Below are 98,029 nucleotides of genomic sequence, written 5' to 3'. Positions count from 1 at the left end.
CACCGAATCGCACTCCACTTTACTCTCTTCACGTTGAGTTGGGTGGAAAGATGGTTGATTTTGCGGGCTGGGAGATGCCTGTTCAGTATCCGTTGGGGATTATGGGGGAGCACAAGCAGTGTCGTGAGAAGGCGGCGGTGTTTGATGTGAGCCATATGGGTCAGGTGATCCTGCGCGGTGAGAATGTGGGCGAGAAGCTTGAGGCGCTTTGCCCGCAGGCCTATGCAACGCTGAAGGAAGGCAAGGCGCGGTACGGGTTCTTTACGAATGAAGACGGCGGGATCATGGATGACCTGATCGTGTCGAACGCGGGGGATCACTATTTTGTGGTGGTGAACGCGGCGCTGCGCCATCAGGACATTCCGCATATGCGCGAGCACCTCGAAGGCGTCGAAGTGACCGAGATATTCGACCGCGCGCTGGTCGCCGTGCAAGGCCCCGCAGCGGAGAACGTTGTGGGTGAGCTTTGCCCGCCCGCCCGCGATCTGAAGTTCATGGAAACCACCGTGGCCGATATCAACGGCGTCGAATGCCGTATCTCGCGCCTGGGCTATACCGGTGAGGACGGGTACGAGATCTCGATCCCAGAGGACAAGGCGATTGAGATCACCCGCGCCTTCCTGGCGCATGAGGATTGTGAAGCGGCCGGTCTGGGCGCGCGCGACAGCCTGCGGCTGGAGGCCGGGCTGTGCCTTTATGGCAATGACATCGACCAGAGCACCTCGCCGATCGAAGCCTCGCTGAGCTGGGCGATCCAGAAGCGCCGCAAGGAAGAGGGCGGGTTCCCGGGGGCCGAGCGCATCCAGAGAGAACTGGCCGAGGGCGCATCCCGCAAGCTGGTGGGCATCAAGCCCGAGGGCCGCGCGCCTGCGCGTCAGGGTGTTGAGATCCAGTGTGCGGAAGGCAATACGATTGGCCAGATCACCTCGGGCGGGTTTGGCCCGACGGTCGGTGGCCCCGTTGCGATGGGCTATGTGTCCGCAGGCCATGGTGAGCCGGGCGAGACCGTCAATCTGATCATTCGGGGCAAGCCACAACCGGCCGAGATCGTGGCGCTGCCCTTCGTCACCCAGAATTACAAGCGTTGAAGTCAGGAGAGAGACAAGATGGCAACCTATTATTCCGAAGAGCACGAGTGGATCGACGTGAATGGCGACACAGCCACTCTGGGCATCACCAAACATGCCGCCGAGCAGCTGGGCGATGTGGTCTTCGTGGAACAGCAGGAAGTGGGTGATGAGTTTGAGAAAGACGGCGAGATCGGTGTGATCGAATCCGTCAAGGCGGCCTCGGAACTCTATGCCCCGGTTGATGGCGAGATCGTCGAGGTCAACGAGGCGCTGGCCGACAATCCTGGCGCGCTGAACGAAGACCCCGAAGGTGAGGCATGGATCTACAAGATCAAGATCACCGACGCGTCGCAGCTGGAAGATCTGATGGATGAGGCCGGCTACAAGGACTTCATCGGCTGATCCAGACCGGAGCCCTGAATGGGGCTCCGCCCGTTCGGGCCGGACCGGCTCGTGATGATGTATCGGGGGCCTGCGTGGTCTCCGCCCGACCTGACTTATTCATAGGAGCGCTGCAATGGCTTTCAAACTGACTGACTACGAAGCCTATGACTTTGCCAATCGCCGCCATATCGGTCCCAGCCCGACCGAGATGCGCGACATGCTCAAGGTGATCGGCTTCAAGACGCTGGACCAACTGATCGACGCCACCGTCCCGCCGGCGATCCGCCAGAAAGAGCCGCTGGACTGGGGTCCGGCAATGACCGAGCGCGATGCGCTGTTCTACATGAAAGAGGTGGCGAGTAAGAACAAGGTTCTGACCTCGCTGATCGGTCAGGGCTATTACGGCACCACCACGCCCGCGCCGATCCTGCGCAACATCCTGGAAAACCCGGCCTGGTACACCGCCTACACGCCCTATCAGCCCGAGATCAGCCAGGGCCGTCTTGAGGCGCTGCTGAACTTCCAGACCATGGTCAGCGACCTGACCGGGCTGGATGTGGCCAACGCCTCGCTGCTGGACGAAGCCACTGCTGCGGCCGAAGCCATGGCGATGGCCAAGCGCGGCGGTCGGTCCAAGGCCAACAACGCGGCGTTCTTTGTCGACAAGAACTGCCACCCGCAGACCATCGCGGTGATCAAAACCCGCGCTGAGCCCCTGGGCATCGACGTGCAGGTGGCCGATCCCGATACGCTGGATGCCGGTGCTGTCTTTGGCGCGATCTTCCAATACCCCGGCACCCACGGCCATGTGCGCGACTTCACCAAGGAAATCGCAGCGCTGCATGAGCACAAAGCCATCGCCATCGTCGCTGCCGACATCCTGTCGCTGGCCCTGCTGAAGTCACCGGGTGAGATGGGCGCGGATATTGCCATCGGCTCGACCCAGCGCTTTGGCGTGCCGATGGGCTATGGCGGCCCGCACGCCGCTTACATGGCGACCACCGACAAGCTGAAGCGGTCCATGCCGGGCCGGATCATCGGCGTCAGCATCGACAGCCGCGGCAACAAAGCGTATCGCCTCGCCCTGCAAACCCGCGAGCAACATATTCGCCGCGAGAAAGCGAACTCGAACGTCTGTACTGCGCAGGCGCTGCTGGCGGTGATTGCCTCGATGTATGCGGTCTATCACGGCCCCGACGGCATCAAGGCCATCGCGCAATCGGTACACCGCAAGACCTCGCGCCTGGCCGCCGGTCTGGAAGAGGCGGGCTTCTCGGTCGAGCCCGAAGTGTTCTTCGACACCATCACCGTTGAGGTCGGCCACCTGCAGAAGACCGTCATGGAGGCCGCCGTCGCCCGGGGCGTCAACCTGCGCAAGGTCGGCGAGACCAAGGTTGGCATCAGCCTGGACGAACAGACCCGGCCCGAGACCATTGAAGCCGTCTGGGGGGCCTTTGGCATCGACAAGACAGACGACAGCTCGAACAAGCAGTACCGCCTGCCGGACTACGCGCTGCGCGAGACGCCGTATCTGACCCACGAGATCTTCCACAAGAACCGGGCCGAGGCCGAGATGACCCGCTATATGCGCCGTCTGGCCGACCGCGACCTGGCGCTGGACCGGGCAATGATCCCGCTGGGCTCGTGCACCATGAAGCTGAACGCCACGATCGAGATGATCCCGGTCACCTGGCCCGAGTTCGGCAATCTGCACCCGTTCTGCCCCGAAGATCAGGCGCAGGGCTATCATGAGATGATTGCCGATCTGAACGACAAGCTGTGCCAGATCACCGGCTATGACGCGATCAGCCAGCAGCCCAACTCGGGCGCGCAGGGCGAGTACGCAGGCCTGCTGACCATCCGCAATTATCACTTCGCCCGCGGCGAAGGGCACCGCAATGTCTGCCTGATTCCGACCTCGGCGCATGGCACCAACCCGGCCTCGGCGCAGATGGTGGGCTGGCAGGTGGTGCCGGTGCAGGCGGATGAGAATGGCAACATTGATCTGAACGACTTCCGCGCCAAGGCCGAGAAGCATTCCGATCATCTGGCCGGTTGCATGATCACCTACCCCTCGACCCATGGCGTGTTCGAGACCACCGTGCAGGAGGTCTGCCAGATCACCCATGACCATGGCGGTCAGGTCTATATCGACGGCGCCAACATGAACGCCATGGTGGGCCTGTCGCGTCCCGGTGACATTGGCGGCGATGTCAGCCACCTGAACCTGCACAAGACCTTCTGCATCCCGCATGGCGGCGGCGGCCCCGGCATGGGTCCGATCGGCGTCAAGGCCCACCTTGAAGAACATCTGCCCGGCCACCCGGAATACGGCACCGCTGTGGGTCCGGTCTCGGCGGCGCCCTTCGGCTCGCCCTCGATCCTGCCGGTCAGCTGGGCCTATGTGCTGCTGATGGGTGGCGCGGGTCTGACGCAGGCGACCAAAGTGGCGATCCTGAACGCCAACTATATCGCGGCGCGTCTGAAGGATGCCTATCCGATCCTCTACACCTCCGAGACCGGTCGTGTGGCGCATGAATGCATCCTCGACACGCGTCCGCTGGACGAGGCAGCGCATGTCACCGTGGATGACGTCGCCAAACGTCTGGTCGACAGCGGCTTCCACGCGCCGACCATGTCCTGGCCGGTGGCGGGCACCCTGATGGTGGAGCCCACCGAGTCCGAACCCAAGGACGAGCTGGACCGCTTCTGCGACGCCATGCTCTCGATCCGGGCCGAGGCGCAGGACATCATCGACGGCAAGATCGACGCGGAGAACAACCCGCTGAAAAACGCCCCCCACACGGTGCGCGATCTGGTCGGCGACTGGGACCGCCCCTACACCCGCGAACAGGCCTGCTTCCCTCCGGGCTCCATGGGCGTCGACAAATACTGGTCCCCCGTCAACCGCGTCGACAACGCATACGGAGACCGAAACCTCGTCTGCACATGCCCACCAATGGAAGCTTACGAAGAAGCCGCAGAATAAAACTAAAAGACCCCGCCGAAAGGCGGGGTTTTCGCTTATCGGAAACCTCTGTTCTCATTTGCGCTCATCTTTGGGGTCGTTTTTTGCGGTGAAAGCGTCTTTTTCGCTTGCTGCGTCTGCGAAGGCCTCATAGCTCTGTCCGTGGGACACCCCTCCCCAACGAGGGGCGTGTATCTGGAAGGGTAATACAGATGAGCACTGAACAACCGGCGACGCGGCCGGCGAATCCGCGTTTTTCCTCGGGCCCCTGCGCCAAACCCCCCACATTTGATCTGTCCAAACTGGCCGATGCCGCGCTGGGTCGTTCGCACCGTGCGGCCGTGGGCAAGGACAAGCTGAAAGCGGCCATCGAAGGCACTCGCGAAGTGCTGGGCATTCCGGCGGATTACAAGATCGGCATCGTGCCAGCCTCGGACACCGGCGCGGTTGAGATGGCGCTGTGGTCTCTGCTGGGCGAACGCAAGGTTGAGATGCTGGCCTGGGAAAGCTTTGGCGCGGGCTGGGTGACTGACGTGGTCAAGCAGCTGAAGATCGACGCCAAGGTGAAGACCGCAGATTACGGTCAGATCGTTGATCTTGCTTCGGTCGATTTCTCCAATGACGTGGTGTTTACGTGGAACGGTACGACTTCGGGCGTGCGGGTGCCCGACGGCGACTGGATCGCCGATGACCGTCAGGGCCTGACGATTTGTGATGCGACCTCGGCGGCCTTTGCGATGGACCTGCCCTGGGACAAGCTGGATGTGACCACCTTCAGCTGGCAGAAAGTGCTGGGTGGAGAAGCTGCACACGGGATGCTGATCCTGAGCCCACGCGCGGTTGAGCGGTTGGAAAGCTATACCCCCGCATGGCCGCTGCCGAAGATTTTCCGCCTGACCAAGGGTGGCAAGCTGATCGACGGTATCTTTAATGGGGCCACGATCAACACTCCTTCGATGCTGGCGGTCGAGGATTATTTGTTCGCGCTGGATTGGGCTCGCTCGGTTGGTGGGTTGCAGGGGCTGATCGCTCGTGCCGATGCCAATTCCAGTGCGGTGCACGCGTTCTGTGAGCAGAATGACTGGATCGCCAATCTGGCCGAGGATGCGGCGACGCAATCGAACACCTCGGTCTGCCTGAAATTCACGGATGGGCGCATTCAGGACGGTGCAGCATTCGCGAAAGCCGTGGCCAAACGGCTTGAGGCCGAGAGTATCGCCTTGGACATCGGTGCCTATCGCGACGCGCCTGCGGGCCTGCGCATCTGGTGCGGTGGTACGGTCGAGACCTCGGATATAGAGGCGATGCTGCCATGGCTCGCATGGGCCTTCGAGGCCGAGATCGCGGCGCAGTCTGAGGCTGCCTGACTTTTCACCGGGCCGTTCAAGGCCCGGACCTTCCATACAATTCAAGGACCAGAGAAAATGGCCCCCAAAGTACTCGTATCTGACAAGCTCAGCGAAACCGCCGTTCAGATTTTCCGCGATCGCGGCATCGACGTGGATTTCATGCCCGATCTGGGTAAGGACAAAGACAAACTGGCCGAGGTGATCGGACAGTATGACGGCCTTGCCATTCGTTCGGCCACAAAGGTCACACCGACCATTCTGGAGAAGGCCGACAAACTGAAAGTGATCGGTCGTGCCGGGATCGGGACCGACAATATCGACAAGGATGCGGCGTCGAAGAAGGGTGTGATCGTGATGAACACGCCCTTCGGCAACATGATCACCACCGCTGAGCACGCGATTGCGATGATGTTCGCAGTGGCGCGGCAGATCCCCGAGGCCAGCACCTCGACCCATGCGGGTAAGTGGGAAAAGTCCAAGTTCATGGGCATTGAGCTGACGAACAAGACCCTCGGCGTGATCGGGGCGGGCAATATTGGCGGTATTGTGTGTGAGCGCGCGCTTGGCCTGAAGATGAAGGTTGTGGCCTATGACCCCTATCTGGGCGAAGAGAAAGCCGCGCAGATGGGTGTCGAAAAGGTCGAATTGGACGAGCTGCTGGCCCGCGCTGACTTTATCACTCTGCATGTTCCGCTGACCGATCAGACGCGCAACATCCTGAGCCGAGAGAACCTCGCTAAGACCAAGAAGGGCGTGCGGATCATCAACTGTGCCCGCGGTGGTCTGGTCGACGAAGACGCGCTGGCTGAGGCACTGCAATCGGGCCATGTCGCCGGCGCGGCGTTCGATGTGTTCAGCGAAGAGCCGGCGAAAGAAAACGCCCTTTTCAACCTGCCCAACGTGGTCTGCACGCCTCACCTTGGCGCGGCAACGACCGAGGCGCAGGAGAACGTGGCGCTGCAAGTGGCCGAGCAGATCTCGAACTACTTGCTGACCGGTGCGGTGGAAAACGCGCTGAACATGCCCAGCGTGACGGCGGAAGAGGCCAAGGTCATGGGGCCGTGGATCAAGCTGGCCGGTCATCTGGGCAGTTTCATCGGCCAGATGACCGATGAGCCGGTTCAGGCGATCAACATCCTCTACGATGGTGTAGCGGCTGAAATGAACCTGGCCGCTCTGAACTGCGCCGTCGTTGCGGGGATCATGAAGAAGTTCAATCCCGAGGTGAACATGGTCTCGGCGCCCGTCGTGGCCAAAGAGCGTGGCATCAAGATCTCGACCACCAATCAGGACAAGTCCGGTGCGTTTGAGGGATATATCAAGGTCACCGTGGTGACCACCAAGCGCGAGCGCTCGATCGGTGGGACCGTGTTCAGCGATGGCAAGCCGCGCTTTATCCAGATCAAAGGCATCAATATCGATGCCGAGATCGGGGCGCATATGCTCTACACCACCAACGAGGATGTGCCGGGCATCATCGGTGCGCTGGGTCAGACCATGGGCGAGAACGACGTGAACATCGCGAACTTTACCCTCGGCCGGTCCGAGGCGGGTGGTGAGGCGATTGCGCTTCTTTATGTGGACGAACCTGTCCCGGCCGAGGCGCGCGCTAAGCTGGCGGAAACGGGCTTGTTCACGCAGATCAAACCGCTGGAGTTCGACGTCGCCTGATTGGTACCCTTTTTGATTTCAGACAGTTTGACACCCGCGCCAAGGACCGGCGCGGGTGTTCCAGATTGCGCTATCAGCACTCTCCCCGCTAAACTGCCGTGACAGCAGCAGAGACCTTTTCATGACCAAACCGATCTACGCCATTGGCGACCTGCACGGGCAGAGCGCCGAGTTCGACCGACTCCTCTCATTGATCGACCGCGATGGCGGGCCTGAGGCTCAGGTGGTGTTTCTGGGCGACTATACCGACCGGGGGCCGGACAGTCGGGGTGTCATCGACCGCTTGATCGCGGGACGCGCCGAAGGGCGGGACTGGATCACTTTGCTGGGTAATCACGACCGTATGTTTGCATGGTTTCTTGAGGATTTCCCCCGCCATGATCCGCATCTTCTGGTCGGTTACCACTGGCTGCATGAGCGTCTGGGCGGGGTCGAAACACTTGCCAGCTATGGTATCATGTTCGAGGGGCAAACCCGGCTTGAGGATCTGCACGCCATGGCGTTGCAGGCCGTGCCTGAGGATCATCGTGCGTTCTTGCTGGGGCTGACCTTGATGCATCAGACACCAGATCTGGCTTTCGTTCATGCAGGCATCCGCCCCGGTATCGCGTTGGATCAGCAGGATGAAAACGATCTGGTCTGGATCCGGCAGGAGTTTTTGAAACATACTGCGCCGCATCCCAAGCTGATCGTTCACGGCCATACTCCGGTCGACCGGGTGGCACATTGCGGCAATCGCGTGAATCTGGATACCGGCGCGGGGTATGGTCGCCCGGCCAGTGCCGTTGTCTTCGAAGGCCGCACCTGTTGGGAGGTGACTGAAAAGGGCCGGGTCAGCCTTGCGTAAAGCTGTCTTTATAAGTCTCGCGCAGGGCGTTCTTTTGCACCTTGCCCATGGTGTTGCGCGGTAGCTCATCCAGCACGATCAGTTTGCGCGGATGTTTGAACCGGGCCAGCTGATCCTGAACGCGCGCCAGAATGGCATCCAGATCAAGGGCTTGTCCGGGCTGAGGCACCAAAATGCCCAGCACGGTTTCGCCAAAATCCGGATGCGGCACGCCGATGACCGCGCTTTCCAGAACACCGGGTTGGTTATCCAGCACAAGCTCGATTTCCTTGGGGTATATGTTGTAGCCGCCTGAGATGATCAGGTCTTTGCCGCGGCCAACGATATGGACATAGCCATCCTTGTCCACCCGGCCCAGATCGCCGGTGACAAAGAACCCGTCCTCGCGCAGTTCGGCGGCGGTTTTCTTGGGCATCTGCCAATAGCCCTTGAAGACGTTCGGACCGCGTACCTCGATCATCCCGATCTCACCTTGTGGCAGCGGCGCACCGGTTTCGGGGTCCGTAACCTTCAGCTCGACGTCCGGCAGCGGGAACCCGACCGTCCCGGCGCGGCGTTCGCCGTTATAGGGGTTCGAGGTGTTCATGTTGGTCTCGGTCATTCCATAGCGTTCGAGGATACGATGCCCGGTGCGGGCCTCGAACAACTCATGGGTTTCTGCGAGCAGCGGGGCCGAGCCTGAGATGAACAGCCGCATATGGCGCGTCAGATCTCCGGTAAACCGGTCATCGCCCAGCAGGCGAGTGTAGAAGGTTGGCACACCCATCATCGAGGTGGCCTCCGGCATCAGACGCAGGATGTCGTCCAGATCGAACTTGGGCAGAAAGATCATCGACCCGCTAGAGGCCAGCACCACGTTGGTCGCTACGAACAGCCCATGTGTGTGAAAGATCGGCAGCGCATGCAGCAGCACATCGTCCTTGGTGAAGCGCCATTCCTGCACCAGCGTTTCGGCATTGGACAGCAGGTTGGCCTGCGTCAGCATCGCACCTTTCGACCGCCCCGTGGTGCCCGAGGTATAAAGGAACGCGGCCAGATCATCCTCGGACCGACTGACAGGTTCATACGCAGGCAGCATTCCCAGCGCCCGGCGCATCAGGCTGCCACTGCCATCGGCGTTCAGAGTTGCAATATGGGCGTTCTGCGCTTGGGCAATCGGGGTCAGGCCAGCCTCGTTCGCGATATCGCAGACCACTAGCTTCGCGCCGCTGTTTTCGATGAAATACTGCAGCTCGGTGGTCGTATAGGCGGTGTTGAGCGGCAAGAAAATCAGCCCGGTCTGCGCGCATGCTGCGTAGAGGGCTAGCGCCTCGGGCGATTTTTCGACCTGAACGGCGACGCGGTCTCCGGGCTCAAGCTCCAGCCCCGTCAGCGCGTTGGCCAGCCGCGCGGCCATGTCGAGAAAGGCTGCATGGGTCAGAACTTGACCGTCGGGAAGAAGCAGGAACGGCGTGGCTTTCCCGGCGTGAATGCCAAACAGACGATCATAAAGCGGGTTGGCCATTCGGTGTTCCTTTCCGTGCGTCGCGGGCTGAATCTGGCGGGGAAAACCTGGACCGTAAAGCCCCGTTTGCCAGATATTTCCAACCAACTCTGGCGAAAATGCTGCACCTGCGATATGCGCTATTCAGATTGCCGGAGACCTGCCATGTACGTTGCCACCTTGCTCACAAATCCCACCGCACCCTCGCTTGAGGTCCCGATGGTGGACGCGCTGCGAAATGCGTGGGGCGGGGGCGAAGTCACGTGGCTCAACCCCGGTGAGGCGGCCGAGTTCACGCTGCCCGAGATGCCCGACAATCGCTGGGATGTCTGGGCCGATCTGCAAGAGATGAGCGTTGATCTGGTCGTTCAGGCGTCTGAAGGGCGGCGCAAGAAAATGCTTCTGGCGGATATGGACAGCACCATGATCCAGCAGGAATGCATTGATGAGCTGGCGGATGAGGCGGGCGTTGGTGAGCGCGTCAAGGACATCACCGCCCGCGCGATGAATGGTGAGTTGGACTTCGAAGGCGCGCTGATCGAACGGGTCGGCCTGTTGAAAGGGCTGGACGAGGCGGTCATTGACCATGTTCTGAACACGCGGATCACCCTCATGCCAGGCGGGCGTGAACTGGTGGCGACCATGCGCACGGCTGGCGGCTATGCGGCCTTGGTCTCGGGCGGGTTCACCGCGTTTACAGCCCGCGTTGCAGAGCAGTTGGGTTTTGACGAGAATCGGGCGAACACACTGTTGACCGAGAATGGGCAGCTGACGGGCGATGTGCAGCGCCCGATCCTCGGGCGGCAGGCCAAGGTGGAGTCGCTGGAGCGGATCACCGCAACGCTTGGCTTGTCCGAGGGCGACGTGATCGCGGTTGGCGACGGAGCTAACGATCTGGGCATGTTGGGGCGGGCCGGAACCGGCGTTGCACTGCACGCGAAGCCCTCGGTTGCGGCTGAGTGCGACGTGCGGATCAATCACGGAGACCTGACGGCCCTGCTTTACATTCAGGGCTACAGCAAGGCTGATTTCAGCGTCTAAAACAAGTCAAAGCGCACCGGATTCTGCGCCCAGTACACCCGCGCGGCCAGCAACAGCCGGGCCTTCGGATCGCTGGCGGCGGCATAGGGAACCGGAACTCCGAACTTTGCGCTGATATTCTCCAGCGCAGTCAGAGTCGCCGGGCCGACTTGGCCATCGACGGTGACATTTTCCCCAAGTTCGTTCAGCGCCAGTTGCAAAGCCCGATCCAAATCGCCGCGCGAGAGGCTGTCGAGTTGCGATTGAGCCTGCGCGGCAGGTTCCTCATTCGGCAGCAGGGCTGCTTTGGCCGCCCTGAGCGCGGCGTCAGCGGGACCTTTGCCCGGTACCTGACCGTCCAGAATGATATAAGCTCCGTTCGCACCGCCCCAGGCATCACCGCGTTCCAGCGATGTATCGTACCAGGCCAAAGCCTCAGTGCGAGGCCGGCCCTGTAGCTGGTCCCGCATGATCATGCGGGCGATACTGGCCGGAGCGGTTGGGTGCCCGCCTTGGGCTGCCGCCAGAAAGTAGGACTCCGCCTTATCGAAATCGACCGGATTGCCGCCAAGCCCGTTCAGCGAGACATAGGCCAGATTGTCGTACCCATAGATGTCCTGACGCAATTCGGACGCGCGCAAATATCGCAACCCACGTTCGGGGATATAGTGGTCCGAACTTTCAAGCAGGAAATACAGGCCCAGCTCATTCATTGAATAGGTATGGCCAAGCTCGACGGAGCGCTCCAACAGCTCGAAACCGCGCCTTTTCTCTTCGGTTGTTTCGCCGTTGCGTAGAAGCTGTTGACCCAGCCGGTGCATGGCATAGGGGTCTTGCTCGGCTGTGGCTTCCTCCAGCAGGGCGCGTGCTTTTTCCGGGTCAAAGGGGGTCTTGGTGACCGCGCGGTCGATGCGTTTTGTTTCAAGCAAGGTAGCCAGCGCGTATTTGGCGCGAATATGCCCGCCGTCGACAGCGGTCGTGAAACTCTCAAAGGCGCCTGGCACATTGCCTGCGGCTTGTTGCAAACGGCCCAGTTGATACTGGAACCGCGCGTTTTCCGGATAGTCCTCGACCGCTTGCGAACAGGCGGCCAGACCTTTGGTGATATCCAGCTCATTCGGCAGGCGAAACACGCCAACGCCATTAAGATCCAGCGCATCCCCCGCTTCGAGATCGCAGGCATTCATCCCCAATTCCAGAGAGACCTCAACCGTCTGTCGCGTCTGATCGGCGGTTACGACCTCGACCGCGAAGGTATCGGCAAAATCGGTTTTGGGCAGGTCAACGGCACGTGTGTCCGTGATCTCGGGCGTATAGGTCAGAGATGTGTCGCTGGCGCTGACAGCACCCCGGTCAGGGGTTTCCGTCACCCGCACATCTACGATGTCCCGCCCCAGCGCTTGGCTCAAGCTTTGGGAGAGCGGGACGGATTTATCGAACTGATAGCTGAGCGAGAGGGATTGGGGGGCCCCATCCTGCAGCGCATCTGGTTCAACCTCGACCTGTTGTTGGGCCAGATAGAATGGGCGCACCAGTGTCGAGCTTTCCCAAGGGATCTGCTGCCCCGATGTTTTGGTGTGAACCCTCTCGCGAATGACTGGAAAGAGCTGTTGGATATTCTCAAACGGAGAGGATTGGGCAGTTTCCAGAACGGCGGCCGTATAAGGGCTGTTGTGGCCAATCTCGCCATCACTGGCCACTGCACCGGGCGAGGTAGAATAGGCGATCAAAGAGTTCAGCGGCGTCTTGAACACGTCAAACCCTTCGCGGGTTTCGAACAAATTGGCGTCTAGATCGGCCGCCAATCTGAGGTCTTGAAACGGATTGTCCCTGCAAGAGTCCAAAATGGCCACATGGGCTGCACTACGGGCGGACAGGGTGTCAATCACGCGATCCAGCGTCATCGTTGCCAGCGGCACATCATAGACGCTTTCAAACTTGGCATCCACGGGCAGCAAATAGTTTCGCCGCCCGATCTGAATGCCGTGACCCGCATAGTAGAACAGAACATCTGCAGAATCCGGGATGTTCAGAACTGCTGTGCGGATCAACTCTTCAAACTCGCGTTTGGTCAGGTCGTAGCCATCGAAGACTTGGAAGTCGAAGTCCCGCAGCATGTCCGCGATATCTTCGGCGTCCTTTCTGGCATTGGTCAGGTCGCCAACGCTCGTGTAGTCCTGATTGCCGATGACGATCGCAACCCTGCTATTCGCGCTGGTTGCCGACGGGGATTGCGCGCTGAGGCCGCTGGCGCAAATCGTCAAGATAGACGCAGCTGCTAGTAGATGCCGCCGACCTTTATCAAACCCAAGATTTAGCATCTGGTGTCTTTCCCGGCTCAACCGCCGCTCCAGCCACCGCCGCCACCGCCGCCGGCTCCTCCACCGCCGCCGCCACCGCCGCCGCCGTCGCTTTCACGATCATAGGCTTTTTTCGGGGTCGGTTCAGGTTCGCTTTCTGGGGCCGCTGCCGCAGTTGTGGTCGCAGGGGCAGGAGTTGTCGCTACCGCCGCCGCAGGGGTTGGTTGAGGGGCGGTTGCAGCAGGGGTTACAGTCTCAATCTGTGACCAAGGGGACGCACAGCCTGCAACAACAAGCGTGCAGGCGAAAAACAATGAAGTGGACGCGAAGCGCATCTCAAGCCTCCTAAAATAAAACAACTTATTAAACTCACACATAACACCGTAACTTGTGTCTTTGGAGCAGGTCTATGAACCTTTTCACATATACACGAAAAGAGGAGGCTCGGCTAATTTTCCTAATTGGCGCTGACAAAAGGTAGGCTTTCTTTAATTTAACATTTGTGTTAAATAATAATCATGACCGATCTTATTGCCGCCTTTTCCGCACTATCTGACCGCACTCGGTTCGCCATTGTTGAGCAGCTGATGGACGGCGGCGAACTGCCCGCCGGAGACCTGGTCGAAGGCAAAGGCATGTCAGGTGCCGCAATCTCGCGCCACCTGAAGGTGCTGCGCGAGGCAGGATTGGTGCAACAACGCGTGCTGGGCACCCAGAGGCTGTATTCCGTCCACTCCGAAGGCCTTCGTTCGATTGCCGAGTGGACGATCTCGAAACGGCAGTTCTGGGAAAGCAGTCTGGATCGTTTGGGTGACATTTTGGAAAGGGAAAATTCATGGCCGACCTGAAATTGGAGCGGGACTTTCCCGTCAGCCCAGAAGACCTTTTTGTTTGGGTGACAGATGGCTCGAAACTGCTGCAGTGGTGGGGGCCGGAAGGCATGCATGTGCCGGATCACAATCTGGATTTTTCCAGAACCGGCCCATGGTTTTCGGTGATGGAGAACAGCGATGGGCAGCAATTCAAGGTTTCGGGGCATGTCACGCATGTTGATCCACCGCACTCGGTTGGCTTCACGTGGGGTTGGCATGACGATCAGGATCAACGCGGGTCGGAAAGCCACGTGACTTTTTCGATAGCGGCAACCGAAACCGGCGCCCGACTTGTTATTGATCACCGCGAGTTCGCCGACGCCGAGGCAGCTGAGAACCACAACACAGGCTGGACATCCTCGCTGCGCAAACTCGAAGCGCAGTGCCAATAGATTTCATTCAGGGAGGAACAAAATGCCCCAATATCTATTTGTTTATCACGGGGGCCACACCCCAACTGACCCCGCAGAAATCGAAGCAACCATGGCCGCATGGGGCGCGTGGTTTCAAAACATGGGCGAGGCTTTGGATATCCCGGGAAACCCGGTGGGCCAATCCTATACCGTCAGCAACGGCGGCGTTGTCGACAATGGCGGGGCTAACCCTGCCTCTGGCTTTACGGTGGTCAAAGCCGACAGCATTGATGCCGCGACCGAGATGGCCAAAGGCTGCCCGATGGTCATCAACGGATCTGGCTCGGTCGAAGTGGCGGAAATCCACGAAATCGAGATGTAGCTGCCTTAGTTCGGAAAGCCCGGCGCGGGTCGGATCACGCCGCATTCTAGTCCTCGGCGGCTGTATTGCGTGGCATTCATGAATTTGCGCGTGGCCGGGTGATCAGCCTCCAACACCCCAAGGCTGACCAGAATGGCCGCGATGGCGCATTCACTGGCGCGGGTGGTGCCATCGGTGATCTTCAGAGCAACGCCCATGCGTTTTTCCGGCAGGATCGCGACAAAGACGGCTTCGGCCCCGGTCTTGATCGCAGCGCGCCCATTCATTGCGCGCATCAACTCTGTGCAGGCGCGGGTTTCGCCCGCGACAAGCTCTGGGCGCTTGATCATCGCGGCGGTCAGTTGCTGCGCCGCATCGCTCGACCGGTCTGACCGATCAGAGGCCGAGGCAAACCACGCCATGGAGCGCGCAAGCCCGACCAGCGAAGTCGCGAAATTCGGGGCCGAGCATCCGTCGATGCCGTAGCCGGGGCTAGTCTCGCCGGTTGTTTCCTCAATGGCAGACAAGCAGGCCTGTTGAACAGGGTGGTCGATCTCAAGGTATTCCGGTCCGGCCCCCATATGCTGAGACAGGGTCAGAAACCCGCAGTGTTTACCCGAGCAATTGTTGTGGATCTGGCACGGCGTATCGTCGGCCAGAATAAGCCGGTCGCGAGCGGCTATGTCGGCGGGCTCTTGCGGTCCGCAGCGCAGATCATGCTCGGACAGACCCAGATGATCCAGCCAGGCCGAAACGCGATCCGTGTGAATGGCGGCCCCGTTATGCGAGGCGCAGGCCAGCGCAAGATGTTCTGAGTTCAGCCCGAATTTTGCCGCAGCGCCCGACGTAACCAAAGGCAGAGCCTGAATCATCTTGGCTGAGGAGCGCGGGTAGATCACTGCGTTCGGATCGCCCCAGCTTTGCACGATCTGCCCGGTGTCATCGCAGACCACTGCATGGCCCAGATGCAGGCTTTCCAACAGATCGCCGCGCCACAGTTCTGTCATCGGGATGGGCTGCGTCATCTGGACCTCCGGATTTATGCGCAAAATTCTGCCAATCGCCCTTTCGCCTGTGGCGAAACCTGCGTTAGTGTGTGTATGTCGACAATCATCGGAATGCGCAACGTTTCCAAGACGAACTGGCAGGGTTCGCATGGCTTTCCGATGGGTATGAGGTAGAAGGTCGAGCTAGGAGGCTGGACAAATGGGATCATTGCTTACCCGCGTGCTTGCGGGTCTGTGTGTGGCGGGTATGGCTACAACTGCAATCGCACAGCAGGGGACAAGTACGAACCGCGTCGCGGCAAAAACGGATTGGAGCGTTTTTGTCGAAGATGATCCTACCGAATGCTGGAGCGTTTCGGCCCCCAAGGAAACCGTGAATACGCGGGGCGGACGTGTCGTTTCCGTGCGCCGCAGCGACATCTTGCTGTTTGTCTTCTATCGCCCCAATGCCGAGGTCAAAGGGCAAGTGACCTTTACTGGCGGCTACCCTTTTGCGGCCGGTTCCACGGTGAACCTGGTTGTAGATGGGTCTGAATTCGAACTGTTTACCGAGGGCGAGTGGGCCTGGCCGGCGACTGCTCAGGACGATGCCAAGATCGTCACCGCCATGAAGCGCGGGACCGAGGCTGTGCTGACCGCACGCTCGGAACGCGGGACGCAAACCAAGGACACGTTCTCTCTGCTGGGCTTCACCGCCGCGATCGAAGACGCCGAGACACGCTGCACCAACTGATCTGTCGGGTCGCGATCACACGCGGCCCGTCTATTTTGCGGCTTCTCGCATAATTCTACCAAATATTCAGAAAGCTTGATCCGAATCAAAGCGCGTCCTTTTGGCATCTGAACTAATTTGTTCAGTAATAACAAAGGATGTCTGAATATGTTCGACAAAACTCTGATCACTCTGATGTTGGCTTCTTCACTGGTTCTGGCGGCTTGTGAAAAAGAGCCTGAAACCTACCCAATTACAGGTGAGGAATGCGGGCCTGAAGATCCGGTGAAAACGCTGGATGCCGAGGATTGCTTTATCCCGCCTGCAGGAGTCTGATCCGGCGACAAAAGCGCGTAAGGGTCAATACGATTCCTTTTGATCTTTGCGCGCGATCCTATATAGAGGCGCATCCCAATCCGGAATCCACCTGAGATACGCCCAGTAGGTACCCAAATGTCGCCCAAAGCGCCGATCACTCAAGACGTCATGACCATCCCCCGCAAACTGCCTGAGGGGAAGGTGAACCTTGTCGGTCTGACACGCGATCAGCTCCGCGCGACTCTGATCGAACATGGCACGCCGGAAAAGCAGGCCAAGATGCGGACTGGTCAGATCTGGCAGTGGATCTACCAATGGGGCGTGCGCGATTTCGCACTGATGACCAACCTTGCCAAAGCCTATCGCGCACAACTGGCCGATAGCTTTGTGATCGAAATTCCCGAAGTGGTCACGCGTCAGGTGTCCGAGGATGGTACGCGCAAATACCTGTGTCGTATTGCGGGCGGGCATGAGGTCGAGGTCGTTTACATCCCCGAAGAGGATCGCGGCACGCTTTGTATATCGTCTCAGGTCGGGTGTACGCTGACCTGCTCATTCTGCCATACCGGCACGCAGAAACTGGTGCGCAACCTGACCGCGGCCGAGATTGTGGGCCAAGTTATGATGGCCCGCGATGATCTTGAGGAATGGCCCACCCCCGGCGCGCCCAAGGATGAGACGCGCCTGCTGTCGAACATCGTTCTGATGGGCATGGGTGAGCCGCTCTACAATTTCGAAAACGTCCGCGACGCGATTAAGATCGCCATGGACCCCGAAGGGATTTCCCTGTCGCGTAGGCGGATCACTCTGTCGACGAGCGGCGTGGTGCCGGAAATCGCGCGCACGGCAGAAGAGATCGGCTGCCTGCTGGCGATCTCGTTCCACGCTACCACAGATGAGACCCGCGACGTGCTGGTGCCGATCAACAAGCGCTGGAACATCGAGGAGTTGCTGCAGGCGCTGGCCAGCTATCCCAACGTTTCGAATTCCGAGCGGATCACGTTCGAATACGTGATGCTGGATGGTGTGAATGACAGCGATGAGGACGCCCATCGTCTGATCGACCACATCAAGCGTCATAAGATCCCGGCCAAGATCAACCTGATTCCGTTCAACGAATGGCCCGGTGCGCCTTACAAGCGCAGCTCGAACAATCGTATCCGGGCCTTTGCGAATATCATCTACCAGGCCGGTTATGCCTCACCCATCCGCAAAACACGCGGCGAGGATATCATGGCGGCCTGCGGTCAGTTGAAATCGGCAACCGAGCGTGCGCGCAAATCGCGTAAACAGATCGAAGCCGAGGCTGGGTTGAGCGGTAGCTAAGTCACTTCTGCCAAGGGTTGCAGCGATAAACTTAATGTTTCCGGTGCTGATTTTGCCTTCAAAATTTGCTATGTGTTCGGGCGTCCGTTCCTGTTTCGGACGCTCGGCTTTCCCTTGAAACGCCGGGGCTTTTTCGCCGCCAGCTTTTTCTTCGCTATGCGCGGCATGTAGGCAAACTGATATTTCAGGTGAGCCCCAAATGATTGAACGACCTCGAAGTAAATTTAAAACCATTGCATTTGCAGTCCTATTTGTACCGCTATCTGCGGCGGGCGCTTTTGCGGAAGACCCCGATGCCCATCTGGCCATCGAAAACCCGGCCGAGCTGAGCAAGGACGAAGCCAACGCGCATTATCGCGCGCTGTCGAAACGTATGGCCCGTGGCTATGCGACTTCTCAGCTGGATCTCATTTTGAACTACCAAAGCTGGCCGCTATTCAATGATGCACCCTATATCTCGGCCACACATGGGCAGCGGTTCGTGAACAGCTACGCCAACCGCATGGCGTTAAACTATGGGACCCTGCAATCGGGTGAGGTTTTGCCTATGGGCTCGGTTCTGGCCAAGGACAGCATGACGGTAACCGATGAAGGCAAGATCTACCCCGGCGCCATGTTCGTAATGGAGAAGCTGGCACAAGGCGCCAATCCCGAGACAGCAGACTGGCGCTACATCATGGTACTTCCCGATGGGTCTTTGTTTGGCGACACTCTGGGCGATCGGGCCGGGGCTGTGGCCTATTGCCATGACTGCCACGTGCAGGTGGCTGACAGGGACTACACCTTCTACGTGCCCGAGGACTACCAGATCAAAGGTGAGTAGATCGCTTTGCGTTTGATTTGAATCGAAATACGCTGCCTCTCCCTACGGTCGAACGCGCATTTCGATGATATTGCCTCAGGTTAAACGCAAAACGCTTTAGACCTATCCGCGACGAAAGCGGGCGGTTCCAATAACCTCAATCAGTTGCTGCCGCACGGGATCGGGTTGCGCCTCGACCGCGTTCAGAACCTCACGCAGTTCAGCGCGTAGCCCGTGCATCTGGTCGATCAGAGAGATCATCATCGACAAAGCATCGGCCTCCATATCGTATTGCTCGTGCAATTCGCATGCCAGTTCCAACCGGGCGACGTCGATGCTGTGGTAGACCACGCCATCGTCCGATTGCTCGGGGATCACGATCTCTGCCGCCAGATATTCGGTCAGGCGGTCCGAGGTCAGGCGAGTGATGGTTTCGATCAGTTCCTCTTCGGTCAGGGTCATGACGGCATTCCTTTCCGAGGATCATAGCGATGGGCGTCGCGCCATGTCTCCATGAATTGCTTGAGGTCGTCGTCGATCTGGTCGGGCAGGGCGACGGTGAGTTCGATCAGTTGATCCCCCCGCTCGGATGAGCCGCGTTTTTTGACTCCCTTGCCCCGCAGGCGCAGGGTTTTGCCGTTGCTGGTGCCTGCCGGAACGGTGACGTTGACGCCGCCGTCGATCGTGGGCGCGCGGACCTTGCCGCCCAGAATGGCCTCATCAATGCTGATGGGCAGGGTGATGTGGATGTCGTTGCCCTGCCGGTCGAACACCGGATGGTCCGCCACCGAGATCGTAACCAGCGCGTCGCCCGCCGGTCCCTCACCATAGCCCGGAGCGCCCTTGCCTCGCAGTCGGATGGTCTGGCCCGTGGTGATACCCGCCGGGATTTTAACCTCGATCCGGTTGCCATCGGGCAGGGTCAATTTCTGGCTGGCCCCAAACACGGCATCCAGAAAGCTGATCTGTAGCGAGTAATTCAGATTGTGACCCGGCGCATGGAATTCCTGTGTGCGCTGGCCGCCAAACCCACCGCGGCCGCGCATGAATTCGGCGAAGATGTCTGACATGTCATCCGGGTCCGCCTGTCGCCCGCGATAGGGGTTTCCGGCGGCCTCGGCATAGTCGCGGTAATATTGCTGTTGAGGGCGCTCCTGACCCGATGCGTCAATCTCGCCATTGTCATAGCGGGCACGGGTTTCGGGGTCTTTCAGCAGATCGTAAGCAGCGGCGGCGGCTTTGAACTTGGCCTCGGCCTCGGCATCACCGGGTTTGAGGTCCGGGTGGCATTCCTTGGCGATGCGCCGATAGGCTTTCTTGATCTCGGCGGCACTGGCGTCTTTGGCGACGCCGAGGACGGAATAGGGATCGTCGCTCATCTCACCTCTCGCGGATGTGGGTCGGTCTGATCTTTATGAATGTATTTTATCATGCGATTTCAACCGACCAAAAGGAAGAGGCAATTGAATTGGCTCGAAAAATCCTACAGGTTTGATAATATCTGCATGTCTGTACCTGTTCATACACGGAGAGCCTGAATGTCGCGCAGAATCAAATCCGCTCTGGCCCTGCTGGCCGGGAATGCCATCGGCCTGTTGCTGGCGTCGCTCATTTTGAACGGCTTTGCCATCAAGCCGATCTCATTCATCGTTGTGGTGCTTGTGTTCACCGTCGTTCAGGTGATTGCCGAGCCGCTGATCCTGAAGCTTGGGGAAAAGAAGGCTCCGGCGCTCAAGGGCGGGATCGCGTTGATCGTGACTTTTGTGGGTCTGCTGGTCACCGACCTGATTGCCTCGGGGCTGACGGTTGGGGGTGTTTCCAACCTACTGGCGGCAACACTGTTGGTCTGGCTGGGGGCGTTGATCGCCAGCGTGGTGCTGCCGATCTACGTGTTCAAGGAACTGCGCGAAGCCAAGAAATAGTCAGAGCGAATTCAGGCTGGCCTCGAACGCCTGCCAAAGCTCTTCAACCGGCTCACACCCGACCGAAAGGCGGATGAAGGCGGGGTCGACAGCGTCACCCCACCGCGCGCGGCGCTCAGCCGAGCTGTGAACGCCGCCGAATGATGTGGCAGGCCGCAGCAAAGGGCAGGTGTTGATGAAGGCCTCGGCCTTGTCCTCGCTTTCCAGCGTCAGCGAGAGCAGGAACCCGAACCGTTTGGTCTGGGCCTGCGCCAGCGCGTGGGACGGATCGTTCGGCAAGCCGGGATAGCGGATGTGCTTGACTGCCGGATGCGCTGCCAGACGCGCGGCCAGCACCTGAGCCGAGGCGCACATGCGGTCAAAACGCACGTCCAGAGTCTCGAGCCCGCGATGCAGCAGCCATGCTTCGTGTGGTCCGGGGATTGAGCCTGAGACGCGGCGCCATTCCTCGACCCGCTCCATGATCTGCGCGTCGCGGCTGGCGACGTGGCCCATCAGCATGTCCGAGTGCCCGCCGATGGCCTTGGTGTCCGAGGACACGACCACGTCGATGCCCAAATCCAGCGGGCGCTGGCCCAGAGGTGTCAGGGTCGTATTGTCGGCAATGGTGAGGCCTCCTGCGGCGCGAACCTGTTTGGCTACATCCGCAAGGTCGATCATGTCGAGGCCGGGGTTCGACGGGCTTTCGACGAAGACCACGTCGAAGCCCTCAAACCCGCCGTCGGCAAAGCCTATGGTCGGCCGTTCTTCGACCACAACGCCCAGCCGCGACAGGAACCTGTCCGACAGCAGGCGCGTCACGTAATAGCCATCCGATGGAATCAACAGGCGCGACCCGGCCTGAACGGTTGCAAACAAAGCGGCCGAGATAGCCGCCATGCCCGACGGGAAACTGAGACAGGGCGCGGCCTCAAGATGGGACAGCACATGTTCCAGATGCACCCATGTCGGGTTGTCGACGCGGCCATAGGTGGCATGCCCATCCGGCAGGCCGGGCAGGTGGTACATGCTGCTTTGGGTTAGTGGCAGGGCGACCGGTTCGCCTTTTTCCAAAGCATTACCGCGCAGGTGAAGCATTTCTCCGGTTTTGTGTGCCATGGCTCAGCGTCCCGGAATCGCGTCGCGAGGCGGGGCGGGCTCCCAGTTGTCGATGATCTCAACCGCATCCTGCGCGGTGTCGACAAAGCGGAACAGGTCGAGGTCTTCGTCCGAGATCGTGCCCGCATCGGCCAGTGCCGACCAATTGATAACCTTCTCCCAGAATTCGCGGCCAAACAGCAGGAAGGGCACACGCTCCATCCGCCCCGTTTGGATCAGGGTGAGGGACTCGAACAGCTCATCCATCGTGCCAAAGCCGCCGGGGAAGATGGTGATGGCGCGGGCGCGCATCAGGAAATGCATCTTGCGGATGGCAAAATAGTGGAAGTTGAAGCTGAGGTCCGGCGTGACATAGAGGTTCGGCGCTTGTTCATGCGGCAGAACAATGTTCAGACCGATGGAGCAACCACCCGCATCCTGCGCGCCGCGGTTTCCGGCCTCCATAACGCCGGGGCCACCACCCGTGACGATGACGTTCTCGCGGCAGCCCGTCTCGTTCGATTTCTCGGTCATCAGCCGCGCGAACTCGCGCGCCTCGTCATAATATTGGGACAGACCGGCTAGCGTTTCAGTACGCGCGGTTTGTTTCTGCGACGGTTCCGGAATGCGCGCGCCGCCGAACATGACGATGGTCGAGGTGATCTCACGTTCACTCATGATCATCTCGGGTTTCAGCAGTTCCAGCTGCAAACGCACCGGGCGCAGCTCATCACGGCACAGGAATTCCTCATCGGCGAATGCAAGACGATAGGCCGGAGACCGCGTTTGGGGCGTGTCCGGCACCTCGCTCGCGGTCGAGCGGTCGGTCTGCGCGTCGCGGAAAGGGCTGTGGCGGTCTTCTCTCATTGGTGAACGATCCCTGCTTGCGTGTTTGACAAACAGCTATAGGGTTCGCGGGCAGAGTGCCAGTCACGGAAAGACAAGAATGGATTGGAAGACGGAAATTCAGGCGGCGGCAGAACGCATTGCCGGTCACGCGCAGATAACACCGGTGATGGAGAGCCACATTCCCGGCTATCCGATCGAGCTGAAGCTCGAGCATATGCAACACACCGGCAGCTTCAAGGCGCGCGGGGCGTTCAACACGTTGCTGAGCATGGAGGTGCCGCAAGCAGGTGTTGTGGCGGCCTCGGGCGGCAATCACGGGGCGGCGGCGGCCTATGCGGCGCGTGCGCTGGGGCACCCAGCCAAGATTTTTGTGCCAGAGATCGCGGGCCCGTCCAAGATTGCCCTGATCGAACAAATCGGTGCGGATCTGAGCGTCGTGCCCGGCGAATATGCCAACGCGCTGGCGATGGCGCAGACGCATGAGGACAAGACCGGCGCAATGCAGATTCACGCCTATGATGCGCCTGCCACGGTCGCCGGGCAGGGCACATGCTTCGCCGAATGGGAGGGGCAGGGCTTGCAGGCCGATACCGTCCTGATCGCCGTCGGCGGAGGCGGGCTGATCGCGGGTGCTCTGGCCTGGTTTCAAGGCGCGCGTAAGGTTGTGGCGGTCGAGCCTGAGACCTCTTGCGCGTTGAACGCCGCCTTGCAGGCTGGTGAGCCGGTCGATGTTTCGGTTTCCGGTGTTGCGGCCAACGCGCTGGGCGCGCGGCGGATCGGTTCAATCTGTTTTGAACTGGCGCAGGGGATGGAGTCGGTACTGGTATCCGATCAGGCCATATCTGAGGCGCAGCGCGTGTTGTGGCAAGCGCATCGCATCCTTGTCGAACCCGCCGGAGCCGCCGCCTTGGCGGCGTTGATGTCGGGGGCCTACACGCCAGAGCCGGGCGAACGCGTCGCTGTTCTGGTCTGTGGCGGGAACATTGCGCCGGACCCGTTTGCAGGCTGAATTATCGCCTTGTGAAAACAGGTTGAGGATTTTATCTATAATTCATGAGCGCCACGATTGCCGATACAATCTACGAAAATCTCAGGCAGAAGATCATTACCGGTGATCTGAACGCCGGTGAGAAGCTGCGCCAGGATCACATCGCCAAAGCCTTTGAGACCAGCCACGTCCCCGTGCGTGAGGCTCTGCTGCGGCTTGAAGGGCATGGTCTTGCCAAAAGCGAACCGCGGCGCGGTATGCGTGTCGCTGTTCTAGACCCGGCCGAGGTGCGCGAAGTGGTCGAAATGCGCGTGGTGCTTGAGCCTTTGGCCTTGCAGCATTCCGTGCAGAACATGACACCCGGTGATGTGAAGCGCATGGATGAGGCGCGGATGGCCTGCGATGAGGCGCAGACTATGCCGGACTGGGAAACGCGCAACCGTGCCTTTCACCGGACGCTCCTGACGCCCTGCGGCATGCCGCGCCTGCTGCACACGATTGATGACCTTCATATCGCCAGCGCTCGCCACCTGTTCGCCCATTGGCGACCCAAGTGGAGGCAGCGTGTCGACAAGGATCATCTTGCGATTGTTCAGGCGCTGAAACACAAGGATCTTGGCGCCGCAACGACCATCCTGATCCGGCATATCCGCCGCGCCAGTTGAGGGTCGGACGATTCCGCCGCAAAAGAGCCTCTGTTCGTCGCATTGCACCGTGGGCTTGGCTTTCGTATAGGCCACACCGACACGAACAGATTCTGTAGGGAGACGCCCAATGTCCAATGCGCAACTGGAAGCCGCCATCGAATCCGCATGGGAGGCGCGCGATACGATCACGCCCGCAACCACTGGCGAGCAGCGCGAAGCCATCGAAGACACGCTGAACGCGCTCGACAGCGGCGCACTACGCGTTGCCGAAAAGCTGGACAGCGGTGACTGGCATGTAAACCAGTGGGCCAAGAAAGCGGTTCTGCTGGGCTTCCGTATCAAGGACATGGAAATTCAGACCGGCGGCCCTCAGGCCGGTGGTTGGTGGGACAAGGTGGACAGCAAGTTCGCCGGTTGGAGCGAAGACCACTGGAAGGCCGCCGGTTTCCGTGCCGTGCCCAACTGCGTTGTCCGTAAGTCGGCCTATATCGCGCCGGGCGCAGTACTGATGCCGTCTTTCGTGAACCTCGGCGCCTATGTCGACGAAGGCACCATGGTGGATACATGGGCGACCGTCGGGTCCTGCGCGCAGATCGGCAAGAACGTTCACTTGTCGGGCGGCGTCGGGATCGGCGGCGTGCTGGAGCCGATGCAGGCTGGCCCCACCATCATTGAAGACAATTGCTTTATCGGCGCGCGCTCTGAGGTGGTCGAAGGCTGTATCGTGCGCGAAGGCTCAGTTCTGGGCATGGGCGTGTTCATCGGCAAATCGACCAAGATCGTCGACCGTGAGACCGGCGAGGTCACCTATGGCGAGGTTCCGCCCTATTCCGTGGTCGTTGCAGGCTCGATGCCATCGAAGAACAACATCAGCCTCTACTGCGCGGTGATCGTGAAGCGCGTGGATGAAAAGACCCGCTCGAAAACCGGGATCAACGAATTGCTGCGAGACTAAGCGCGCTTCATCGAAACGATTGGCCGCAGCCCTGTTCTGCGGCCTTTTTTGTTAGGCTTTGACAGGATAGCGGTCCGGCTCTTCAAACACGTCGATCACGCGTGAGCCTGCCTTGATCTTACCGCCATGCTCGACCCCGTTCGGGATGGAGTAGCTGTCGCCAGGGCGATAGACTCGGGTCTCAGCCCCTATCGTCAGCTCTACTTCGCCTTCGATGACAGTACCCCATTGGGCCTTGTGGGTATGCGTCGGTAGTTCAAAATCCTTCAGGAAAGTGAAAAACGCCACCAGCCCGGCATCAGAGCGGATCACGGCTGTTTGCACGACGTCCTCGGGGAAGGGAACGTCAAGGCTGGGAAAGTCGGTAATGAAATCTGGAAAGGTCATCAAACATCCCTAGTGGTTTGTGAAAATACCACTATGCAGAGTTGTCAGCCCCATGCAAATGCTTGACCGTGCAAAGGTGCAGAGCTATGGCCCCCTGCATGGAAAAGCAAAAGAAACCCTCTCGTCAGCAAGTCTACACCTTGCTCGTGCAGATCGGCCGCAAGGAGGGCGACGGCCTGCCAGATGGCGCGACCGGAGCGGCCCTAATGTGCTTTGCCAGTGGCGTGGACGAGGCAGAGGCCGTGCGTGAAACGGTTGCGATCCTGAAACAGGCCGACACGGCCCCTCTGGATGTGACCGGCTATGGCACATTGGCCGAGCGCGAGGCGCAGGGGCATGACATCGACCCTGATGAACGCGCCCTGATGCAGCGGGCACTGGACGAGAACGCGGTCATTGTCGCGCAGATGACACCGTTTTTTGACGAAGGTGAAAAAGGCTGACGACTGGCCTTCTTGCATTGACGATCCGCTCGGCGCATATCCAGAGGGCTTTACTGGATTGAGGTTTATCATGCGTCGCTGGATTTTCATCGCTGTTTCGGTCGCTATGGCATCGGTTGCCCATGCCGAGACGCGCGTCCCTCAATCGCAAGCCGAAATCTCGCTTGGTTTTGCCCCCGTGGTGAAAGAGGCCGCGCCGGCGGTTGTAAACATCTATGCCAAGATCGTGCGGCAGGGGCGGTCGCGGCCGTTATTCTCGGACCCGTTCTTTCAGGATTTCTTCGGGCGCGGATTTGGAGAGCCTCAGCAGCGGGTCCAGAACTCGCTCGGTTCTGGCGTGATCCTGTCCGAGGATGGCTATGTGGTATCGAACTACCACGTGGTCGGCTCGGCCACTGAAATCCGTGTGGTCACAACCGACCGGCGCGAATTCACCGCCGAGGTGGTTTTGGGCCATGAGGAAAGCGATATCGCGATCCTGCGGCTGGAAGAGGCTCAGGGCCTGCCCTTCCTGAGCATGCGTGATTCGGATCATGTTGAGGTGGGCGAGTTGGCCTTGGCGATCGGTAACCCGTTCGGGATCGGGCAGACGGTGTCCTCGGGCATTATATCGGGATTGGCGCGCACTGGCACGGCGACCGGGAACGCGCGCGGCTATTTTCTTCAGACCGATGCGGCGATCAATCCGGGCAATTCGGGCGGCGCCTTGATTGACGTGAATGGCGATCTGATCGGGATCAACACCTCGATCCTGACGCGGTCTGGTGGTTCGAATGGGATCGGCTTTGCCATCCCCGCCAATCTGGTGGCCGAGTTCTTGCGGCAGGCGCAAGAGGGCAATGACACGTTTGTCAGCCCCTGGGCGGGCATGAGCGGCCAGCACATGAGCGCCGACATTGCCGAGTCTCTGGGTCTGGTGATCCCTATGGGCGTGGTGATCTCGGACTTGCACGACCTCAGCCCTCTGGCCGAAGCCGGGCTGCGGGTTGGCGATGTGGTTACCCATGTGGATGGGGACGAAGTGAACTCTCCGGCCGAGATGAAATTCCGCATGTCCGTCGCGGGGGTCGGCGGCACATCGGTGCTGACCCGCTTGCGCGGTGAGGAAAGCGACGAAGTTGAAGTGGCGCTGATCCGTGCGCCGGATACGCCAGATGCCGAAAAGACGACCTTGGATGAAAGCACCGTACTGCCCGAACTGACCGTCTCGGGCGTCAACCCGGCGGTGATCATTGATCTGGGGCTTAAATTGTCCCAGTCCGGTGTCGTTGTTGTTGACCCCGGCCCATACGGCGCCCGCGCGGGTCTACGTGTCGGCGACGTTCTGGAGGCGATCAACGGCGCTGACATCGCGCGCCCCAACGACGTGGTGCGCGCGCTGACCGATCCCGGGCGCAGGATCAACATGCTGATCCTGCGTGGCGGCCGCAGCCTGTCCCTGCGATTCCGGCTGTAGCGCATGAGCGATCTGTTCGACACCGGCGCGACTGAGCCTGTCGCGAACCCGCACCGCCCCTTGGCGGATCGCCTGCGTCCGCAAACGCTGGCCGAGGTGATCGGGCAAGAGCAGGTTTTGGGCCCCGACGCACCATTGGGGGTCATGCTGGCCTCAGGCAGCCTGTCCAGCCTGATTTTCTGGGGACCTCCGGGCGTTGGAAAAACGACCATCGCGCGGTTGCTGGCGCAGGAGACCGATCTGCATTTCGTTCAGATCAGCGCGATCTTTACCGGTGTGCCGGACCTGAAAAAGGTGTTCGAAGCGGCAAAGATCCGGCGTCAGAACGGGCAGGGAACGTTGCTGTTCGTGGATGAGATCCACCGCTTCAACAAAGCCCAGCAGGACGGGTTTTTGCCCCATATGGAGGACGGGACCATCCTGTTGGTCGGGGCGACGACCGAAAACCCCTCGTTCGAGTTAAACGCCGCGGTTCTGAGCCGGTCGCAAGTTCTGGTGTTGGAGCGCCTGAGCCTTGCCGATCTGGAACGTCTGACCCAGCGGGCCGAAAAAGAACTGGGCACAGCGCTCTCCCTGACGCCTGCGGCACGTGATGCACTGCACGAAATGGCTGATGGCGACGGGCGGGCCTTGCTAAACCTGATCGAACAGGTCGCCGCGTGGAAGGTTGACGCACCGCTGGACCCGGATGCGCTGTCGACGCGCCTGATGCGGCGAGCGGCGAAATACGACAAATCCGGCGATGAGCATTACAACCTGATCTCGGCCTTGCACAAATCGGTTCGCGGTTCAGACCCGGATGCGGCGCTCTATTGGTTTGCGCGGATGCTGACCGGGGGCGAGGACCCACGCTATCTGGCCCGTCGCATCACCCGCATGGCGGTTGAGGATATCGGTCTGGCCGACCCGCAGGCGCAAGCAATCTGTTTGCAATCGTGGGAAACCTACGAACGGCTCGGCTCGCCTGAGGGAGAGCTGGCGCTGGCGCAGGCGCTGGTCTATCTGGCGTTGGCCCCGAAATCGAACGGGGCCTATGTGGGCTACAAGGCCGCGATGCGTCTGGCGAAGCAATCGGGCAGTGAGCCGCCGCCGAAGCACATCCTGAACGCGCCCACCTCGTTGATGAAGGATCAGGGCTATGGCGACGGTTACGCCTATGACCACGATGCAGAAGACGGGTTCTCGGGCCAGAACTACTTCCCCGAGACGATGAAGCGGCCTGTGCTGTATCGACCGGTCGAACGTGGGTTCGAGCGAGAGTTGAAGAAGCGGCTGGACTATTTCGCCAAGCTGCGTACGCAGCGCAACAGCGGGTAACGCAGGGTCAATTTCGTGCTGCCGTGGCGTCACAGGCGACAGGAGGCGCCCGTCCGGCTTCCCTTGGGTCAATGACCATGAGGGAGGACATGTCATGCCCGTTTCCATAGACAAAACCGAAGACGTTTGGACCATCATCCATGACCGGCCCGAGGCGCGGAACGCTGTTGACCCGGATCACGCGAAGGCTCTGGTGGATGCGTTTCTCGAGTTCGAACACGGCCCCGCAAAGGTTGCCGTTTTCTGGGGGAAGGGGGGCAATTTCTGTGCCGGGTGGGACCTAAAGTTGGCCGCCAGTCTGGCTGACCCTGAATTGGGTGAGGCCTACTACGAGAAACACAGTTTTCCTATCGGATCCGCCACCTCGATGCTCGGGCCAATGGGGCCATCTCGGCTTGAATTGTCAAAGCCAGTCATCGGAGCCATCGACGGTGCTGCCGTCGCCGGCGGGATGGAGTTGGCCTTGTGGTGCGACATACGGGTGATGGCTGAGACGGCTTACCTTGGGGTGTTTTGTCGTCGTTGGGGAATAACCCTGATGGACGGCGGCACAGTTCGCTTGCCGCGCTTGGTTGGGCAGGGCAAAGCGCTTGAGATCGCTCTGACCGGGCGCAAGGTTGAGGCTGAAGAGTGCTATCAGATCGGGTTGGCAGAGAAACTCGTGCCGCATGGAGAAGCGCGGGCCGCTGCCGAGGCTATGGCCTACGACATCGCCCGTTTCCCGCAGGAGGCTGTGCGGGCCGACCGACGCTCGATCATCGAAACGCGTGGGATGTCAGTGCGTGATGGGCTAAAGGTTGAATGGGCCAACGGTCTGGAAGCGATCCGGCGGGAGGGTACCGCAGGCGCAGGGCGGTTTCGAGACGGGGCCGGGCGACATGGGATTTCTTGAACATCTGAAACGCCTACGATTGCTTGACTCTCGACCCGTTGCAGGCCACAGACGCGCATGTTTTCTAAGGCAGTGGCAACAGGATACTCCGGGCGGATCGGCCGTGCGGGACAAGGGGCGATGGCATGAGTGGCGTGCAGATGATTACGGTCGCAGAAGGTGACGGAGATCAGCGTGTGGATCGCTGGCTGCGCCGCCTGTTTCCTCATGTCAGCCAGGGGCGGATCGAAAAGATGTGCCGCAAGGGTGAGCTGCGCGTAGATGGCAGCCGCGCCAAGGCCTCGACCCGGCTGGAGGTGGGGCAGGTTGTGCGCGTTCCGCCACTGCCGGATGCCGATCACAAGCCTGCCGAGGTGAAGCGCAGCGTGTCCGAGGCCGATGCGAAGATGATCCAGTCCTGTGTGATTTACCGTGACGATCACGTTTTGGCACTGAACAAACCGCACGGCCTTGCGGTGCAAGGCGGCAGCGGCCAGACCCGCCACGTCGACAGCCTGTCCGAGGCTTTGCGCTTTGGCTATGATGAGAACCCACGGCTGGTCCATCGGCTGGACAAGGACACCTCGGGCGTTCTTCTGCTGGCCCGCACGCGAGAGGCTGCTAAGGGGCTGACTGCTGCCTTCCGCCACCGCGATACACGCAAGATCTATTGGGCGCTGGTCGCCGGTGTGCCGACGCCTTATCTGGGCGAGATCAAGACCGGTCTGGTCAAGGCCTCGGGCCATGGAAAACAGGGCGAGGGTGAGAAGATGATCCCCGTCCATATGGGTGACATCGATAGCACGCCGGGGGCGAAGCGGGCACATACCCATTACGCGACGCTCTATCGTGTCGCGGGCCGAGCCGCTTGGGTCGCGATGGAACCGATTACGGGCCGTACCCATCAGCTGCGCGCGCATATGGCCGCGATCGGGCATCCGATCATTGGTGACGGCAAATATGGTGGCTCGGGTCAGGAAAACCTTGGCGATGGCTGGGGTGCGCAATTGGGCGGGATCATCAGTAAAAAGCTGCACCTGCACGCACGGCGCTTGTCTTTCCAGCACCCGATGACCCACAAGCCGATCACGGTCGAAGCCCCGCTGCCCGAGCACATGAAGCACAGCTGGGAGACGTTTGGCTGGACCGAAGACCTTGCCGCCGACGACCCCTTCGAGGAGCTGCAATGAGCGCACCCCTGCGTTTGGTCCTGTTCGATGTCGATGGCACGCTGGTCGACAGTCAGGGCAGTATCGTTCATTCGATGACGGCCAGTTTTCAGGCCGCCTCGGTCGAGGTGCCAAGCCGCGAGGCCATTCTTTCGATTGTCGGTCTGTCGTTGCCTTTGGCCATTGCACAGCTTGTGCCACAGCAGTCGACGACGGTTCAGGCGCAATTGGTTGAAGGGTACAAACAGGCCTATCACGCATACCGGCTAGATCTCGGCGCCGCGAGTTCCCCCCTTTATCCCGGCGCGCGCGACGCGATTGAAGCCCTGCATGCAGTGCCAGAGATTTTGCTTGGCGTCGCCACGGGCAAATCGCAACGCGGTCTGGATGCGCTGGTCGAAGCGCATGGGTTAGAGCGCTATTTCGTGACCCGGCAGGTGGCGGATCATCACCCGTCAAAACCTCATCCGTCGATGGTTCAGACTGCGCTGGCGGAAACCGGTGTTGAGGCCGCGCACGCGGTCATGATCGGGGATACCAGCTTTGACATGGATATGGCCGCTGCTGCTGGCGTGACCGGGATCGGGGTGTCGTGGGGGTACCATGACACTGCTGCGCTAAGTGCGGCCTCTTGTGTGATTGAAACATTCGACCAGCTGCCGGATACGCTGGCCACTCTTTGGAAGTGAAGACATGAGCGACTGGAAACCGAAACGCTTTTGGACAAACAGCATCACGGTCGAGGCCGAGGACGGCTATACGGTCGAGCTGGATGGCCGCCGGGTCAAAACGCCGGCCAAGGCCGCATTGATTCTGCCGACCAAAGCGATGGCTGAAGCCGTTGCCGCTGAATGGGATGCACAAGACAAAGAGGTGGACCCGACCACCATGCCCTTTACCCGCTCGGCCAATGCGGCGATCGACAAGGTGCGCATCCAGCACGGCGAAGTAGCGGATATGCTGGCGGACTATGGTGACTCCGATCTGCTGTGCTATCGCGCCACCCATCCTCAGGAACTGCAGGAGCGTCAGGCCGCAGACTGGGATCCCGCGTTGGACTGGGCTGCCGAGACACTACAGGCACGTCTGATTCCCGTGGCGGGCGTCCTGCATCAGCCCCAATCAGCTGAGGCTTTGGCGCAGCTGCGTCAGCAGGTCCATGCGCTGGATGCGTTTCAGTTGGCGGCTTTCCACGATCTAGTAAGTCTGTCGGGTTCATTGATTCTCGGATTTGCGGCGGCGCAGGATTGGCGCGAACCGGACGAGATATGGCGCATTTCGCGACTTGATGAGGCCTGGCAGATCGAACAATGGGGCCATGATGACGAAGCCCACGCCGTGGCGGAAACAAAGAAAGCCGCGTTTTTGCACGCCAAGACCTTCTTCGATCTCTCTGTTTGATCCTTCCAACGTTGGTTTTTTTACGCATCTGCCTAATCCAGAGGCGGAGACCCATCGTTTTCCCTGATCCGACCCTTGACGTTTGTTTATGAATGCGACCAAACTCAAGCCCACTAAAGGGGAGACACCTTTGGGGTAACCTTTCCGGCATCCACTATGCCGGGCAGAGCCGCCCTTACCGGGGCGGAAAATCAGGAAGAGGTAAAAATGAAAAAATCCGTAATCTTGGGCGCGGCAACAGTGGCCGGTCTGGCTGCAGGTGCTGCCGCGGCGGGAACTGTAGACGACGTCAAGGCGCGCGGCACTCTGAACTGTGGTGTGACCACCGGTCTGGTTGGCTTCGCTGCACCTGACGCGAATGGCGAATGGAAAGGCTTCGACGTATCGCTGTGCCGTGCCGTTGCCGCCGCTGTTCTGGGTGACGCAAACGCTGTTGAATTCGTTCCGACCACCGGCAAGACGCGCTTCACCGCTCTGGCCTCGGGCGAGATCGACATGCTGGCTCGTAACACCACATGGACCTTCAGCCGTGACGTCGACCTGAAGTTCGAATTCACCGGTGTGAACTACTATGACGGTCAGGGCTTCATGGTTCCCAAGGCACTGGGCGTAAGCTCGGCCAAGGAACTGGACGGCGCAACCGTCTGCATCCAGACCGGCACCACCACCGAGCTGAACCTGGCCGATTTCTTCCGTGCCAACAACATCAGCTACGAGCCGGTTCCGATCGAAACCAACGCCGAAGCGCAGCAGCAGTATCTGGCTGGCGCATGTGACGTTTACACCACCGACGCTTCGGGCCTGGCCGCAACCCGCGCCACGTTCGAAAACCCCGGTGACCACGTCCTGCTGCCCGAAATCATCTCGAAAGAGCCGCTGGGCCCGCTTGTCCGTCACGGCGACCACGAGTGGGGCGATGTTGTCCGCTGGACCCTGAACGCGCTGGTTTCGGCTGAAGAGCTGGGCGTGACCTCGGCGAACATCGACGAGCTGGCAGCTGGCACCGACAACCCGGAAGTCAACCGTCTGCTGGGCACCGAAGGTACCCTGGGCGAGATGCTGGGTCTGGACGCACAGTGGGCCATGCGCGCCATCAAGGCGGACGGCAACTATGGTGAAGTGTTTGCCAAGAACATCGGTGAAGAAACTCCGATCGGTCTGGCACGCGGCCTGAACGCTCAGTGGACCGAAGGCGGCCTGCTGTACTCGCCGCCTTTCCGCTAAGACATCCACGGAAAAGGGCGCAGGACATCCTGCGCCCTTTTTCACTAAAGCTTACGCGAACGGACGCAGAGCGGGGACAACCTCGCCATAAAAACAAAGTCCGCTAGCTACGGGGATTCCAAAATATGTCGACTATGACTGACCCGCCGAAAGCTGATTTTCGGCTGTCGATGCTCATAAACGATACCCGCTACAGATCGCTGACCTTTCAGGTGATCGCGGCTATCGCTATTGCGCTATCCATTTGGTATCTGGGCAACAACCTGATCCAGAACCTTCGGGCCGCCGGCCTGAACATATCCTACACATTCCTCGGCGATTCCGCCGGGTACGACATCAACCAGCGTCTGATCGAATATGACAGCCAGTCCTCGCATGGGCGGGCTGCGGTTGTGGGGCTTTTGAACACGCTTCTCGTGGCGTTTCTGGCCTGTATCACCGCAACGATATTCGGAGTGATCGCCGGGGTTCTGCGGCTCTCGAACAACTGGCTCGTCTCAAAGCTGATGGCGGTCTATGTCGAGATCTTCCGCAATATTCCGGTTCTGATCTGGATCATCATCATCTTCACGATCATGACGGCCGTTCTGCCGGGCCCGCGGGCGTTCCGCGGTGACAACCCGACCTCGAGCATGCTGTTTGATGCTTTCGCTTTCACAAACCGTGGGGTCTACATCCCCCGTCCGGAATTTGCGCATGGTCTGTTCAGTGCAACCATTCTGAACTGGCTTCTGGTGATTGCCGGTCTGGTCGGATCATGGTTCGCCTCGCGCGAGATCGAAAAGCGGGCGACCAAGAAGCAGGAAGAGACCGGTGAACGCCCCAGAACGCTGCTGGTGAAACTGGGCGTCTGGCTGGTGCCGTTTGCGTTGCTGATGGTTCTGATGGGCCTGACCTGGGACATTCCCGCGCTGAAGGGCTTTAACTTCAGTGGAGGCATCAAGGTCGGTGGTCCTCTGATCGCTTTGTGGTTTGCTTTGTCGATCTACACCGGGGCCTTCATCGCGGAAAACGTGCGGGCCGGTATTCAGGCGATCTCAAAAGGTCAGACCGAGGCTGCGGCCGCGTTGGGCCTGCGTCAGGGTCGGATCATGAATCTGGTCATACTGCCGCAAGCGCTGCGGGTGATCATTCCACCGCTGATTTCGCAGTATCTCAACATCACTAAAAACTCGTCTCTGGCGATTGCCGTGGGCTACGCGGATATCACCGCGACGCTGGGCGGTATCACCCTGAACCAGACCGGTCGTGCGATCGAATGTGTTCTGCTGCTGATGCTGTTCTACCTCACCGCCTCGCTGGTGATCTCGATGGTGATGAACGTCTACAACGCATCCGTCAAGTTGAAGGAGCGCTGAGCCATGGCCGATCAAACAACCAATCCGATCGCTTTCGTGGCCGACGGCACCATCCCACCCTCACCGCCTCCGGCGAATGAGACGGGCGTGGTCAAATGGCTGCGCGAGAATCTGTTCTCGGGCGTTGCCAACACCATCCTGACGGTTCTGTCGCTGATCCTGATCTACATCCTTCTCAAGAACACACTGCCGTGGATTCTGAACGGGGTGTGGAATGCGAACTCGCTGGCAGAGTGTCGTGAGATTCTGGATGGCAAGACAGGCGCGTGTTTCGCGGTTCTGACCGAACGCTGGCCTCAGCTGATCTACGGCTTCAAATACCCGGTTGACGCTTACTGGCGCCCCAACCTGGCCTTTGTGCTGATGCTGGTGGCCTTTGCGCCGGTGCTGTTCTTCGACCTGCCGCGCAAGATGCTGATCTTCACAGCGCTTTACCCTTTCATTGCGTTCTGGCTGATCTGGGGTGGCACCATTCTGATCCCGCTTGTGGCCCTCGTGGGCTGTGTTGCGGGCGGTGCTGTGTTCCAGAAGTTCGGCAAGAACAGCTTTGCGGCCGGCTTCTTCGGGGCCATCATTGTCGCGCTCGTCGTTTGGAATGTCGGCGGAGCGCTGATACCGGAAGGTGCTTCGGAAGACGCGATGCTTACAGCTGTTCCCAGCCGTGATCTTGGTGGCTTCATGCTGAATATGATGCTGGGTGTCACCTGTGTGTCGCTGTCGGTTCCGCTGGGCATCGCCCTGGCACTGGGCCGCCAGTCCGACATGCCGCTGATCAAATGGGTGAGCGTCATCTTCATCGAATTCATCCGTGGCGTGCCTCTGATCACGCTGCTGTTCGTGGCTTCGGTGATGTTGGCCTACTTCTTCCCGCCTGACAGCACGGTCGACCTGTTCCTGCGCGTTGTGATCATGATCACCATGTTCTCAGCCGCCTATATCGCCGAGGTGATCCGCGGCGGTCTGGCAGCGCTTCCACGTGGACAGTATGAAGCAGCAGACAGCCTTGGTCTGGATTACCCTCAGGCGATGCGCCTGATCATCCTGCCGCAGGCTCTGAAGATCTCGATCCCTGGTATCGTGAACGTGGCCGTTGGCCTGTTCAAGGACACCACACTGGTTTCGGTCATTTCGATGTTCGATCTGGTGGGCATGATCCGGGGCCCCATCCTGGCGTCAACCGAATGGAACGGCGTCTATTGGGAGCTTCTGGGCTTTGCCGCGCTTCTGTTCTTCGTCGTCTGCTACGGCATCTCTCAATATTCTCAGTGGCTCGAGCGTCGCCTTGCCACCGATCATCAGTAAGGAGTTCAACGCATGTCTGAACTTGCAATTGACCGCGAAATCGACCGCTCGAAGATGCAGGTGAGCGACGAGGTCGCCATCGACATCAACGGAATGAACAAGTGGTACGGCTCGTTCCACGTGCTGCGTGACATCAATCTGACCGTCAACCAAGGCGAGCGGATTGTTATCGCGGGCCCGTCCGGCTCGGGTAAATCCACCCTGATCCGCTGCCTGAACGCGCTGGAAGAACACCAGCAGGGCAAGATCGTGGTGGACGGGATCGAACTGTCGAATGACCTGAAAAACATCGACAAAATCCGGTCCGAGGTTGGTATGGTGTTTCAGCACTTCAACCTGTTCCCGCATCTGACCATTCTGGAGAACTGCACGCTGGCCCCGATCTGGGTGCGCAAGACGCCCAAGAAAGAGGCTGAAGAGCGCGCGATGCATTTCCTTGAAAAGGTGAAGATCCCCGATCAGGCGCTGAAGTATCCCGGGCAGCTGTCCGGTGGTCAGCAGCAGCGTGTGGCGATTGCCCGCTCGCTCTGCATGATGCCGCGGATCATGCTGTTCGATGAACCGACATCGGCGCTTGACCCGGAGATGATCAAAGAGGTGCTCGACACCATGATCGAGCTGGCCGAAGAAGGTATGACCATGCTCTGTGTGACCCACGAGATGGGCTTTGCCCGTCAGGTCGCCAACCGCGTGATCTTCATGGATGCTGGCCAGATCGTGGAACAGAACGAACCGGAAGAGTTCTTCAACAACCCGAAGAGCGAACGCACCAAGCTGTTCCTCAGCCAGATCCTCGGACACTGATCGAGATCACATCAAATGAAAGGCGGGGTTTTGCCCCGCCTTTTTTCATTTCAGAAGCTCGCGCGGGATCGCGAAGCCCAAGACCTTGCCGCTGTGCTTCTGGAGGTCGGACCACTTGTCGATCTCAAACTGGATCACCGTTGTGGCGCAGGTCGGGTAGTCATGGAACCGAGCGTGCTCAGGCGCGGTTTCGACAAGCTGAGCTGCGAATTGGGCGATCCCGGGGTTGTGACCTAGCATCATCACGGTTCGGCCCGTTGCCGTCTTCAACTCTGCCAGCATCGCATCCGGCCCCGCCAGATAGAGGTCATAGGCGTAGTAGGCGTTTTCTGCATGCAGGCCCATGTGGTCCCAGGTCTCGCGCGTGCGGACCGAGTTCGAGCTCAGAAGCTCATCCGGAACCCAACCATTTTTCTTGAGCCAAGATCCAATCGCCGGGGCTGAGGCGCGCCCACGTTTGTTCAGTGGCCTCTCATGATCGCTAAGGTTGGGTTCATCCCAGCTGGACTTGGCATGGCGGGTCAGGATCAGGGTGTGTATCATGACGGATGAAAGGCCCTCATATGATGTGCGGATTGGTCCGGGTCTCGGCCTGCGCGGGCGCTGACCGGGCAGGAGAGGCGCGCGAGGCATCCTCCGGTCATGCAGACCTGCCCCTCGGGTGTGGCTAGGTGAGCGTGGCAGGCGTCGACATTGTAAAAGCTCTGATCATTCAGCGCACCCACCGGGCAGGTCTGCGTGCAAGGCGCTACGCATGAGGTACATGGCGAAGGGGCGGTTGCCAGGGGTATTGGGAATTCATCGGCGAAATGAAGCGCGCCGCGGAGCGAGATCATCATGCCCATCTGGTCATGTACCAGCGCGCCCACCGGGCTGCTGAAGGTCCGCCCTGATTTCAACGCCCAGTCGATGAACGGCGCGTAGGGAGGGCCGCCGAAGGGAAAATGCGCCTCGGCGCCCAATTCCTGTGCCAATTGCCCAACCACACGGAGTGACCAACGATCTACCGGGTCCTTGCCCTGCCATTCCGGCGCGGCTTTCAACTGGGGCCAGAACTCGGGCCCTGCGCCCAAAAGGATCAGCGTTCCGCCATCCAGTTGTTTCGCTTGAACCTGACGCGGGTGCAGCGCGCCCATGACGATCAGCCCAACCCGCTGCGCTGCGTGTTCGACACGGTCATAAATGTTGTGAGAGGAGGCGGGCTGTTGGGTCATATCTCCTCCGGTTTGGAATTAGTCGGGGCGTATCAACGACCCGGCACCGTGTTCGGTGAACAGCTCCAGCAGGACCGCGTTGGGCGCGCGCCCGTCCAGAATAACCACCGCGCGTACCCCGCTGTGCAGCGCATCCAGCGCGGTTTCGGTCTTGGGGATCATACCACCGGCAATGGTCCCTTCCAGAGTCATTTCGCGGATCTGACCGGCCTTCAGCTCAGTCACCACGTCGCCAGCGGCGTTCTTGACGCCCGAGACGTCCGTCAGCAGCAGCAGGCGATCCGCCTTCAGCGCCGAGGCGATAGCCCCCGCAGCGGTATCACCGTTGACGTTAAAGGTCTCGCCCTCGGTGCCCGCGCCTAGCGGCGCGATGACCGGGATGACGTCATGCGAGAACAGGTCGTGCAGGACCTTGGGGTCCATCTTCGACGGAGACCCCACAAAGCCCAGCGAGGGGTCGGTCTGTTCGCAGGTCATCAGGTTGGCGTCCTTGCCCGACAGGCCCACAGCCGTGCCGCCCTGACGGTTGATCGCCTGCACGATCCGCTTGTTCACGAGGCCCGACAGGACCATCTCAACCACTTCGACTGTCGCTTTGTCGGTGACGCGCTTGCCGCCCACAAACTCTGACTGGATGTCCAGCTGTTTGAGCATCGCGTTGATCATCGGTCCACCGCCATGCACGATCACCGGGTTCACCCCGACCTGCCGCATTAGCACGACGTCGCGGGCAAAGCTGTCCATCGCCTCATCGCTGCCCATGGCGTGGCCGCCTAGCTTTATGACGACAATCGCGCCATCATAGCGCTGCAAATAGGGCAACGCGCTGTTCAGAGTTGCGGCGGTGGCGATCCAATCCCGGTTCATGTCTCGTGTCTTCATGGCTGTCAGTCCTCTGATCCACCCTGTTAGGGCGTTTGGACCGGACTGCCAAGACCATACCGCTGCAAATGCAGGTTGACAGAGCCGCGCCGGGGAGGCGCGGCCCCTGTTCAGATCAGCTCATCGCGCGTTTCATCGCGGGAATATTGCTGAGGATCAGCTGATCGAAGGCCAGTACACCCAACAGGGTCAGCCCTACCAGCGGGAAAGCCATAGCTGTGAACAGCCCGATCAGAACCGCGCCTTTCCACAGCGGGAGTTCCGCTGGCATCGGTGGAGCCGCCAGACGACGCACCTTTTGCGGGCGGCGCTTGACCCACATCACAACGCCCGAGACGCAGATGAAGATCACCGACAGGCAGAACACCACGTTAAGGATGAAGTTCCACTTGCCCATCAACCCCATATGGAAAGGGATTCCAACCGCCATGGATTTGCCCATCAGCGAATAGTCCGTAAACCGTACATCGGCCAAGATTTTGCCGGTGTACTGGTCGACATGGACAGTTCGGTCGTTCACCGGATCGGTCGAGTCGCTGCTCATGCTGTCGCGGTTGAGCGTCCAGACGCCATCTTTGCCACCCGGATAGGCCACTCGGAATCGTCCGCTCATCTCCAATGCCGTCCCCAAAGCGACCAGCGCGTCGATATCGATTACAGTCCCCTCAGGCACGCCCTGAAGTCCGGCGTCAGAGCCGGAGGCAGGCATGGGCGTTTGCTCCAACGCCCAGGGGACGTCGTTCTGATGGCCGTGATTCATGCTCGCGTGGTTTTCATCCGACAAGGGTACGTTGTCCCACTTCTCGGCTGGGAAGCTGCCCCAGGGTTGAACGATCATACCGCCCCAGACCCCGGCCCAGGACAGGCCCGAGATAAGGAAGACGACCAGCAAAAGTGACATCCAGAAGCCGACCACCGCGTGCAGGGACTTCCACAACGCGCGCCCTCGCGCCTTGAGGTTGGGCACAAATGCCGCCATCGCATTGCTGCGTGGCCACCATAGATAGAGACCGGTGAACACCAGAACGAGGCTCAGGCCTGCGGCGATTTCAAGGATGCGGTCGCCAGTGGTACCGATCAGAAGGGTCGAGTGGATATTGTCCGCTAGATCATACCATCCGGCGCGGCGATCCCAGATTTCCAGAACCTGACCTGCGTAGGGGTCAACCGCCACCAAGCGTTGACCTGCATCAGTTTTGATGCGGAAGACGGTGGCGAGATCCTCGGCCTTGGGACCGATCCATTCGACGACCTGCCCGGGAACCTCGGCCAAAGCGACTTCGGCCTGTTGCGAGACGGGTAGCCCTTTGCCTTCGACCTTGACAGCGATCTTCTCACCATCGCGCCCGTCAAACTGAGTGATAAACATCATCATCAAACCGGTGACGGCGAGGATGATCAGAAACGGGACTACGAAAATCCCAGCGTAGAAGTGCCACCGCCACGCGGCGAAGTAGAATTTTTGCGCAGCTGTATTCTGCATCGGGGCTGTGCCCGATATTTGGCTATCCATTGCCATTTGAAATCTCCATATACAGACATCCCTCGCGCGCAGGTGCGCGCAGGGCCAAAACAAGGTTTCGCTGTTTCAGGAGGAGTGGGGTGGTCCCCGCGCATCATAGCGGGCGTAAAATCCTGCACTGCGATGGGTGAAATCAGATTGATCCCAGCGCGGCTGCAATTGGAAATCCGCTGGAATGATCAACTCAAATCCAGGGAGATTGGCATCCGCAGTGAGCCCCGCAAAAGGGCACATGGAGCGCGTGTCATGCTCATCATGGATCGGATCGTCCGGGTTCAGATCGACCCATTGCTCGACCGTTCCCTCACCTGTGCAAAGCACCAGTAGGATCTTGCCGTCATTGCCTTGCGCTGGCATCCATCCCTGCGGGATTGCACTGGTCGCGAGCAGTGCAAGCAGGGTCAGAACACCAAAGACGCGCAGGATCAGGGTCATTCTAGATGGGCGATGATCGAGCGAAGCGTCGGCACCCCATCCCCTTTTTCCGAGGATGTCAGAACGATCTCAGGGTATGCGGCAGGGTGTTTGGACAGGGCTGTACGCACTTGGTTCAGCACTTTCTCGCGGTCGTTGGCCTTCACCTTGTCGGCCTTGGTCATGACGCATTGAAACGTCACGGCGCTCGTGTCCAGCAGCTTCATGATCTCGTCATCCACAGGCTTCACCCCATGGCGTGAGTCGATCAGAACAAAGGCCCGACGCAGGGTTTGCCGGCCGCTAAGGTACTGTTTCAGCAGTCGCTGCCATTTCTCAACCACCTTGACCGGAGCATTGGCGTAGCCATAGCCGGGCAAGTCCACCAAATACAGCTCGGGGCCTTGGGTGAAAAAGTTGATCTCTTGCGTGCGGCCGGGTGTGTTTGAGGCGCGTGCCAGGCCCTTGGTGCCGGTCAGCGCGTTGATCAGGCTGGATTTCCCCACATTCGAGCGTCCGGCAAAACAGACCTCAAGCCGGTCGGGGGCGGGCAGGCCATTCATCGCGACGACGCCTTTGACGAACTCGGATTCACCTGCAAACAGCTTGCGCCCACGCTCCAGCGCGAACGCGTCAGGATCTTCGGCAAGAGGGAAGGGCAGGGCTGTCATAGCAGTTGAACCTTGTCGTCAATGCGGATTTCACCGCCCCGGATCACCTCGGCATAGACGCCGAAATCCTGATGGTCCCAGCTGTTCAGGGCACCAAGCGTGTCCGCATCCCGCTCGCCCGTGTCGGGGTTGGCAGTGGTTGCCAGACAGCGCGTGATCCGTTCGCGCACGTGGAACACGGCCTGTCCAATCTGAACTTCACGCCCTAGCCAATCGAACTCTTCCCATAGGGGCAGGCCATCGAACCAGATATTGCCGCGCCAGCGGATGGGCGAGAGCTCACCGCCCAGCTTCTGTTCGACTGCGCGGTGGCTGGCCATGTTGCACAGGCTGATTGAGGGGAAATCACTGTCGGTCATACCCCGACCAGGCACACGCACGATCCGCACCGATGCGGCACGATCCGCAGGCATCAGCGGTTTGACCCACTCCAGAAAGATGTCTTGCTGGGTATCAGGTGCAAAGCTCAGATCCGGACGATCAGGGTGGCGCAAGGTCACGCTGTCGCCGTGGGATTCGGCCGAGATTGCCATCAGCTTGGGCGCCTTCGCGCCGCGGCTGAAATTTACGCAGGGTGCCCATTCCGAGCCGTCGGTCTTGGCAGCCTCATGCGCGACGGCCCAAACACGATCCCCGGGCATGGTCTGCCCGGGGAGTACAGTGATCTCGGTCAGGGCTTCTCGCCCATGGCTCTTGATCGGGTGCCGCCAGATGGCTGAGACCTGCCCACTCATTTGCCGTCCGTTTTCGGCGTGCGCTTGAAGCCTGACTTGATGTTGCCGAACACGTCCGGCTTATATCCCTGGCTGCGCATGATCAGATACTGCTGGGTGAAGGTGATGGTGTTGTTCGCAATCCAGTAAACCACCAGACCGCTGGCAAACCCGCCCAGCATGAACATGAAGACCCACGGCATCCAGGCAAAGATCATCGCCTGTGTAGGATCGGTTGGCGCCGGGTTCAGCTTTTGCTGCAGCCACATCGAGATACCCAGCAGTAGGGGCAGGATCCCGATAAAGATCAGCGCAAGGAAGCTTTCGGGCGCGGGTGCGGCCCAGGGCAGCAAGCCAAACAAGTTGTAGATCGAGGTCGGGTCCGGCGCGCTGAGGTCCTGGAACGGACCAAACCACGGGGCCTGACGCAGTTCGATGGTGACGAAAATCACCTTGTACAGCGAGAAGAAGATCGGGATCTGCATCAGGATCGGCAAGCAGCCCGCAGCGGGGTTTACCTTTTCCTTCTTGTACAACTCCATCATGCCCTGCTGCATCTTCTGTCGGTCGTCGCCTGCCGCCTCTTTCAGGGCCTCCATCTGCGGCTGGAGTTCCTTCATCTTCGCCATCGAGACGTAGGATTTGAACGCCAGTGGGAACAGGATCGCCTTGATAATCAGCGTCAGGCCGATAATGGACCACCCCATGTTGCCGATCAGAAGGTTGATGTTGTGCAGCAGCCAGAAAATCGGTTTCGTAAGGAAGAAGAACCAACCCCAGTCGATGCTGTCGATGAATTTCTGAACGCCCTCGGATTGGTATTCCCGAATGGCTTCCCATTCCTTCGCACCCGCGAACAGGCGGGTGCTGACCTCTTCCGTTGCACCCGGAGCCACTGTCAGGGTCGGAAGCACTGTTTCGGTCTGATAGATTTTGCGGCGAGAATCGTATTTTGCGGCTGCTTTGAAGGCCGATCCGGGCTCGGGGATCAGTGTTGTCATCCAGTAGTGATCGGTGAACCCGATCCAACCGTCTTCTTTGACCTGATAGACCTCGGCCTGCGCGCGTTCGTTCGGGTCGATGTCGAAGTCACGGACATCGCCATAGTCGACCTCGGTCAAGGTTCCGTCGGCCATGCCGATCACGCCTTCATGCAGGATGAAGAAGTTCTTGAGGCCCGGCAGATCGCCGTCTTCGCCAATGCCATGGCGGGCCAGAATGCCGTAAGGGGCCATGCTAACCTCGGCGCCGGTGGCGTTTTCGACCGATTGGGTCACCGAGAACATGTAGTTTTCGTCCACCGAGACTGTGCGGCGGAAGGTCAGGCCGTTTCCGTTGTCCCACGCCAGTGTGATGGGGGTGTCTACGCCCAATGTCTCGCCCTGCTCAAGCGTCCAAAGGGTGTTAGGGCCGGGAACATCCGTGCCGCTCACGCCGGATCCGGGGGCCCAGCCATAGAGGGCGTAATAGGCCGAGTCCGACCCGACCGGGGCCAGAAGTTCGACGATCGGTGCGTCTTCCTCAAGCGAGACTTTGTAATCCTTCAGGAACAGCTCATCAATGCGGCCGCCCGACAGCGACAGGCTGCCTTTCAGACGGGGCGTATCAATCGCAACGCGCGGCGCTTGCTCTTCGGGCTGAGCCTCTTCCGCAGTCGCGGTTGCCTCGCCAACCGTTCCGGTGCCGCTTGCGCTGGGCGTTTGAATCTCTGACCCTTCGGTTGCTGCAATCTCGGTCTGTTCCGTTCCGGGCGTGGGTTCCGGCGGAGGGAACAACACGAACCAGACCAGGATCACGAGAAAGCTGAGCGCGGTTGCAAGGATGAGATTCTTGTTCTGATCGTCCATCTGGGACAGCCACCTTGAGCAGTGAAAGACACCCGCAGGGTTCAATAGAGTGCAGGCCCAAAGGTCAAGCGGAATCGGCTGTAAATTCGTCGCGTCGTGGCATTCCAGGCCACTCTTTCAAAGAATTCAGCCGGTTTGGCGTCCGATTTTAGGAACCCCGTTCATCTTGCCGTTATGCGCAGCCATCCAGTCCAGCGTCTTTTCGAACGGCATTGGCTTGCCAATACCAAAGCCTTGCACGTGATCACATCCAAGCTGGGCCATCAGGGCATGTTCCCCCGGTGTCTCGACCCCTTCCGCCAGCGTCTCGAGGTTCAAACGTTCGGCCATGGTCAGGATGGCGCTGGCCATCTGTTGCTGACTTGGGTCCTGATCAGACTTGGCAACGAATGAGCGATCGATCTTGATCCGCGTGACGTTGAACCGCTTGATCGACGCGATTGAGGCATGGCCGGTGCCGAAATCATCCAGATCAATACAGCACCCCAAAGCTGCAAGGCCGGTGACATTGCGGGTGATCACATCATCGGGACGGCGGGAAAAGACGGTCTCTAACACTTCGACCGTCAGCCTGTCGGGGGTCAGGTCGAATTGATCAAGCTCCCATTTGAGGCGGTCGATCAAACTAGGTCCGCGCAGCTCATCCGAGGAGAAATTGACACCCATACGTGGCACAATAACGCCCGCCCTTTCCCAGGCCCGCATGGCGGTGAAGGCGTGGTGCCGGATGGCCTGACCCAAACGCTCCATCAAGTCGGCTTGTTCGGCGAAGGGCAGGAAGACTTGTGGGCTCAGTACACCTTTTTGCGGATGTTCCCACCGGGCCAGCGCCTCAAAACCCGTAACGCGGCCGGTATCCGTGGATACCTGTGGTTGGAACCACGGGCGGATATCGCCATGATCCAGCGCTGCCTCGAACTCCTTGCGCAGATTGCTTCGGACCAGCGACCTGCGTCGGGTCTCGGAGGAATAGGCCCGAATCGTCGAGGGCCCACTGCGCTGTGCCTCGGTCAGCGCATCGGTACTGGCAGCTTTCCAGTCCGAGACCGTATCGCCAGAGATAGTTTTGTTCAGGCTGAACCCAATCGAACAAGTCAGGTAGAGACCGATTCCATTGAGCATGATCGGCTCTTCCACCGCAGACTGGATGCGCCCGGACATCTGAATGCAGGCCTCGAGGTCTAGCTGCTGCGACGGATGCAGACCGATCATCAGGCCGTCGTCTCCGACCAACATCGCAATGTCATTGTCGCGGATCATCGAAAGAACGCAGCTGCAGAATTGCTGGTGGATGTGATCGGCGGCGGCCTGACCGTGAATATCCGCAACCTCGGGAAAACCGTCGATTGCAATGGCGATGCAGGCTGTACCAGCCTCTTGCTGTTGCGCGATTTCAAGCTTTTCTGACAGGGCCAGATTGAACTGATCACTCGGCAGCACACCACCGATTGCCTGCCCTGCGCGCGTTTTCGACTGACTGTTCACAATCCCGGACACCGCAAACATCAACGGCACCCCAAGCGTCACACTGACAAGCGCGCGTTCGCCGCCCAGCCAAAAAGCCCCGAGGCTGAGCGCTGGCAGAAAGGCCAGCGCAGATGGCCCGCTGAGGGCAGAGGTCACAGGACGGAGAAAACGATCAAAATCAGGAAGTTTCCGCATAGCTATTCCGGGCCTTGGGCATCGAGCGCTCAAGGTGAACCGTAGGAAACCAGTCTGAGTCAGACGTTAACGCAACTGCAGAATTTCAGCCGAATTTTCGTCTTTTTTGCCAAGTTCCAGGGAAAGTCCTGAAAAGTCGAACAATTTTGGATCCAACAAATGCGAGGGGCGGGCGTTGGTCAGGGCGCGGAACATCACCTGACGGCGACCGGGGCTGTTCTTTTCCCACTGATCGAGAATCTGTTTGACCTGCTGGCGCTGCAACCCATCCTGACTGCCACACAGATCGCAGGGAATGATCGGGTAATTCATAGCCTTGGCGAATTTCTCGCAATCGGCCTCGGCTACGTGGGCCAGTGGGCGGAAGACGAACAGGTCGCCTTCCTCATTAACCAGTTTGGGGGGCATGGTGGCCAGACGCCCGCCGTGGAACAGGTTCATGAAGAAAGTTTCCAGAATGTCATCGCGGTGATGACCCAGCACCACGGCCGAGCAGCCCTCTTCCCGCGCGATGCGATACAGGTTGCCCCGGCGCAGGCGCGAACACAGGGCGCAATAGGTCCGGCCTTGAGGGACCTTGTCCATCACAACGGAATAGGTGTCCTGATACTCGATCCGGTGGGGAACACCCATCCGCTCCAGAAATTCGGGCAGGACGGTGGCGGGAAAGCCGGGCTGCCCCTGATCCAGATTGCAGGCCAGTAAATCGACTGGCAGCAACCCGCGCCATTTCAGTTCATAGAGGACGGCAAGCAGGGTGTAGCTGTCCTTGCCGCCCGACAGGCAGACCAGCCAGCGCGGTGGTTTTCCGGCCTTGTCATGGGCGGAGGGGTCGATCATTCCGTACTGCTCGATCGCCTCACGGGTCTGGCGCACGATGCGTTTGCGCAGCTTCTTAAACTCGGTCGTCGAGGGCGCGCCAGCAAACAGCGGATGGATATCGTCGGCTTCATCAAACATAGGCCGTGATTACAGCGCAGGATGCGCGCGGGCAAGGTGTCGCGAACCGGGGCCGTTATTGGGGGAAGCGCCGCCTGTGCTATGCTCTGCGGATTTACCGACGGAGTTTAAAATGGACTATTTCTTTACCGTCCGCGGACGCAGCGGCAATACCTATTCAAACAAACTGGGCAAGGCGCGCTACCTAGCAATACCGTCCAACGTAAAGACGCCAGCACGTAAACATGAAATCCGAATCTCGGACTGGCTGGACAAGGTGCAGCAGGCCGCCGGGGCGACGGATCATGAAAAGGGCCACATCGTCTTTTTCGTGCATGGCTTCAACACCGAGCAGTTCGAGATGCTGGAGCGGCACCGCAAAATCCGGAAGGGGCTCGAGGCCCATGGGTTCAAAGGTGTGATCGTCAGCTATGACTGGCCAAGCGATGGATCCGTCTTGGGTTATAGCTCGGACAGGGCCGATGCCCGGCGCTCGGCGGATAAGCTGTTCAATGACGGGATCAGACGCCTGTCCAAAATGCAGACCCCGGATTGCCCCCATAATGTTCACGTTCTGGCGCATTCCATGGGGACGTTTCTGGTGCGCGAGGCCATGGACTATGCCGATGACGACCATGAGATTGCGCAGCACAGCTGGACCACCAGCCAGATCGCCTTTGTCGCGGCGGATGTCTCAGCCAAGTCTTTTCGCGAGGGCAGCGCCAAGACCTCATCTCTGATGCGGCGGTGTACGAGGCTGACATGCTACTACAGCCCGTTTGATGAGGTTCTATCGATCTCTGAGGTTAAGCGCGTGGGCGTTTCGCGTCGGTTGGGGCGTGTGGGTATGCCCTCGGACCACCCTGAAAAGGCGGTTAACCTGTATTGCGGCAAGTTCTTCAATGACAATCGCGCGGATTACCCGGATGGGCCATCCGCCAGCCACAGCTGGTATTTCGACTCGCCACGATTCTACGAGGATTTGCTCCACACTCTGCTGGGTAAGTTGGATCGTGAAGTCATCCCGACCCGAAGGTTCACGGACCGAGGGAATCTGGCGCTGGTCTAACCGTCTTCGGATTTTTCGGGCACCGGGTCATACCCCGTGCCGCCCAATGGGTGGCAGCGCCCGATTCTACGGGTGGCCAGCCACGCGCCTTTGATCGCGCCGTGTTTCTCTAGCGCTTCCAGCGCATAGGCCGAGCATGTTGGCTGGTAGCGACAATTGAATCCGACCCAGGGGCTGAAAATCAACCGGTATGCGCGCACGGGCAGGGCGAATATGCGCGCCAGTAGGGTCATTTGCGAGGGGCGTGGATCTTGCGCAGGGCATAGCGCAGATCGTTTAGCATGGCGTCAAACGCCCGCCCGGCGGTGACCTCGGCGCGGCCGATCAGGACATAGTCCCAGCCCTCATGCCCTTGTGTGGGCAGTACGGCGCGGGCTGCTTCACGCAGGCGGCGCTTGGCTCGGTTGCGGGCCACCGCATTGCCGACCTTTTTGGAACACGTAAACCCGACGCGAATGCCTGCGCCCTCGTCCGAAGCACGCTTGCGGGCCTGCACCATCATCGAGGATGTGCCTTGTCGACGCGCCCGCGCGGCTTTCAGGAAATCCGAACGGGTCTTGAGAACGGTCAGAGGTTTGGGCGCGCAAACGGACGCCGCCGGGGGCTTGACCCTCGGTTGGTTGATACCATCCTCAGGGGCCTCCGGCGGCGTCATGTTCATAACCTGATCGGTGAGGCGGTTTACGCGCTCAGCGATTTGCGGCCGCGTGCACGGCGCGCGTTCAGGATTTTGCGGCCGGCTTTGGTGGCCATGCGCGCGCGGAAACCGTGGCGGCGTTTGCGAACCAGGTTCGAAGGCTGATAGGTGCGTTTCATCGCTCCGTCTCCAATCTATAGCGGTGGGTGCGGCGCGGATTCGCCTGGCCCGAGTGTTCGAAGCCCGTCCTCTACTGCCAAGCGGGGGGTAAGTCAAACCCCAAGGCACGGGTTTTCGCGCCTTTTGCAACAATTCTGTAACCTGGCCGGTCAAAAGATTTCAGAATCCGGTTTTTTGCGCCCCGAACCCTCACATTCCCTGCCACAGAGTTCAAGGCCGCGTGAGGGGCCTGTTGCAGGACCACAGGGAAGCGCATGTTGGGGTCAGAATGAAACAACCAAAGCCGGACAGCCAGATGAGCGAAACGACCCAAGCACCGCGCAGCGGGTTTGCGCGCCATATTCCATTGCTTGTGATCCTGACCGTCGCCGCGGTGGGGTTCTTCACCCTTGGGGACTACCTGAGTTTTGAAACCCTGCGCGACAACCGCGAGGCCCTGTTGGCCTGGCGGGATGAGTACTACTGGGCCATGGCCGCAGCTTTCGTTGGGATCTATATCGTGATCGTGGCGTTTTCCCTGCCCGGGGCCGCCGTCGCCTCGATGACCGGTGGTTTCCTGTTCGGCCTGTTTGCAGGCACCGCGTTCAACGTGTTCGCAGCCACGATCGGCGCATCCGCCATCTTTCTGGCTGCGCGCTGGGGCTTGGGTGAGTCGTTGACGGCGCGGCTGGAATCCTCGGAAGGGACCATCAAGAAACTCAAGGACGGCCTGCGCGAGAATGAAATCTCGGTCCTGTTCCTGCTGCGCCTTGTGCCCGTGGTTCCGTTCTTTGTGGCCAATCTGGTCCCGGCACTGGTGGGCGTGAAGTTCCGCAACTTCCTGTTCACCACGGCGCTGGGCATCATTCCGGGCGGGATTGTCTACACCTGGATTGGTGTCGGCCTGGGTGGTGTCTTTGATCGCGGCGAAACGCCGGATGTTTCGCTGCTTTGGGAACCTTTTGTTGTCGGTCCGATCATAGGCTTGTGCGTATTGGCCGCTCTGCCCATTCTGATCAAAGCCCTGCGCGGGAAAAAGGACGCCTGAATTCCATGAAAGAGCTGAAAACAGATATCCTGGTCATCGGCGCCGGGTCGGGCGGTTTGTCGGTTGCGGCAGGGGCCGCGCAGATGGGGGCCGAGGTGATCCTGCTGGAAGGTCACAAGATGGGCGGCGATTGCCTGAACTTTGGCTGTGTCCCCTCCAAGGCCCTGATCGCCAGTGGCAAGATGGCTTATGGGCAGGCCCATTCGGCGCCCTTTGGCGTGGCCGATGTTGTACCGCAAGTGGACTATGGCGCCGCCAAGGATCATGTGCACGGAGTGATCGCTCAGATCGAGCCGATGGACAGTCAGGAACGGTTCGAAGGTTTCGGCGTCAAGGTGATCCGCGAATTTGGCACCTTCCTGTCTCCGACGCAGGTGCAGGCAGGTGAGAACGTGATCACCGCCCGGCGGGTTGTCATCGCCACCGGGTCATCGCCGCTTGTGCCGCCGATCCCGGGGCTGGACTCGGTGACGTTCTACACGAATGAAACCATCTTTGATCTGAAGGACAAGCCTGACCACCTGCTGATTATCGGCGGCGGCCCCATCGGGATGGAGATGGCGCAGGCCCATATACGGCTGGGCTGCAAGGTGACCGTGATCGAAGGCGCAAAGGCGCTGGGCAAGGATGACCCCGAGGCCGCAGCCCTCGTTCTGGAGACCCTGCGGGCCGAAGGGGTCGATATTCAGGAAGAAGCCATGGTCGCGCAAATCCGAGGCTCGGCTGGTGCGGTCGAGGTTGTCACCCAGAACGGAGACATCTTTGCCGGTACCCACCTTCTCATGGCAGCCGGACGCAAGGCAAATGTCGAACGCCTGAACCTTGAGGCCGCCGGGATTGACCGTACACGCAAGGGGATCACGGTGGATGATGCCCTGCGCACGACCAACCGCAAGGTCTATGCCATCGGCGATGTGGCGGGTGGTCTGCAATTCACCCATGTGGCGGGGTACCATGCGGGCATCATCATCCGCTCGGCCCTGTTTGGTCTGCCATCAAAGGCCAAGACAGCTCATATCCCATGGGCTACCTATACGGACCCAGAACTGGCTCAGGTCGGCCTGACCGAGGCACAAGCCCGTGAACAGCATGGTGACACGATCGAGGTCGCCCGGTTCGACTACCACCACAATGACCGAGCCATATCCGAGCGTAAGACAAAGGGCTTTATCAAGGTCATGGTCGTCAAAGGACGCCCCGTGGGCGCGACAATCGTCGGCCATCAGGCCGGAGAACTGATCAACTTGTGGTCCCTTGCGCTGGCCAATAACCTCAAGATGGGGCAGATCGCCGCGATGGTTTCGCCCTATCCGACGATCGGAGAGCTTAACAAACGTGTGGCGGGGGCTTATTTCTCGCCAAGGCTGTTTGAGAATCAGACGGTTAAACGCGTGGTCAGGTTCGTGCAACGCTGGATCCCCTGACCGGAAGAGGAGCGCCAATTGAACTCGCTGTCCGGCCGATTTCTGATCCTGACGACGGTCTTCGTGATGTTGGCCGAGGTCCTGATCTTTGTGCCGTCCATAGCGCGTTTTCGAGAGGACTTCCTACTGAACCGGCTGGAACGCGCACAGATCGCGTCTTTGGCGCTGCTGGCCGATGATATGCTCGCTGACGATCTTGAGGCCGAGCTTCTGGCAAATGCCGGTGTCTACAACGTTGTCCTTCGGCGCGATGAGGTGCGGCAGCTGATGCTGTCTTCGCCCATCCCGGAACAGATCACCAACACCTATGACCTGCGAGACGCGGGCCCGTGGATCCTGATCCGCGATGCGATGACCCGTATTTTTACCACTGAAAATGAGGTCATCCGTGTGATCGGTGAGCCGGTCAAAGGCGCTGGTCTGCTTATCGAGGTTACCATTGATAGCATGCCTTTGCGCATGGCGATGGTCGATTACGGGCTGCGCATTCTGGGGCTGTCTTTTGTTATTTCGATCATCACGGCTTTCTTCCTGTTCCTTGCGGTGCGCGTTGTGCTGGTGCGTCCGATCAAAAGCGTTGTCGGCTATATGCAGCGCTATGCCAGCGCGCCCGAGGATGCACGCGGCATTATCACTCCCAACTCCAAGGTCACCGAACTGCGTGAGGCGGAAGAGGCTTTAAAGATGTTGCAAACCGACCTGACGCAGGCGTTGAAACAACGCGAACGTCTGGCGCAACTGGGTGGCGCTGTCGCCAAAGTCAGCCATGACCTGCGCAATATCCTGACCTCGGCGCAGTTGTTTACGGATCGGATCGAAGCCAGCGATGACCCCTTGGTCCGCCGTATGGCACCCAAGCTGGTCAACTCGATCACTCGCGCGGTTTCGCTGTGTGAAAGCACCCTTGCCTTCGGTCGGGCGGAAGAGCCTGCGCCGACCCTGACCATGGTGCGCGTCCGCGACATCGCCGAAGATGTTGCCGCCAGCGAGCAGTTGGCCGTTGCCGATGCCTGCGTCGAAATCGTGAACGAGGTGCCCGAGGATCTGGTCGTGCGCGCAGACCCAGAGCAGCTCTTCCGTGTGATCATGAACCTTGTGCGCAATGCCCGGCAGGCTCTGGTCTCCTCAGGCAAACCCGGGCGCGTCACTGTCACCGGCTGCGCCATGGAGGCCAGCTGGTGCATCGAAATCCGCGATACCGGCCCCGGCCTACCGCCCAAAGCACGCGAGAATCTGTTCACGCCATTCCAAGGCGGCGTACGCAAGGGGGGCTCGGGCCTTGGGCTTGCGATTTCACAGGAACTGGTGCGCGGACATGGTGGAGATCTTGTGCTGAAAGAGACCGGACCCACCGGTACAACCTTTGAAATAAGCCTCCCACGCGGCGATCTAACTTTTTGAAGATTTTTTGCAGAATCGGCTTGCACGTCCCCCGCACCGGGTCTAAACACCGCTTCACCAACGCGGACCGATAGCTCAGCTGGATAGAGTACTTGACTACGAATCAAGGGGTCGGGGGTTCGAATCCTCCTCGGTCCGCCACTTCTCCCCTTAACTCATTGATTTTAAACGATTAAATCTAAGGTTGAGTTGGAATCCCCCAGGGGATTTGAACCTATCCCGCAACTAATCCCGCAACATTTGGGTGAGGCTAAGTCCGTTTGGGCGGTTAAGTACCACGTCCCTGTCTTTGCGGAATCGGATGGGGTGTTGTCGTTTCGGGAATTGTAATTCAAGATGAACAGGTGATGAGGTCCCGCTAATATTGGACCTTTGGGTGGAGCCGAGGCAAATGCCTCGGCCACGTATCGCCCTTCTGGCGACTGCTCACCTAGCGAGGTGTTGGGACCTCGCTAGGTCAGGGTGGGTGTTATATCGGGTTCATTCTTCTGCTCTTTCCTTGTCTTCTGGGCTGAAAGCGCGCCCGTAATCCTGTTCTGAAATCCGCCACTTTTTTGTTTCTGGGTTGTAGTGCAGTCGCCCTTCATCTTTGAAGCGAGTTAGATAACTTCGGAAGGTATGCGTTTCACAGCGAGCTCGCCGTTCGACTGGATCAACTTTCTTGTCTCAGGGTCCAGCTTGGGTCGCCCACCCGGATTACCGGAATGACCAGGCTTGAAGAGCGGTGTTGGTATAGTTAACTCCTCTCTTCTCAGAAAGCGAATGCACCAAGCAATAACTATCTATTTTGTATACTATAATTCGGTTTGCGTTACTAATACTTGTGCATTTTGCTGCGGGGCTGGTCGGTAGTCATGCCCGAACTAAGTCCACAGTGGATTTTTTTGGTCAGCGTCTGCTATCGTGCTGAGCGACCACTATATGCATAAAGTTCGACTGTCTGCTGCCGAAAGACCGCCTAGCGGCGCGTAGCCTTCATCAGAAAAAAGGTCGGATGACCGCGTTGAGCCTATTCTACTAAATGCTGCACGGTGCACAAATGTCCGATTGTGGGTGAAGCATCACCAGCCGAACAGGACCCGTTGGATCAAACCTCCCACTTCAAGCCTGTTTCTTGTTCAGTGACCTCCCAAAGCCTTGCCATGACGGTTTTGTCATACGCATGCGGGTTTAATGTGCCCCTGCCGACCGGGCCAACGGCTTCAAGGCGGCCCGTTGGTCCGTAGAGCGCGCGTTGTTCGGTCAAAGTCTTTTCGGCAGCGCATATGACTTCGGGATAGGACCCTTGCTCGGCCGTTTGAACCATCGGTGTTTTTGTCATGAGCCACCAGATGAACCGCATCGTCCGGCTGCCACTGGTGCTGATCAGCGACGTTGCCGAAGAGCCGGGATGGCAGACATAGACCTCGACTTCGGTACGCCCTGCGGCGGCAAGCCTGTCCTGTAATTCATAGGCGAACATCATTTGCGCCAGCTTGCTTTGCGAGTAGGCGATATTCGGCCCGTAACCCTCTTCCCAGTTCATGTCGTCGAACTTGATCGTCTTCAGACCCATGTTGTATCCAAGACTTGCCACAACAACGATCCGACCATTTGAGGCTTCGATCCGCTCAAACAGAAGACCACAGAGTAGGAAGTGACCGTAATGGTTGGTGCCGAGCTGGCTCTCGAACCCATTCTCTGTCAGTTTGCGAGTCGGCACCTGTGCGATGGCCGCATTGCAGATGAGCGCATCGATCCGGGAAACGGAATTCAGAACTTTGGCCGAAGCTTCGCGTACGCTTGCGAGCGAGGCCAGGTCCATGCGAATGAAGCTCACTTCTGCTTCACAACCGAACTCACTTTTCAGGTCCGCAACAGCTGCCCGAGACTTCTCAACCGAGCGGTTCAACATGACAACCTTGGCGTTCTTTTTAAGGAGCGTTCGCGCGGCCTGGAACCCGGCACCGGCGTTGGCACCCGTGATGAGGTAGGTCTCGCCGGAGAGGTCGTCGAGGCGCTCGGGCATCCAGCCCTTGGGTCCAAATGTGGTATCTGGCATCTTTTGTCTCCTATCTGCGTTGGCGCGGGGACCGAGTGAATTGTGTTTCGGCTTGGAAATGCAGATAGCTCTCACCAGAACACAGAAACAGGCGAGATTATCGCAAATACTTGCCCGATTGTATCAAGGTAGTTGCCTACAACGATCTGGAGCCTTTACATCTCTCCTATGAGCAAGGATCAGATCAAGCAAATCATCGCAGACCGAACCGAAACGGACGGCTTGACCGAGACGGGCATCAAGGGTGCACGCCTGTTTCGCGCCACGCGTTCAATCCCCTGTGTTCCAGCCGTTTACGAGCCCTGCATCGTGGCCATCGTGAGTGGGGTTAAGGAAGCCGTACTGGATGGCCGAAGATACGAATACGACAACAGCCGATATCTCTGCTGCCCAATGTCGATGCCGGTCAAGGCGGGGACGCCTTTGGCCTCGCATTACCACCCACTCTACGGAGTCATGATCACTCTTGAGCAACGCGCTATGACCGAGCTGGTGATGGAGATGGAAAATGCCGGCGGCGTTCTTCCTTCGGTCAAAGAAGAACTGCCGGAGCCGGGAATTAGGCTCGCGAGATGGGACGATGGATTCACTGAAGCGCTGCTGCGGCTACTGCAGCTCGGAAACAGCGAGACGGATACAGCAGTTCTCGGCGAGGCGCGATTGCGTGAGGTGCTCTATGCGATCCTGAGTGGAGAAGCTGGCACCTTCGCACGACAGGCATTTGGCGCTGGCAACGCCATCGCACGTTCAATTGCGCATGTGTCGTCACATCTGGATACGCCGATCTCGATTGAGGATATGGCAAGCCGAGCGGGCATGAGCCGGGCGGTTTTCCATCGCAAATTCAAGCAGGTCACGACGATGGCGCCAATCCAGTTCGTCAAGACGATGCGCCTCAACAACGCCGCCATGAAGATCGCGGGCGGGATACCTGTGAACGAAGCTGCAATGGACGTTGGTTACGTCAGCCCGTCCCAGTTCAGTCGCGAGTTCAGGCGCATGTATGGGCAATCACCGAGGAAATGGGGTGAGGCACAGAAACTGCTGGTCAAAGTTGCTTGAGGCTGATTTGCGTGAGCAAATCGAACCTTGGAGTCACCGCAGTGAACGGAAGCTTTTTCCGCAGAGCTGACGTTCTCGCTGGCTGTAGCGAACGTCTGTTGTTCGGGAAAAGCCCCAATTCGCTGCCGAGCAGCATCACGTTTGTAGAACGTGAGAAAACCGCAGAAACCGGACATTGCAAATTCGATGATCCCTAACAAGCAAAAAAACGTTAAGATAAATGAGCAGCCGGCCGGTACGATAGGCACATTGTCGGTACTGAATATTGAATCAAATTAGCTGTACGAGTTTCCGAACTTATTCAAAGTACTCGGGATGGCGTTCGTGAATAAACGCGATAGTGTCGTCGAGGCGGGATAAGTGTTTTCTGACTGCGTTTTGCGCTTTTGACAGATCCCGCGAGACAAGCCCATTTGCGATCTCATAGTGGTCTTCCAAAATGGAATTCGCCTCGCGATCTTTCTCAAGACCAAGCATACAGAGACGATCTACTTTTTGTTTGCATTCCATCATAACTTCGAACGCTAACGGGTTGCCGCCAAGGACGTAGATTAGTTTGTGAAAATCGTAATCGAGCGCGTGAAAGGCAGATAGATCCCCTTGCGTCAGAGCATTCTCCTGAAGGGCTAAGTTTTCGCTTAGCTTCGCATCCCGATCTGAATCCCAAGTCTCAACCGCCATGTAAACTATTTCAAGTTCGACGGCCCTTCGCACCAAACGAGCAAGCTCTAGGCGATCCATTGAAAAGCCGCGCACCTCGGTTGCTTTTTGCGGTCGGATAAGTAGCAAATCCTCATTTCCAAGCCTGGTGAAGGCGTTGCGAACAGGTTGGCGAGAAACGCCAAATCGGCGTGCGACTTCCGTCTCGGACAATTTTGTACCGGGAAGAATTTCGAGCGAAACGATCTGATCGTGCAGTGTTTCGTAGACGGCATCAGTGGTTGTTCGGGTTCTAATTCCGTCCACGATTTTTTCTTTCATCCTCTGATTCATAATCCTGTCACCACGATCTGATGGGTGGTTAAGGCACTGTTTTATATAGAAAAAAGCCATATTTCGTATGTATTTCAGTAAGGCTTTTTCGGTTAATATCAAAGAGCCTGTAACCATTGAAGTCAAGGCCGTCACATGTTTCAAACGAGTTGTTGACATAACTTGGATACTAGTGTCCTTATGAGTTCAGCAGTGATTCCGGCTCTGGGAGGAAGCAGGAAGTTTTGTGACTTTCATCCTCCAGACGACACATTTTGGCCTGTTGCTGCTCAGAAAAAACGGGAGGAGACCCATGACTTCTACGAAATCGCTTTTTGCAGCAGTAACCGTTGCACTGATCGCCTCTTCAGCGTCGGCTGAAAGCTGGCGCGCTTGGAACATTCACAATGACGGCCACCCCAATACGGCGGCGATGGACAAATTTGCTGAGCTTGTTGACACAGCCACAGATGGTGAAGTCACGGTAGATGTTTTCCACGGCGGCGTTCTTGGCTCGCAACCCGATGCGCTGGAGCAAGTGCGTATTGGAGCCATCGAGGTTGGCAACTTCAACCTTGGCCCGATTGGTCCGATGGTCAAAGAGGCAAACCTTGTATCGCTTCCGTTCATCTTCAAAAGTGTGCCGCACATGTTCCGCGTGATGGAAGGTGAAGCTGGTGCGGTCGTTGCCGAAGCGATGGGTGAGGCAGGAGTTCTTCCCCTTGCATATTTTGATGCTGGAGCCCGGTCATTCTACAGCCAGAAACCAATCAACTCTCCAGCCGATGTGGAAGGTCTGAAGATCCGAGTTATGAACAACGATCTCTACACTTCGATGATTTCGGCTATGGGTGGAAATCCGTCTCCAATGGCTTTTTCGGAAGTACAACAGGCACTGAAAACAGGCGTTGTTGATGGGGCGGAGAACAACTTCCCGTCGTTCAAAAACGTCGGCCATTACGAAGTGACGTCGCACTATTCGCTGTCTGAGCATTTGATCATCCCCGAGTGCATCTGTGTGAATACAGCCAAGTTCAACGCGCTTAGCCCCGAACTACAAGAAGCTGTACGTAGTGCGGCACAAGAAGCGGCTCTTTATCAGCGCGAACTGTGGGCTGTTGGATCTGAGCAAGCGCGCTCTGACGTTGAAGCGGCTGGCATCACAGTCAACGAAATCGCAGACAAAGGTCCCTTCCAGTCCGCGATGGACGTAGTCTATGCCGACTACCTCGCTGCCAACCCAGATATGAAGGCGTTGGTCGAGATGGCCCAGGCCACTGAGTGATTTGCCAAAGCGAATACAAATAAGCGCGTCCGGTTTCCTTAAAAGAAACCGGACTCGTAAATCCAAAAAAGGGGGGCAGTATGCAAGTTTCAGACAAGACATCAGAGTTTCTACGGAGGATGGATTTCTTCCTCGACCTGCTCGCCCGCCTTTGTAACTTGTTGGCCGGCGTCGCCATCGTGACTATGACCGCCATCTTCGCTTGGCTGGTCTTTGGCCGGTACGTCCTCAATGACACGCCCACCTGGGTTGAACAGGTATCGCTTTTACTTGTCATGGTTATTGCCTTCCTCGGCGCAGCAGCCGGAGTGCACAACCATACCCACCTCTCTGTTGTTCTTTTTCGGGGCATGGTGTCGCCGAAAGTACGAACAGTCTTTGTTTGCATCACAGATATGCTGCTAGTCGGGTTTGGCGCGATGATGTTCTGGTACGGGCTTGAATTGACCGAATTCAAATGGGGCACGCTGATCCCGCTTATTCAATGGCCCGAAGGCCTGAGATCCCTGCCTATGACAATTAGCGGAGCATTGGTCCTTCTGTTTTCCATCGGTCATCTGATCCGCCTGTTTCTAGGCGAGGATGCGCGGCAAGACAGTATTGATCAGGGTTAATCATGGGACTTGCAGTTCTTCTCGGGGTCTTCGCCCTTTCCGTCATAATCGGCACCCCGGTCGCTTACGCACTTGGGATTTCTGCCTTGGCTGCGTTTTGGTATGAAGGTTTGCCGTTGTTCGTCGGCTTTCAACGAATAGTCGCAGGAATCAACGTTTTTTCGCTTATGGCGATCCCGTTTTTCATTTTCGCTGGCGAGCTGATGTTCCACGGCGGGATAGCCGTTAGATTGGTCAGGTTCGCGCAAGCTGCTGTCGGTGCCGTGCGCGGCGGGCTTGGCATTGTTAACGTGTTTTCCTCCATGCTTTTTGGCGGGATTTCAGGTTCGGCGATCGCGGACATCTCCGCGCTGGGCTCAATTCTCATCCCCGTTATGAAAGATAAGGGATACGATGCTGACTATGCGGTAAATGTGACGGTGACGTCTTCTATCGCCGGGATCATCATTCCACCCAGTCACAATATGATCATCTTTGCTCTTGCAACGGGCGGTGTGGTGTCAATTTCCAAGCTGTTCTTGGCGGGCGTGGTCCCCGGCATCCTGATGTGCTGTTGCCTGGCAATTGCCGCATATGTGGTCGCAGTAAAGCGCGGCTATCAGGCTGAACGGTTTCCAGGATGGACGGCGCTGGCGTACGCGTTTATCGGCTCCATCCCCGGCTTGCTGACTGCCGTCATTATCGTCGGAGGTGTCCTATCAGGCATCTTTACTGTAACAGAGTCCGGTGCATTCGGGGCTATGTATGCCTTTGTTGTCACGCTGATCGTCTACCGCAGCCTGTCATGGGATGCCTTTAAGACTGCTGTAATTTCGTCAGTGCGCACAACGTCGATGGTCATGATCCTGATCGCCTGTGCCGGGGCCTTCGCGTACATGCTGACCTACAACCGCGTACCAACCAAAACGGTCGAGTTCCTTTTGGGTATAACCGAGAACCCGATCCTGATTTTGCTGATGATCAACGCCGTTCTTTTGCTGCTTGGCATGATTATGGATATGGCAGCATTGATCCTCATCTGCACGCCGATCTTCTTGCCGGTGATGAATATGCTTGGGATCGATCCGCTCCAATTCGGCATGATCCTTTTGGTGAACCTTGGTCTGGGGCTTTGCACACCTCCGGTCGGGACCTGTCTGTTTGTAGGCTGTGCGGTTGGCCAGTTGCCGATGGAAAAAGCCATTAGAACGATCTGGCCTTTCTACCTTGCGATCTTCGCAGCGCTGATGCTGATCACCTTCGTTCCTGCCATCTCGCTCACACTTCCCACTCTCCTAATCGGCCCATAAAGCCCAAAGGACGCCGCTATGCTGAATATCAAACGATTGGACATTGAAGAGGCACGACGGCTGATCGCGGTCGCTAGGCTCAAAGCCGAAGATATCGGGGTGCCTATGTGCATCGCTGTTACCGACGAGAGCGGTATCCTGATCGCATTTGAGCGAATGGATGGCGCCAAGATTACCAGCGTCAATCTGGCGATCGACAAGGCTTATACCGCAAGCGGCATCAAAAAGAGCACGCAAGCCTTGGGTGAAGTCAGTCAACCGGGAATGCCAGCGCATGGCATCGCCTCGGCCTTAGGCGGACGTATGGTGACCGTTGCCGGCGGTCTTCCTGTGCTTTCTGGTTCTGATGTCGTCGGCGGCATTGGCGTTAGTTCAGGCTCGCCTGCGCAAGATCATGACGTCGCCCAAGCTGGGGCAGATGTCTTTTCCAAAATGAAAAACCCAAACGCTTAGGAGGCGCATATGTCGAATCCAAAAATCGGTTTCATTGGCCTAGGCCAAATGGGCAGCAAGATGGTTGAATGCCTCCAAAAAAATGGTTTTGATCTTGTGGTCATGGGCCGCAACAAAGCGGCGGTTGCCCAAACCGTCGCGCGCGGAGCGGTCGAGGTTAGCACCCCTAGAGAACTCGCCGCGGCCAGTGATATCGTCATGCTCTGCGTGACAACATCTGACGTGGTCGAAAGCCTGATCTACGGCGAGAATGGTATTCTCGCTGGGATTAAAGAAGGCGCGGTGGTCATAGATTTCGGAACGTCCATTCCAGCTTCAACAAAGAAAATTGGCGCGGACCTTGCGAAAAATGGGGCGGGGATGCTCGACGCGCCGTTGGGGCGTTCACCTATGCACGCCAAGGACGGTTTGTTGAACATCATGGCAGCAGGCGATATCGAAACGTTTGAAAAGGTCAAACCTGTGCTCGACGTGCAGGGCGAGAACGTGTTCCATCTTGGTGCACTCGGCGCGGGCCATACGACTAAGCTGATCAACAACTTCATGGGTATGACAACAGCGTGTACCATGAGCCAGGCATTTGCAGTTGCAAAACAAGCTGGCATCGATGGCCAGCAGCTTTTTGAGATCATGTCTGCGGGCCCGTCCAATTCTCCATTCATGCAATTTTGCAAGAATTACGCCGTCGATGGCGTAAGTGATCTTGGGTTTTCGATCAGCAATGCCAACAAGGACATCGCCTACTTCGTTCAGATGATTACTGACATTGGAACGCGCTCCGAAATCGCTGAAGGCACTTCCGCAAATCTTAAAACGGCGCTTGATGCAGGGATGGGCGAAGGCAATGTACCCGAAATCTACGACATGTTCGTCAAACGCGGTGCAGCCTAGGCGACCCACAATGGCACACGACAACTTTTAAAGCTGAGCAAAGATGAGGGATGCCCATGAAACTCGCTGGAAAATCGGCAATTGTAACTGGAGCCGGCCGCGATATCGGTGCAGCAGTCGCTCTCAAGCTTGCCTCCGAGGGCGCAAACGTCGCAATAAACTATTTTGCCAGCAGCGCAGGCGCTGAGGACGTTGTGGCCAAGATCAAAGCAAATGGCGGGACCGCATTCGCGCTTCAAGGAGACCTAACGCAGGAAAGCGAGGTTGACGCATTGGTGGCGCGATCTCTCGCGGAATTCGGCAGTATTGACGTTTTGGTCAATAATGCGGGCGGTTTGGTTGCCCGCAAAACAGTCGCAGAGTCCTCACTTGAACATTGGCGGTATGTGATGGACTTGAACCTGACCAGCAACTTCATGATGACCAACGCCTGTTTGGCTCATATGAAAAGCGGTGCAATTGTCAACTTGGCAAGCCAAGCTGCTCGCGATGGCGGTGGCCCCGGCTCAGTTCTGTATGCGACCTCAAAGGGCGCAATCATGACGCTGACGCGGGGTTTGGCCAAAGAGCTGGGCCCGGATATCAGGGTCAATGGGCTGTGCCCTGGGATGATTGATACTGATTTTCATAACATCCACACACCGGACGCAGGACGTCGCGGCTTTGAAGCCGCTGCGCCAATGAAACGTCAGGGCACCATTGAGGATGTCGCAAATCTTGTCCTATTCCTAGCCTGCGACGACAGTGCTTTCATTACAGGAGCTAATGTCGATCTGAATGGTGGAATGCTTTTCTCATAGTGTAGCGGAGGTACACCTTGCCTGAGTTTCCAGTTATCTCGACAGGAGAGAATGTCACACGGCAAGTTCTCTCTGATCATCCCAATCTCATGGTTGTTGCCTTTCGGTTCAGCAAAGCAGGTGCGATAGGCGCGTTGCACAGCCATCCGCATGTCCAGTCAACCTATGTCGAAAGTGGCCGGTTCCGGTTCACTTTGGGCGAAAGTGACCAAGAGTTCGGGCCAGGAGACAGTTTTGTCATTCCTTCAGATCAAACCCACGGATGTGTTTGCCTGGAACCAGGAAAGCTCGTAGATAGCTTCACTCCGCGGCGTGACGATTTTTTGTAGAACCCATGCGTATCTTAGCAATAGGCGAGTGCATGGCGGAACTTGCTCCCCTGGGCGGTCCAGGGGAGTTCAAGATCGGGTACGCTGGTGATACGTTCAACACGGCTTGGTATTTAGCGAATATATCACCAAATACAGAGGTCGCTTATTTCACGACAGTTGGTGACGACAAACTGTCTCGCGAAATGCGAGCCTTCATTGACAGAACAGGCATCGATACCTCTCACATTTGCGAAATTTCGGATGGAACCGTGGGTCTCTATATGATCCACCTTTCCAACGGCGAGCGTAGTTTTTCCTACTGGCGCAACAGCTCTGCGGCCAAACGGCTTGCGGACGACCCAGATGCGCTTGACCGTGCTATCGAAAAAGCGGATTTGATCTATTACTCAGGAATTACGCTGGGAATTCTTGGTCCTCAATCGCGTGAAAATCTACTTGGTGCTCTCCAAAGGGGTCGCGATGTAGGGAAATCCGTGGCTTTCGATACGAACATCAGACCGAAACTTTGGTCGAGTACCGAAGAAATGAAGCGTTCAATCATGCGCGCTGCTGAGCTCTCGGATATCGTGTTGCCGTCTTTTGACGATGAAAGCGCGTGGTTTAATGACGACTGTCCGACCGCGACTCTTGAACGATATGCAAGACTTGGTGTGGAGCGGGTCGTCGTAAAGAACGGCGAGCATTCTGTGGTTTATAAAGATGGGAATATTAGAGGGGAGGTGCCTACTAAGCCGGAAACTTCCGCTATTGATACAACAGCCGCTGGTGACAGCTTCAACGCTGGCGTTTTGCTCAGCGTATCGGAGAAAAGTGATTTCCGCGCAGGGATATCGTTGGGCTGCAAATTGGCCAGCTACGTGATCCAAGCCAAAGGAGCGCTAGTTCCTGTCGATCCACTGCGTGTTACAGCTTGAGGTGGTAATCCCCGACTTGTGTTTAACGTGGAATAAGCGCACCGCACGGCCACTATCTGCAGAAAGGCAGCTTAAATACTGAAACAATAAAGGCGTTAGAAAAGGTCATTCGCTTGAGTCCAATCAAACGACCGCAATACGCAGTGTGCCATTGGTCGTCTAGGCAAAAAGCAGATGTGAGTGTGCCCTAGTTTCAGCGATAATCTCAATGGCAATTGACGCGGGCGTCGGCCAGTTGGGGTGCAAGATTGCTTCAACAATATCCGCGTCAGCTACAAACTGCGCGTTATGTTTCGCCGCAAGATAGCGCATGTGGCGGTTTTCCTTCAGGCACATCATTTGGATAGACCGGACGCCTCTGTTCTGCGCCATCGCGTACATCTGTTGAAACAAAGCGTCGCCAATCCCAAGGCCTCGGCACTCGGCTTCGACAGAGAATGCAGCCTCTGGCTTTGATGGTAATGAATGAAAGAGGCCGCGCAGTTCCACAAGGCCCCTCAATTGTCCCCAGACAAACGCCCCACAAGCGATACTGTCATACCGAAGGATGTTCTGTGCGTAGCTCAAGACGTATTTGGCGTTGACGGCTCCACAAAACCGTGCTCGCCGCGTTTCGATATCTAACTACAGAAAATGATTACAGATGTTACTTTGATCGCCGGAACGGAGAGGATGAACGATCGGGTCTTGTAGTGCTCTCCTGACTTTCAGTTTTCGCGTTTCCTGTTTGGCAGGTTGGTATGGGCCAGCATTTTCGGGAGGAGGTGAAAATGCTGGCCCTTTGCGATGGCGCTCCCCGTTGGCTTTTTCGCCGCCGCTTATGCTGGCTTACTCTGGGAGGAGCGAGGACCAGCAAACTTGTGTAATCTTCTGACCTGAAGGCCCACTTCTCTATTCGTCAGCCATTAGTTTTTCGGCATATTCCGGGATCTCAGATCGCGAAATTCCGATCTGAGCGAGTTGGTAGTCACTCATATTCGAAAGCGCAGAGAGCATCCGGGCCATTTTCAGTGCTTTCAAAGCAGCTTTAGTCGTGGATCTGATCCACACAAAGAATGCGATTGATTGGGCGATCGCGTGATCGCGATACGTAGCAGGGGCTTGGGTGTTAACAGCCATAGGCGGCCTCCAACGCAAGATTTTTGATGCTGCTTCTCGAGATACCCAAATCTATTAAGTCACGGTCAGATAACACCGAGAGTTCATAGTAAGTTTCGCGATAAACCCTGCGTTTGGCCTGTGCCTTGCGTATCGTGTCCAGCTTTTGATGAAAGAACGTGCGGCCAGCTTCGAAAACGACATCCAGCGCGCTGTTTGATCGTGTAATTGCCATGATATTGCCTCGTCCGTTGCTGCAATGCAGTATTTATGCTGCAATGCAGAGATAAGGGTATTTGGTAGCGCTCACAACTCGCCATTTTGGCAAAGGCCCCATGCCATATTGGAATAGCAAAAGGTCATGACATGGACATTTCTGCGCAAATGCTAATCTTTGCGACGGTTGTCGAGCAGGGCAGTATTTCTGCGGCTGCAAGATCAATGGGCCAGACCCCATCAGCAGTAAGTAAGCAGATCGGGTTACTTGAAGATCAGGTGCACTACCGCCTTCTGAATCGTACCAGAACGGGTGTCTCTCCAACGCGGGAAGGCCAAGATTTCTATGAAAAATGCAAAGCGATGGCTGACAAATTCAATGAAGCCAAAGCGATGATCCACAGCTTTGACGGTGTCCCACGCGGAGAACTCAGGATCGCATCCACTGTTGCATTCGGTAAGTCCCAACTGATTCCTGCTCTGCCAGAGTTCATGAAAGAGAACCCTCAGGTTCAAATGTCTTTGGATTTGACCGACCGAGAAATTGATCTTCGGAGTGAAGGCTTCGATGCGGCGATCTGCTTTGCGGAACAACGCAAGAATCCAGATATGGTCATTAGGCGCGTTATGAAGAGTCGAAGGGTACTATGTGCCTCACCTGAATACCTTGCGCGTTGTGGAACACCGTCGAATATTACCGAATTGGCTGAGCACAATTGCTTGAGAGTTGCTGGGAGAAGCCAACGGAACGCTTGGAACAGCATCGAACCGAACGCAGGCGAAAAATTTGAAGCAACGGGCAGCTTTGAGGGGAACAGCACCGATGTCGTCTTTAGAGCCGCTCTGGCTGGTATCGGGATCGCACGGCTGCCCTGCTATATGGCAAACAGGAAATTTCTCTCCGGCGAACTTGTCCATGTCATGCCGGAGTATGCACCGCCCAGCACGGATATCGTCGTAATGTTTGCCGAAAGGCGGAATCTGGCACCAAAAACGCGCGCGTTTGTGGATTATCTCGCGCGGCGGTTTCGGGATACCGAAGAGAACCAAAGGAACGGCTAACCACGCATAAAAGTGTTAATACGTTTGACCCGCAGATGAGCTGAACACTTAACAATGGATCGCTTCACCTAAAACCGCTGCGACAGTATCCATCCATCGTTTCGACACCATAAAAGCATCCAATAGTAGGGATTGCGGGCCAAGACCTTGTCGCAGAATTTCTAACTCCGAAGTTCAAGTTTCCGGGGCTTCCAAGGGCTTGGCCAAGATGGGCCGAGGATTGCTACGAAGAGATATCAATGCATGACTGGCTTGGTAGCTTGTACCAATTATTTCAAATAGGTGTTGAACCAATCAATTGTGCGGTCCCAGGCTAGGTTTGCCATTTCCTCATCATAGCGTGGCGTACTGTCGTTATGAAAACCGTGGTTGGCGTTTTCGTATGTATATGCCTCGTATACTTTGTCGTTGGCCTGCAGGGCGGCCTCAAAATCCGGCCACCCTGCGTTGATGCGCTCATCAAGCTCTCCCATTTGAATCAGTAGCGGCGCCTGAATTTTAGCCACATCCTCAGCTGCCGGCTGGCGACCATAGAACGGCACGCCTGCTGCCAATTCCGGATAGGCCACAGCAATTGCGCTGACTACGCCGCCACCGTAGCAGAAACCCACTGCGCCGACCTTTCCGGTACTGTCATCTCGGTTCAATAGGTATTCAAATCCATTGAAAAAATCGTTCATCAACTCGACCCGGTCCACTGTCTTTTGCAGTTCGCGCCCATCTGCGTCGTTGCCGGGGTATCCTCCCACCGATGTCAGGCCGTCTGGAGCCAGAGCCATAAACCCGGCTTTCGCCAATCTGCGCGCGACATCTTCGATGTACGGGTTAAGGCCGCGGTTTTCGTGGATTACCAGCACCGCGGGCAGGGGTTCTTCAACGCCTGCGGGCCTGACCAGGTAGCCCCGCACGTCACCGGTTCCATTTGGTGAGGGATAGGTGATGTAGTCTGCATGGATATCGGGATCGTTAAATGACACCTGCTGTGCTAGGGCATAGTTCGGACTAAGCATTTTCAGCAACGCGACCGCTGATAAACCGCCAACCGCAAATTTGCTGGCGCGGTCCAGAAATTGGCGTTTAGTGATTTTGCCGTGCGCATAAAAGTCATACAGATCAAGAAGTTCCTGGTCGAAGTCTTTTGCCGTCATACGGGTCATGGTGAAGCTCCTAAAGAGTTTTGTGATCCGGAGGGTTGGTAATTTCCAGTCAATGGGACTCGGTTGCGCTATTGGAGGCTCAGCTTGGATTTACGCGGCTTTGAGATGCTCCAAGGCAGCCTGCGTGCCACCTGCTGTATGAGGCACGCCGCTCTTGGCGAGGCCCATTTCTACGCCTGAGAGTGTGGCCATCAACATCAGGTCGTTGAAATCGCCCAAGTGACCTATGCGAAAAACCTTGTCGGCTACTTTGGACAGGCCATTTCCAAGTGAGATATCATAGTGCTCCAGCGTAGTTGCGCGAAATACATCAGCAGAATGTCCTTCAGGTACTTTAACAGCGGTCAGTACGCCCGACTCCTGACCTTGGCGAGCACACAATACCTCAAGCCCCCATGCTTGCACCGCAGCCCGCGTCGCGGCGCCATGGCGGGAATGCCGTGCGAACACGTTCTCCAGCCCCTCTTCGTGCAACATATCGATGGCCTCATTTAGTCCATAGAGGAGATTGGTACCGGGCGTATAAGGGAAGAACCCTTTCTGGTTGGGTTCGATCATATCATGCCAATCCCAATAACTTCGTGGCATATTCACGGATTTTGAATGTTCCAGTGCACGGTCGCTTACAGCGTTAAAACTCAGACCAGGCGGTAGCATCAGTCCTTTTTGCGAACCAGAGACACAGACATCAACGCCCCAGTCGTCGAACCTAAAATCGATCGACCCTAGGCCAGAAATGGAGTCAACAATGAGGAGCGCAGGGTGCTTTGCCGCATCTATAGCTCTGCGCACTTCCTCAATCGACGAGACTGACCCAGTAGAAGTTTCATTGTGGACGACGCATACCGCCTTGATCGCGTGCTGACTATCTTCGCGCAGGCGGTCTTCGATCTGATTTGGATCCGCACCGCCACGCCAATCTCCTTCAATCAGTTCTGGCTGCAATCCCAGTTTTCCTGCCAAATTGCACCACATGAAGGCGAAATGTCCTGTTTCGAACATGAGAACTTTTTCGCCTGGCGAAACACTGTTCACAAGTGCTGCTTCCCATGCACCGGTGCCGGATGAGGGGTAAATAAAGACGTTCTGCCTTGTTTTGAAAATGGTTTTTATCCCACTAAGGGCCCTGTTCCCTACTTCAGCAAAATCGGGCCCCCGGTGATCAATGGTCTGTGTGCTGATGGCCTTCAGGATGCGCTCTGGCACAGCACTTGGCCCTGGAATCTGCAAAAAGTGCCTGCCCGCCTGACGCATTTGAAATGATCCTTATGCTGGTGCCAAAAGAGTGGTGCTATTAACCATTGCAAAAGTTAATTATGAATTCATTATTCAGTCAATGGGCAAGTAGAGCCTCCAATTGGGCTTACTGGGAAGGGAAGGCGAACCTGATGGTAAAGAATGGATCGTTGTACCGCCGACTTTTGTCTGATGTGCGGGGAGAGGTGATGTCAGATCCGGCGTCGCTTGCGCGATACTCGACCGATGCCTCAATCTATCAGATGATACCTGACGCTGTCGTGATCCCCCGATCCACAGAAGATGTCAAAGCCGTGATGTCTGTCGCGCGGGGCGAGGGATTTTCGGTCCTTCCTCGCGGTGGCGGCACGTCGCAATGCGGGCAAACGGTCAATCAGGGTATTGTGCTGGACAACACAAAATACTTGAATCGTATTCTAGACATAGACGTTGAGAAACGTATTGCGCGCGTTCAGCCAGGTGTTGTGTTGGATCAATTGAACGAAGCGTTGAAGAAGCATGGCCTTTGGTTTCCCGTGGATCCCTCAACAGCGTCTCGTTGCACTCTTGGGGGGATGGCAGCAAACAATTCTTCAGGCGGGAAGTCTCTGCGGTACGGGATCATGCGAGATAACGTCCGTGCAATAAACGCAATTCTGGTTGACGGAAGCGAAGCGCGGTTCAGCGCTGAAACGCCCGCGTCTAGCGATTATGCGGATCTTGTTGGCGACATGCGCGCACTTGGGCGTCGTGAGGCGTCTGAAATTGACGCCCGTTTTCCCAAGGTCCAGCGCCGTGTGGGCGGGTACAATATCGACGCGCTCGTCGGTAGCGACATCAACATGTCCCATTTGTTGGTGGGGTCAGAAGGCACGCTGGCTTATTTCACTGAATTGGAATTGAACTTGGCACAGTTACCGGGTGAGAAAGTTACCGGCGTGTGCCATTTCTCGACATTTCGTGCTGCAATGGAGGCCACCCAACACATCGTGACGCTCAACCCTCAGGCGGTAGAATTGATCGACGAGACAATGATCGCGTTGGGGCGCGATATCCCATTGTTTCGCGACACTATAGAGGCCTTTGTCAAAGGCAATCCCGAAGCCCTGCTACTAGTAGAATTCGCCGAGGGCAACGCTGAGGACAATGCCGCAAAACTGGTTAAGCTTTCCCAACTAATCGGAGATCTCGGCTTGTCTTTTACCGGAACGAAAAGCCGGTGGGGTGGAGTTGTTTCAATTACAGACACCAAGCTGCAGAATTCAATCGCCGAATACCGGAAATCCGGCTTGAATGTCATGATGTCGATGAAGGAGGCAGGCAAGCCGATATCCTTCGTTGAAGATTGCGCTGTTCCGTTGTCCGACCTCGCCGATTACACCGCGGGCCTAAACGAAATATTCGACCGGCATGGCACCAAGGGAACATGGTACGCGCACGCCTCCGTAGGGTGCCTACATGTTCGTCCTGTACTGAATATGCGGGAGGACAAAGACGTCAGCACAATGCGGGCGATTGCAGAAGAAACATTTGATCTGGTTAAGCGATACAAGGGTTCTCATTCAGGTGAACACGGTGACGGGATCGTGCGTTCTGAATTTCATGAAAAAATGTTTGGTCAGCGTATTATTTCCGCCTTTGAAGAGGTTAAGCATCGGTTTGACCCAATCGGGATGCTCAATCCTGGAAAGATTGTGCATGCGCCCTCAATGGATGATCGCCGTCTATTCCGCTACAGCCAGGACTATTCAGTCCCGGATTTCGAAACAGCGCTGGATTGGTCAGCTTGGCCGGGTACCGGAGGAGGAATTCAGGGTGCCGTTGAGATGTGCAATAACAACGGCGCGTGCCGCAAGCTCAAGGGCGGAGTTATGTGCCCTTCCTTCCGTGCCACCCGAAACGAGCGTGATTCCACGCGTGGGCGTGCAAACACTTTACGTTTCGTGATCAGCGGGCAGTTGCCGGGCGGTTTAGAGTCCGATGCAATGTTGGACGCGATGAAGTACTGCGTATCCTGCAAGGCGTGCGCTCGGGAGTGCCCGACTGGTGTCGACATGGCGCAAATGAAGATCGAAGTACTGTCAGCGAAACGTAAAAAAGGTGGGCTGACATTGGCAGATAAATTGATAGCTTACCTGCCCAGATATGCGTCAAAAGCTGCAAAAGTCGCGTGGCTTATGAATATTCGAAACAAAATTGGGCCCTTGCGAAAGCTTTTGGAAAGCCCGACCGGTATTGCTGCGCGACGTGATCTTCCAGAATGGTCTTCCGTTCCGTTCCGAGATGACGAGGCCCAAGATAGTGATCCGCAGGTTCTTCTGTTTGCAGATGTATTCAATCGTTATTTCGAGCCTGACAATCTGCGCGCCGCGGTCCGGGTCCTGCGTGCGCTAGGGCTGCGTGTCGCCGTAGCACGGGATGACCACACTGAAAGAGCGTTGGATTGCGGGCGTACCTTGTTGGCTGTAGGTTGTGTGGAAGAAGCGCGACATGAGGCTAAGCGCGTGATTGACGCGACACGAGATATGGTTGCCAAGGGCATACCTGTCGTCGGACTTGAACCTTCCTCTATCCTCACTTTCCGGGACGAGTATTTGGCTCTTTGCCCGGGACCGCAAACGGAGATGTTGGCGAAGGCCACACATACAATTGAGGAATTTCTGGCCGAACAGCCGAGCTTGCCTTTGAAACCGATAGATCGACCGATCTACGTCCATGGACATTGTCATCAGAAGGCACATGACGTCGTCACGCCTATGCTCAATCTCCTGAAGCGTATTCCTGAGGCGCAGGTTAACATGATCGAAAGCAGTTGTTGTGGTATGGCTGGGGCGTTTGGATATGCCCCGGAGACTGTCGATGTCTCGATCGAGATGGCAAAGCTAGACCTATTTCCAGCTTTGGACGCGGCACCAGTGAATGCAATTGTTGTGGCAGATGGGACATCATGTCGGCACCAAATCACTGAGGGTACCCGACGGCAGCCCATGCATGTCGCTCGCTTGTTGGAAATGGTACTTGATGATTAGGACGTGGTTATGAATCTAACGGATGGCATCAAGCGCACAACACTACATGAAGAACTGGTCGAACGTCTGCGCAACCTGATTGTCGAAGATGTTCTGAAGCCGGGAGAGAAAGTGCCCGAGAAACAGCTCTGCGACTCGTTGGGGGTCTCAAGGACACCATTGCGGGAAGCCCTAAAGGTGCTTGCATCAGAAGGCTTTGTGGTACTCCAAGCCAACCGAGGTGCGCGCGTTGCCAGTGTCACGCGAGAAGAATTGGAGAATACGTTTCCAGTTCTTGCGACGCTTGAGCAACTGGCAGGAGAGTTGTCGTGTCAGAGCATGAACTCCACGGAAATTAAACAGATTGAACGTCGCCACGCCGATATGTTGAAAGCCTATAGGTCACGTGATCGACAGGCGTATTTCAAAGCCAATCAGGACATCCATCAGGCACTGATACGTGGCGCGCGAAACGACATTCTTGAAACCCACCACAAGCTGTTGGCGGCGCGGGTCCGCCGTGCACGTTTTGTGGCCAATCTGTCAGACGAACGCTGGGCGCAGGCAATTCGCGAACATGAAGCTATGATGGAGTTGCTTAAGGCTCGCGATGCAGATGGGCTTGGCAAAACCATGAAGGTACACATGATGAACAAGCTTTCGGCTCTTGTGAAGGCGCTTGAGGCCGAGAATGAGGCGTTTCGCTGACTTCTGTTCCAAAGCGCTTACAAACTTTTCACGGATCGACCGCTAGTCAGTGCTGAGATTTGGAAATGGGGGTGTCAGCCCACAGTCCATGGCTAGTTTGTTGAGATCACGACAAAGAGCGGGGTTAAGCCTTACACCGTCTTTACGACGGGCTTCAGCTACGGCCGTTTTGCCGTCTCCGGGCAAGCGCACCGGGTCATGACCGGGCAGTGGGGCTGATGCGCGCATTTCGGAAAAGACGCGGGCGGCGTTGGAAGCAAAGTCTTTTTCCATCCCAAACGCTGCCGGATTAAGCGCCATTACGAATTGCCCTGTGTTTGTGGATGAGGTCGTGTCTGAGGTAAAGTTGACCACGTCTGAGCCGAAGGCCGCGCCGTTCAAGACCCCGGCCATTAATCCGATAGCTACAGAAAGACCGAATCCTTTTGGACCGCCGATCGGCAAAAGAAATCCTTCTGACTTGCGGGCAGGGTCCGTCAATGGGTTTCCATCGCGCCCGACCATCCAACCCTCAGGCATAGGCTTACCTTGCTGCAACAGGGTCTTGATCTTGCCCATAGCGGCAACAGTCGTCGCCATATCAAAAACGAATGGATCAGGGCCATCGGCAGGCGCAGAGAAAGCGATAGGATTGGTGCCAAGAAGCAGGTCGCTTCCGCCATAGGGCGGAACGTGGTTCGCGCTGCCCACTGCTGCGGCCATGCCAAGCATCCCGGCCTCGGCTTGTGGACGCACGTATAGTGCGAGTGGTCCTGCATGGTTGCCACGTCGAACACCGACCCATCCGATGCCGACCTCTCTCGCCTTTTCTATTGCAAGATCCCGAGCCGCCGACATAGCTAAATGACCAAGTCCGTCATCTCCGTCGATCAAAGCGGTTGCAACAGTCTCATGTTCTACCGTGATTTTTGCCGTAGGATTAGAACCGCCGCCCGCCAACCGGGCAAGGTACTGGCGCAGGCGAAATACACCGTGTGTGCCGTAACCATAGATGTCGGCCTCCACCATCGTCGAGGCCACCTGAACAGCGTCCGCTTTTGGCACACCTCGCGTTTCGAGTGCGCTCGCCACAAACTCACGCAGGGCCTGGCAGTGTATTTTCACAGGTTCAGAAGTCATCTCTGCCGACCTGCTCTTTATGCCAGAACACGAGTTTACGCTGTGTCCAAACCACCGTTGCAAAAACGGCCAGGCCGACGAGGCTGAGATACAGGATCAACGAGAACACCCGAGGTGTATTGAGCTGCGAGGCTGCAACACGGATCAGCTCACCAAATCCCTTTCCGCCGCCCAGGAACTCTCCTGTAATTGCACCTGCCATCACGCCAACTGCACCGATCTTGAGACCGGTGAATATCTGCGGCAGGCCAGTTGGCAGCTTCATCTTGATCAATGTCTGCATCCGGCTCGCGCCCATCGTCTTGAACAACATGCGCGCGTTTTCGTCGGCGGCGTGAAGCCCAGCGGCTGTTCCAACCACAATTGGGAATGTCGCAATAAATGCGGCAAGTGCCACCTTGGATTCAATGCCGAACCCCAGCCACGCCACAAACAGCGGGGCGAACGCGACTTTTGGCATAGTGTCGATGGCCACGAGGTAAGGCATCACTGCTTTTTCGCCAAATGCGGTTTCCCCGACTAGCACGCCCAGCGAAAAACCGATCGCGATCGCCAAGGCAAAGCCATAGATGACCTCCTTGAAAGTGATCCAAAGCGCACCCAGCATGTAACCTCCGGTCAAAAGGTTTTGTCCGACGAAAATCATGTCCCTAAGGGTCTCCATCGGGGTGGGCAGGATGATCGGCGATACAAGCCCCAAGCTTGTCACAATCTGCCAAGTGCCTACGAAAACGACGAAAACAAACGTCATCGCAATCCAACGGGGAACCGAGTCGATAAAGTGAACTTTCTGCTCCCAAACAGTGTCTTCTGCGGGGTCAGCGTCCTTTACGGAAGGCGAGTAGTCCTGAACTTGGCTCACATTTCTTCTCCCTTATCCAGGAGGCTGCGAATGTAGTCTACAATAGCGCCGAACTTAGGAGTCGTCATCATATCGAGCGTGCGCGGGCGAGGCAGGTCGACTTCAACAATTTCAGCAATCCTGCCTGGACGTGGCTTCAACACGACGATTTCATCGGACAAAATCACCGCCTCTTGAATGGAGTGCGTCACAAGAAACGCGGTCGCTTCCTGTTCCCGGCAAATCCGCTGCAACTCCATATTCATCATGTCGCGCGACAACTCGTCGAGAGCGCTGAACGGTTCGTCCAACAAAAGCACGGCTGGTTCGGTTATCAGCATTCGACAGATCGACGCGCGTTGTGCCATCCCGCCCGACAATTCGTTCGGATATACGTTTTCAAAACCTTTCAAGCCTACGACATCCAAAAGTTCGTGAGCCTTTGCCATGGCTTGCTTGGCTGCTGCCTTTCCATCTCGAATCTCGATCGGCAGGACGATATTTTCCACAGCTGTTTTCCATGGGAAAAGTGTCGCTTGCTGGAACATCATACCAATATCACGGCGGGTCCCAGTGACCGGCAACCCCTGCAGGATCACACGTCCTTTAGTTGGCGGGATCAGACCCGCCATGATCTTTAGCAGAGTTGACTTGCCGCACCCGCTGGACCCGATGACAGATGTGAAGCTTCCTTTCCGAAGCGTCAGATTGATGTCCTCGAGAGCGACCACCAGATTGCGCGCATAGGTCTTGCTTACGTGTGTCAACTCGTAGACCGGCGTGCCCAAGGGCGCGCCGGAAAACTCATGGGTGACTTCAGCGTTCATTTACTGACAGCCTCGTTGCCAATGGCAGCAAACTCATTGGTCCACGCAGCGCTCAGGTCATCAAGTGGTCCTGGAATTTCGCCACCTGCGACCAGCGCGTCTTGCCATTCTTGCCAGACTTCGGCGGGATACCATCCCAGACCATTGCTTGGATCCGCCGCTATGGTTTTTGAACGCACGGCATCGAAAAGTGCCGACTGGAACTCCTTGTCTTCGCCTTCCTGCGGATTGCCGTCGGCCAAGTGCTTTAACACGGCTTCGCGGTTGGCATCATCGAGCGCAAAGGCATGGCCACGAGCGAATGCGCGGCTCCAGGCCTCGACCAGTTCCCGATCATTGGCGATTGTGTCGGCCATAGTGGCGATGCCGTTGCCGAAGAAACGCCCAAATTCTGCCGGCGTAATGTCGCGCACTGCCATTCCGCGCTGGTTCAGAATTGCCGTGTCAGCTGTCGATGCGGAATATGCGTCGATTTCACCGTTCAGGAAAGCCGCAGTTGCCGGGCCACCGTCGCCGACAGTCAGGAAAGTGAAGTCTTCACCCTCTTTCATGCCTGCTCCGGTCATCACATTGCGTGCAAAGCCGACTTCCGCGCCATCAGCCGTACCTGTTCCGATAACTTTACCTCGAAGCTCTTCAACACTTTGGATGTCAGAGTCTTCTGGCACTGCGATGCCGAAGTTGCTGCGTGCTGCAACGTTGTAGATATGTACTGCGTCCACATCCCGCGATCGCGCTGCAATTAGGGGACCAGGTCCGGGGCGACCGAAATGCGCTTGCCCTGCAGACAAAGCCTGAAGCACGGCTCCTGAACCGTTGATCGCTTCGACGGTCACGTCCAAACCTTCGTCTGCGAAGTAACCTTCTCCAATGGCGACAAAAACAGGAAATGAGTTGATCGCCGATGGGCTCGGTTGCACAAAAGTGATTTTACGCAAGTCCTGCGCAAAACCTTTCGTTCCTATTGCTCCCGCTACCGGAACTGCCGAAAGCAAGGACGCTGTGAAAGTCCTTCTGTTCATCATTTTAGTCTTCCTCCCTTGCATGGTTGGCTTCCAGCAGCTTCAGAGATGCAGGAGCCACTTACACGGCGCGCACGGTATTCCTGAGCGTGCCAATTTCTGAAATTTCACAAACCACCGTGTCCCCGTCTTTCAGGAACTGAGGCGGGTCCATTGCGTATCCGACGCCTGACGGCGTGCCGGTCGCGAGTACGTCCCCCGGTTCTAGGGTAAGGCCTTCTGATAGGGATGCGATCAGCGTCGGAATGTCGAAAATCATGTCCGACGTCGTTCCGTTTTGGCGCTGTTCGCCGTTGACGGTTATTCCAATTGACAAAGACTGCGGATCGCTGACCGCATCAGCGGTCACTATCCAGGGACCCAATGGGCAAGACCCATCTAAACCTTTGCCTTTGAAATACTGCCCACCATGTCGGCGTTGGATGTCGCGTGCGGTGATGTCGTTGAGGATCGTATAGCCGTATACGTGGTCGTATGCGTCAGCCTTGGCTATGTTTCGCCCCGGTTTTCCAATCACAACTGCCAGTTCCACTTCGTAGTCGATGGCTTGTGAGACCGATGGGAAAATCAGAATGTTTGCCTCTGGTGCCACAATCGAGGTTGGCGGTTTTGTGAAGAAAACCGGATGCTCTGTTACACCAATTTTTTGATTTTGTGCCCGTTCGCCCTCGGCAATGTGTTCAGCGTAATTGCGCCCTACACAAAACACGTTCTTACTCGGACTGGGAATTGGCGCCAGAAACGGCGCGTCATCCCAAACCAGTGCGTCCTTTAGACTACCTGCTTCAGCCGATGAAACGAGGGATCTCAAAACTTCAAGTGTATCTTCTCCACCCGCGATTAATTGCTGCATTGAACCGGCGTTCAGCGTTTTGCCAATCATTTGCGCTGCGCGCAAAATGTCCAACTTGCTGCCATCTTCAAGTATTGCCACGCAAACGGCGTGACCCTCTACGGAAACAGTTGCTAACCGCACTCGGCACTCCTCCCTCGTGCTTATGTCAAGCCGTGGTCACGGACCCTGTCCTGCGACTCGTTTCTTGCTTTCCTCTTGCCCTTGAGTTTTTTCCGACTTGGCGTTTCAATCAATCAACCAATCACTAAATTGGGTGGAGATATGAGCGCACCAACCGAACTCGCGCACCGTGTACGCGATCTTATTAACAATGCGGGATACAGGCATAACGACAGGCTCCCACCTGAACGTGAGCTGTGTTCAAAACTTGGGACAACTCGCAATCAGTTGCGAAGAGCGTTGGCAGAGCTCGAGGCCCAGGGACTGATCTGGCGTCATGTGGGGCGGGGAACATTTGTTGGTTCCAGACCGGTTCTCAACCTCACCGACGTAACTTATTTGGGCAATCAAATTAAACCTGAACAGGTTGTGTCGGTGCGATTTACGATCGAACCGCAGCTTAGCCGGCTGGCGGCACTCCATTCCACTCGTTCCGACCGTGAGCAAATGAGGCTTTGCGCTGACAAATGTCGCACGGCGGAAGATTGGCGCACTTACGAAGCGTGGGACAACAATTTGCACTACGCCATAGCCCGCTCTACTCGAAACCAACTTTTTCTGTACTTTTTCGAAACTTTGAATTCGGTTCGTAGGTCGATTGTTTGGGGGCAACCACGCGAAACCCTGAAGCCCGCTGAAAATTACTCCAGTTTTCGGGAGCATGATGCGATCGTATCCGCCATTGCGAAGGGCGACGCTGAACTTGCCGCCAATGCCATGGTGGATCACCTAAAATCCGTTTATTCGCGCGTACTACCCAAAAGCATGCAATCTGACGGCTGATGTAGAATAAGTACCCAACCAATTCTAGAAATGGTCGGGCTGCAACGAGGTTGGAGCTCTTGCATACTCACCCCAATTTTGGCGATGACTTCATAAGAAGCCGCGTCTGATCGTATCTGGCGTAGCATCGATCGGAAGGTCTCTGACCGTTTGGAAATCCGATCATTGGCAATTATACGCTGAGGAGGAAAGCGATGTCCGGTCACGTCATTCCCGCGCCACAGGTGCATACTATACCCGTAGCGGGGGGCGGCACATTCCCAGTGCGTCGCGTTTATTGCATCGGCCGAAACTACGCCGCACATGCAATTGAAATGGGTCATGACCCTAACCGGGAACCTCCGTTTTTCTTTCAGAAGAATCCTAACAATCTGGATTCCTCAGGTGAATTCCCGTACCCACCGCACAGTTCCGAAGTGCACCACGAAGCAGAAATGCTCATTGCGCTCAAGTCCGGCGGTACGAATATCTCGGTGGACGATGCATTGGATCATGTCTTTGGATATGGTCTCTCGCTTGATATGACCCGACGCGACCTGCAGGGGCAGATGAAAAAAATGGGCCGTCCTTGGGAAATTGGTAAAGCGTTTGAACGCTCTGCGCCATGCGGGCCTATTCACAAGGCATCAGAAGTTGGGCATCTCGACCATGGTCCAATTACTTTGACGGTGAATGGTGAAATTCGGCAAGAGGGTGATTTGAACCAGATGATCTGGAAGGTCCCAGAGATGATCTCCTACCTGAGCGACTACTTTGAGCTCGCTGCCGGAGACGTCATCCTTTCTGGAACACCTTCTGGCGTTGGCCCTGTGAGCCGTGGCGATGTTATGGTTCTGGCCGTCGACAAACTGGGTAGCATAACGGTCAACGTAACTTAGCAAGTACTACAACAAACCCTCTCCGCGAATTAGGCCAATGCTTTTGTGAACGGATCCCGGATGCCCCATCTAGTCGCTGAATTGATTGCTCCCCATTCCGGCACTGCAAATGCTATCGGTGCTCCCGGCCGATCTTGGTTGAACTACCGTGGGCTCCGCGAGCTTTGCGCAATGGTCAAAGCGGATCTCCACAAGATCGGAGTAGGTCGTGGAGATCGAGTTGCGATCGTTTTGCCCAACGGTCCAGAGATGGCGACGGCTTTCATATCCGTTGCCCAAGTGGCTACGACGGCACCTCTGAACCCTGCCTACACTTATGAAGAGTACTTATTTTACCTCAAGGACCTACGGGCTAAGGCACTTCTTGTAAGTGAAAACGAAGACGGACCTGCGGTAAAAGCGGCAACGGACCTCGGCATCGCTATATTGCGGGCGTCTTCCGATAGCTTCCAAAAGGCCGGGCAGTTTTCGATTTTGTCCAGCGACCCAATCGGAGTCGCTGATACCTCTGCGCCGCGTGAAGACGATGTTGCCCTGATACTCCACACTTCGGGAACGACGTCGCGCCCAAAGATCGTCCCTCTGACGCAGGCAAATATCTACGCATCTGCGAGAAATGTGGCTTCGTCTTTGAAACTGACAATCGATGATCGTTGTCTAAGCATCATGCCGCTGTTCCATATCCATGGGCTGATCGCAGCAGTCGCGGCTTCTTTAGGCGCCGGATCGCAAATTAGCTGCGCCCCTGGGTTCAACGCTCTAAGCTTTTTTTCACAGGTCGCTGACGTTGATCCGACTTGGTATACGGCGGTTCCGACGATGCACCAGGCTATTCTGACCCGAGCTGCACGAAACCAATCAATCATTGATCAATCGCGGTTGCGCTTTCTTCGATCTTCTTCTGCTTCGTTGCCCGCACCAGTCATGGAAGAGTTGGTTGCAACATTTAGTGCGCCCGTCATCGAAGCCTACGGCATGACAGAGGCCGCGCACCAAATGTGTTGCAACCCGCTTCCTCCGCAAAAGCAAAAGCCCGGATCTGTTGGAATAGCTGCAGGACCCGAAGTCAGGATTGCACACGAAACGGAAGATGTGTTGATCGCTTCGCGGGATGTCGGAGAAATCGTTATCAGCGGTCCGAACGTGACACCGGGATACGAGAGCAACCCGCAGGCAAATGCAGACAATTTCTTTGAAGCGGATGGAAAGCTTTGGTTTCGTACCGGTGATCAAGGGTCGTTCGACGAAGAGAATTACCTGCGGCTGACCGGACGCCTTAAAGAGCTGATAAATCGCGGTGGAGAAAAAATCAGCCCGCTCGAAGTCGATGCCGTGCTTCTGAGCCACCCGGACGTTGCTCAGGCAGTTTGTTTTGCCGTCCCACACGAAAAACTGGGCGAGGATATCGCGGCGGCGGTGGTACTGTCCGAGGGCGCGGCGATCGAGGGTACAGAGGTCCGGGATTTTGTCGGCGAACGGCTCGCAAAATTTAAGGTGCCGACATCAGTGGTAGTTCTCGGAGAGATTCCAAAAGGCGCGACTGGTAAGATACAACGGATTGGGCTGGCCGCTAAACTGGGGCTGACAAAGGCTTAGACACATGAAAGTTTGCATCTTTGGTGCCGGAGCTATCGGAGGTTACGTTGCCGCGAAGCTTGCGCAGACTGACGTCGACGTCAGTGTCATTGCGCGTGGCGCCCATCTGACTGCAATGCAGGAAAATGGGCTGACTCTCCTAGAGGGTGGGCAGGACCCGATCAACGTGCGGGTACGCGCCTCCGGCAATGCCGCCGATCTTGGCCCACAAGATTATGTCTTCATCACGCTAAAAGCGCACTCTGTTCCAGCGGTTGTAGATACAATGCAGCCCCTAATTGGATCCGCGACAACACTAGTAAGTGGTGTGAACGGGGTGCCTTGGTGGTACTTCCACAAACTGGAAGGTCCCTACGAAGGGAAGAGGTTGCGGTCTGTGGACCCGGGTAACGTGCAATGGAATGGTTTCGGGCCAGATCGGGTTCTAGGATGTGTCGTCTACCCAGCCGCAGAAGTCGCTACTCCGGGAACTATCAATCATGTCGAAGGCAATCGTTTTTCTTTGGGCGAGCCTGATGGTTCCAAATCAGACCGCGCTGCCAAGTTTTCGGCGGCACTATCCGCTGCTGGGTTACGTGCGCCCGTGAGACCAAGAATTCGGGACGAAATTTGGCTAAAGCTATGGGGTAATCTGTCGTTCAACCCGATTTCCGCTCTTACCCACTCAACACTTGATGTATTGTGTACTGATCCAGGTACACGGTCTGTGGCGCGCGGAATGATGCTAGAGGCTCAGGAAATCGCCGAGAAACTTGGGATCAGGTTTCCGGTAGATGTTGAAAAACGTATTGACGGCGGGGCGGCAGTTGGCGCCCACAAGACCTCTATGTGGCAGGACTTGGAGTTGAGCCGACCAATGGAAATTGATGCACTGGTCACTTCGGTGCAGGAATTGGGACAACTGATCGGGATCGCAACACCCACAATCGACACTGTTGCATCACTGATAAAACTGAGGGCAAAGGTCGCGGGTCTTTATTAAGCTGCTGCCAGCGATCATCTGGCCTTGTCAGAAGAACTTTGGTTGAGCAGGGCAGGGGTGTTGCGTAGCTTTTTCCGATGACCAGATCTGCCTTTTTCAAATATTTTAAAATAGTCCAGAGATCATCCGCCTTGCTGTGATGCTGTACATCCGTTTCCCGCTCTCGCTTCGAAAGGTTGAAGATCTGTTGCACGAGCGAGGCATCGATGTGAGCCCGAAACTGTCCGAAATTGGTGGAACAGGTTTGGCCCGAAGTTTGCTGCTGAGATCAGACGGAGCGGGTGCAACAACTGCGCGTATTATCGAAATGGAAGTGGTACCTGGATGAGGTTTTCTTGAATGTGAATGGCAAGCAGCATTATCTTTCGCGGGCTGTTGACTATGAAGGCAAGGTGCTACAAGCCGTTGTCATCAAACGCCTAAACAAGCAGTCGGTATTGAAATTCTTAAAGAAATTGATGAAACGCCATGGCTGTTCAAAAGAGATCGTAGCGGATCGCTTCGCGTCGTGTCGGGCTGCTCTCAGAGAACTAAGCGCTACCGAAGAACAACAGACGGGCAGGTGGTTCAACAACCGCGTCGAGAACTCGCACCTGCCGTTTCGACGACGCGAACGCGCGATGCAGCGTTTCAGGCGCATGCGAAGTTTACAGAAATTCGCCTCCGTCCATTCCTCCGTATACAACCACTTTAATCAGGAATGATCGTTCACCAGCAGAGACTCCTTCAAGCTGTCACGCACCGCCGCTCTTGGCGAGTGGCGTCAACTTTGTTCGGGATAGGTTCGCAGTTTCCGCGGCAAACTGAGACTGGTTCAAGTTCGTCTGACAGCACCCAAGGTGGGAATTTGTCACTTAGCAAATTCTTCCAGGAGAATTCAGTCTGGAACGCCTGCGGCAATCAAGACTTGAACAAAGCGCTCTACTTGTTCGCGGTCTCGACCGGGAATTCGTCTTGCATCACTTGCTCTGACGTCCGGCGCAACTGCCAGGTAGGCGTCTAACGCCTTATCTCTCTCCTCAATGCGACCAGAAAGATGTAGCGTCGCCACCAACTGCCTTCTGTAGGTTGGGTTTTCGGGTGCCAAGGCCAGTGCACGACGCACCGTCTTTTCTGCGCTTTCGTAGTCCTCTAAGCAAAAATGGGCAAAGTAGACGCCCATCAACCAAAGTGGTGTAAAAACATCCTGAGGACTTAATGTCTCTGCTCGTTTAACCAGATCCAGGCCCTTTTGATATGCGCCGCTTATGCAGTATCCGCTTCCACAGAAGCCCAATACGGTCGAAAACGATGGCGCGAGCGTAATGGCGCGATCAAAGAGGTCAACTGCTTCGTCCCAGCGGCCGACAAACATCAAAGACCATCCTTTGATCGCCAAAACAATGGGATCTTGATTGTCGGCTCGCACCGCTGCATCTGCCGCTGCGACCATAGCCGCTGCGGAGTTCTCGCCGGGTTCTGCCCAACTGTAGAATGCTTGTAGAAAATGCGCGAGAGCCAGGTCGGCGTTGCCAAATGCACCGCCGGACAGTTCGACTGCCCGTTCAAAATAGCGTCGAGCTTCTGCTGTTTCCGTCTGCCCCAAACGCATGACGAGAGGTCGCCCTCTCATTACACATTCCCAGGCGTCCAACTGCGTCGGATCTTTTGCCCGGGCGCGCCTAGCTTCGGCGCTCAAAAATCCTGGACCAACCGCTGAAACTATCGCGTTCGATATTTCGTCCTGAATATCAAAGATGTCAGTGAATACTCGGTCGTAGCGGTTTGCCCAAACCTGTGTTTCAGTCGCCAAGTCAATCAATTGAGTAGTGACCCGAATTCGGTCTCCAGACTTTCGAATAGAGCCTTTCAGCACATAGACTACACCCAAATCTCTGATCGTCGCCGTCAAATCCAGTCTGTTGTCCTTATGGGCCTGTGTGGAGTTTCGTGAAATCACATTGAACCAAGGCATACGGCTTAAGTCTGTAATAATATCTTCCGCCATGCCATCGGCAATGAATTCGTTTTCTGGATCAGGGGATCGATTTTCGAAAGGGAGCACTGCTACAGTCGGCTTGGAAACGGTCGTCGCAGCAATCACGGCGTCAGGTGGCCATTGGAGGATGTGAACAGGTTCAGATATGTTTTTTAGGGTGCGGGATCCTGCTGATGCAAAATCCGCTTCAAACCTACCATCAAACTGGCGATGTGCGTCTGCTGAAGTAACAATCGTTGAAGGTTCCGCCAAAGCTTCGAGCCGAGCAGCGATGTTGACTCCGTCACCATACAAATCGTCGCCGTCGACTATTACGTCACCAACATGCAAACCTATCCGATAAGCAATGCGCTTAGAGGGATCTATAGACTTCTCGGCTTCCGATACTGATTGTTGAATCGCTACGCAAGCTCGTGCGGCGCTAACTGCCGAGGGAAATTCGATAAATAGACCGTCCCCGCTACTCTTGAAAACGCGACCACTATTTCCAGCAATAATTGGCTCGAATATTTCGGAATTTAGACGTTGTTGCCGCGCAATTGTTCCTTCTTCATCTAAACCCAAAAGACGGGAAAAACCGACCATGTCCATGGCCACAATCGCAGCGAGGCGTCTTTCCAAGTTGTGCTCCATGAAACGTTAACTCCAAGCCTAGGTTGTTCTTCCGGTAGACACGAAACGAATTTCGTCGAGCTGAAAGTCCCTAGGCGATCTTATATGATAGGCGCTTCATGCCCATGGCTTAAATCTGGAAAGCCCTCCAAGATCCGCGATAGGTTTTGTCTACTAGGACACAGCATTTGCGGCAGACGTTTGGTTGACCATCTTGAATACGCGTGAAGCAGGGGTCCTGAAAAACTTGATGGCTGCTCTGTCCGCAACTCGGTCGTTGTCCCAATACTGTCGAACGTCCGTTGTTGTGACAACAGACACACAATCAGCACCGACTGAAGTACAAATCGGGCAGACCACCGCAGACTTCGGTCATTTTGGCAAATTTTAACTTCAAATCGACGTACAATACCCCCAACCTAAAAAAGGGCTAATAGAATGCAAAACTACAAACCCGCTGTGGGGACCCCCATTGCAAATATCTCTCTACCAACAGTTGGCGGCGGAACAATAACCGTAGGCGGAAAGCGTGAGCGACATCAGTTTTTCGTCGTCTACCGTGGAAAGCACTGCCCTCGCTGCAAGCGACACCTCAACAAATTGCAAAAGATGCTGCCAGAATTCGAAGAAGCCGGAATTGATGTTCTGGTCGCTTCTGCTGATCCGATCGAAAAATCTCTCGCGGACAAGGATGAATTCGGCTGGGAGTTTGATTTAGCTTATGATCTCAGTGAAGATCAAATGAGGGAATTGGGTGTCTATATAACCGATCCCATTTCGCCAAACGAAACGGATCGGCGTTTTGCGGAGCCGGCATCCTTTTTCATTCTTCCGGATGGCACGACGCAGATTGTCATTTTGTCTAACGGGCCTGCGGCACGTCCGGATATGGAAGAGTTGCTAGATGGAATGAAGTTCAATATCTCCAACAATAGGCCGACGAGGGGGATGGCTTGAAGAAATGCGGCCGTTGTGGGTTTTGTAGCCAAGAGCTGGTGGGCTTATTTCCCAGTGAAATCATGGAACGATAGGTGGGGTGAGACAAATAGCAAATATTTGGGAGACGCTTACAGCTGCGGCGGAATAGCACTCTCGCGCCGGAGCGGCCATTGGTGCACTGCATAGAGAACTACTGCAATGAGCCCAATGCAGCCTAAAGAATTGACCTATTCAGGCTCATATGGATCAGGCGTACCCTCCGAGATAGGCGGTTCAGCCTGCAACGAAGCTGTATGGTCCACTATGATTTCACCCATCGGCCAACGCACCCAGAAGTTACCGGGTGTCGAAGGGTTAAGGTGATACATTTCCTTAGGGTCATCGTAGAGATTGTAGAAGCGCGGGAAATCAAAGGTGACCAAAGGGTCTGAGCCGAGTTTCACCTAATTGAACATCATTTTCCAGTTATGCCATTTCACACCGAAAATACGCTTGCTTAAATAAACCATCAGCCCGTCGCGAGCCGATTTCTCTGATTGCCCCGTCAAGAAGGCTGTCTGATCGACGCTGTCTATCACGCGGTCAGTCGGAACTTCCCCGCCTGCAATTTCAGCAAAGGTCGCATACAAGTCCATCATGTGAACGATTTCATTCGATGTTTGCCCGGCTGGCACCTTACGTGAGCGGGCGCACGGCCTGTTGGCACACAAGCATTTCCAGGAATCCAGTTAGCGAAGAGGATCTAATAAACCCACAAGTCCCGGGTATCGAAGGTTCTCGTTATTTGGCCGATGTTGCTCCAGCCAATATCAGTGAACTTCTTGAAACGGTTCAACGTCAAAGGCGAGCATCGGGACATTCTTCGGATTATACGCTGACATTGTCCGGCGGGGGCGAGGATGGAGCCTTTGCTGCCGGCATCCTGAACGCATGGAACGAGTCCGTCACGCGCCCAGAATTTATGGTCTTTACCGGTGTTTCAACGGGTGCTTTGGCAGCGCCGTTCGCCTGCCTGGGTTCCGAATACGACGATGAGCTCAAAGAGCTGTAAGGTGGGTTTCCACCGTCCCGGATATTCAGAGGACGACTTGTGACAGGTATCCTAAGTGGTTCTTCTTTCAAAAGCTCTGACCTGTTAAAACAAATGATCGAATCTTACATAGCGGACGATTTCCTAGCGCAAATTGCCAAAGAACATCGTCGCGGTCGGCGTCTGTTGGTTCAGACAGTAAGTCTGGATGCACAAAGGACAGTACTTTGGGATATGGGTGCAATCGCGAACAGCAATTCAGCAAATGCAAAAAAGGTACTCGCTGATGTAATACTCGCTTCTGCGGCAATTCCCGGTGTTTTCCCGCCGGTTTTAATTGATGTTGAGACTGACGAAGGTGTCCGGGATGAACTCCACGTTGATAGTGGTGTCTATTCTCAAACCGCATACGTACCTGGATGGGGTATCCCTAGGAAATTTGCTCGCCGCGGCAAATTATATGCGATCCGTAACGGTAAAGTTGAGCCAGAACCTAAAGTTATAGAACCAGGGGTATTTCAAGTATCCGCGCGCTCGCTTTCCACACTGATCAAAGCACAAAGCGTAGATGATTTTACGATTGCGTACAAACTAAGTCTGCAGAGAGACGCGGAATACCAAGCCACTTAGATCGGAACGGATTTCGACTATCCTCTAGCTGAGCCGTTCGATACAGAGTACATGCAAGCGCTGTTTGATTATGGTTATCAGCTTTTTAGCTCGGGGGCACTTTGGAGCGATCGTCCGCCTCGATAAGCCAAGGTTGCTTCTTGTCAATAGTGGGATCTTTGCTTCAGTTGGCTTGTCAGCTAAGTCATAATCATTAGTGTATATGACTATGTCGATGAGTGAAACTGAGCGAAATCGGTTACGACTTTGGCGCCGCTGGCAAGTCACGTTTGATCATCTTAAATTCCCTGCCCCTATGCAGAGGGTGCATCAAGCACTTGTTATTCATCCTCAACCGTGGACAACTCGCGGTTTAGCTAAATATACTAATTTGCCTCAGACAAGCGTCAGACGACAGCTGAAACTCTTGGCCAACCCGAACGTGCAACGTGTAGACGATGGGTTTCAAATCACGGAGTTGGGTTTGGCTTTGAATTGGACTGTGCATCGCGAACTGACGAAGTTCGTTCGAGGGGGGCATCGATTCAGCCAAGAGCTAATTTCCGCACACAAGCAGTCAACTGGTGCAAATGGTGCGGGCGGGGCCGACTACGAATGGCTTGCCACGCATATCTGGTGGCCTGTGATTGAGGCACCGGAAATTCTGGACGCGTAGGTTGTTGGATCGTTTGGCTTGGCAGTGCCTTACGATTCGAACGAGTCAGTTGTTCGTAAATTCATGCGTTTAGCCGACCCCGCTCATCTGTCGAGTTTTTGGCACTTCAGTAGTCCTCATCTGCAAGACGGAACTGTATCTGTTAGGAACCATTTTGGTGGCTCAGCCCAGACAAAAATGTTCACAACAAAAAAGGCTTCGAGCAGAACTTTCTTTTCGGGCCCATTTTTATAAATGAAATTGAGTTGCTCCTGCGTCCAACGAAACGGTTGTTCCTTTCTCACCACGTACCGCTGCTGGGACATCAGCAAGGGCGCAAATAATGGCCCGCCCACCGGAGGTTCGAACGAAATCCTGAGCGGCCTGCACTTTCGGGCCCATTGATCCCGCAGGGAAGTCGTATTCGTCCAATGCATCTGGAGTGATGGACCGAATGCCCTGCTGATCGGGCGTTCCCCAATTGAGGAACACAGCCTCGGCGTCCGTTGCAACAACAAAGAAGTCTGCGCCAAGATTCTGTGCCAGCAAACAGGACGCGAAATCCTTGTCGATGACGGCTTCGACCCCGACCAGTTTCCGTTCAGCTCCTGCCTCGTACATCGTCGGGATGCCACCTCCTCCAGCAGCGATCACAGTCGCGCCCTTTTCCAGGATCCAACGGATCGGTTCGACCTGAAAGATACGTTTTGGGCGGGGCGAGGGTACCACGCGCCGCCAGTACTCGCCATCCGGTTTTACCGTCCAGCCCTTGTCAGCCGCCTCTTTCTTGGCGTCCGCTTCGTAATAAACCTGCCCGATGAACTTGGTCGGGTTGTCGAAGGCCGGGTCGCTCGGGTCGACCTCGATCATGGTCAGCAGGGTGGCAATATGATGCTCGAAGGGCAGGATATTCCCAAGCTCCTGCTCGATCATGTAGCCGATCATGCCCATCGTTTCGCCGACCAAAACGTCCAGCGGGTATTCCTTGACATCGGTGTACATGATCTCTTGCAGGGCCAGCATCCCGACCTGCGGACCGTTCCCGTGGGTGATGACGGTTTCATGCGCTTCGCACAGCGGAGCGAGGGCTTCGGCGGCAATCTTCGCGTTTTTGCGCTGATTGTCTGCTGTCATTTCCTCACCCCGTTTGAGAAGCGCGTTGCCGCCGAGTGCTACAACAACGCGTCCCATGGATCAGCTCCCCAGTGTGGCGACGAGGATCGCCTTGATGGTGTGCATCCGGTTTTCTGCTTGTTCGAACGCTATGTTCATATCGCTTTCGAAAACCTCCTCGGTCACTTCCATCTCGGTGATGTCAAACTGTTCGTGAATGTCCTGGCCAACCTTGGTCTCCAGATTGTGGAAAGCTGGCAGACAGTGCATGAACTTGACGCTCGGGTTGCCCGTTTTCTTCATCAGATCCATGTTGACCTGATACGGGCTCAGCAGCTTGATGCGCTCTGCCCAAACCTCTTTTGGCTCACCCATCGACACCCAGACGTCGGTATGAATGAAGTCCGCGCCTTCGACAGCAGACGTATCGTCCGTGATGGTCACACGGGCACCGGTCTTTTGAGCCCTCTCCATCGCCAATTCGCGCACGTCGTCATGAGGCTGGGTTTCTTTCGGCGAGATCATCCGGACATCGCAGCCCATGATCGCGCCTAACATCAACAGCGAGTTGCCCATGTTTGACCGGCAATCGCCCGAATAGGCATAGACGATGTCCTTGCGGGGTTTGTCAGCGTGCTCGATCATGGTCTGCATATCGGCAAGCATCTGGGTCGGATGCCAATCGTCGGTCAGGCCGTTATAGACCGGGACACCAGCATATTCCGACAGCGTTTCGACCATGTCCTGACCCGCACCGCGGAATTCGATCCCGTCGAACATACGTCCCAAAACACGGGCGGTGTCTTTCATAGACTCCTTGTGCCCGATCTGTGAGCCCGACGGATCGAGATAGGTGATGTTCGCGCCCTGATCGTATGCTGCCACTTCAAAAGCGCAGCGGGTGCGTGTCGAAGTTTTTTCGAAGATCAGGCAGATGTTCTTGCCGGTCAGCGACGGCTGCTCGGCGCGGGCGTATTTCGCGCGCTTCAGGTCGCGGGCCAGATCCAGCAGATACAGCATTTCACGCTGGCTGAAATCGGCAATTTTCAGATAGCTACGGCCTTTGAGATTGAATGCCATTTTATCTCTCCCTAACAAAAATCAGAGGGCGCAGGGGCTGCGCCCATGGTAAATTCAATAGGCGGCGTCGCGGTCTATCGGGCAGGTCATACAGTGGCCGCCACCACGGCCGCGCCCAAGTTCCTGACCCGAGATTTCGATCACCTCGACACCGGCTGCGCGCATCTTTCCGTTCGTGAACGTATTGCGCGCATAGCCGACAACAACACCTGGCGAGAGGGCGACGACGTTATTGCCGTCATCCCATTGTTCGCGCTCGGCCTGGAATTCATTGCCACCGGTAGAAATGACTTCCAGCGAGTTCAGCCCCAGGGTTTCTTTGTAGACGTCGAAAAGGTGCCCTTTTTCAACGTGGATATCCAAATCCCCACGATCGCCCGGACGGATCGAGATACATGTGATCTGATCCGCCACTTCAGAAAATGCGGTGACCTTGTCATGGTCGAGGCATGTAAACACCGTATCCAGATGCATGGCCGCGCGGCTCTTGGGCATCGCACAGGCGACAACACGCTCGGCGCCGCCCTTGCTGAACAGCGCTTCTGCGACCTGTGCGACAGCCTGCCGGGTCGTACGCTCACCCATCCCGATGAAAACCGTTCCATTGCCAACTGGCTGAACATCTCCGCCCTCAACCGACGCGAGACCGAAATCGTCGTCGCTGTCGCCCCACCAGAACTCAAAATCGGCGTCTTTGAACATCTTGTGGTGCCGATACACAGTTCGCATGATCAAGGTTTCCGGCTTACGAGCAGGCCAGAACATTGGATTCGTGGTCACACCATCGAAAATCCAGCAGGAGGGGTCTCGCTGAAACTGGGCGTTAGGGATGGCCGGAAGAATGAAATCACCCAGCGACACAAGATCGCCGAACTGCTCATCAATCATGCCTTTGGGAAGGTCTGCGAAGACGATGCCGCCTAGCATATGCCGAGCAAGCAGCTTGGCATCCATCTCGTCCAGCCATGCGCGCATTTCGACGGAGAAGCCCAGACCGACCATGTTGGGCGTGATCAGGCGGTCCAGAAGAAAAGCGCGCGCCGAGGGGTCTGATCTGATCGCGTCTGCCAGAAGGTCCTGAATGTCGTAAACTTCGACCCCGCGCTCACGCATCAAGGAACAGAATTCAGCGTGATCCTTACGAGCCTGTTCGACCCAGATGACATCATCGAAAAGAAGCTCTTCGCAGTTTCGCGGTGTCAGTCGGTCATGCGCCAATGACGGCCGCGAGACGATCACCTTATTGAGCTTTCCGATCTCGGAATGAACGCCGAGCTTCATTGTAACTCTCCTTTCGAACTATTTGTTTTTTGAATGTCTTCAACGTCATTGGCCTGGCTCCAGCGGACCCAGACATGGATGGGAACGCCCAAAAGCAGCAAGACAGAGCCAACCAAAACGGTTTCCGCACCCGAACCGACGAAGGCCCACACGGAATATATGAAGCCAAGGGCGCCCAGAACAACGACCTTCGCCAATTCTGGGCCATGCAGGACTTGCCCACCTTTTAGCCGGATCATGATCTCGGCCACGGAACAGATGGCATAGGGCAACAGGCTTGCGACAACAGCAAGTAGAATAACAAAGTTGAATGCGGCGACCAGTCCTTGAGCATAGTTCATGATAATCAGAACGGAGGCCAGAGCGTTCGACAATATCAGAGCGTTAGCAGGCGTTCCGAATTTGGATTTCCGGCCTAGGGCTGCAGGAAAAACGCGATCCAAAGCAGCGCCATAGGGGACCTGGCCACTGAGCAGTGTGAAACCGTTCAGAGTTCCGAAGGTAGATATCACCGCACCTACGGCCACGAGTATACCACCTACGGTGCCAAACATAACTTCGCCGACTGCTGCCAGCGGTGCGGCAGAAATAGCCAGCAACTCGGCAGGAATGACGCCCATCGAAACGGCGGTCACCGCTATATAGACGCTGGCCGCGATAATCACGCCGATGACCGTGGCGCGCGGGATGGTCTTTTCCGGCTCGATAACGTCGCCAGATGGAACGGTCGCAGACTCGAGGCCCAAATAGGCCCAGAGCGTCAGGGCTGCCGCAGCCGAGATCGCCGTAAAGGCCGTCGTACCGCTTTGGTTAACCGGGATGTAGTTCTCTGTTTCGATCCAGAAGATACCCAACGTGCCAATCAGGATCAGAGGCGCGAGTTTGAGCACGGTGGTCACGATCTGAACCAAACCGGCCCCTTCAACGCCTCGGATATTTACCAAAGTAAGCGTCCAAATCGCGACCAACGCGGTCGATAGGCCGTACATTGGCACTTCGATGATAATTGGAAACAGGAACCCCAAATAACCCACCAACGCGACAGCAACAGCTGCGTTCCCGGTCCAAAGCGCGATCCAATACCCCCAGGCAATTATGAAACCTGCAAAGTCTCCGAATGCTTCTTGCGAATAGGCATAAGGGCCACCGGGTTTTGAAACGATCCGTGACAACCTGCCGAAAATTATCGCCAGAACCAGCGCCCCGGCCGATGTTAGGATCCATCCGCCTATTGCAATTGGCCCAAACGGCGCAAGTGAGGCCGGCAGAAGGAACACTCCTGACCCAATCATGTTTCCGACAACCAAAGCGATACAAGCCGTCAGCCCAAGGGCACCCGATTTCGAAGTCGTCTCTGGAGCGGAGCGATCGGTCATTGCGACGGCTCAGTTCGATGTTGTGTCTGAAGTCTCGGTTGCGGGCCCGTCGATCCCCGGATCAGTTATGGCGCCAACGGTGAGCGCGGCGCAGATGATCACGGCAAGTATAAGAAGCAGCGGGAAAACGAAGCGTAGCCACCGATCATAGGAGACACGGCCAATGGCGAGCCCTCCCATGACGACGGCAAATGTCGGGTTGAACAGGTTCACCCATCCGTTTGCCGACTGGTACGCTGTCACCACCAGGTCACGTCCGACGCCCGCAAAATCAGCAAGCGGCGCCATGATCGGCATCGAAAGCGTGGCCAGCCCAGACGAGGACGGCACTAGGAATGACATCAAGATCTGAATGCCAAACATCGCGTTGATAAATGCGAACTCGCTCAGACCCGAAACAAACCCCTCGGCCCCGGCCAGTATCGTATCGGTTATCTTGCCCGCGTCCATGATCACAACCACGCCACGCGCAACACCAATAATCAGCGCAACCCCCAACAAATCGCGCGCGCCATCGACAAAGGTTTCCACAAAGGTCCCTTCGTCCATTCGGGACCCTTCATCCGTTTTCCCGACCCACCAGACTATGACGGACATGACCAAGAAGAGGCCTGACATCTCAGCCATCCACCACCCCAGCGCAACAACGCCATAGATCATGATGGCGAATGTGACTCCGAACAGGACCAAAATGATCGAGCGCGTTTTGGTCATCTCGGGAAACGTGTCATCGCCTTCCGAACCCTTTAGGAAATGCGCCCGATTTTCCTCGGCCTGATCCGCAACCACTGACAATGAAGGGTCGGCTTTCACGCGTGATGCGTATCGCATGACAAATGCGATACCTGCAGCCAAACAAAGGATCAGTATAATGAACCTAAGAACGATCCCGTTGGTGAACGGGATACCTGCCCCTTGCGAGGCAACAACCGTCGCAAATGCATTGAAGGTTGAGCCCAGGGTCCCAATGCCCGCGCCAAGCATGATCACCGCGACTCCGGTCAAGGAGTCGTACCCAGCACGGATAAAGACCGGAATGATCAGCGCATAAAACGCGAGGGATTCTTCCGCCATGCCATAGCTTGTCCCGCCAAAGGCAAAGGCGATCATCAGGATCGGGATCATTAAAATCTCGCGGCCTTCAAGCCTGTGCAGCAACCAACCAATGCCAGCATCGATGGCACCAGTTTTGGTCACGACCATCAGGAAGCCGCCAATAACCAAAACGAAGAGCGCGACGTCTATCGCTGCACTTGAAGAGCTTCCGAGAAGCCCAGGGTCATACATCCCTGCAATTGGTGCGAGAATGACCGAAGTTAGTCCTTGGGGGTTAGACTCGACTTGGTGATAGGTGCCCGGAACAGGAGCTTCGCTGCCCAAAGCTTCGTTCATTTGACGTTCGTATTCGCCTGCAGGAATGACCCAAGTTAACACCGCTACAATAGCGATCAGAGCAAACAGGATCGTAAATGCAGTAGGGAATTTGAAATTTGACATAACTAACTCTCGCGTTGGAGGTAGAGCGACATAAAAAAACGAGCATGTATTTAGATTCGTTTCAATTTCTGGCGAGCCAAAATGGCTCAGTGGAAAGTGAAAAAACGAAGGCAGGAAGTAGACTAGCTGTGATTCGCGCTCCGTGTGCGCGAAAATTTGCACCCACGTCGTAGCGAAAGGGGCCTCTATGCAGCATGCTTTCCATGCCACGGATGACCGAGACACACTTCCGACAGCACCTTGGGTGATCGAGAAAACTGCGTTGACCGAGGCACTAGCTGTAGATCCTAAAAACGGATTGAGCTCGGAAACCGCAAAGGAACGCCTCTCCCGATATGGACTAAACCGTCTATCCGAAGCCGAGGCTGAGCCAGCGTGGAAAATGCTGCTCGTTCAATTTAAGAGCCCGCTCCTGATAATCCTTATGGTGGGTGCGGTTATTTCGGCTTTCACCGGACATTGGATCGACGCCGTGGCGATCTTTGTGATCGCGATCTTCAATGCCTTCATCTCGTTTTGGCAAGAGTTCAAGGCGGAACAATCACTCGCTGCACTTCGCGAGATGTCAGCCCCACAGGCCTTGGTAAGAAGGGACGGTGACCAGGTACAAATCGCCGCTTCTGATTTGGTCCCCGGCGACATATTGATAGTTAAGACAGGTGATATCCTTGCCGCTGACATTCGCTTCCTCCAAGCCAACAGAATGCAGGTCGATGAAGCTGCGCTAACCGGAGAGTCCGAACCTGTGGACAAACATGATCGCAAGATCAACGATCAGGAGGTCGTTCTTGCCGATCGCCTCAACATGGGCTTCATGAGTACCCTTGTCACTGGTGGAACCGGCGAAGGCGTCGTGGTTGGAACTGGCATGATAACCGAGGTTGGCCATATCGCGGATCTGATGTCAGCAGCCAAGGAACCAAAGACGCCGCTGCAGCTCAAAATCGAAGCACTTTCGAAGGTACTTATTATCGCGGCTCTTATTGTCGTGGCTATCGTCATTGGTATCGGCGTTATCAACGGCATGGACCTCTCTGAGATGCTAAATACAGCGATTTCTCTGTCAGTAGCAGCCATTCCAGAAGGCCTACCAACTGTCGTCACAATTCTTTTGACGCTCGGATCTCAGAACATGGTTTCGAATAACGCTCTGGCTCGAAAACTGTCTTCGGTGGAAACGTTAGGCGCCACGTCTGTTATCTGCTCGGACAAGACTGGAACTCTTACACAAAACCAAATGCAGGTGATGCGCATTTGGGCTGGGGGCGAAACCTGGGAGGTAAGTGGCGCTGGCTTTGACACGTCAGGGGAATTTCTGGACTCGAAAAACGAAGCCACAAAGGTCGAAGTGGGGACACCGTTATGGCCTGTGCTGATGATCTCTGCTTTTTGCAATGATGCCCGGCTGATTGGTGAAGGTGCTGAGACCTCAGTGCAAGGTAACCCGACTGAAGGTGCGCTTCTGGTCGCTGCGGCAAAGGCTGGAATTGATGTCGAAGAACTGAGGGCTCGTCGGAGCGAGGCTCTTCAATCCTTCCCATTTGATTCAACAAGAAAAATGATGTCCGTCTTCGCACAGCTTCCCGACGGGCGGACTGTTTTGGTCGCAAAAGGGGCGCCTGACGTGATTTTGTCGCGAGCGGTTAAGGTCCGTATCGGCGAGGAGGAGCGCCAAATAACGCCTGAACTACGAGCTGATATAGAAAATGTCATTGACAGTTTTGGCGCGCTCGCTCTTAGAACTTTGGCAGTGGCGTATCGCGAAGTTTCCCCAGACGAACTGGATCACGACAACCCCGAACAGGAAATCGTGCTCGCTGGTATCCATGGTATTATGGATCCCCCCCGGCAAGAAGTGCCGCATGCCGTGGCAGAAGCCACCAGTGCCGGAATTCGTACTGTTATGATTACTGGGGATCATGCAGTCACCGCCAAGGCCATAGCCGAGCAAATCGGTGTAATGTCGGATTCGCAGCAAGCCGTATTCACGGGTGCCGAGCTCGACCAAATGAAAGATGAAGATCTAAACAGCGCTGTGAAGAACGCAGCTGTATTTGCACGCGTGACGCCTGAGCACAAACTTCGCATCGTTAAGGCACTTCAGACCAATGGTGAAGTGGCCGCGATGACAGGAGATGGCGTGAACGATGCGCCTGCGCTTCGCGCGGCTGACATAGGTGTCGCCATGGGGATAACTGGGACACAGGTTGCCAAGGACAGCGCCGCGTTGATTCTTCTGGATGATAACTTCACGACTATCGTCACGGCCGTTCGTGAGGGTCGGAGAATCTTTGACAACCTACTGAAATTTGTCCGGCAAGCACTGACTGCCAACGTTGCGGAAGTTACCACCATTCTTTTCGCTTTCCTGCTGATGGGAGCAGATCCCCTCCTTCCGATCACACCGCTTATGATCCTCTGGGTGAACTTGGTTTCAGATGGCTTACCAGCACTGGCGCTGGGATTTGAAAAAAGCGAGCCGGATCTAATGAGACGCCCGCCACGCCCGCGCGACGAGGACATGTTTGGCGGTGGAATGAAAGAGCGGATTCTGATTAGGGGCAGCGCATTGGGATTTCTGACCTACTACGTGTTTCAAGAGTTTCTCGAACGCGGCGCCTCTCTGGAGCACGCGCAAACAGCTGCCTTTATGACCCTCATATTTGCGCAAATCTGGCATGTCTTTGACGCGCGAACTACAACGACACTTTATCGCAAATCGCCGCTTGGCAACACAATGCTCCTAGGCGCAGTCGGCATTTCAGTCGTTTTATCTTTGTTGGCAATTTACTCTGCTCCGGGCAATTTTGTCCTTGGCACGGTTCCATTGCCTTTTTCACACCTGTTGGGAACGTTCTTTGTCGCGGCGCTTCCGACACTCGTGCTGTCCGGCCTAAAGGAAATGTTTCATCTTAAATTCGTTTGAGTGAAAAGAGTGTGGTTTGAAATGGCTAGCCCCAAAAAAGTGGTCACTTGATTTAATTGGAAAGGAGGATCTTACCGAGCTTGTCAACGGAGTGATCTTGTCCTCTCGGGGTAGTTTGCGGCGCGTTTTGAAGCGAACTCAGGAATAGTCATCGGCGTCTGCCGATTGGCAAGTTGCGGCATACACAGATCGAGGTTTCTTTTGTGGTTGGCCGTTTGGATTTCGGATTTTTTTCAACGGGGCTTGCGAGCCAGTCCCTCAGAAAAAAGACATCTGGCGCTAGAGTGATGCTGAAAAAAGTCGAGGCAAGCTCGGCTGAAATGAAACACTGATGGTACAGGATGTTTCCGTTGGGGAGCAATCGATGGTGGCGCATAGAACACCCGTTTGGCGTCCTGACGCAGCAAAGAGGGGGAGGTGATAAATGGAACACAAGGATCCATTTGTAGAAAAACTTCAGGTCGTAATTCGGTTCGCCGTCCGAATTCTGGCCGTAATGATGGTTCTGGTTATACTACTTGGCGTCTTGGATGTGGCCTGGACCCTCTATCAGAAACTAATCAATCAGCCTGTATTCATACTGACAATCTCTGAAATTTTGTCTACTTTTGGCGCCTTCATGGCGGTTCTAATCGCTATCGAAATATTCGTAAACATCACAATCTATCTTCGCGACGACGTAATCCATGTGAAGATAGTGGTTGCGACGGCGCTCATGGCCGTCGCACGAAAGGTCATTATACTCGATACGGAAAAAACCAGCGGGCTGGATCTGGTCGGCCTTGCACTTCTAGTGGTTGCTTGTTCACTCGCTTATTGGCTGGTTCACGATATGCCGTCCTTTAGCGTTCGGTTTGGGCGAGCCAAAAGCGCCGAAGAAGCCAAGGAAGAACAATAGCGCCAGTAATTTGTTTCCTCAGGTAACACTGTGCTCAAGATACTCATATGTGAGGCAACGAGCGACTGGACTTCTATTGTTACATTTTGACTAATTAAGGGTATGAAAGTACGTCTCCATATCGGCGTCGCGACGTTATTCACGTTACTCACGCTAGCCGTAACAACAATGCTTGTTGCCATTCTTTATTTTGGCAACAAAGAGCTCGCCATTCGTACTGCGAAAGAGCGGATGGCCGAGGCCAGAAGCCAGTCAGTCGATGAGATGCTAACCGTGATACGCGGAGCGGGAAGTGTCGTATCTTCTGCATCCGTCTTTCTTTCCAAATTTACGGACTATGCTGGCTCAAGTGCGGGTTTGGACGTGCTCTATTCGCAGATGCAAGGCAATGAGCACTACTATGGCTTGTATTTTGGCGAGGAAGAATCCGGAGACTTTTTTCAGAATATTAACCTCCCAAAACACTGGAAAACATTTGGAACGAGCGCCTTGCCTGTGCCGGAAGGAGTAGATCGCGTTCAACGGATAATTTCCGAGCAATTTGGCGAGCGCGTCGAGACTTACTATTGGTCGGATGGCCGTTCGTTGGCCACACCATTTCTTAGTGGAACCACTGTCTACGATCCTCGAACACGCCCTTGGTATCGCGGGGCGTTGGAGCAAAGCGGCGTTTACGTTTCGCCGCTTTATCAATTCGAGAGCACTGGGCGTCTAGGTGCAACGTTTTCAAAAACCGTGGTTGACGACGAAGGTAAATTGCTTGGCGTCGTTGCGCTCGACATTACAATATCGGCACTTTCGCAAATCCTGGATGATATCAGGATTGGCGATCATGGTTTGGTTTTCATGCTTGATCGCGAAGGTCGCCTGCTTTCCTACACCAGCACGCGATCCGAAGGTGGAGAGCCGCGCTTCGTGAGTACCAATACGAACGAGTCAATTGAAGGTAGTAGCCAAATTATTGACAGTGTCATCGATAAATGGCGAACCAGTCAGCAGGATTTTTTCCGCATAGCTCCAGCATCCGATGAAAGAAACTATATCGCATCTGTGATGCCAATCCCTGAAGTCTTCGGTGCCCAACCCACACTCGGGCTCATAGTGCCGGAAGATGAGTTTATCGGAGAAATAAAAAGAAACACGACTCGTGCCATGCAAATCGGCGTCATTGCTTTGGTTCTGGCTGTCTCATTTACCTTTGTTGTCGCCCGTCTGTTGA

General features: G+C 56.5%; 94 protein-coding genes, 1 tRNA gene and 2 pseudogenes (1 of these 97 only partly in view). 56 read left to right on the top strand and 41 right to left on the bottom strand.

Annotated features, from left to right (window positions below):
- The 6 genes from gcvT to ACP15L_RS07925 all read left to right on the top strand — a co-directional run.
- On the top strand, nt 1–1,088 hold a 1,088-nt coding region (gene gcvT, locus ACP15L_RS07950), incomplete at its 5' end, for a glycine cleavage system aminomethyltransferase GcvT (protein WP_425083766.1).
- A gap of 18 nt (nt 1,089–1,106) precedes the next feature.
- Complete coding sequence (gene gcvH / locus ACP15L_RS07945) at nt 1,107–1,472, top strand: glycine cleavage system protein GcvH (RefSeq protein ID WP_170381008.1); 366 nt, start codon at nt 1,107–1,109, stop codon at nt 1,470–1,472.
- A gap of 115 nt (nt 1,473–1,587) precedes the next feature.
- Nucleotides 1,588–4,443, top strand: a complete 2,856-nt coding sequence (gene gcvP, locus ACP15L_RS07940; RefSeq protein ID WP_425083765.1) for an aminomethyl-transferring glycine dehydrogenase — start codon at nt 1,588–1,590, stop codon at nt 4,441–4,443.
- Between the two features lie 191 nt (nt 4,444–4,634).
- Complete coding sequence (locus tag ACP15L_RS07935) at nt 4,635–5,789, top strand: phosphoserine transaminase (RefSeq protein ID WP_425083764.1); 1,155 nt, start codon at nt 4,635–4,637, stop codon at nt 5,787–5,789.
- A gap of 57 nt (nt 5,790–5,846) precedes the next feature.
- Entirely contained in the window at nt 5,847–7,442 is a 1,596-nt protein-coding gene (serA, locus tag ACP15L_RS07930) for a phosphoglycerate dehydrogenase (RefSeq protein ID WP_170482243.1), read from the top strand.
- 121 nt (nt 7,443–7,563) lie between these two features.
- Entirely contained in the window at nt 7,564–8,289 is a 726-nt protein-coding gene (locus tag ACP15L_RS07925) for a metallophosphoesterase family protein (protein WP_425083763.1), read from the top strand.
- Here ACP15L_RS07925 and ACP15L_RS07920 read toward each other — a convergent pair.
- The gene (locus tag ACP15L_RS07920) at nt 8,276–9,793 is read right to left on the bottom strand and encodes a malonate--CoA ligase (RefSeq protein WP_425083762.1); all 1,518 of its coding nucleotides are present in this window, start codon (nt 9,791–9,793) and stop codon (nt 8,276–8,278) included. The genes ACP15L_RS07925 and ACP15L_RS07920 overlap by 14 nt on opposite strands.
- Before the next feature lie 144 nt (nt 9,794–9,937).
- On the opposite strand from ACP15L_RS07920, the gene serB reads away from it, so the two are divergent.
- On the top strand, nt 9,938–10,813 hold the full coding sequence (gene serB / locus ACP15L_RS07915; protein ID WP_425083761.1) for a phosphoserine phosphatase SerB: 876 nt from the start codon (nt 9,938–9,940) through the stop codon (nt 10,811–10,813).
- Here serB and ACP15L_RS07910 read toward each other — a convergent pair.
- Together ACP15L_RS07910 and ACP15L_RS07905 are read right to left on the bottom strand one after the other, a co-directional pair.
- Nucleotides 10,810–13,056 (bottom strand): caspase family protein, encoded by a 2,247-nt coding sequence (locus ACP15L_RS07910; protein ID WP_425083760.1) that lies wholly within the window; start codon nt 13,054–13,056, stop codon nt 10,810–10,812. The two genes, serB and ACP15L_RS07910, sit on opposite strands and share 4 nt — an antisense overlap.
- A 74-nt stretch (nt 13,057–13,130) precedes the next feature.
- Nucleotides 13,131–13,427, bottom strand: a complete 297-nt coding sequence (locus ACP15L_RS07905; protein WP_425083759.1) for a hypothetical protein — start codon at nt 13,425–13,427, stop codon at nt 13,131–13,133.
- Between the two features lie 183 nt (nt 13,428–13,610).
- Between ACP15L_RS07905 and ACP15L_RS07900 the strand changes: the two genes are divergently transcribed.
- The 3 genes from ACP15L_RS07900 to ACP15L_RS07890 are packed head-to-tail and all read left to right on the top strand — an operon-like array spanning nt 13,611 to nt 14,699.
- A complete protein-coding gene (locus tag ACP15L_RS07900) occupies nt 13,611–13,940 on the top strand; it encodes an ArsR/SmtB family transcription factor (protein WP_425083758.1) in 330 nt (109 codons plus the stop codon).
- Complete coding sequence (locus ACP15L_RS07895) at nt 13,928–14,356, top strand: SRPBCC family protein (protein ID WP_170376009.1); 429 nt, start codon at nt 13,928–13,930, stop codon at nt 14,354–14,356. Before ACP15L_RS07900 ends, ACP15L_RS07895 begins: the two co-directional genes overlap by 13 nt.
- A gap of 22 nt (nt 14,357–14,378) precedes the next feature.
- Nucleotides 14,379–14,699: a hypothetical protein gene (locus tag ACP15L_RS07890; protein WP_425083757.1), complete on the top strand. Its 321-nt coding sequence runs from the start codon at nt 14,379–14,381 to the stop codon at nt 14,697–14,699.
- 5 nt (nt 14,700–14,704) lie between these two features.
- On the opposite strand, the gene ACP15L_RS07885 is transcribed toward ACP15L_RS07890, so the two are convergent.
- A complete protein-coding gene (locus ACP15L_RS07885) occupies nt 14,705–15,703 on the bottom strand; it encodes an asparaginase (RefSeq protein WP_425083756.1) in 999 nt (332 codons plus the stop codon).
- Between the two features lie 181 nt (nt 15,704–15,884).
- On the opposite strand from ACP15L_RS07885, the gene ACP15L_RS07880 reads away from it, so the two are divergent.
- From ACP15L_RS07880 to ACP15L_RS07865, 4 genes are all read left to right on the top strand, one after another.
- Nucleotides 15,885–16,418: an invasion associated locus B family protein gene (locus tag ACP15L_RS07880; RefSeq protein WP_425083755.1), complete on the top strand. Its 534-nt coding sequence runs from the start codon at nt 15,885–15,887 to the stop codon at nt 16,416–16,418.
- Between the two features lie 147 nt (nt 16,419–16,565).
- Nucleotides 16,566–16,733 (top strand): hypothetical protein, encoded by a 168-nt coding sequence (locus ACP15L_RS07875; protein WP_170376001.1) that lies wholly within the window; start codon nt 16,566–16,568, stop codon nt 16,731–16,733.
- A gap of 117 nt (nt 16,734–16,850) precedes the next feature.
- Nucleotides 16,851–18,041 carry a 23S rRNA (adenine(2503)-C(2))-methyltransferase RlmN gene (gene rlmN, locus ACP15L_RS07870; RefSeq protein WP_425083754.1) on the top strand — a complete coding sequence of 397 codons (1,191 nt, stop codon included), beginning with the start codon at nt 16,851–16,853 and terminating at the stop codon, nt 18,039–18,041.
- 199 nt (nt 18,042–18,240) lie between these two features.
- Complete coding sequence (locus ACP15L_RS07865; protein ID WP_425083753.1) at nt 18,241–18,864, top strand: cytochrome P460 family protein; 624 nt, start codon at nt 18,241–18,243, stop codon at nt 18,862–18,864.
- A 102-nt stretch (nt 18,865–18,966) separates the two neighbouring features.
- Here ACP15L_RS07865 and ACP15L_RS07860 read toward each other — a convergent pair whose 3' ends face one another.
- Together ACP15L_RS07860 and ACP15L_RS07855 are read right to left on the bottom strand one after the other, a co-directional pair.
- Nucleotides 18,967–19,305 carry a hypothetical protein gene (locus ACP15L_RS07860; protein ID WP_170556272.1) on the bottom strand — a complete coding sequence of 113 codons (339 nt, stop codon included), beginning with the start codon at nt 19,303–19,305 and terminating at the stop codon, nt 18,967–18,969.
- Nucleotides 19,302–20,222: a DnaJ C-terminal domain-containing protein gene (locus ACP15L_RS07855; protein WP_425083752.1), complete on the bottom strand. Its 921-nt coding sequence runs from the start codon at nt 20,220–20,222 to the stop codon at nt 19,302–19,304. The genes ACP15L_RS07860 and ACP15L_RS07855 overlap by 4 nt, the downstream gene beginning before the upstream one ends.
- Before the next feature lie 159 nt (nt 20,223–20,381).
- Between ACP15L_RS07855 and ACP15L_RS07850 the strand changes: the two genes are divergently transcribed.
- The gene (locus ACP15L_RS07850; protein ID WP_170644204.1) at nt 20,382–20,765 is read left to right on the top strand and encodes a hypothetical protein; all 384 of its coding nucleotides are present in this window, start codon (nt 20,382–20,384) and stop codon (nt 20,763–20,765) included.
- Here the strand turns inward: ACP15L_RS07850 and ACP15L_RS07845 are convergent, their stop codons facing one another.
- Complete coding sequence (locus ACP15L_RS07845; protein WP_425083751.1) at nt 20,766–21,863, bottom strand: cystathionine gamma-lyase; 1,098 nt, start codon at nt 21,861–21,863, stop codon at nt 20,766–20,768.
- A 3-nt stretch (nt 21,864–21,866) separates the two neighbouring features.
- Nucleotides 21,867–22,709, bottom strand: a complete 843-nt coding sequence (locus ACP15L_RS07840) for an LOG family protein (protein WP_425083750.1) — start codon at nt 22,707–22,709, stop codon at nt 21,867–21,869.
- A gap of 79 nt (nt 22,710–22,788) precedes the next feature.
- Here ACP15L_RS07840 and ACP15L_RS07835 point away from each other — a divergent pair, with 79 nt between their 5' ends.
- The 3 genes from ACP15L_RS07835 (at nt 22,789) to dapD (ending at nt 25,281) form a co-directional block, all read left to right on the top strand.
- Nucleotides 22,789–23,700, top strand: coding sequence for a threonine/serine dehydratase (locus tag ACP15L_RS07835; protein WP_425083749.1), 912 nt, complete (start codon nt 22,789–22,791; stop codon nt 23,698–23,700).
- A 44-nt stretch (nt 23,701–23,744) separates the two neighbouring features.
- On the top strand, nt 23,745–24,344 hold the full coding sequence (locus ACP15L_RS07830; RefSeq protein WP_425083748.1) for a GntR family transcriptional regulator: 600 nt from the start codon (nt 23,745–23,747) through the stop codon (nt 24,342–24,344).
- A gap of 109 nt (nt 24,345–24,453) precedes the next feature.
- Nucleotides 24,454–25,281, top strand: a complete 828-nt coding sequence (gene dapD / locus ACP15L_RS07825; protein ID WP_425083747.1) for a 2,3,4,5-tetrahydropyridine-2,6-dicarboxylate N-succinyltransferase — start codon at nt 24,454–24,456, stop codon at nt 25,279–25,281.
- A 51-nt stretch (nt 25,282–25,332) separates the two neighbouring features.
- Here dapD and ACP15L_RS07820 read toward each other — a convergent pair whose 3' ends face one another.
- A complete protein-coding gene (locus ACP15L_RS07820) occupies nt 25,333–25,668 on the bottom strand; it encodes a cupin domain-containing protein (RefSeq protein ID WP_425083746.1) in 336 nt (111 codons plus the stop codon).
- 98 nt (nt 25,669–25,766) lie between these two features.
- Here ACP15L_RS07820 and ACP15L_RS07815 point away from each other — a divergent pair, with 98 nt between their 5' ends.
- From ACP15L_RS07815 to ACP15L_RS07765, 11 genes are all read left to right on the top strand, one after another.
- Nucleotides 25,767–26,111 carry a hypothetical protein gene (locus ACP15L_RS07815; protein ID WP_170706063.1) on the top strand — a complete coding sequence of 115 codons (345 nt, stop codon included), beginning with the start codon at nt 25,767–25,769 and terminating at the stop codon, nt 26,109–26,111.
- A 70-nt stretch (nt 26,112–26,181) separates the two neighbouring features.
- Entirely contained in the window at nt 26,182–27,567 is a 1,386-nt protein-coding gene (locus tag ACP15L_RS07810; protein WP_425083745.1) for a trypsin-like peptidase domain-containing protein, read from the top strand.
- A gap of 3 nt (nt 27,568–27,570) precedes the next feature.
- On the top strand, nt 27,571–28,884 hold the full coding sequence (locus ACP15L_RS07805) for a replication-associated recombination protein A (RefSeq protein ID WP_425083744.1): 1,314 nt from the start codon (nt 27,571–27,573) through the stop codon (nt 28,882–28,884).
- A gap of 94 nt (nt 28,885–28,978) precedes the next feature.
- A complete protein-coding gene (locus ACP15L_RS07800; RefSeq protein ID WP_425083743.1) occupies nt 28,979–29,776 on the top strand; it encodes a crotonase/enoyl-CoA hydratase family protein in 798 nt (265 codons plus the stop codon).
- A 125-nt stretch (nt 29,777–29,901) separates the two neighbouring features.
- Nucleotides 29,902–30,945, top strand: a complete 1,044-nt coding sequence (locus tag ACP15L_RS07795; protein WP_425083742.1) for an RluA family pseudouridine synthase — start codon at nt 29,902–29,904, stop codon at nt 30,943–30,945.
- A complete protein-coding gene (locus ACP15L_RS07790) occupies nt 30,942–31,613 on the top strand; it encodes an HAD-IA family hydrolase (protein ID WP_425083741.1) in 672 nt (223 codons plus the stop codon). Before ACP15L_RS07795 ends, ACP15L_RS07790 begins: the two co-directional genes overlap by 4 nt.
- 4 nt (nt 31,614–31,617) lie before the next feature.
- Nucleotides 31,618–32,325, top strand: coding sequence for an ATP12 family chaperone protein (locus tag ACP15L_RS07785; RefSeq protein WP_425083740.1), 708 nt, complete (start codon nt 31,618–31,620; stop codon nt 32,323–32,325).
- 207 nt (nt 32,326–32,532) lie between these two features.
- Nucleotides 32,533–33,549 carry an amino acid ABC transporter substrate-binding protein gene (locus tag ACP15L_RS07780; RefSeq protein ID WP_170375963.1) on the top strand — a complete coding sequence of 339 codons (1,017 nt, stop codon included), beginning with the start codon at nt 32,533–32,535 and terminating at the stop codon, nt 33,547–33,549.
- Nucleotides 33,550–33,674: 125 nt separating this feature from the next.
- Nucleotides 33,675–34,907, top strand: coding sequence for an amino acid ABC transporter permease (locus tag ACP15L_RS07775; RefSeq protein ID WP_170375961.1), 1,233 nt, complete (start codon nt 33,675–33,677; stop codon nt 34,905–34,907).
- Between the two features lie 3 nt (nt 34,908–34,910).
- The gene (locus ACP15L_RS07770) at nt 34,911–36,209 is read left to right on the top strand and encodes an amino acid ABC transporter permease (protein ID WP_425083739.1); all 1,299 of its coding nucleotides are present in this window, start codon (nt 34,911–34,913) and stop codon (nt 36,207–36,209) included.
- A 12-nt stretch (nt 36,210–36,221) separates the two neighbouring features.
- Nucleotides 36,222–37,013: an amino acid ABC transporter ATP-binding protein gene (locus ACP15L_RS07765; RefSeq protein ID WP_170375957.1), complete on the top strand. Its 792-nt coding sequence runs from the start codon at nt 36,222–36,224 to the stop codon at nt 37,011–37,013.
- Between the two features lie 45 nt (nt 37,014–37,058).
- Here the strand turns inward: ACP15L_RS07765 and ACP15L_RS07760 are convergent, their stop codons facing one another.
- From ACP15L_RS07760 to ttcA, 10 genes are all read right to left on the bottom strand, one after another.
- Nucleotides 37,059–37,556, bottom strand: coding sequence for a SixA phosphatase family protein (locus tag ACP15L_RS07760; RefSeq protein WP_425083738.1), 498 nt, complete (start codon nt 37,554–37,556; stop codon nt 37,059–37,061).
- Nucleotides 37,553–38,227, bottom strand: a complete 675-nt coding sequence (locus ACP15L_RS07755) for a ferredoxin (RefSeq protein WP_425083737.1) — start codon at nt 38,225–38,227, stop codon at nt 37,553–37,555. Before ACP15L_RS07755 ends, ACP15L_RS07760 begins: the two co-directional genes overlap by 4 nt.
- Before the next feature lie 18 nt (nt 38,228–38,245).
- The gene (argB, locus tag ACP15L_RS07750; RefSeq protein ID WP_170375950.1) at nt 38,246–39,109 is read right to left on the bottom strand and encodes an acetylglutamate kinase; all 864 of its coding nucleotides are present in this window, start codon (nt 39,107–39,109) and stop codon (nt 38,246–38,248) included.
- 115 nt (nt 39,110–39,224) lie between these two features.
- Complete coding sequence (locus ACP15L_RS07745) at nt 39,225–40,628, bottom strand: PepSY-associated TM helix domain-containing protein (RefSeq protein ID WP_425083736.1); 1,404 nt, start codon at nt 40,626–40,628, stop codon at nt 39,225–39,227.
- Nucleotides 40,629–40,697: 69 nt separating this feature from the next.
- Nucleotides 40,698–41,066, bottom strand: coding sequence for a DUF2946 domain-containing protein (locus ACP15L_RS07740; RefSeq protein WP_425083735.1), 369 nt, complete (start codon nt 41,064–41,066; stop codon nt 40,698–40,700).
- Entirely contained in the window at nt 41,063–41,716 is a 654-nt protein-coding gene (gene yihA, locus ACP15L_RS07735; RefSeq protein ID WP_170482335.1) for a ribosome biogenesis GTP-binding protein YihA/YsxC, read from the bottom strand. The genes ACP15L_RS07740 and yihA overlap by 4 nt, the downstream gene beginning before the upstream one ends.
- Nucleotides 41,713–42,450, bottom strand: a complete 738-nt coding sequence (locus ACP15L_RS07730) for an MOSC domain-containing protein (RefSeq protein WP_425083734.1) — start codon at nt 42,448–42,450, stop codon at nt 41,713–41,715. Before ACP15L_RS07730 ends, yihA begins: the two co-directional genes overlap by 4 nt.
- Nucleotides 42,447–44,276 carry a membrane protein insertase YidC gene (yidC, locus tag ACP15L_RS07725; RefSeq protein WP_170375940.1) on the bottom strand — a complete coding sequence of 610 codons (1,830 nt, stop codon included), beginning with the start codon at nt 44,274–44,276 and terminating at the stop codon, nt 42,447–42,449. The genes ACP15L_RS07730 and yidC overlap by 4 nt, the downstream gene beginning before the upstream one ends.
- Before the next feature lie 126 nt (nt 44,277–44,402).
- Complete coding sequence (locus ACP15L_RS07720) at nt 44,403–45,938, bottom strand: putative bifunctional diguanylate cyclase/phosphodiesterase (protein ID WP_425083733.1); 1,536 nt, start codon at nt 45,936–45,938, stop codon at nt 44,403–44,405.
- Nucleotides 45,939–46,004: 66 nt separating this feature from the next.
- Nucleotides 46,005–46,898 (bottom strand): tRNA 2-thiocytidine(32) synthetase TtcA, encoded by an 894-nt coding sequence (gene ttcA / locus ACP15L_RS07715; protein WP_425083732.1) that lies wholly within the window; start codon nt 46,896–46,898, stop codon nt 46,005–46,007.
- 112 nt (nt 46,899–47,010) lie between these two features.
- Here ttcA and ACP15L_RS07710 point away from each other — a divergent pair, with 112 nt between their 5' ends.
- On the top strand, nt 47,011–47,946 hold the full coding sequence (locus ACP15L_RS07710; RefSeq protein ID WP_425083731.1) for an alpha/beta fold hydrolase: 936 nt from the start codon (nt 47,011–47,013) through the stop codon (nt 47,944–47,946).
- Here ACP15L_RS07710 and yidD read toward each other — a convergent pair.
- Genes yidD through rpmH form a run of 3 tightly spaced genes read right to left on the bottom strand, consistent with a single transcriptional unit; the run spans nt 47,943 to nt 48,762 of the window.
- On the bottom strand, nt 47,943–48,179 hold the full coding sequence (yidD, locus tag ACP15L_RS07705) for a membrane protein insertion efficiency factor YidD (RefSeq protein ID WP_425083730.1): 237 nt from the start codon (nt 48,177–48,179) through the stop codon (nt 47,943–47,945). The genes ACP15L_RS07710 and yidD overlap by 4 nt on opposite strands.
- Nucleotides 48,176–48,601, bottom strand: a complete 426-nt coding sequence (rnpA, locus tag ACP15L_RS07700; RefSeq protein ID WP_425083729.1) for a ribonuclease P protein component — start codon at nt 48,599–48,601, stop codon at nt 48,176–48,178. Before rnpA ends, yidD begins: the two co-directional genes overlap by 4 nt.
- 26 nt (nt 48,602–48,627) lie before the next feature.
- On the bottom strand, nt 48,628–48,762 hold the full coding sequence (rpmH, locus tag ACP15L_RS07695; protein ID WP_005980833.1) for a 50S ribosomal protein L34: 135 nt from the start codon (nt 48,760–48,762) through the stop codon (nt 48,628–48,630).
- A 269-nt stretch (nt 48,763–49,031) separates the two neighbouring features.
- On the opposite strand from rpmH, the gene ACP15L_RS07690 reads away from it, so the two are divergent.
- From ACP15L_RS07690 to ACP15L_RS07675, 4 genes are all read left to right on the top strand, one after another.
- Complete coding sequence (locus ACP15L_RS07690; protein ID WP_425083728.1) at nt 49,032–49,790, top strand: TVP38/TMEM64 family protein; 759 nt, start codon at nt 49,032–49,034, stop codon at nt 49,788–49,790.
- Between the two features lie 5 nt (nt 49,791–49,795).
- Nucleotides 49,796–51,214: a dihydrolipoyl dehydrogenase family protein gene (locus tag ACP15L_RS07685; protein WP_425083727.1), complete on the top strand. Its 1,419-nt coding sequence runs from the start codon at nt 49,796–49,798 to the stop codon at nt 51,212–51,214.
- Nucleotides 51,215–51,232: 18 nt separating this feature from the next.
- Complete coding sequence (locus ACP15L_RS07680) at nt 51,233–52,615, top strand: ATP-binding protein (protein WP_425083726.1); 1,383 nt, start codon at nt 51,233–51,235, stop codon at nt 52,613–52,615.
- 64 nt (nt 52,616–52,679) lie between these two features.
- Nucleotides 52,680–52,756, top strand: a tRNA-Arg gene (locus tag ACP15L_RS07675).
- A gap of 946 nt (nt 52,757–53,702) precedes the next feature.
- Here ACP15L_RS07675 and ACP15L_RS07670 read toward each other — a convergent pair.
- The gene (locus ACP15L_RS07670) at nt 53,703–54,656 is read right to left on the bottom strand and encodes an SDR family oxidoreductase (protein ID WP_425083725.1); all 954 of its coding nucleotides are present in this window, start codon (nt 54,654–54,656) and stop codon (nt 53,703–53,705) included.
- 168 nt (nt 54,657–54,824) lie between these two features.
- On the opposite strand from ACP15L_RS07670, the gene ACP15L_RS07665 reads away from it, so the two are divergent.
- Complete coding sequence (locus ACP15L_RS07665; RefSeq protein ID WP_425083724.1) at nt 54,825–55,718, top strand: AraC family transcriptional regulator; 894 nt, start codon at nt 54,825–54,827, stop codon at nt 55,716–55,718.
- Between the two features lie 297 nt (nt 55,719–56,015).
- Here the strand turns inward: ACP15L_RS07665 and ACP15L_RS07660 are convergent, their stop codons facing one another.
- Complete coding sequence (locus ACP15L_RS07660) at nt 56,016–56,699, bottom strand: GntR family transcriptional regulator (RefSeq protein WP_170375924.1); 684 nt, start codon at nt 56,697–56,699, stop codon at nt 56,016–56,018.
- Between the two features lie 238 nt (nt 56,700–56,937).
- Here ACP15L_RS07660 and ACP15L_RS07655 point away from each other — a divergent pair, with 238 nt between their 5' ends.
- The 8 genes from ACP15L_RS07655 (at nt 56,938) to ACP15L_RS07620 (ending at nt 63,268) form a co-directional block, all read left to right on the top strand.
- Nucleotides 56,938–57,975 carry a TRAP transporter substrate-binding protein gene (locus ACP15L_RS07655; protein WP_425083723.1) on the top strand — a complete coding sequence of 346 codons (1,038 nt, stop codon included), beginning with the start codon at nt 56,938–56,940 and terminating at the stop codon, nt 57,973–57,975.
- Nucleotides 57,976–58,055: 80 nt separating this feature from the next.
- Nucleotides 58,056–58,589, top strand: a complete 534-nt coding sequence (locus ACP15L_RS07650) for a TRAP transporter small permease (protein ID WP_425083722.1) — start codon at nt 58,056–58,058, stop codon at nt 58,587–58,589.
- 2 nt (nt 58,590–58,591) lie between these two features.
- The gene (locus ACP15L_RS07645; protein ID WP_170375920.1) at nt 58,592–59,878 is read left to right on the top strand and encodes a TRAP transporter large permease; all 1,287 of its coding nucleotides are present in this window, start codon (nt 58,592–58,594) and stop codon (nt 59,876–59,878) included.
- An 18-nt stretch (nt 59,879–59,896) separates the two neighbouring features.
- The gene (locus ACP15L_RS07640; protein ID WP_425083721.1) at nt 59,897–60,331 is read left to right on the top strand and encodes a GlcG/HbpS family heme-binding protein; all 435 of its coding nucleotides are present in this window, start codon (nt 59,897–59,899) and stop codon (nt 60,329–60,331) included.
- Between the two features lie 9 nt (nt 60,332–60,340).
- Complete coding sequence (locus tag ACP15L_RS07635; protein WP_425083720.1) at nt 60,341–61,222, top strand: NAD(P)-dependent oxidoreductase; 882 nt, start codon at nt 60,341–60,343, stop codon at nt 61,220–61,222.
- A gap of 56 nt (nt 61,223–61,278) precedes the next feature.
- On the top strand, nt 61,279–62,022 hold the full coding sequence (locus tag ACP15L_RS07630; RefSeq protein WP_425083719.1) for an SDR family NAD(P)-dependent oxidoreductase: 744 nt from the start codon (nt 61,279–61,281) through the stop codon (nt 62,020–62,022).
- Nucleotides 62,023–62,039: 17 nt separating this feature from the next.
- Nucleotides 62,040–62,351, top strand: a complete 312-nt coding sequence (locus ACP15L_RS07625) for a cupin domain-containing protein (RefSeq protein ID WP_425083718.1) — start codon at nt 62,040–62,042, stop codon at nt 62,349–62,351.
- Between the two features lie 5 nt (nt 62,352–62,356).
- Entirely contained in the window at nt 62,357–63,268 is a 912-nt protein-coding gene (locus ACP15L_RS07620) for a sugar kinase (RefSeq protein ID WP_425083717.1), read from the top strand.
- 159 nt (nt 63,269–63,427) lie between these two features.
- On the opposite strand, the gene ACP15L_RS07615 is transcribed toward ACP15L_RS07620, so the two are convergent.
- From ACP15L_RS07615 to ACP15L_RS07605, 3 genes are all read right to left on the bottom strand, one after another.
- Nucleotides 63,428–63,835 (bottom strand): N-acetyltransferase family protein, encoded by a 408-nt coding sequence (locus tag ACP15L_RS07615; RefSeq protein ID WP_425083716.1) that lies wholly within the window; start codon nt 63,833–63,835, stop codon nt 63,428–63,430.
- A 324-nt stretch (nt 63,836–64,159) separates the two neighbouring features.
- A complete protein-coding gene (locus tag ACP15L_RS07610; protein ID WP_425083715.1) occupies nt 64,160–64,387 on the bottom strand; it encodes a DUF1127 domain-containing protein in 228 nt (75 codons plus the stop codon).
- The gene (locus ACP15L_RS07605; protein WP_170375908.1) at nt 64,377–64,601 is read right to left on the bottom strand and encodes a DUF1127 domain-containing protein; all 225 of its coding nucleotides are present in this window, start codon (nt 64,599–64,601) and stop codon (nt 64,377–64,379) included. Before ACP15L_RS07605 ends, ACP15L_RS07610 begins: the two co-directional genes overlap by 11 nt.
- Before the next feature lie 131 nt (nt 64,602–64,732).
- Between ACP15L_RS07605 and ACP15L_RS07600 the strand changes: the two genes are divergently transcribed.
- The gene (locus ACP15L_RS07600) at nt 64,733–65,644 is read left to right on the top strand and encodes a LysR family transcriptional regulator (RefSeq protein ID WP_425083714.1); all 912 of its coding nucleotides are present in this window, start codon (nt 64,733–64,735) and stop codon (nt 65,642–65,644) included.
- A 269-nt stretch (nt 65,645–65,913) separates the two neighbouring features.
- Here ACP15L_RS07600 and yghX read toward each other — a convergent pair whose 3' ends face one another.
- On the bottom strand, nt 65,914–66,801 hold the full coding sequence (gene yghX, locus ACP15L_RS07595; RefSeq protein ID WP_425083713.1) for a YghX family hydrolase: 888 nt from the start codon (nt 66,799–66,801) through the stop codon (nt 65,914–65,916).
- 90 nt (nt 66,802–66,891) lie between these two features.
- On the bottom strand, nt 66,892–68,055 hold the full coding sequence (locus ACP15L_RS07590) for a pyridoxal-phosphate-dependent aminotransferase family protein (protein ID WP_425083712.1): 1,164 nt from the start codon (nt 68,053–68,055) through the stop codon (nt 66,892–66,894).
- Nucleotides 68,056–68,189: 134 nt separating this feature from the next.
- On the opposite strand from ACP15L_RS07590, the gene ACP15L_RS07585 reads away from it, so the two are divergent.
- A complete protein-coding gene (locus ACP15L_RS07585; protein WP_425083711.1) occupies nt 68,190–71,066 on the top strand; it encodes an FAD-binding and (Fe-S)-binding domain-containing protein in 2,877 nt (958 codons plus the stop codon).
- Between the two features lie 9 nt (nt 71,067–71,075).
- Nucleotides 71,076–71,753 (top strand): GntR family transcriptional regulator, encoded by a 678-nt coding sequence (locus ACP15L_RS07580; protein WP_425083710.1) that lies wholly within the window; start codon nt 71,076–71,078, stop codon nt 71,751–71,753.
- Nucleotides 71,754–71,795: 42 nt separating this feature from the next.
- Here ACP15L_RS07580 and ACP15L_RS07575 read toward each other — a convergent pair whose 3' ends face one another.
- The 5 genes from ACP15L_RS07575 to ACP15L_RS07555 all read right to left on the bottom strand — a co-directional run bounded on the left by ACP15L_RS07575 (nt 71,796) and on the right by ACP15L_RS07555 (nt 76,538).
- Nucleotides 71,796–72,872: an Ldh family oxidoreductase gene (locus ACP15L_RS07575; protein WP_425083709.1), complete on the bottom strand. Its 1,077-nt coding sequence runs from the start codon at nt 72,870–72,872 to the stop codon at nt 71,796–71,798.
- Nucleotides 72,862–73,734: an ABC transporter permease gene (locus tag ACP15L_RS07570; RefSeq protein ID WP_170375895.1), complete on the bottom strand. Its 873-nt coding sequence runs from the start codon at nt 73,732–73,734 to the stop codon at nt 72,862–72,864. The genes ACP15L_RS07575 and ACP15L_RS07570 overlap by 11 nt, the downstream gene beginning before the upstream one ends.
- The gene (locus tag ACP15L_RS07565) at nt 73,731–74,540 is read right to left on the bottom strand and encodes an ABC transporter ATP-binding protein (RefSeq protein WP_170467807.1); all 810 of its coding nucleotides are present in this window, start codon (nt 74,538–74,540) and stop codon (nt 73,731–73,733) included. Before ACP15L_RS07565 ends, ACP15L_RS07570 begins: the two co-directional genes overlap by 4 nt.
- Complete coding sequence (locus tag ACP15L_RS07560) at nt 74,537–75,535, bottom strand: ABC transporter substrate-binding protein (RefSeq protein WP_425083708.1); 999 nt, start codon at nt 75,533–75,535, stop codon at nt 74,537–74,539. Before ACP15L_RS07560 ends, ACP15L_RS07565 begins: the two co-directional genes overlap by 4 nt.
- A gap of 88 nt (nt 75,536–75,623) precedes the next feature.
- A complete protein-coding gene (locus ACP15L_RS07555; protein ID WP_170642883.1) occupies nt 75,624–76,538 on the bottom strand; it encodes a fumarylacetoacetate hydrolase family protein in 915 nt (304 codons plus the stop codon).
- A 141-nt stretch (nt 76,539–76,679) separates the two neighbouring features.
- Here ACP15L_RS07555 and ACP15L_RS07550 point away from each other — a divergent pair, with 141 nt between their 5' ends.
- The 5 genes and pseudogenes from ACP15L_RS07550 to ACP15L_RS07530 all read left to right on the top strand — a co-directional run bounded on the left by ACP15L_RS07550 (nt 76,680) and on the right by ACP15L_RS07530 (nt 81,598).
- Nucleotides 76,680–77,360: a FadR/GntR family transcriptional regulator gene (locus tag ACP15L_RS07550; protein ID WP_170642882.1), complete on the top strand. Its 681-nt coding sequence runs from the start codon at nt 76,680–76,682 to the stop codon at nt 77,358–77,360.
- Between the two features lie 194 nt (nt 77,361–77,554).
- Nucleotides 77,555–78,238, top strand: coding sequence for a fumarylacetoacetate hydrolase family protein (locus ACP15L_RS07545; RefSeq protein ID WP_425083707.1), 684 nt, complete (start codon nt 77,555–77,557; stop codon nt 78,236–78,238).
- Nucleotides 78,239–78,298: 60 nt separating this feature from the next.
- The gene (locus ACP15L_RS07540; RefSeq protein WP_425083706.1) at nt 78,299–79,834 is read left to right on the top strand and encodes an acyl--CoA ligase; all 1,536 of its coding nucleotides are present in this window, start codon (nt 78,299–78,301) and stop codon (nt 79,832–79,834) included.
- Nucleotides 79,835–79,838: 4 nt separating this feature from the next.
- Nucleotides 79,839–80,816, top strand: a complete 978-nt coding sequence (locus ACP15L_RS07535) for a 2-dehydropantoate 2-reductase (protein WP_425083705.1) — start codon at nt 79,839–79,841, stop codon at nt 80,814–80,816.
- A 77-nt stretch (nt 80,817–80,893) separates the two neighbouring features.
- Nucleotides 80,894–81,598 (top strand): annotated as a pseudogene (locus ACP15L_RS07530) (IS6 family transposase).
- 95 nt (nt 81,599–81,693) lie between these two features.
- Here ACP15L_RS07530 and ACP15L_RS07525 read toward each other — a convergent pair.
- Nucleotides 81,694–83,415, bottom strand: coding sequence for an adenylate/guanylate cyclase domain-containing protein (locus ACP15L_RS07525; RefSeq protein ID WP_425083704.1), 1,722 nt, complete (start codon nt 83,413–83,415; stop codon nt 81,694–81,696).
- Between the two features lie 429 nt (nt 83,416–83,844).
- On the opposite strand from ACP15L_RS07525, the gene ACP15L_RS07520 reads away from it, so the two are divergent.
- On the top strand, nt 83,845–84,363 hold the full coding sequence (locus tag ACP15L_RS07520; protein ID WP_425083703.1) for a redoxin domain-containing protein: 519 nt from the start codon (nt 83,845–83,847) through the stop codon (nt 84,361–84,363).
- A 425-nt stretch (nt 84,364–84,788) separates the two neighbouring features.
- On the opposite strand, the gene ACP15L_RS07515 is transcribed toward ACP15L_RS07520, so the two are convergent.
- The gene (locus ACP15L_RS07515) at nt 84,789–84,983 is read right to left on the bottom strand and encodes a hypothetical protein (protein ID WP_425083702.1); all 195 of its coding nucleotides are present in this window, start codon (nt 84,981–84,983) and stop codon (nt 84,789–84,791) included.
- A gap of 17 nt (nt 84,984–85,000) precedes the next feature.
- On the opposite strand from ACP15L_RS07515, the pseudogene ACP15L_RS07510 reads away from it, so the two are divergent.
- Nucleotides 85,001–86,005, top strand: a pseudogene (locus tag ACP15L_RS07510) (patatin-like phospholipase family protein).
- Nucleotides 86,006–86,888: 883 nt separating this feature from the next.
- On the opposite strand, the gene arcC reads toward ACP15L_RS07510, so the two are convergent.
- From arcC to ACP15L_RS07485, 5 genes are read right to left on the bottom strand one after another with little or no spacing between them, the layout of a single operon-like run.
- Nucleotides 86,889–87,830, bottom strand: coding sequence for a carbamate kinase (gene arcC, locus ACP15L_RS07505; RefSeq protein WP_425083701.1), 942 nt, complete (start codon nt 87,828–87,830; stop codon nt 86,889–86,891).
- A gap of 3 nt (nt 87,831–87,833) precedes the next feature.
- The gene (argF, locus tag ACP15L_RS07500; RefSeq protein ID WP_425083700.1) at nt 87,834–88,832 is read right to left on the bottom strand and encodes an ornithine carbamoyltransferase; all 999 of its coding nucleotides are present in this window, start codon (nt 88,830–88,832) and stop codon (nt 87,834–87,836) included.
- Nucleotides 88,833–88,886: 54 nt separating this feature from the next.
- Complete coding sequence (locus ACP15L_RS07495; RefSeq protein ID WP_425083699.1) at nt 88,887–90,113, bottom strand: arginine deiminase; 1,227 nt, start codon at nt 90,111–90,113, stop codon at nt 88,887–88,889.
- A complete protein-coding gene (locus tag ACP15L_RS07490) occupies nt 90,110–91,489 on the bottom strand; it encodes an amino acid permease (RefSeq protein ID WP_425083698.1) in 1,380 nt (459 codons plus the stop codon). Before ACP15L_RS07490 ends, ACP15L_RS07495 begins: the two co-directional genes overlap by 4 nt.
- A 9-nt stretch (nt 91,490–91,498) precedes the next feature.
- Complete coding sequence (locus ACP15L_RS07485; RefSeq protein WP_425083697.1) at nt 91,499–92,986, bottom strand: YfcC family protein; 1,488 nt, start codon at nt 92,984–92,986, stop codon at nt 91,499–91,501.
- A gap of 187 nt (nt 92,987–93,173) precedes the next feature.
- Here ACP15L_RS07485 and ACP15L_RS07480 point away from each other — a divergent pair, with 187 nt between their 5' ends.
- The 3 genes from ACP15L_RS07480 to ACP15L_RS07470 all read left to right on the top strand — a co-directional run.
- The gene (locus ACP15L_RS07480) at nt 93,174–95,912 is read left to right on the top strand and encodes a cation-translocating P-type ATPase (RefSeq protein ID WP_425083696.1); all 2,739 of its coding nucleotides are present in this window, start codon (nt 93,174–93,176) and stop codon (nt 95,910–95,912) included.
- Between the two features lie 424 nt (nt 95,913–96,336).
- On the top strand, nt 96,337–96,810 hold the full coding sequence (locus ACP15L_RS07475) for a phosphate-starvation-inducible PsiE family protein (RefSeq protein ID WP_425083695.1): 474 nt from the start codon (nt 96,337–96,339) through the stop codon (nt 96,808–96,810).
- A 102-nt stretch (nt 96,811–96,912) separates the two neighbouring features.
- On the top strand, nt 96,913–98,029 hold the 5' portion of the coding sequence (locus ACP15L_RS07470; RefSeq protein ID WP_425083694.1) for an adenylate/guanylate cyclase domain-containing protein. It continues 1,016 nt past the right edge of the window; 1,117 of the gene's 2,133 nt are visible here — the first part of the coding sequence; the start codon lies at nt 96,913–96,915; its stop codon lies beyond the right edge, outside the window.

Source organism: Ruegeria profundi, from assembly GCF_049800715.1.
Lineage (GTDB): Bacteria > Pseudomonadota > Alphaproteobacteria > Rhodobacterales > Rhodobacteraceae > Ruegeria > Ruegeria profundi_A.
The sequence above is the reverse complement of the archived record's forward strand: the minus strand, read 5'-3'. Positions and strand labels throughout refer to the sequence as shown.

Bases quoted from the DNA above. Each gene is read 5' to 3' on its own strand.
- gcvH (WP_170381008.1), top strand. From the start codon at position 1,107: ATGGCAACCTATTATTCCGAAGAGCACGAGTGGATCGACGTGAATGGC.
- gcvP (WP_425083765.1), top strand. From the start codon at position 1,588: ATGGCTTTCAAACTGACTGACTACGAAGCCTATGACTTTGCCAATCGC.
- ACP15L_RS07935 (WP_425083764.1), top strand. From the start codon at position 4,635: ATGAGCACTGAACAACCGGCGACGCGGCCGGCGAATCCGCGTTTTTCC.
- serA (WP_170482243.1), top strand. From the start codon at position 5,847: ATGGCCCCCAAAGTACTCGTATCTGACAAGCTCAGCGAAACCGCCGTT.
- ACP15L_RS07925 (WP_425083763.1), top strand. From the start codon at position 7,564: ATGACCAAACCGATCTACGCCATTGGCGACCTGCACGGGCAGAGCGCC.
- ACP15L_RS07920 (WP_425083762.1), bottom strand. From the start codon at position 9,793: ATGGCCAACCCGCTTTATGATCGTCTGTTTGGCATTCACGCCGGGAAA.
- serB (WP_425083761.1), top strand. From the start codon at position 9,938: ATGTACGTTGCCACCTTGCTCACAAATCCCACCGCACCCTCGCTTGAG.
- ACP15L_RS07905 (WP_425083759.1), bottom strand. From the start codon at position 13,427: ATGCGCTTCGCGTCCACTTCATTGTTTTTCGCCTGCACGCTTGTTGTT.
- ACP15L_RS07900 (WP_425083758.1), top strand. From the start codon at position 13,611: ATGACCGATCTTATTGCCGCCTTTTCCGCACTATCTGACCGCACTCGG.
- ACP15L_RS07895 (WP_170376009.1), top strand. From the start codon at position 13,928: ATGGCCGACCTGAAATTGGAGCGGGACTTTCCCGTCAGCCCAGAAGAC.
- ACP15L_RS07890 (WP_425083757.1), top strand. From the start codon at position 14,379: ATGCCCCAATATCTATTTGTTTATCACGGGGGCCACACCCCAACTGAC.
- ACP15L_RS07885 (WP_425083756.1), bottom strand. From the start codon at position 15,703: ATGACGCAGCCCATCCCGATGACAGAACTGTGGCGCGGCGATCTGTTG.
- ACP15L_RS07880 (WP_425083755.1), top strand. From the start codon at position 15,885: ATGGGATCATTGCTTACCCGCGTGCTTGCGGGTCTGTGTGTGGCGGGT.
- ACP15L_RS07875 (WP_170376001.1), top strand. From the start codon at position 16,566: ATGTTCGACAAAACTCTGATCACTCTGATGTTGGCTTCTTCACTGGTT.
- rlmN (WP_425083754.1), top strand. From the start codon at position 16,851: ATGTCGCCCAAAGCGCCGATCACTCAAGACGTCATGACCATCCCCCGC.
- ACP15L_RS07865 (WP_425083753.1), top strand. From the start codon at position 18,241: ATGATTGAACGACCTCGAAGTAAATTTAAAACCATTGCATTTGCAGTC.
- ACP15L_RS07860 (WP_170556272.1), bottom strand. From the start codon at position 19,305: ATGACCCTGACCGAAGAGGAACTGATCGAAACCATCACTCGCCTGACC.
- ACP15L_RS07855 (WP_425083752.1), bottom strand. From the start codon at position 20,222: ATGAGCGACGATCCCTATTCCGTCCTCGGCGTCGCCAAAGACGCCAGT.
- ACP15L_RS07850 (WP_170644204.1), top strand. From the start codon at position 20,382: ATGTCGCGCAGAATCAAATCCGCTCTGGCCCTGCTGGCCGGGAATGCC.
- ACP15L_RS07845 (WP_425083751.1), bottom strand. From the start codon at position 21,863: ATGGCACACAAAACCGGAGAAATGCTTCACCTGCGCGGTAATGCTTTG.
- ACP15L_RS07840 (WP_425083750.1), bottom strand. From the start codon at position 22,709: ATGAGAGAAGACCGCCACAGCCCTTTCCGCGACGCGCAGACCGACCGC.
- ACP15L_RS07835 (WP_425083749.1), top strand. From the start codon at position 22,789: ATGGATTGGAAGACGGAAATTCAGGCGGCGGCAGAACGCATTGCCGGT.
- ACP15L_RS07830 (WP_425083748.1), top strand. From the start codon at position 23,745: ATGAGCGCCACGATTGCCGATACAATCTACGAAAATCTCAGGCAGAAG.
- dapD (WP_425083747.1), top strand. From the start codon at position 24,454: ATGTCCAATGCGCAACTGGAAGCCGCCATCGAATCCGCATGGGAGGCG.
- ACP15L_RS07820 (WP_425083746.1), bottom strand. From the start codon at position 25,668: ATGACCTTTCCAGATTTCATTACCGACTTTCCCAGCCTTGACGTTCCC.
- ACP15L_RS07815 (WP_170706063.1), top strand. From the start codon at position 25,767: ATGGAAAAGCAAAAGAAACCCTCTCGTCAGCAAGTCTACACCTTGCTC.
- ACP15L_RS07810 (WP_425083745.1), top strand. From the start codon at position 26,182: ATGCGTCGCTGGATTTTCATCGCTGTTTCGGTCGCTATGGCATCGGTT.
- ACP15L_RS07805 (WP_425083744.1), top strand. From the start codon at position 27,571: ATGAGCGATCTGTTCGACACCGGCGCGACTGAGCCTGTCGCGAACCCG.
- ACP15L_RS07800 (WP_425083743.1), top strand. From the start codon at position 28,979: ATGCCCGTTTCCATAGACAAAACCGAAGACGTTTGGACCATCATCCAT.
- ACP15L_RS07795 (WP_425083742.1), top strand. From the start codon at position 29,902: ATGAGTGGCGTGCAGATGATTACGGTCGCAGAAGGTGACGGAGATCAG.
- ACP15L_RS07790 (WP_425083741.1), top strand. From the start codon at position 30,942: ATGAGCGCACCCCTGCGTTTGGTCCTGTTCGATGTCGATGGCACGCTG.
- ACP15L_RS07785 (WP_425083740.1), top strand. From the start codon at position 31,618: ATGAGCGACTGGAAACCGAAACGCTTTTGGACAAACAGCATCACGGTC.
- ACP15L_RS07780 (WP_170375963.1), top strand. From the start codon at position 32,533: ATGAAAAAATCCGTAATCTTGGGCGCGGCAACAGTGGCCGGTCTGGCT.
- ACP15L_RS07775 (WP_170375961.1), top strand. From the start codon at position 33,675: ATGTCGACTATGACTGACCCGCCGAAAGCTGATTTTCGGCTGTCGATG.
- ACP15L_RS07770 (WP_425083739.1), top strand. From the start codon at position 34,911: ATGGCCGATCAAACAACCAATCCGATCGCTTTCGTGGCCGACGGCACC.
- ACP15L_RS07765 (WP_170375957.1), top strand. From the start codon at position 36,222: ATGTCTGAACTTGCAATTGACCGCGAAATCGACCGCTCGAAGATGCAG.
- ACP15L_RS07760 (WP_425083738.1), bottom strand. From the start codon at position 37,556: ATGATACACACCCTGATCCTGACCCGCCATGCCAAGTCCAGCTGGGAT.
- ACP15L_RS07755 (WP_425083737.1), bottom strand. From the start codon at position 38,227: ATGACCCAACAGCCCGCCTCCTCTCACAACATTTATGACCGTGTCGAA.
- argB (WP_170375950.1), bottom strand. From the start codon at position 39,109: ATGAAGACACGAGACATGAACCGGGATTGGATCGCCACCGCCGCAACT.
- ACP15L_RS07745 (WP_425083736.1), bottom strand. From the start codon at position 40,628: ATGGCAATGGATAGCCAAATATCGGGCACAGCCCCGATGCAGAATACA.
- ACP15L_RS07740 (WP_425083735.1), bottom strand. From the start codon at position 41,066: ATGACCCTGATCCTGCGCGTCTTTGGTGTTCTGACCCTGCTTGCACTG.
- yihA (WP_170482335.1), bottom strand. From the start codon at position 41,716: ATGACAGCCCTGCCCTTCCCTCTTGCCGAAGATCCTGACGCGTTCGCG.
- ACP15L_RS07730 (WP_425083734.1), bottom strand. From the start codon at position 42,450: ATGAGTGGGCAGGTCTCAGCCATCTGGCGGCACCCGATCAAGAGCCAT.
- yidC (WP_170375940.1), bottom strand. From the start codon at position 44,276: ATGGACGATCAGAACAAGAATCTCATCCTTGCAACCGCGCTCAGCTTT.
- ACP15L_RS07720 (WP_425083733.1), bottom strand. From the start codon at position 45,938: ATGCGGAAACTTCCTGATTTTGATCGTTTTCTCCGTCCTGTGACCTCT.
- ttcA (WP_425083732.1), bottom strand. From the start codon at position 46,898: ATGTTTGATGAAGCCGACGATATCCATCCGCTGTTTGCTGGCGCGCCC.
- ACP15L_RS07710 (WP_425083731.1), top strand. From the start codon at position 47,011: ATGGACTATTTCTTTACCGTCCGCGGACGCAGCGGCAATACCTATTCA.
- yidD (WP_425083730.1), bottom strand. From the start codon at position 48,179: ATGACCCTACTGGCGCGCATATTCGCCCTGCCCGTGCGCGCATACCGG.
- rnpA (WP_425083729.1), bottom strand. From the start codon at position 48,601: ATGACGCCGCCGGAGGCCCCTGAGGATGGTATCAACCAACCGAGGGTC.
- rpmH (WP_005980833.1), bottom strand. From the start codon at position 48,762: ATGAAACGCACCTATCAGCCTTCGAACCTGGTTCGCAAACGCCGCCAC.
- ACP15L_RS07690 (WP_425083728.1), top strand. From the start codon at position 49,032: ATGAAACAACCAAAGCCGGACAGCCAGATGAGCGAAACGACCCAAGCA.
- ACP15L_RS07685 (WP_425083727.1), top strand. From the start codon at position 49,796: ATGAAAGAGCTGAAAACAGATATCCTGGTCATCGGCGCCGGGTCGGGC.
- ACP15L_RS07670 (WP_425083725.1), bottom strand. From the start codon at position 54,656: ATGCCAGATACCACATTTGGACCCAAGGGCTGGATGCCCGAGCGCCTC.
- ACP15L_RS07665 (WP_425083724.1), top strand. From the start codon at position 54,825: ATGAGCAAGGATCAGATCAAGCAAATCATCGCAGACCGAACCGAAACG.
- ACP15L_RS07660 (WP_170375924.1), bottom strand. From the start codon at position 56,699: ATGAAAGAAAAAATCGTGGACGGAATTAGAACCCGAACAACCACTGAT.
- ACP15L_RS07650 (WP_425083722.1), top strand. From the start codon at position 58,056: ATGCAAGTTTCAGACAAGACATCAGAGTTTCTACGGAGGATGGATTTC.
- ACP15L_RS07645 (WP_170375920.1), top strand. From the start codon at position 58,592: ATGGGACTTGCAGTTCTTCTCGGGGTCTTCGCCCTTTCCGTCATAATC.
- ACP15L_RS07640 (WP_425083721.1), top strand. From the start codon at position 59,897: ATGCTGAATATCAAACGATTGGACATTGAAGAGGCACGACGGCTGATC.
- ACP15L_RS07635 (WP_425083720.1), top strand. From the start codon at position 60,341: ATGTCGAATCCAAAAATCGGTTTCATTGGCCTAGGCCAAATGGGCAGC.
- ACP15L_RS07630 (WP_425083719.1), top strand. From the start codon at position 61,279: ATGAAACTCGCTGGAAAATCGGCAATTGTAACTGGAGCCGGCCGCGAT.
- ACP15L_RS07620 (WP_425083717.1), top strand. From the start codon at position 62,357: ATGCGTATCTTAGCAATAGGCGAGTGCATGGCGGAACTTGCTCCCCTG.
- ACP15L_RS07610 (WP_425083715.1), bottom strand. From the start codon at position 64,387: ATGGCTGTTAACACCCAAGCCCCTGCTACGTATCGCGATCACGCGATC.
- ACP15L_RS07605 (WP_170375908.1), bottom strand. From the start codon at position 64,601: ATGGCAATTACACGATCAAACAGCGCGCTGGATGTCGTTTTCGAAGCT.
- ACP15L_RS07600 (WP_425083714.1), top strand. From the start codon at position 64,733: ATGGACATTTCTGCGCAAATGCTAATCTTTGCGACGGTTGTCGAGCAG.
- yghX (WP_425083713.1), bottom strand. From the start codon at position 66,801: ATGACCCGTATGACGGCAAAAGACTTCGACCAGGAACTTCTTGATCTG.
- ACP15L_RS07590 (WP_425083712.1), bottom strand. From the start codon at position 68,055: ATGCGTCAGGCGGGCAGGCACTTTTTGCAGATTCCAGGGCCAAGTGCT.
- ACP15L_RS07585 (WP_425083711.1), top strand. From the start codon at position 68,190: ATGGTAAAGAATGGATCGTTGTACCGCCGACTTTTGTCTGATGTGCGG.
- ACP15L_RS07580 (WP_425083710.1), top strand. From the start codon at position 71,076: ATGAATCTAACGGATGGCATCAAGCGCACAACACTACATGAAGAACTG.
- ACP15L_RS07575 (WP_425083709.1), bottom strand. From the start codon at position 72,872: ATGACTTCTGAACCTGTGAAAATACACTGCCAGGCCCTGCGTGAGTTT.
- ACP15L_RS07565 (WP_170467807.1), bottom strand. From the start codon at position 74,540: ATGAACGCTGAAGTCACCCATGAGTTTTCCGGCGCGCCCTTGGGCACG.
- ACP15L_RS07550 (WP_170642882.1), top strand. From the start codon at position 76,680: ATGAGCGCACCAACCGAACTCGCGCACCGTGTACGCGATCTTATTAAC.
- ACP15L_RS07545 (WP_425083707.1), top strand. From the start codon at position 77,555: ATGTCCGGTCACGTCATTCCCGCGCCACAGGTGCATACTATACCCGTA.
- ACP15L_RS07540 (WP_425083706.1), top strand. From the start codon at position 78,299: ATGCCCCATCTAGTCGCTGAATTGATTGCTCCCCATTCCGGCACTGCA.
- ACP15L_RS07535 (WP_425083705.1), top strand. From the start codon at position 79,839: ATGAAAGTTTGCATCTTTGGTGCCGGAGCTATCGGAGGTTACGTTGCC.
- ACP15L_RS07520 (WP_425083703.1), top strand. From the start codon at position 83,845: ATGCAAAACTACAAACCCGCTGTGGGGACCCCCATTGCAAATATCTCT.
- ACP15L_RS07515 (WP_425083702.1), bottom strand. From the start codon at position 84,983: ATGATGGACTTGTATGCGACCTTTGCTGAAATTGCAGGCGGGGAAGTT.
- arcC (WP_425083701.1), bottom strand. From the start codon at position 87,830: ATGGGACGCGTTGTTGTAGCACTCGGCGGCAACGCGCTTCTCAAACGG.
- argF (WP_425083700.1), bottom strand. From the start codon at position 88,832: ATGGCATTCAATCTCAAAGGCCGTAGCTATCTGAAAATTGCCGATTTC.
- ACP15L_RS07495 (WP_425083699.1), bottom strand. From the start codon at position 90,113: ATGAAGCTCGGCGTTCATTCCGAGATCGGAAAGCTCAATAAGGTGATC.
- ACP15L_RS07490 (WP_425083698.1), bottom strand. From the start codon at position 91,489: ATGACCGATCGCTCCGCTCCAGAGACGACTTCGAAATCGGGTGCCCTT.
- ACP15L_RS07485 (WP_425083697.1), bottom strand. From the start codon at position 92,986: ATGTCAAATTTCAAATTCCCTACTGCATTTACGATCCTGTTTGCTCTG.
- ACP15L_RS07480 (WP_425083696.1), top strand. From the start codon at position 93,174: ATGCAGCATGCTTTCCATGCCACGGATGACCGAGACACACTTCCGACA.
- ACP15L_RS07475 (WP_425083695.1), top strand. From the start codon at position 96,337: ATGGAACACAAGGATCCATTTGTAGAAAAACTTCAGGTCGTAATTCGG.